Source organism: Leptospira sanjuanensis, from assembly GCF_022267375.1.
GTDB classification, from domain to species: Bacteria; Spirochaetota; Leptospiria; order Leptospirales; family Leptospiraceae; genus Leptospira; species Leptospira sanjuanensis.
The window spans coordinates 3473015-3588357 of record NZ_JAIZBH010000001.1; the positions used below are offsets into that span (position 1 = coordinate 3473015).

The 115343-nt window shown below is 45.2% G+C and carries 110 protein-coding genes, 1 tRNA gene and 2 pseudogenes (2 of these 113 running past the window's edge); 60 read left to right on the forward strand and 53 right to left on the reverse strand.

Features of this window, described 5'->3' with window-relative positions:
• Positions 1-9, forward strand: partial view of an MFS transporter gene (locus tag LFX17_RS15705; protein WP_238747285.1) — the final stretch only. It extends 1194 nt beyond the left edge of the window; 9 of the gene's 1203 nt are visible here — the last part of the coding sequence; the start codon falls outside the window, past its left edge; it ends in the stop codon at positions 7-9.
• A 67-nt stretch (positions 10-76) separates the two neighbouring features.
• On the opposite strand, the gene LFX17_RS15710 is transcribed toward LFX17_RS15705, so the two are convergent.
• Together LFX17_RS15710 and LFX17_RS15715 are read right to left on the reverse strand one after the other, a co-directional pair.
• Entirely contained in the window at positions 77-952 is an 876-nt protein-coding gene (locus tag LFX17_RS15710) for a HEAT repeat domain-containing protein (protein ID WP_238731047.1), read from the reverse strand.
• A gap of 50 nt (positions 953-1002) precedes the next feature.
• The gene (locus LFX17_RS15715) at positions 1003-1563 is read right to left on the reverse strand and encodes a polyhydroxyalkanoate synthesis regulator DNA-binding domain-containing protein (RefSeq protein ID WP_118954982.1); all 561 of its coding nucleotides are present in this window, start codon (positions 1561-1563) and stop codon (positions 1003-1005) included.
• Positions 1564-1639: 76 nt separating this feature from the next.
• Between LFX17_RS15715 and LFX17_RS15720 the strand changes: the two genes are divergently transcribed.
• The 3 genes from LFX17_RS15720 to LFX17_RS15730 all read left to right on the forward strand — a co-directional run bounded on the left by LFX17_RS15720 (position 1640) and on the right by LFX17_RS15730 (position 3344).
• Positions 1640-2512, forward strand: a complete 873-nt coding sequence (locus LFX17_RS15720; RefSeq protein WP_238747286.1) for a hypothetical protein — start codon at positions 1640-1642, stop codon at positions 2510-2512.
• Positions 2513-2610: 98 nt separating this feature from the next.
• Positions 2611-2808, forward strand: coding sequence for a KTSC domain-containing protein (locus LFX17_RS15725; protein ID WP_238747287.1), 198 nt, complete (start codon positions 2611-2613; stop codon positions 2806-2808).
• 68 nt (positions 2809-2876) lie between these two features.
• Positions 2877-3344 (forward strand): MarR family winged helix-turn-helix transcriptional regulator, encoded by a 468-nt coding sequence (locus tag LFX17_RS15730; protein WP_238731050.1) that lies wholly within the window; start codon positions 2877-2879, stop codon positions 3342-3344.
• A 3-nt stretch (positions 3345-3347) separates the two neighbouring features.
• Here LFX17_RS15730 and LFX17_RS15735 read toward each other — a convergent pair whose 3' ends face one another.
• Positions 3348-3884, reverse strand: coding sequence for a peroxiredoxin-like family protein (locus LFX17_RS15735; protein WP_238731051.1), 537 nt, complete (start codon positions 3882-3884; stop codon positions 3348-3350).
• 171 nt (positions 3885-4055) lie between these two features.
• Between LFX17_RS15735 and LFX17_RS15740 the strand changes: the two genes are divergently transcribed.
• Positions 4056-4985 (forward strand): alpha/beta fold hydrolase, encoded by a 930-nt coding sequence (locus LFX17_RS15740; RefSeq protein WP_238747288.1) that lies wholly within the window; start codon positions 4056-4058, stop codon positions 4983-4985.
• A 21-nt stretch (positions 4986-5006) separates the two neighbouring features.
• Here LFX17_RS15740 and LFX17_RS15745 read toward each other — a convergent pair whose 3' ends face one another.
• The 3 genes from LFX17_RS15745 to LFX17_RS15755 are packed head-to-tail and all read right to left on the reverse strand — an operon-like array spanning position 5007 to position 6418.
• Entirely contained in the window at positions 5007-5552 is a 546-nt protein-coding gene (locus tag LFX17_RS15745) for a GyrI-like domain-containing protein (RefSeq protein WP_238747289.1), read from the reverse strand.
• Between the two features lie 7 nt (positions 5553-5559).
• Positions 5560-6066, reverse strand: a complete 507-nt coding sequence (locus LFX17_RS15750; protein WP_238747290.1) for a hypothetical protein — start codon at positions 6064-6066, stop codon at positions 5560-5562.
• Between the two features lies 1 nt (position 6067).
• A complete protein-coding gene (locus tag LFX17_RS15755) occupies positions 6068-6418 on the reverse strand; it encodes a PadR family transcriptional regulator (RefSeq protein WP_238731055.1) in 351 nt (116 codons plus the stop codon).
• Between the two features lie 238 nt (positions 6419-6656).
• On the opposite strand from LFX17_RS15755, the gene LFX17_RS15760 reads away from it, so the two are divergent.
• From LFX17_RS15760 to LFX17_RS15770, 3 genes are read left to right on the forward strand one after another with little or no spacing between them, the layout of a single operon-like run.
• Positions 6657-7487 carry an ankyrin repeat domain-containing protein gene (locus LFX17_RS15760; protein ID WP_238731056.1) on the forward strand — a complete coding sequence of 277 codons (831 nt, stop codon included), beginning with the start codon at positions 6657-6659 and terminating at the stop codon, positions 7485-7487.
• The gene (locus tag LFX17_RS15765; protein ID WP_238731057.1) at positions 7484-8170 is read left to right on the forward strand and encodes a TetR/AcrR family transcriptional regulator; all 687 of its coding nucleotides are present in this window, start codon (positions 7484-7486) and stop codon (positions 8168-8170) included. Before LFX17_RS15760 ends, LFX17_RS15765 begins: the two co-directional genes overlap by 4 nt.
• Positions 8154-8909 carry a PPK2 family polyphosphate kinase gene (locus LFX17_RS15770; protein ID WP_319941276.1) on the forward strand — a complete coding sequence of 252 codons (756 nt, stop codon included), beginning with the start codon at positions 8154-8156 and terminating at the stop codon, positions 8907-8909. The genes LFX17_RS15765 and LFX17_RS15770 overlap by 17 nt, the downstream gene beginning before the upstream one ends.
• Positions 8910-9060: 151 nt before the next feature.
• Here LFX17_RS15770 and LFX17_RS15775 read toward each other — a convergent pair whose 3' ends face one another.
• Both LFX17_RS15775 and LFX17_RS15780 read right to left on the reverse strand, forming a co-directional pair.
• The gene (locus LFX17_RS15775) at positions 9061-9819 is read right to left on the reverse strand and encodes an LIC10244 family PerRA/PerRB upregulated protein (RefSeq protein ID WP_238731059.1); all 759 of its coding nucleotides are present in this window, start codon (positions 9817-9819) and stop codon (positions 9061-9063) included.
• 252 nt (positions 9820-10071) lie between these two features.
• Positions 10072-10833 carry a YqjF family protein gene (locus tag LFX17_RS15780; RefSeq protein WP_238747291.1) on the reverse strand — a complete coding sequence of 254 codons (762 nt, stop codon included), beginning with the start codon at positions 10831-10833 and terminating at the stop codon, positions 10072-10074.
• Positions 10834-11107: 274 nt separating this feature from the next.
• On the opposite strand from LFX17_RS15780, the gene ccrA reads away from it, so the two are divergent.
• Together ccrA and LFX17_RS15790 are read left to right on the forward strand one after the other, a co-directional pair.
• Entirely contained in the window at positions 11108-12355 is a 1248-nt protein-coding gene (gene ccrA / locus LFX17_RS15785) for a crotonyl-CoA carboxylase/reductase (RefSeq protein WP_238731061.1), read from the forward strand.
• A 367-nt stretch (positions 12356-12722) separates the two neighbouring features.
• Entirely contained in the window at positions 12723-15065 is a 2343-nt protein-coding gene (locus tag LFX17_RS15790) for a phosphatase domain-containing putative toxin (protein WP_238747292.1), read from the forward strand.
• Positions 15066-15096: 31 nt separating this feature from the next.
• On the opposite strand, the gene LFX17_RS15795 is transcribed toward LFX17_RS15790, so the two are convergent.
• Positions 15097-17235 (reverse strand): adenylate/guanylate cyclase domain-containing protein, encoded by a 2139-nt coding sequence (locus tag LFX17_RS15795; RefSeq protein WP_238747816.1) that lies wholly within the window; start codon positions 17233-17235, stop codon positions 15097-15099.
• A 75-nt stretch (positions 17236-17310) separates the two neighbouring features.
• Complete coding sequence (locus tag LFX17_RS15800) at positions 17311-19425, reverse strand: adenylate/guanylate cyclase domain-containing protein (RefSeq protein ID WP_238747293.1); 2115 nt, start codon at positions 19423-19425, stop codon at positions 17311-17313.
• A gap of 178 nt (positions 19426-19603) precedes the next feature.
• On the opposite strand from LFX17_RS15800, the gene LFX17_RS15805 reads away from it, so the two are divergent.
• The 3 genes from LFX17_RS15805 (at position 19604) to lsa25.6 (ending at position 22751) form a co-directional block, all read left to right on the forward strand.
• Positions 19604-20905 (forward strand): sugar-binding protein, encoded by a 1302-nt coding sequence (locus tag LFX17_RS15805; RefSeq protein WP_238731065.1) that lies wholly within the window; start codon positions 19604-19606, stop codon positions 20903-20905.
• A gap of 340 nt (positions 20906-21245) precedes the next feature.
• On the forward strand, positions 21246-21986 hold the full coding sequence (locus LFX17_RS15810; protein ID WP_238731066.1) for a hypothetical protein: 741 nt from the start codon (positions 21246-21248) through the stop codon (positions 21984-21986).
• A 114-nt stretch (positions 21987-22100) separates the two neighbouring features.
• Entirely contained in the window at positions 22101-22751 is a 651-nt protein-coding gene (gene lsa25.6, locus LFX17_RS21110; protein WP_455032236.1) for an Lsa25.6 family adhesin, read from the forward strand.
• Positions 22752-22904: 153 nt separating this feature from the next.
• Here lsa25.6 and LFX17_RS15820 read toward each other — a convergent pair whose 3' ends face one another.
• Positions 22905-23318, reverse strand: coding sequence for a DUF1761 domain-containing protein (locus LFX17_RS15820; RefSeq protein ID WP_238731068.1), 414 nt, complete (start codon positions 23316-23318; stop codon positions 22905-22907).
• A gap of 81 nt (positions 23319-23399) precedes the next feature.
• A complete protein-coding gene (locus LFX17_RS15825) occupies positions 23400-24311 on the reverse strand; it encodes an AraC family transcriptional regulator (RefSeq protein WP_238731069.1) in 912 nt (303 codons plus the stop codon).
• 125 nt (positions 24312-24436) lie between these two features.
• Between LFX17_RS15825 and LFX17_RS15830 the strand changes: the two genes are divergently transcribed.
• Together LFX17_RS15830 and LFX17_RS15835 are read left to right on the forward strand one after the other, a co-directional pair.
• Positions 24437-25288 (forward strand): NmrA family NAD(P)-binding protein, encoded by an 852-nt coding sequence (locus LFX17_RS15830; protein WP_238747294.1) that lies wholly within the window; start codon positions 24437-24439, stop codon positions 25286-25288.
• Positions 25289-25545: 257 nt separating this feature from the next.
• Positions 25546-26886: a hypothetical protein gene (locus LFX17_RS15835; protein ID WP_238747295.1), complete on the forward strand. Its 1341-nt coding sequence runs from the start codon at positions 25546-25548 to the stop codon at positions 26884-26886.
• 354 nt (positions 26887-27240) lie between these two features.
• Here the strand turns inward: LFX17_RS15835 and LFX17_RS15840 are convergent, their stop codons facing one another.
• The 3 genes from LFX17_RS15840 to LFX17_RS15850 form a co-directional block, all read right to left on the reverse strand.
• On the reverse strand, positions 27241-27819 hold the full coding sequence (locus LFX17_RS15840) for a DNA-3-methyladenine glycosylase I (RefSeq protein ID WP_238747296.1): 579 nt from the start codon (positions 27817-27819) through the stop codon (positions 27241-27243).
• A 287-nt stretch (positions 27820-28106) separates the two neighbouring features.
• Complete coding sequence (locus LFX17_RS15845; protein ID WP_238747297.1) at positions 28107-28484, reverse strand: DUF952 domain-containing protein; 378 nt, start codon at positions 28482-28484, stop codon at positions 28107-28109.
• Positions 28478-29491, reverse strand: coding sequence for a DUF2804 domain-containing protein (locus tag LFX17_RS15850; protein ID WP_238747298.1), 1014 nt, complete (start codon positions 29489-29491; stop codon positions 28478-28480). Before LFX17_RS15850 ends, LFX17_RS15845 begins: the two co-directional genes overlap by 7 nt.
• 289 nt (positions 29492-29780) lie before the next feature.
• Here LFX17_RS15850 and LFX17_RS15855 point away from each other — a divergent pair, with 289 nt between their 5' ends.
• From LFX17_RS15855 to LFX17_RS15875, 5 genes are all read left to right on the forward strand, one after another.
• Complete coding sequence (locus LFX17_RS15855; protein ID WP_238731077.1) at positions 29781-31169, forward strand: SBBP repeat beta-propeller lipoprotein, LipL53 family; 1389 nt, start codon at positions 29781-29783, stop codon at positions 31167-31169.
• A gap of 71 nt (positions 31170-31240) precedes the next feature.
• Positions 31241-31936 carry a hypothetical protein gene (locus LFX17_RS15860; RefSeq protein WP_238731078.1) on the forward strand — a complete coding sequence of 232 codons (696 nt, stop codon included), beginning with the start codon at positions 31241-31243 and terminating at the stop codon, positions 31934-31936.
• A gap of 58 nt (positions 31937-31994) precedes the next feature.
• Positions 31995-33080: a metallophosphoesterase family protein gene (locus tag LFX17_RS15865; protein ID WP_238747299.1), complete on the forward strand. Its 1086-nt coding sequence runs from the start codon at positions 31995-31997 to the stop codon at positions 33078-33080.
• A gap of 1 nt (position 33081) precedes the next feature.
• Positions 33082-35400: an ATP-binding protein gene (locus LFX17_RS15870; protein ID WP_238747300.1), complete on the forward strand. Its 2319-nt coding sequence runs from the start codon at positions 33082-33084 to the stop codon at positions 35398-35400.
• 65 nt (positions 35401-35465) lie between these two features.
• Positions 35466-35858: a TIGR04452 family lipoprotein gene (locus tag LFX17_RS15875; RefSeq protein ID WP_238731081.1), complete on the forward strand. Its 393-nt coding sequence runs from the start codon at positions 35466-35468 to the stop codon at positions 35856-35858.
• On the opposite strand, the gene rlmD is transcribed toward LFX17_RS15875, so the two are convergent.
• The 7 genes from rlmD to LFX17_RS15910 form a co-directional block, all read right to left on the reverse strand.
• The gene (gene rlmD / locus LFX17_RS15880; RefSeq protein WP_238731082.1) at positions 35859-37040 is read right to left on the reverse strand and encodes a 23S rRNA (uracil(1939)-C(5))-methyltransferase RlmD; all 1182 of its coding nucleotides are present in this window, start codon (positions 37038-37040) and stop codon (positions 35859-35861) included.
• A gap of 37 nt (positions 37041-37077) precedes the next feature.
• Positions 37078-37668: an ankyrin repeat domain-containing protein gene (locus LFX17_RS15885; protein ID WP_238747819.1), complete on the reverse strand. Its 591-nt coding sequence runs from the start codon at positions 37666-37668 to the stop codon at positions 37078-37080.
• Between the two features lie 105 nt (positions 37669-37773).
• The gene (locus LFX17_RS15890; protein ID WP_238747301.1) at positions 37774-38610 is read right to left on the reverse strand and encodes a helix-turn-helix domain-containing protein; all 837 of its coding nucleotides are present in this window, start codon (positions 38608-38610) and stop codon (positions 37774-37776) included.
• Positions 38607-39089 (reverse strand): acyl-CoA thioesterase, encoded by a 483-nt coding sequence (locus LFX17_RS15895; RefSeq protein ID WP_238731084.1) that lies wholly within the window; start codon positions 39087-39089, stop codon positions 38607-38609. Before LFX17_RS15895 ends, LFX17_RS15890 begins: the two co-directional genes overlap by 4 nt.
• 2 nt (positions 39090-39091) lie before the next feature.
• Complete coding sequence (locus tag LFX17_RS15900; protein ID WP_238731085.1) at positions 39092-39712, reverse strand: GNAT family N-acetyltransferase; 621 nt, start codon at positions 39710-39712, stop codon at positions 39092-39094.
• Between the two features lie 51 nt (positions 39713-39763).
• Positions 39764-40405, reverse strand: coding sequence for a CBS domain-containing protein (locus LFX17_RS15905; RefSeq protein ID WP_238747302.1), 642 nt, complete (start codon positions 40403-40405; stop codon positions 39764-39766).
• A gap of 2 nt (positions 40406-40407) precedes the next feature.
• A complete protein-coding gene (locus LFX17_RS15910; protein ID WP_319937425.1) occupies positions 40408-41283 on the reverse strand; it encodes a J domain-containing protein in 876 nt (291 codons plus the stop codon).
• A gap of 145 nt (positions 41284-41428) precedes the next feature.
• Here LFX17_RS15910 and LFX17_RS15915 point away from each other — a divergent pair, with 145 nt between their 5' ends.
• The 6 genes from LFX17_RS15915 to LFX17_RS15940 all read left to right on the forward strand — a co-directional run bounded on the left by LFX17_RS15915 (position 41429) and on the right by LFX17_RS15940 (position 47655).
• A complete protein-coding gene (locus tag LFX17_RS15915; protein ID WP_238747303.1) occupies positions 41429-43378 on the forward strand; it encodes a carbon starvation CstA family protein in 1950 nt (649 codons plus the stop codon).
• Entirely contained in the window at positions 43375-43923 is a 549-nt protein-coding gene (locus LFX17_RS15920) for an NUDIX hydrolase (RefSeq protein WP_238731088.1), read from the forward strand. Before LFX17_RS15915 ends, LFX17_RS15920 begins: the two co-directional genes overlap by 4 nt.
• Before the next feature lie 64 nt (positions 43924-43987).
• Positions 43988-45766 (forward strand): OmpA family protein, encoded by a 1779-nt coding sequence (locus LFX17_RS15925; protein WP_238747304.1) that lies wholly within the window; start codon positions 43988-43990, stop codon positions 45764-45766.
• Between the two features lie 6 nt (positions 45767-45772).
• Positions 45773-46519, forward strand: a complete 747-nt coding sequence (locus LFX17_RS15930; protein ID WP_238731091.1) for an NRDE family protein — start codon at positions 45773-45775, stop codon at positions 46517-46519.
• 8 nt (positions 46520-46527) lie between these two features.
• Positions 46528-46908, forward strand: a complete 381-nt coding sequence (locus LFX17_RS15935) for a PilZ domain-containing protein (RefSeq protein ID WP_238731092.1) — start codon at positions 46528-46530, stop codon at positions 46906-46908.
• A 156-nt stretch (positions 46909-47064) separates the two neighbouring features.
• A complete protein-coding gene (locus tag LFX17_RS15940; protein ID WP_238747305.1) occupies positions 47065-47655 on the forward strand; it encodes a class I SAM-dependent methyltransferase in 591 nt (196 codons plus the stop codon).
• A 73-nt stretch (positions 47656-47728) separates the two neighbouring features.
• Here the strand turns inward: LFX17_RS15940 and LFX17_RS15945 are convergent, their stop codons facing one another.
• Both LFX17_RS15945 and LFX17_RS15950 read right to left on the reverse strand, forming a co-directional pair.
• Positions 47729-48079 carry an LIC10260 family lipoprotein gene (locus LFX17_RS15945; protein ID WP_238731094.1) on the reverse strand — a complete coding sequence of 117 codons (351 nt, stop codon included), beginning with the start codon at positions 48077-48079 and terminating at the stop codon, positions 47729-47731.
• Positions 48076-48414, reverse strand: a complete 339-nt coding sequence (locus tag LFX17_RS15950) for a hypothetical protein (protein WP_238747306.1) — start codon at positions 48412-48414, stop codon at positions 48076-48078. The genes LFX17_RS15945 and LFX17_RS15950 overlap by 4 nt, the downstream gene beginning before the upstream one ends.
• Before the next feature lie 365 nt (positions 48415-48779).
• Between LFX17_RS15950 and LFX17_RS15955 the strand changes: the two genes are divergently transcribed.
• The 5 genes from LFX17_RS15955 to LFX17_RS15975 all read left to right on the forward strand — a co-directional run bounded on the left by LFX17_RS15955 (position 48780) and on the right by LFX17_RS15975 (position 54255).
• Positions 48780-49589, forward strand: coding sequence for an adhesin OmpL37 family surface protein (locus tag LFX17_RS15955; protein WP_238747307.1), 810 nt, complete (start codon positions 48780-48782; stop codon positions 49587-49589).
• Between the two features lie 170 nt (positions 49590-49759).
• Positions 49760-51805 carry a DUF4178 domain-containing protein gene (locus LFX17_RS15960; protein ID WP_238747308.1) on the forward strand — a complete coding sequence of 682 codons (2046 nt, stop codon included), beginning with the start codon at positions 49760-49762 and terminating at the stop codon, positions 51803-51805.
• Between the two features lie 54 nt (positions 51806-51859).
• Positions 51860-52054, forward strand: coding sequence for a hypothetical protein (locus LFX17_RS15965; RefSeq protein WP_238731099.1), 195 nt, complete (start codon positions 51860-51862; stop codon positions 52052-52054).
• A 6-nt stretch (positions 52055-52060) separates the two neighbouring features.
• Positions 52061-53557 carry a polyamine aminopropyltransferase gene (locus tag LFX17_RS15970; protein WP_238731100.1) on the forward strand — a complete coding sequence of 499 codons (1497 nt, stop codon included), beginning with the start codon at positions 52061-52063 and terminating at the stop codon, positions 53555-53557.
• A 287-nt stretch (positions 53558-53844) separates the two neighbouring features.
• Positions 53845-54255 carry a hypothetical protein gene (locus tag LFX17_RS15975; protein WP_238731101.1) on the forward strand — a complete coding sequence of 137 codons (411 nt, stop codon included), beginning with the start codon at positions 53845-53847 and terminating at the stop codon, positions 54253-54255.
• A 95-nt stretch (positions 54256-54350) separates the two neighbouring features.
• Here the strand turns inward: LFX17_RS15975 and LFX17_RS15980 are convergent, their stop codons facing one another.
• The 10 genes from LFX17_RS15980 to LFX17_RS16025 all read right to left on the reverse strand — a co-directional run bounded on the left by LFX17_RS15980 (position 54351) and on the right by LFX17_RS16025 (position 63962).
• Positions 54351-56435 carry a 7TM diverse intracellular signaling domain-containing protein gene (locus LFX17_RS15980; protein WP_238731102.1) on the reverse strand — a complete coding sequence of 695 codons (2085 nt, stop codon included), beginning with the start codon at positions 56433-56435 and terminating at the stop codon, positions 54351-54353.
• Positions 56432-56902 carry an EVE domain-containing protein gene (locus LFX17_RS15985; RefSeq protein ID WP_238747310.1) on the reverse strand — a complete coding sequence of 157 codons (471 nt, stop codon included), beginning with the start codon at positions 56900-56902 and terminating at the stop codon, positions 56432-56434. The genes LFX17_RS15980 and LFX17_RS15985 overlap by 4 nt, the downstream gene beginning before the upstream one ends.
• Complete coding sequence (gene ftsH, locus LFX17_RS15990) at positions 56899-58866, reverse strand: ATP-dependent zinc metalloprotease FtsH (protein WP_238731104.1); 1968 nt, start codon at positions 58864-58866, stop codon at positions 56899-56901. The genes LFX17_RS15985 and ftsH overlap by 4 nt, the downstream gene beginning before the upstream one ends.
• A gap of 157 nt (positions 58867-59023) precedes the next feature.
• On the reverse strand, positions 59024-59587 hold the full coding sequence (gene pth, locus LFX17_RS15995) for an aminoacyl-tRNA hydrolase (RefSeq protein WP_135574089.1): 564 nt from the start codon (positions 59585-59587) through the stop codon (positions 59024-59026).
• Positions 59588-59634: 47 nt separating this feature from the next.
• Positions 59635-60270, reverse strand: a complete 636-nt coding sequence (locus LFX17_RS16000; RefSeq protein ID WP_238731106.1) for a 50S ribosomal protein L25/general stress protein Ctc — start codon at positions 60268-60270, stop codon at positions 59635-59637.
• Between the two features lie 15 nt (positions 60271-60285).
• Positions 60286-61224 carry a ribose-phosphate diphosphokinase gene (locus tag LFX17_RS16005; protein ID WP_135574093.1) on the reverse strand — a complete coding sequence of 313 codons (939 nt, stop codon included), beginning with the start codon at positions 61222-61224 and terminating at the stop codon, positions 60286-60288.
• Positions 61221-61979 carry a sugar phosphate nucleotidyltransferase gene (locus tag LFX17_RS16010; RefSeq protein ID WP_238731107.1) on the reverse strand — a complete coding sequence of 253 codons (759 nt, stop codon included), beginning with the start codon at positions 61977-61979 and terminating at the stop codon, positions 61221-61223. The genes LFX17_RS16005 and LFX17_RS16010 overlap by 4 nt, the downstream gene beginning before the upstream one ends.
• A 24-nt stretch (positions 61980-62003) precedes the next feature.
• Positions 62004-62079 (reverse strand) — tRNA-Gln (locus tag LFX17_RS16015).
• Between the two features lie 4 nt (positions 62080-62083).
• The gene (locus LFX17_RS16020) at positions 62084-62977 is read right to left on the reverse strand and encodes a 4-(cytidine 5'-diphospho)-2-C-methyl-D-erythritol kinase (protein ID WP_238731108.1); all 894 of its coding nucleotides are present in this window, start codon (positions 62975-62977) and stop codon (positions 62084-62086) included.
• A 40-nt stretch (positions 62978-63017) separates the two neighbouring features.
• On the reverse strand, positions 63018-63962 hold the full coding sequence (locus LFX17_RS16025) for a helix-turn-helix transcriptional regulator (RefSeq protein ID WP_238747311.1): 945 nt from the start codon (positions 63960-63962) through the stop codon (positions 63018-63020).
• A gap of 204 nt (positions 63963-64166) precedes the next feature.
• Here LFX17_RS16025 and LFX17_RS16030 point away from each other — a divergent pair, with 204 nt between their 5' ends.
• Positions 64167-64484 (forward strand): hypothetical protein, encoded by a 318-nt coding sequence (locus LFX17_RS16030; RefSeq protein ID WP_238747312.1) that lies wholly within the window; start codon positions 64167-64169, stop codon positions 64482-64484.
• 1 nt (position 64485) lies between these two features.
• Here LFX17_RS16030 and LFX17_RS16035 read toward each other — a convergent pair whose 3' ends face one another.
• Entirely contained in the window at positions 64486-65043 is a 558-nt protein-coding gene (locus tag LFX17_RS16035; protein WP_238747313.1) for a DUF1564 domain-containing protein, read from the reverse strand.
• Positions 65044-65225: 182 nt separating this feature from the next.
• Between LFX17_RS16035 and LFX17_RS16040 the strand changes: the two genes are divergently transcribed.
• Positions 65226-66662 (forward strand): hypothetical protein, encoded by a 1437-nt coding sequence (locus LFX17_RS16040; RefSeq protein WP_238747821.1) that lies wholly within the window; start codon positions 65226-65228, stop codon positions 66660-66662.
• A gap of 57 nt (positions 66663-66719) precedes the next feature.
• Positions 66720-66995, forward strand: a complete 276-nt coding sequence (locus LFX17_RS16045; RefSeq protein WP_238747314.1) for a hypothetical protein — start codon at positions 66720-66722, stop codon at positions 66993-66995.
• 215 nt (positions 66996-67210) lie between these two features.
• Here the strand turns inward: LFX17_RS16045 and LFX17_RS16050 are convergent, their stop codons facing one another.
• Positions 67211-67546 (reverse strand): LIC10421/LIC12816 family protein, encoded by a 336-nt coding sequence (locus LFX17_RS16050; protein ID WP_238747315.1) that lies wholly within the window; start codon positions 67544-67546, stop codon positions 67211-67213.
• Between the two features lie 732 nt (positions 67547-68278).
• Between LFX17_RS16050 and LFX17_RS16055 the strand changes: the two genes are divergently transcribed.
• The 4 genes from LFX17_RS16055 (at position 68279) to LFX17_RS16070 (ending at position 71201) form a co-directional block, all read left to right on the forward strand.
• A complete protein-coding gene (locus LFX17_RS16055) occupies positions 68279-68701 on the forward strand; it encodes a VOC family protein (protein ID WP_238731114.1) in 423 nt (140 codons plus the stop codon).
• Between the two features lie 191 nt (positions 68702-68892).
• A complete protein-coding gene (locus tag LFX17_RS16060; protein ID WP_238731115.1) occupies positions 68893-69342 on the forward strand; it encodes an acyl-CoA thioesterase in 450 nt (149 codons plus the stop codon).
• A 139-nt stretch (positions 69343-69481) separates the two neighbouring features.
• Positions 69482-69946 carry a MarR family winged helix-turn-helix transcriptional regulator gene (locus LFX17_RS16065; RefSeq protein ID WP_238731116.1) on the forward strand — a complete coding sequence of 155 codons (465 nt, stop codon included), beginning with the start codon at positions 69482-69484 and terminating at the stop codon, positions 69944-69946.
• A gap of 73 nt (positions 69947-70019) precedes the next feature.
• The gene (locus tag LFX17_RS16070) at positions 70020-71201 is read left to right on the forward strand and encodes a thiolase family protein (RefSeq protein ID WP_238747316.1); all 1182 of its coding nucleotides are present in this window, start codon (positions 70020-70022) and stop codon (positions 71199-71201) included.
• 93 nt (positions 71202-71294) lie between these two features.
• On the opposite strand, the gene LFX17_RS16075 is transcribed toward LFX17_RS16070, so the two are convergent.
• Positions 71295-72338 carry a helix-turn-helix transcriptional regulator gene (locus LFX17_RS16075; RefSeq protein ID WP_238731118.1) on the reverse strand — a complete coding sequence of 348 codons (1044 nt, stop codon included), beginning with the start codon at positions 72336-72338 and terminating at the stop codon, positions 71295-71297.
• 110 nt (positions 72339-72448) lie between these two features.
• On the opposite strand from LFX17_RS16075, the gene LFX17_RS16080 reads away from it, so the two are divergent.
• The 3 genes from LFX17_RS16080 (at position 72449) to LFX17_RS16090 (ending at position 77655) form a co-directional block, all read left to right on the forward strand.
• Positions 72449-72664, forward strand: coding sequence for a hypothetical protein (locus LFX17_RS16080; protein WP_238731120.1), 216 nt, complete (start codon positions 72449-72451; stop codon positions 72662-72664).
• Positions 72665-72899: 235 nt separating this feature from the next.
• On the forward strand, positions 72900-74003 hold the full coding sequence (locus tag LFX17_RS16085) for a DegT/DnrJ/EryC1/StrS family aminotransferase (RefSeq protein WP_238731122.1): 1104 nt from the start codon (positions 72900-72902) through the stop codon (positions 74001-74003).
• Between the two features lie 322 nt (positions 74004-74325).
• Entirely contained in the window at positions 74326-77655 is a 3330-nt protein-coding gene (locus LFX17_RS16090) for an efflux RND transporter permease subunit (RefSeq protein WP_255717833.1), read from the forward strand.
• A 43-nt stretch (positions 77656-77698) separates the two neighbouring features.
• Here the strand turns inward: LFX17_RS16090 and LFX17_RS16095 are convergent, their stop codons facing one another.
• Positions 77699-78586: an LA_0442/LA_0875 N-terminal domain-containing protein gene (locus tag LFX17_RS16095; RefSeq protein WP_238747318.1), complete on the reverse strand. Its 888-nt coding sequence runs from the start codon at positions 78584-78586 to the stop codon at positions 77699-77701.
• A 309-nt stretch (positions 78587-78895) separates the two neighbouring features.
• Here LFX17_RS16095 and LFX17_RS16100 point away from each other — a divergent pair.
• The 3 genes and pseudogenes from LFX17_RS16100 to LFX17_RS16110 all read left to right on the forward strand — a co-directional run.
• Positions 78896-79696, forward strand: a pseudogene (locus LFX17_RS16100) (PAS domain-containing protein); the annotation flags it as partial.
• The gene (locus tag LFX17_RS16105; protein ID WP_319937447.1) at positions 79688-80800 is read left to right on the forward strand and encodes a PAS domain-containing sensor histidine kinase; all 1113 of its coding nucleotides are present in this window, start codon (positions 79688-79690) and stop codon (positions 80798-80800) included. The pseudogene LFX17_RS16100 and the gene LFX17_RS16105, both read left to right, overlap by 9 nt.
• Positions 80801-80937: 137 nt before the next feature.
• Positions 80938-81738: an enoyl-CoA hydratase/isomerase family protein gene (locus LFX17_RS16110; protein ID WP_238747320.1), complete on the forward strand. Its 801-nt coding sequence runs from the start codon at positions 80938-80940 to the stop codon at positions 81736-81738.
• A gap of 50 nt (positions 81739-81788) precedes the next feature.
• On the opposite strand, the gene LFX17_RS16115 is transcribed toward LFX17_RS16110, so the two are convergent.
• The 4 genes from LFX17_RS16115 to LFX17_RS16130 form a co-directional block, all read right to left on the reverse strand.
• Positions 81789-82187, reverse strand: a complete 399-nt coding sequence (locus LFX17_RS16115; RefSeq protein ID WP_238747323.1) for a DUF3052 domain-containing protein — start codon at positions 82185-82187, stop codon at positions 81789-81791.
• 1 nt (position 82188) lies between these two features.
• A complete protein-coding gene (locus LFX17_RS16120; RefSeq protein ID WP_238747324.1) occupies positions 82189-82698 on the reverse strand; it encodes an LIC10604 family protein in 510 nt (169 codons plus the stop codon).
• Between the two features lie 62 nt (positions 82699-82760).
• A complete protein-coding gene (locus LFX17_RS16125; protein WP_238731129.1) occupies positions 82761-83237 on the reverse strand; it encodes a MarR family winged helix-turn-helix transcriptional regulator in 477 nt (158 codons plus the stop codon).
• An 84-nt stretch (positions 83238-83321) separates the two neighbouring features.
• Complete coding sequence (locus tag LFX17_RS16130) at positions 83322-85670, reverse strand: sulfatase (protein WP_238747325.1); 2349 nt, start codon at positions 85668-85670, stop codon at positions 83322-83324.
• A gap of 71 nt (positions 85671-85741) precedes the next feature.
• Between LFX17_RS16130 and LFX17_RS16135 the strand changes: the two genes are divergently transcribed.
• From LFX17_RS16135 to LFX17_RS16145, 3 genes are all read left to right on the forward strand, one after another.
• Positions 85742-86671: an alpha/beta hydrolase gene (locus LFX17_RS16135; protein ID WP_238731132.1), complete on the forward strand. Its 930-nt coding sequence runs from the start codon at positions 85742-85744 to the stop codon at positions 86669-86671.
• A gap of 116 nt (positions 86672-86787) precedes the next feature.
• The gene (locus tag LFX17_RS16140; protein WP_118954895.1) at positions 86788-87240 is read left to right on the forward strand and encodes an FAS1-like dehydratase domain-containing protein; all 453 of its coding nucleotides are present in this window, start codon (positions 86788-86790) and stop codon (positions 87238-87240) included.
• A 1-nt stretch (position 87241) separates the two neighbouring features.
• Entirely contained in the window at positions 87242-87658 is a 417-nt protein-coding gene (locus tag LFX17_RS16145; protein WP_238731134.1) for a MaoC family dehydratase, read from the forward strand.
• Here LFX17_RS16145 and LFX17_RS16150 read toward each other — a convergent pair.
• Positions 87655-89754: a SpoIIE family protein phosphatase gene (locus tag LFX17_RS16150; RefSeq protein ID WP_238731135.1), complete on the reverse strand. Its 2100-nt coding sequence runs from the start codon at positions 89752-89754 to the stop codon at positions 87655-87657. The genes LFX17_RS16145 and LFX17_RS16150 overlap by 4 nt on opposite strands.
• A 155-nt stretch (positions 89755-89909) precedes the next feature.
• On the opposite strand from LFX17_RS16150, the gene rssA reads away from it, so the two are divergent.
• From rssA to LFX17_RS16165, 3 genes are read left to right on the forward strand one after another with little or no spacing between them, the layout of a single operon-like run.
• Positions 89910-90878 (forward strand): patatin-like phospholipase RssA, encoded by a 969-nt coding sequence (gene rssA / locus LFX17_RS16155; RefSeq protein WP_238747326.1) that lies wholly within the window; start codon positions 89910-89912, stop codon positions 90876-90878.
• A 58-nt stretch (positions 90879-90936) separates the two neighbouring features.
• Positions 90937-91797 (forward strand): tetratricopeptide repeat protein, encoded by an 861-nt coding sequence (locus LFX17_RS16160; RefSeq protein ID WP_238731141.1) that lies wholly within the window; start codon positions 90937-90939, stop codon positions 91795-91797.
• A 9-nt stretch (positions 91798-91806) separates the two neighbouring features.
• Complete coding sequence (locus tag LFX17_RS16165) at positions 91807-92421, forward strand: DUF2062 domain-containing protein (RefSeq protein WP_238747327.1); 615 nt, start codon at positions 91807-91809, stop codon at positions 92419-92421.
• On the opposite strand, the gene LFX17_RS16170 is transcribed toward LFX17_RS16165, so the two are convergent.
• Positions 92418-93473: a 2-dehydropantoate 2-reductase gene (locus LFX17_RS16170; protein WP_238747328.1), complete on the reverse strand. Its 1056-nt coding sequence runs from the start codon at positions 93471-93473 to the stop codon at positions 92418-92420. The genes LFX17_RS16165 and LFX17_RS16170 overlap by 4 nt on opposite strands.
• Positions 93474-93609: 136 nt before the next feature.
• Positions 93610-94533 (reverse strand): lipase family alpha/beta hydrolase, encoded by a 924-nt coding sequence (locus tag LFX17_RS16175; RefSeq protein ID WP_238731145.1) that lies wholly within the window; start codon positions 94531-94533, stop codon positions 93610-93612.
• A 456-nt stretch (positions 94534-94989) separates the two neighbouring features.
• Between LFX17_RS16175 and LFX17_RS16180 the strand changes: the two genes are divergently transcribed.
• The 3 genes from LFX17_RS16180 to LFX17_RS16190 are packed head-to-tail and all read left to right on the forward strand — an operon-like array spanning position 94990 to position 98753.
• Entirely contained in the window at positions 94990-96360 is a 1371-nt protein-coding gene (locus LFX17_RS16180; RefSeq protein ID WP_238747823.1) for an MBL fold metallo-hydrolase RNA specificity domain-containing protein, read from the forward strand.
• Between the two features lie 6 nt (positions 96361-96366).
• The gene (locus LFX17_RS16185) at positions 96367-97869 is read left to right on the forward strand and encodes a thymidine phosphorylase family protein (protein WP_238747329.1); all 1503 of its coding nucleotides are present in this window, start codon (positions 96367-96369) and stop codon (positions 97867-97869) included.
• A gap of 8 nt (positions 97870-97877) precedes the next feature.
• Positions 97878-98753 (forward strand): ribose-phosphate pyrophosphokinase, encoded by an 876-nt coding sequence (locus LFX17_RS16190; protein ID WP_238747331.1) that lies wholly within the window; start codon positions 97878-97880, stop codon positions 98751-98753.
• On the opposite strand, the gene LFX17_RS16195 is transcribed toward LFX17_RS16190, so the two are convergent.
• Together LFX17_RS16195 and LFX17_RS16200 are read right to left on the reverse strand one after the other, a co-directional pair.
• Entirely contained in the window at positions 98750-101314 is a 2565-nt protein-coding gene (locus tag LFX17_RS16195) for a SpoIIE family protein phosphatase (RefSeq protein ID WP_406600710.1), read from the reverse strand. The two genes, LFX17_RS16190 and LFX17_RS16195, sit on opposite strands and share 4 nt — an antisense overlap.
• A 257-nt stretch (positions 101315-101571) precedes the next feature.
• Positions 101572-102957 (reverse strand): OmpA family protein, encoded by a 1386-nt coding sequence (locus LFX17_RS16200; protein ID WP_238747333.1) that lies wholly within the window; start codon positions 102955-102957, stop codon positions 101572-101574.
• Positions 102958-103074: 117 nt separating this feature from the next.
• Between LFX17_RS16200 and cutA the strand changes: the two genes are divergently transcribed.
• From cutA to LFX17_RS16215, 3 genes are read left to right on the forward strand one after another with little or no spacing between them, the layout of a single operon-like run.
• Positions 103075-103395 (forward strand): divalent-cation tolerance protein CutA, encoded by a 321-nt coding sequence (cutA, locus tag LFX17_RS16205; protein ID WP_238747334.1) that lies wholly within the window; start codon positions 103075-103077, stop codon positions 103393-103395.
• Between the two features lie 22 nt (positions 103396-103417).
• Entirely contained in the window at positions 103418-104251 is an 834-nt protein-coding gene (locus LFX17_RS16210; RefSeq protein WP_118954884.1) for a patatin-like phospholipase family protein, read from the forward strand.
• Positions 104252-104288: 37 nt separating this feature from the next.
• Positions 104289-105068 carry a GNAT family N-acetyltransferase gene (locus LFX17_RS16215; protein WP_238747335.1) on the forward strand — a complete coding sequence of 260 codons (780 nt, stop codon included), beginning with the start codon at positions 104289-104291 and terminating at the stop codon, positions 105066-105068.
• 25 nt (positions 105069-105093) lie between these two features.
• Here LFX17_RS16215 and LFX17_RS16220 read toward each other — a convergent pair whose 3' ends face one another.
• Both LFX17_RS16220 and LFX17_RS16225 read right to left on the reverse strand, forming a co-directional pair.
• Positions 105094-106362, reverse strand: a complete 1269-nt coding sequence (locus LFX17_RS16220; protein WP_238747336.1) for an amidohydrolase family protein — start codon at positions 106360-106362, stop codon at positions 105094-105096.
• Positions 106363-106375: 13 nt separating this feature from the next.
• A complete protein-coding gene (locus LFX17_RS16225; RefSeq protein WP_118964389.1) occupies positions 106376-107005 on the reverse strand; it encodes an LIC_10572 family protein in 630 nt (209 codons plus the stop codon).
• A gap of 151 nt (positions 107006-107156) precedes the next feature.
• On the opposite strand from LFX17_RS16225, the gene LFX17_RS16230 reads away from it, so the two are divergent.
• Genes LFX17_RS16230 through LFX17_RS16240 form a run of 3 tightly spaced genes read left to right on the forward strand, consistent with a single transcriptional unit; the run spans position 107157 to position 109165 of the window.
• Positions 107157-108446: a homoserine dehydrogenase gene (locus LFX17_RS16230; RefSeq protein WP_238747337.1), complete on the forward strand. Its 1290-nt coding sequence runs from the start codon at positions 107157-107159 to the stop codon at positions 108444-108446.
• A gap of 12 nt (positions 108447-108458) precedes the next feature.
• Positions 108459-108782 carry a hypothetical protein gene (locus tag LFX17_RS16235; protein ID WP_238747338.1) on the forward strand — a complete coding sequence of 108 codons (324 nt, stop codon included), beginning with the start codon at positions 108459-108461 and terminating at the stop codon, positions 108780-108782.
• An 11-nt stretch (positions 108783-108793) separates the two neighbouring features.
• Positions 108794-109165 (forward strand): STAS domain-containing protein, encoded by a 372-nt coding sequence (locus LFX17_RS16240; protein WP_238731163.1) that lies wholly within the window; start codon positions 108794-108796, stop codon positions 109163-109165.
• Here LFX17_RS16240 and hflX read toward each other — a convergent pair.
• Positions 109129-110996, reverse strand: a pseudogene (hflX, locus tag LFX17_RS16245) (GTPase HflX). The gene LFX17_RS16240 and the pseudogene hflX sit on opposite strands and share 37 nt — an antisense overlap.
• Before the next feature lie 55 nt (positions 110997-111051).
• On the opposite strand from hflX, the gene LFX17_RS16250 reads away from it, so the two are divergent.
• Complete coding sequence (locus tag LFX17_RS16250; protein ID WP_238747341.1) at positions 111052-112491, forward strand: HEAT repeat domain-containing protein; 1440 nt, start codon at positions 111052-111054, stop codon at positions 112489-112491.
• A 160-nt stretch (positions 112492-112651) separates the two neighbouring features.
• On the opposite strand, the gene LFX17_RS16255 is transcribed toward LFX17_RS16250, so the two are convergent.
• The 3 genes in view from LFX17_RS16255 to LFX17_RS16265 are tightly spaced (each overlapping or abutting the next) and all read right to left on the reverse strand, a layout consistent with a single transcriptional unit that may run on beyond the window.
• Positions 112652-113065: a response regulator gene (locus LFX17_RS16255; protein WP_238747342.1), complete on the reverse strand. Its 414-nt coding sequence runs from the start codon at positions 113063-113065 to the stop codon at positions 112652-112654.
• Positions 113062-114960: an ABC transporter ATP-binding protein gene (locus LFX17_RS16260; RefSeq protein WP_167450714.1), complete on the reverse strand. Its 1899-nt coding sequence runs from the start codon at positions 114958-114960 to the stop codon at positions 113062-113064. The genes LFX17_RS16255 and LFX17_RS16260 overlap by 4 nt, the downstream gene beginning before the upstream one ends.
• Positions 114957-115343: the 3' portion of an anthranilate synthase component II gene (locus LFX17_RS16265; protein ID WP_238731631.1), read on the reverse strand. The gene runs 192 nt beyond the window's last position; 387 of the gene's 579 nt are visible here — the last part of the coding sequence; the start codon falls outside the window, past its right edge — the gene reads right to left on this strand; it ends in the stop codon at positions 114957-114959. Before LFX17_RS16265 ends, LFX17_RS16260 begins: the two co-directional genes overlap by 4 nt.

Genomic DNA, 115343 nt, shown 5'->3' on the forward strand with positions numbered 1-115343 from the left:
AGCCCCTGAACTTCAGGAGCTTTCAATACCGGTTTGGTCTTTCTTTTTGATTTAGGAGATTCTAAGAATTCGATTCTTATTCCGCAAAGATCACCGAAATAGTCGGAAGTTTAAAACCGAGAACGGTCGACAAATCCTTCCGAATTTGATCGCGCACGTTTTGTTTGTCCTCGATCAACAGCGCTTGACGAAGATAAAATTCCGCCGCTTTTAGATCCACTTCTCCGAGAGCCATGGAAACTCTGTAACGAACGGAAGGATTCTCGCTTTTAAGCATATCGCAAAGAGAATAAAAACTTTTATCCGCGACTTTCATGATGTTAACGATCGAGTTGAGGATCGCCGCTTTCGTAAAATCGTTCTTTTCCTTTTCCAAAGTGGAAACGAGAAAGTTCACCGTTTCCTTGCGGTTCATGTATTTTAAACCGTCCGCCGCGGAAGCGCGGATGTAATAGTTCGGGTGACTGAGAGCGTTTACGAGAACGTCTTCGGATTCTTTCGCATAAGGAAAACTTCCGATCGTTCTTAGAATTTCGCCGACCGCGATCACCATCGTATAATCGTCCTTAGACGTAAAATACGGTTCGTCCTTTTCTAGGATGGTGGGTTCGAGTTTCTTATATTCTTCGATGGTCGGTTTGATCGCGATTTCCTGATCCATTACGGCGAGCGCTTGAGCGACCGTAAACTTGAGATAGGGATGATTTTCAAGGGACTTGGGAACTTTCGGATTTCCGCGGAGCGCGTTCAAAAGAGGACGAACGGCGAGTTTGTTATTCACGAACTTGAGATAATCCGCGGCTTCGACCCTTTCCTCGTAGGAACCGGTATCGAGCTTTTTGATCTGCTCGAAATACGCTCTATCGGCGTATTCTACCGCCTTATCGGAAGAGAATAAAGGCAAAACGAAGATAGAAGACAAAATGATAGAGATCGAAATATTCTTAAACATGGAATTCCCTCTCTTGTAATATCGGTTTTTGAAATCTTCGGCTTAAAGTTTCAGGCTTCCTTTTCTTTTACGCTTTCCGCAATTTTGCGGATTTTTTCGGAAAGGTCTTCCAATGGTAAATCGGTTTCGGCGGATTCTTCCAGCTCTTTTCCGATTTTTTTGAGGTCTTCTTGGATGCGAAGTTTGTTTTCGGAGGCGCGGCTGGCCATGTGAGTCAACAGGTCGTCGCGGTACTCGGTCGCCATTTCCAACTTGAGTTCGCCTAAGGAGATCATGGATTGAAGAATCTTTTCCAAACGATCGCGAGTCAGATAACTCGCGCCGATTCCGCCTAAGACCAACCTTCCGAACAGGGAACTTATGTCCTTACCCGTTTCACGGATCAAAGCCGAAAGCATGAAGTTGGAGAATTCTTCGTTTCTTTGACCGAGAGAAACCTTGAGAAAGGTTTGCCCGAGAATTTTCGGAGTGATATCGGAACCGGACATATTATCGATCACGCGGATTTCTTCTCCGTTGATGATCATCTCCGCGACGTCTTCGAGAGTAATGGTTTTACTCGTCTCGGGATCGTAGAGTCGTCGATTCGCGTATCGTTTCAGAAGTTTCATTTTAATTGGTTGCGTCTTTTACGCGTCGCACAATTCTAGAATTCGCCGGAAAAGCCTTCGGTCAAGCAAAATACCCATGGCAAGCCTACTGTTCGATTGTCTCTTCTTAACCGGACTTACCAAAAAAGAAGAGAAGCTTCTTTTCTCCCTCTTGGATTGGAAAGAAATTTCAACTCAGGAATGGGCAGGAGCGGGAAGATTTCCGGAGACTGGACCGGGACAAATCGTGGTTCGCAAATCGGTAGAACCCGATTCTTTGCAAACGGCGATGGATTGGTCGAAACAACCTTTGTTGATCGGAAGAATCGAACCGGCCCTACTCAAAAATCTCTTCGAACACGGATTGAATTACTTTCTAGATCTGAACCGATTGCAAATCGTGGACGTTCCTCTCGAAACGCTTCCTCAAAAAAAAGAATTAACTTCGATCGTAATCGGACCCGATCCGCTTTTATACCAACGAATCCGCGCTCATCTCAAGGTATTGGGTTGGGAAACGGTTCCTTGCAGAGAACTAACGTCGCTCAACGATCGATTTAAGGAATACGAACCCGGCCTTTTGTTTGTCGACTGGGAAAGAACGAACGTAAGGGAAACCGTTGATCGATTGAAAAATCTTCCTCAAAGAGCGGTATTTCCACCCGTGATCGGAATCCGCGACGTCAAACGGGAAAATCTGTTTCAGGATCTCTCCGCGGGAATCCGGGATTTTTGCGAGGATCTATATTCAGAAAAAGAAATATTAGAAATATTGAATCATTCTATTTTCGAACCCGAAAGGGAGAATTTCGCAACTTCGCCGTTTCGACGAATGGTTTTCGAGTTCAGAACCGGAAGTCGACCGACTGGAATCCGAATCGAAAAAACCGCACCGATCCGGTTTTCCAATTCGAACCTGGAAAAAATCAAACTCGGAAAAATCCTCGGTTGGATGTCCGAGTTTTTATAAAAAGCCTGTCCCGAAAGAAACTCAGCGACACTGCTCTCTACGGGTCGCAGCGAGAATCAAATCTAAAATTTCGAAAAAAAAGTTCCAGAAGGTAAAAAATGCTCGAAACGCACTACATATCCTCCCCCGAAATCGAATCGATCGGGTACGACTTCGAAACCGGCAATCTTGTAATCCGTTTTCGAAACGGAAAAGAAAAAAGATACGCGGACATCCCCAAGGAAACGTACGTGGCTTTGATGCAATCCGGATCGAAAATGAAATTCGTCGAATCGCTCGGCGAGCCGCTTTCGTAAACACCGATCAAATTTTATTATTGAAGCAATGATTTTCCAAGCAACTATGGATCTACGGAGAATGATCCATGCCCTCTTCAAAAGAAACGAAAACCTCCTCTTTGATCGAAACCGCGTTCGCCTATTACTTTCACCGAACCGATCGTCTCTTAAGGCTGCACTTCACCAAGCTGATGACCGACCACAAAGAGGACATCACCGTCGAACAATGGTTATTGCTGAACCAGCTCTCCGTAACCGGAAGCGCGTATCAAACCGATCTTGTGGACAAAACGTTCAAGGATAGACCCAACGTGACTCGGCTTTTGGACGGATTGGAAAAAAAAGATCTCGTTCAAAGGGAAGACGACTCCGAAGACAGAAGAAAATTCAAAGTCGTCATCACGAAAAAAGGAAAGGCTCTTTTGGAAAGAACCGTTCCAAGAATGCTGAAGGAAAGAAAACTCATCTACAAAGGATTGAGCCCATCCGATCTACAAACCTTGAAACGGATCTCGGAAACCATCGAAGCGAACGTGTTAGACGGCAGGATTTGAACTTCAATTCAAATGAGCTTTCAAATCCTGAATCGGAATATGATCCGTAACCTTTTTGGAAAACTTGGCGATCTGCACGCGCAAATCCGGACCGATCAAAAACTCAGCGGGCATACGATCCATCTTCATACCCGGAACTCTTTTCATTTCAAAACCCATTTCTTCCGCTTCCTTAATTTCCTTTTGGGAAGTAAGAATCGTTTTGAAAACTCCGAGCCAAGAAGTGCCCACGCCGTATAAACGATATAACTTTTCGGAAGGATCGGGAATTAAGGAAAACGGAATCGATTTCTTTCCAACGCTTTCCCGAATACTTTCGGGCGTGGATTCGAAAACCGCCAGAACCTGGAGCCCCTTTTTTTCAAGTTCGGGATACGCCTTTAAAAGTTGATGAACCCGTAAATTACAAAGAGCGCATTCCGCATTTCTAAAAAAGGCCAAAAGCGTATATTTTCCTTTCAAATCCGCAAGACTGATGTTTTTTCCCAGATAATCCCGCACCGCGAAATCTTTGGCCGTGTCTCCCGTTTTCAGTTTCATAAAAATCTCCTTTCTGATTCTGTTTTTAAGTTTAGACTCATTTTGTTGCTTAGGCAACAATTATTTAAGCATCATAAATCGAAAATGAGATTTTTTACTATGATTTTTCTCGATCATCAAAAGGGGAAAAAACCTTGACTTTCGTTTTTAAAGTCCTATTTTCCTCGGATCATGAAACGAATCACGATCGCAGTTATATCCCTTTCGGTCTTTATTCTTCTCGCGCTTCCCTTTCTTGCGGACGGAGAAAACGGGCTCATCGATGCGGAAGTCCGCGCAAGAAGCGGCGGTTCGTTTGCACAAGGACGAGACGGGTGGATTCATTATCAATTCGAAGGTCCGGAAAATGGCGAAATCGTAGTTTTAGTTCACGGTTTGTCCATGCCGCTTTTTATCTACGGCCCTATATCCGCCATTCTGCAACGGGAAGGATATCGGGTATTAAGAATGGATCTATACGGTAGAGGACTTTCCGATAGACCGGAAACTCCGTATAATAACGATCTCTATGAGAGACAGCTTTCCGATCTATTCGAATCTCTGAATATTCAAAAACCGGTACATTTAATCGGAACGTCTATGGGCGCCTTGGTCGCGATCCATTTTACCCTCAAATATCCTGAAAAAGTGAAAACTCTCGGACTTATCGCCCCCGCCGGATTGCCGATGGAAATTCCATTGGTGGCAAGATTATCCCGTCTTCCCATTTTGGGAGATTATATGATGAAGTCATTCGGAGATCGATCCTTGCTTCAAGGAACCAAGAAAAGTTTTTACGAACCCGATAAGTTTCCGGACTTCGGTTCCCTTTTTCAGGAACAAATGCAATACAAGGGTTTTAAACGTGCGATTCTTTCCAGTTTGAGAAACATGCCGCTCGAATCCTTCGAAGAAGAATACAAACGTTTAGGAACATTCAAAATTTCTAAACTATTAATTTGGGGAAAAGAAGACAAGGTGATTCCGTTTAAAAACAGCGAACTTGCCTTGCAACTTCTTCCCGGAATCGTGTTCGTACCGTTAGACAAGGCCGGTCATATACCGCACTATGAAATCCCGGAAAGAGTCGCTCCAAAATTGGTCGAATTCTTGCAACGTTAAACAAACGTCATAGGAATTAGGTCAATCCAACGAAAGAAGATAAGTCGTCTTATACGTCGTAAGAGGTTCGTAGATTTCCATCGAAGCTTTTCCTTTGAGATCGCATCCTTTTTCCTCGCAAGCTCTGAAAATCTTCGGATAAACCTTATAAATTCCTAAAAAGATGGAAAGAAAATTCTTAAGAGGAAATTCCGCGACGAGATATTTTTTCGCGGGAATGGTTCTCGCCTTCAATTCGATGGAAAGTCCGTCCGGAATTTTGGAAATGGGTTCCGCAAAAATCGCCCCGACTTCGCTACGCAGTTTGTCTTTCGGAACTTCATTCGGATTGTCCAAATAGATCCCGAATAATTTAAAGTCCTTGAATCCTTTTTCCGGAAGTTCCTTCTGAAGAACCTCGAACGTTAAACCGACATCGCGATAATCGCCGATCCGCTCGTGCGAAAGAATATAAAACGGGCCCTGTGTTTCTTCCCGAACCTGAACCCGATCGAATGCGCCCATATAAAACAAAAAGCCGACGAGCACCAAGGCCAAAACTAAAATACTCAACGCAAGAATTTTCATAAACACCTCAAAGAATTAAAATTAAGAAGAAGGGAACGATCAAACCGTAATTCAGATACAGCCAGTAGGAGTATCGACTGAAAACGGCTCGTTTCTTTTTTAGGAAGAACAAATCGCGAACCAGAAGAAATCCGGCGACGAACAATAAAAATGGAAGAAAGAACTCCGCTGACTTGTTTCTTTCGTACGGAAAGTTGTGAAAGAATTTCAACCAACCTTCCCCTCCCACGAAAAAACTCGCAAAGATCGAAAGTAAAAACAAATCCCAAGGAATCAGAATTAGGATTCCGAACGCAGTGCCGCGATTGTGCTTCCAAACGAGGGAAAATAGCTTTTGTTCGCCCGCAATTCTTTCCCGAAAACCAGAAATAAGAATATCAAATAAATCGAATATTCTAAAGTTTCCTTCCGTATACGAATCCTCCAGGCCGCTCAGAATCGCATTTTTATACATTTTGGAACAAGAAGAAGGGTAAACGATTTCCACGAAGAGTTGAAAACATCGAAAGATCATCTTAGTTTTCCAGAAGATCCAATTGTTTGGCTCGTTTTAAGGCGGATTCCATCTTTTTCAATTCGTGGATCAAAACCTCTTTTCCGTTCGGCGTGATTTCATAATACAACCGCCTCGGGTCGTCTCCCGGTTCGAGCTTTCGTTTGCAATGTCGAATCCAACCGTAACCGCGAATGGATTCCAAGGTTCGATACAGAGTTCCCGGGCCTAAGCGAAAATTCCCTTCCGAAGAAATCTCGACCGATTTTCCGATTCCGTATCCGTGCTGCGGCCCTTCCGCCAGTGAAAGCAGAATATGAAACATAGCCGGAGTGATTCCTTTGGTTTCGGAGAATTCTTCCTTGGTTCTCATCTATATCCATTATAGATATATTCATATCGGACTCAAGCGATTTTTCGTTTCAACAGCATCGTGAATCGCTTATCTGCTTCGGAATTTTCGGACGGAAACGCAAACCGCGATAAAAATTCGGGTCATTCTCCGTTTGAAAACACCTTAGAGATATTTTTTGAACGTGTTCAAATTTTTTGATTGCCAAAATTCCGCGATGGTGCTATTTTTTGAACATGTTCAAATTTGGAGTTAAATTATGAAACGCATCTTTGTTTGGGCCTTATTCTTCGGAATCACCGCCTCGGCCTTTGCGGATTCCCAATCCGATTTCTTTGAATCGGTTCGAATCGGAAATCTCGCGAAGTTGGAAAAAATCTATTCGGAAAGTCCGTCGACGTTCGACAACACAGATAGTCGCGGCAGATCCGCGGTATTTTACGCGATCGAAAGCGGAAACCCTTCCGTAGTTCAATTCGTGTTGGATCGCAACAACAGGATCGATACACCCGATAACGCGGGAGAATATCCGATTCACTACGCAGCGAGAATGCCGGACAGTAAGATCGTTGATTTGGTTTTGAATCGAGATTCTTTCAGCGGCTATCTGACACGCAACGGAGAAAACGCTCTTGATATCGCATCCCATTACGGAAACAACAGCGTCGTCGCGTATCTTTTGGCGAAAGGTCTTAAGTATTCGAAACCGGGTTCGGGTCCGTTCACCATCGGACTTTACATCGGATATTTGATTATCAGCATCTTGATGACTATCTGGGTCGCGCGAACTCTTTTCAACAACGGAAGAATCTTTTTGATTCAAATGTTCAACGGGGAAGAAAAACTCGCGGATTCGATCAATCATCTTTTGATCGTAGGATTTTATCTGATCAACATCGGCTACATAAGCCTTTCCTTGACCTCCAGTCAAAAACCTTTAGATCTGGCAGAATGTATCGAAATTCTCACCACAAAAGTCGGAGTAGTACTTTTGCTTCTGGGAGCGATGCACTTTTTCAACCTCTTCCTGTTCGCGAAATTCAGAAAGAAAATTTCCCACACTTTCGGAGAAGCTGAAGTTCCCGCATGATTCGGAAAAATTCGAAAACGCAAAAAGAGACCGGTAAGTCGCAACAGACCCGGTCTCTTCTTTTTAAAACCGCGATTTCCCTATTTCAAAAAGAAGGTTATGACGAAACGACGATGCGCGCCATCGCACAAAAGGCGGGACTCGCCGTTGGCGCTTCGTATTATCATTTTAAAACGAAGGAAGACATCGTTCTTGAGTTCTACAGACAGACCCAAGACGACGCAAACATTCAAAATAACGAATATTGTAAAATCGAATCCGACCTGAAGGCCAGAGTTAAAAACGTCGTTCGATACAAGTTGAGCCAGTTTCAAGGACACGAAAAATTCCTGCACGTACTCGCAAGGAGCGGCGGCGATCCTCATCATCCGCTTTCCCCTTTCAGCAAAGAAACGAAGCAGATTCGGGAAGACGCAATTTCTCTTTTTAAAAACGCGATCGATTCCTCCAAAGATTCTCTGCCTTCCGATTTAAAGGAAGAACTTCCCTCTCTATTCTGGCTCTTTCAACTTGGAATCATTTATGTTTGGCTGTTCGACGGATCGGCTCATAAGAAAAAGACCGAACTTCTTTTGGATAAGGGTTTGGATCTTGTTTTTCAACTCTTAAAACTTTCCTCGTTGCCGATCTTTCGATCGGTCCGCAAATCCATTCTATCGATGATCGATCTTTTCAAACAATAACGCGCAGGAACCCGAACGTATGAATCTTGAAAACGTAGATACTCTTCCTCCCAAAGACAAAATCAAAGACGAAGTTCTTCAAAAAACGGAAGTATATCTCAAAGAACTTTCCGTATTTCAGGAAAAGTTATTCGCACAGAAAAAATGCTCGGTTTTGATTCTTTTGCAGGGAGTGGACACTTCGGGAAAGGACGGAACGATCAAGCACGTTTTTGCGGGAATCAATCCGCAAGGTTGCTACGTAAAATCTTGGACAAAGCCGAACGCGGAAGAAATCCAATACGACTTTTTATGGAGAATTCACAAATACGTTCCGCCGAAAGGGATGATCCACATTCACAATCGATCGCATTACGAAGACGTGTTGATGCCTAAGATTTTAGGAACTCTTTCCGAAAAAAGAATCGAAGAACGATTGGAATCCATTCGAGATTTCGAAAAACATCTTCGGCGCGAGAACGAAACTCTGATTCTTAAATTCTTTCTGCATATTTCCAAGGAAGAGCAAAAACAAAGAATCACGGAACGTCTTTCGGATCCCGATAAAACTTGGAAATACGATCCGTCCGATCAGACGACGCAAGACCGTTGGGAAGATTATCAAAAAGCGTACGAGACGATCTTTCGATATAAGGACCAGGAGAAAGAATGGAACGTAATTCCCGCCGATAAGAAATGGTTCCGCAATTATCAAATCGCCAAAATTCTTTGCAAAGAATTGGAAAGGATCGTTTCTTAAATCGGCAAATAAAACGTGCAAGAGACGGACTTGCATTTGCGGAAAAGAACGGCGAAAATAGCATCGATGAAATTTTCGAACCGCAAAAACAAAAAAAGGCCGAACTTTCATTCGGCCTTTCAAATCCTAACTAAGAAGTCCGGTTTTCGTTTTACAAAGCCCGGTTCATTCCCTTTTTAGAGGCAAAGACGCCCAGAATTTTCAATTGTGCTTCCTTTACCTTTTCCGAGCTATCGTAAGAATCGTCCGATCTCATCAATTCCTTCATAAGCCAACGAGAGGATTCTCTATCAAGAAAATCTAATACTTGAATCACGAGTTTTTCACGCACGCTTTTCAGCGCCTCCGCGAGATCGGGAAGGCTCACCTGTCTCAACAAATCCTTCAATTCGTTGTAGGAAAGAGAATGAAACGCGCGGCTCAACAGTATGTCCGAATCGATCTGCGGTTTAGAATTGCAGAATTCCGCGTAAAAATCGTTGAGAAGGATCGTATCGATCTCCTTTCTCTTCTGAGTTACGAAATTCCAAAAACTTTCCTGATACGATTCCCCGAAATAAGAAGCCACTTTTTCCAGAAACACGGTAATGTGCAGCTCCTTCTGAATCGCTTCCATCCCCTCGAGTATGATGATTCTATCTAATAATTCTTTTCCTTCGTAATTTCCGGAAACGATGTATCCTTTCAGGATGTTGTGGACGTTTTCCGCATCCATTCCGATTCCCATCAAATCAAATCCTTTTCTCAGAAGAAACGGATGGTCTTCGGAATCGAAAGCGTCGATCAAAAAATATTTTCCAAAGACGTAACACTTTTCGCTCAGTTCCAACATCATCCCTAATGTTTTCAGACTTTTTTCGCGATCAGAGTCTTTGCAGATAAGTTGATCGGGTCGTATATGTGCCAGCATGCCTTCGTTTCTCCGAAATGATATTGTTGATTCTTGATGAACCCCGATCCGTTTTGAATGCGAGATTTCGATCAGTGAATTCTTTGTGAATAAGGATGCATCAATAGACGTGGGATTGCGTTTTTTTCAAACCCTTTTCCGACATTTTCCGAAGGAAAAGGGTAAATTCTTTCCGTCCTTTTCGTCGCCTCTAATCCCTTCGTTTTAGTTTGGACCTCAAAAGAACACTCTTTGTATTCGAATTCCTTCAGCTTAGATTATGCGAACCATCGGATACAAGGCCACTTTCAAAGAATGCGAATAATGAATCAGCGGTTCGGTTTGTAATACGGGGATTCTATGACTGCGCAGAATCGTGTTTTCGTAGATTTTACATTCTCCCTTTTGCAAAGGCCAGGGAAGATGATGCACTTCGGCGCGGTAAATTCTTCCCGAAGAATCCTTACAATAAAGACAATATCGTTCGGTCAGCCAATGCTCCAGTGTTCCCGGCTGCGATCGATACGGTTCGGAAATCGGTCGATAGTCCGCGTGAAATCCGGCGGGATTCGCGCGAGAATCGGTTCGATTACTATAAAATGTTTTTTGAATATTCTTTCTTTGCAATGTCATGTCCGCGTTGAGATACGGAAGATGAAAGAATTTTCTGGCTATTTCAACAACTAATGGATTGCTCGCATCCAAACTGAAAAAATATACACCGGGTTTATCCTGCGTTTGAACATAGGTTCGGACGTTCAATTCGGGAAAATAAGAAAGCCACGGAAGCGGCGGAAAATACGTAGGCCGCACGCCTTTCATGCGAAAGGGTACCAATCCGATAAAGGCCTTTCCTTGATATGTGTCCGGACTCAATCCTTTCGGAAGAACTTCTTCCAAAAAGCCGATCGGAATTTCCCAGTGCAGGAAAGCGAGTTCGTCCCAATACTGGATCATGAACGGTTTCGCTTTCGGCAATGCCCAAGGTCGATGTGCGGTTTGACTCAATATGGATGAAAGTGAATTCGGATTCATCGCGGGATGAATTTATATTCTCCATTGGAAGCGAATAGAAGTTTTTTGTGGGAACTCCTGCAGCGATCCGTAGCCACGCGATTTCTCAAAGGGGCCAATCTTCGAAAATTGAGTCCTTTTTTGTGGGAACTCCAACGTTTCATAACTTAAGGGAGAATTCCTCCCGCCGAAACTGTGGGAACTCCTTCGAAAACGGGCCGATTCTCCCTAAAAACGTGGGAACTCCCCCTAAAATTGGTGTAGATCAAATACCAAAGTTCAGAAATCTGTGCACATGAGCCAAATTGAATCCGTTCCAATCGGAACCCTCCCACCCTTAGGACAGGTTCCTAAAAAAATGTATGCACAGGTCGTTCGTCCTGAGCGCTACGGCGATCCGATCACCGCAATTCAGGAAGAACTCATCGATGTTCCAGAAATAGCTCCCGACGAGGTTCTGGTCGCGGTAATGGCAGCCGGTGTAAATTATAACAATGTTTGGGCCGCTCTCGGATTTCCCGTAGACGTTATCGGCGCAAGAAACAAGAAAGGCGAACCGGAGAAGTTTCATATCGGCGGGTCCGATGCATCCGGAATCGTTTACAAAGTCGGTTCCGAAGTTAAGAACGTAAAAGTCGGAGACGAAGTCGTTCTTCACTGCGGAATCTGGGATAAAAACGATCCTTGGGTCAAAGCGGGAAAAGATCCTATGTTTGCCCCTTCTCAGTTGATCTGGGCTTATGAAACCAACTGGGGATCCTTCGCGCAATTCTGCAAGGTCCAAGATCATCAGTGCCTTCCCAAACCGAAACATCTCACTTGGGAAGAAGCCGCCGCTTACATGCTTGTAGGAGCTACCGCCTACAGAATGTTGCACCACTGGAAACCGAACGACGTACAAAAAGGCGACGTGGTTCTGATCTGGGGAGGCGCGGGCGGACTGGGCGCAATGGCGATTCAGATCGTAAAGGCCGCGGGCGGAATTCCGATCGCAGTCGTTTCCGAAGACGACAAAATCGACTTCTGTATGAAACTCGGCGCGGCAGGAGTAATCAATCGCAAGAAGTTCAACCACTGGGGAGCCTTGACTTCCGAGATCAACAAGACCGAAAAATTCGTAGAATGGACGAAGGCCGCTCGCGAATTCGGAAAGGCGATCTGGGACATCGCAGGAAAAGGAAACAATCCTAAGATCGTATTCGAACATCCGGGTGAAACCACCATACCGACTTCCATGTTCGTTTGTGAGACGGGCGGTATGGTAGTGATCTGCGCGGGAACCACGGGATACAACGCGACCGTCGACTTGCGTTATCTCTGGATGAGACAAAAACGTCTCCAAGGTTCTCACTTTGCGAACGACGAAAACTCAAAAGGTCTGAACGACCTGGTCATCGAGAAAAAGGTCGATCCTTGTCTTTCCAAAACCTTCGCTTGGAACGAGACTGCGCTTTCTCACCAATTGATGAAGGAAAACAAACACCCGGCCGGAAACATGTCCATCCTGGTCGGAGCCGACAAACTCGGATTAGGAAAAAAATAATTTCTTTTTCCGATTCGATTTCAAACCCCGAGAGCGCTCGCTTTCGGGGTTTTTTATTTTAAGAGCAATCGATTCGGCCGCGTCCGTCGTACGACGGACCGCGCTCTCAGCTCCGGTCAATAAATTGGAAGAGAACGACGTTAGTGTAAGCAGTATCCAAGATCTCAATTTATTGACCCCGCCTCGATCGCTCGCGGGAGTGATTTAGCCGACTTTTTATAAAAGAACGCTTCCAAAAACTACGATAACTCGATTTCGATTCTTGAGAAACTTATCTCCGAAGACGACTTTTATATGAGAGATCGTCAAATTCTTAAAAACCATTTGCTTTTTCCGATCGGATCGATATTCTTCTCCTCCCATCGATATGCATCCACCGAAAGCGATTCTTTTCACTCAGTGTCTTCAAAACGACTTCGCGGCTTTAATAGAAAAATACGATCCGCTTCCCAACGCTCTTCACGTGGGATATCTGGAAGCCAAGCGTCTCCTGGGAGAAATGACCGAATACGGACCGATTCATTCCTTAATTGAATGGGCCTATTCCGTAGATCCGCAGGATCTTTGGATCGTTCACATTCGGGATTGGCACGATCTTTCCGATTCTTCCCAAAAAGAACATCTCGCACAATTCGGATCTCATTGTATCAAAAACACCAAAGGAGCCGAATTCGTATTCGAATCTTGGATTCGAAACGAAAACGATCGTCATCACATCGTAAACGCATCCGGACTAAACGACTTTGTCGATACGACTTTGGAAAAAATTCTCGAGCCGTTAAAAGGACATTCAATCAAAGTGGGAATCTCGGGAGTTTGGACCGAAGCGAAAGTTCAATTTCTTGCATACGATATTCGAACCCGATATCCAGAATGGGAAATCGCGATTTGTCCCGCACTGACTGCGTCTTCTTCCATAGGAATGCACTTTATCGCACTGGATCAAATGAAGGAAATTCTGGGAGTAAAGATCTTTCCTTCCATCGGCGCATTCACTTCCTTTCTGAGCGGAACCGTTCCCAATCTCGAAAAAAGAATCACACATTCCAGAATTTCATCGGATCATTTTCGATACGAAGAAGGATATAAGATCGATGACACTGACGAAAAACTTCTTTTGTATCTTTTCCGCGATTGCAAAGACGTAGAGTTTCGATGTTTGGACGGAGGTTTTTCGGGAAATGTCGTACTAAAATCGAAATCGATGGATCATATCGGACACAACCAGGTTCCTTCTGTGATCAAAATCGGACCGAGAGATTTGATCGCCAAAGAAAGAATTTCGTTCGAAAGAATCGAGGAAGTTCTCGGAAACAACGCACCTTCCATCGTGGACTTCGCCGAATTGGAAAACAGAGGTGCGATTAAATACCGTTATGCGGCCATGCTCGAAGGGAACGTTCGAACCTTCCAAAAAACGTTCGAAAACTCGGACGATATCCGTGAAATCGAGTCGATCTTAGACACGGTTTTCCTAAAACAACTCGGAAAACTCTACGAAGCGGCATCGCAGGAGAAATTAAATTTATTAGAATATTATGATTTTCAATCTAAATACGCTCCGAGCGTTCGCAAACGGGTCGAATCGATTCTCGGCAAATCCGCCGACGGTTCGACCTTGGAGATAGAACCCAGCGTTTCCATACCGAATGTCTGTAAATTTTACGAGGAGGATTTGGTTTCTCTTAAGGAATATTCCGCGGTCGCTCATTACACTTCGTATGTTCACGGGGATTTAAACGGTGCGAACATTATTCTCGACGCACAAAACAACGTTTGGCTGATCGACTTCTTTCACACGCACAAAGGACATATCCTCAAAGATCTGATCAAACTGGAAAACGACATTCTGTTTATTTTCACTAAAATAGAAACCGCGGAGGAATGGAAAGAAGCGATTCGATTGAGCGATGAACTTTTAAAAATTCCGGATTTAGGCGTTTCGATTCCGTCACAGCCTCGCCAATTCTTCCGATATCCGAAAATTGCAAAAGCGTATTCGGCTATAGCACGTCTTCGATCGTATTATCCTTCTTTAATACAGATGGATAGAGATCCGTATCAACTCAACACGGGCGCGCTTCGTTACGCGATGCATACCCTATCCTTCGACGAATCGAACGAATGGCAAAAGAAATGGGCCTTGTATCACGGAAGCATTTGTATCGACTCAATCCGAGAATATATCGAACGATCCAAAACTCTTCGCATCGACTACTTAAAATCAGATCGAAATAATTTTTCCCGAATCGGACTTACCATTCTTCCGGGAAGAAAGGACCGCGATCGGAATTTGAAAAACGATATAGCGACGATTCGAAAGGAAGGAATCACGCACGTTCTTTGTCTCTTAACGGAGAACGAGTTTTTGGAATACGGAGTCAAGGAATTACGAAAAGAATATCAAACGCACGGCTTAAACGTATATCATTGTCCGATCTTGGATCAGATGGCTCCTTTGATCGATCAAGCGATTCCTACTCTGCATTGGATGGACCAGGCTCTTTCCCAAAACGGAAAATTACTCATTCATTGCGTGGGCGGACTCGGACGTTCGGGAACGCTCGCGGCCGCTTATACGATCTGGAAAGAAAAACTCGGAGCCGAAGAAGCGATTTCGCTCGTTCGGGAATCCAGAAGCGCGAGGGCGATCGAATCGGGCATTCAGGAGGAATTCCTTTCAAACTTTGAAAAAAAATTCATACATTAGGATATTCTAAATTTCTAAAAATAGGATCGAGCTAATCGCCTAAAACGGTGACCCCTTGCCAGTTTTCCGGAACTCCGAACCTACAGTTGTGTACGGATTTTTCGAGATAAACCCTCGCGGCCTGATCGGCCCGGTTCTTTTCCAGGATACGGTTGAAAACGACGCAGGCTTCTTCGAAATGTTTTTCGCGAAACAGAAGTATTCCCCGTTCGAATTCCTCTCTCGTGTTCATATACGAATCGATCAGACTTTCGGGAAGTCCGTTGAACACTTCCAAAACCGTGTAAACGGTTCTTTGATCCCGTACTTGAATCCGATCCAAAACCCTGTAATAGTATTTGGAGGAATTTGTTAAACGAAATAAGGTCGAGTCCGTAATCAACAAAGAGGAATCGTACATCCTCGATAGTTGTCCGATTTTAGACACGACGTTGACCGAAGGAGATATGACCGTGCTCTCCATCCGTTCCGCTTCTCCGATCGTTCCGAGTAAAATCGGTCCCATATGAATTCCGCTTCCGGAGCGCACTGGATCTTTTCCGTTTGCAATTCTTTCCCGATTGAATTCTCTCAAAATACGCTGAATTTCCACCGCGCTTTCCAAAGCTTTTTCAGGTTCCGGCGGAAACAGGGCCAAAAAACCTTCGCCGAAATACTTGTCGATAAAACCGTCCCGTTCCCGGATCGCGGGTCCGACCTTTCCTAAAAAGGAATTGATGAATTCGAAATTCTCCTTTCCGCTCATCTTTTCGGAAAAATCGGAAAAGGTTCGAATCTCGTTGTAGAGAAGACTCATCTCCTCTTCCGCGATATCCCCGAGTTTAATGTCGAATACATCATGTTTATTTAATATTCTTAAGAGTTCCCGTGGAACGAACAATCCGTACGATGAATTTACCTTCTTTAAACTTTCGGACATATCTTCCACCGCATCAAAGGCTAAAGAATATCTTTTTGCGAGAAGAAAGGCTTCCGAAAAAATCAAGGCGATCAATCCGAACGGTGCGAGAATGAAAGTCGGGATGATTCTTTTATTGTAAAAAATATCCTGGCTGTAGGCGAGAAAGATCGCGGACATTCCGATTAAAATCGCGATCGCTCCGGGCTTTTTCCGAAACAATGCAAGCAACAAAACGTAAAAACCCGCCGCAAAACAAAGGAATGTAAAAACATAATAATATTCGATTGTTCCGGTGAACAAAACCGGTTCCTGCGAAACAACGATTAAAGAAAAAATCGAAGCGACAAATACGATCCCGTAATGAATCTCTTTCTTCATTTCGTCCGGAAACAAAGCGCGCAAAAACGCGGTGGTGATCGGGGGGATCAAATAAAAACTCAGATATACGATTCTCATGTGAAGAAGATAGGAAAATCCGGGAAACAACACTTGAATCAGATTCTGCCCAGTCGTGATTTCTCGAAAGCAGAACACAAAACAAAGAACTCCGAAATACAGAAGAGCCGCGTCCTTCTTCCGTAAAAAATAAAGAGTAAAATGATACAAAGCCATCGCAATGAGAAAGCCCAAAACAAAAACGTCTACGGTCAATCTTCTTTCCCGCAAACGAATGATCTGATCCTCTTTGCCGAGAATCAATCGCGCTGTTAAACCGCCTCTCGCGTGATAATAATTGGAAATCGGAATTCGAATCTGAAATTCTTTCTTTTGGACTTGAAACGGAAGAATCTTTACGTTCCATTCCGGCGTGGAAGTGTCCGCGGTTTTACCTAGAATTCCATGCGATCCGATTTTAGTTGTGTCGATCCAAACCTCGTACGCGGTTTCGGATGTTTCCGCCAAAATCGCCAAACTGCCGATCGGATAATTTTCCGGAAGAACGACTTTTAAAAAGTAAGTCGCGATTCCCGTGCCGGGATAATTCTTTCCATCCGCGTCTTTGATCCGAGTCCAAGCCTTGGGAACGGGCATCGTTCGATTTTTTTCCGGCTCGACTTCCGATCGTTCCGCGAACTCGTTCCAGCGAAACGTCCAATCACCTTGCAAAGAAACGGGACCGTATTCTTCAAAATTCCAAGAACTCAGATCGATCACTCCGGAAGAAGCCGAAACAAACGGACGTTCCGATTCGATCGCGCATCGATTGAATAGAAAACAAAAAAGAAGAAAAACAAAAACACGGCTTCGAATGAGATTGAACGAAATCATGGAGTCTTTTCTTAATTCTTTCATCCGATCTTTAACTCGGTCAAGTTGAATATTCGACTTCAGGGGTTCGTCGATTTAGACTTCTAAGACGGTGACTCCGTCCCAGTTATTCGGTGAGCCGACTCTGCAATAATGAATCGATTTTTCGAGATACCAGCGGGCCGGTTGATCCAATTTGTTCCTTTCCAAAACCCGATTGAAAATCACGCAGGCCTCTTCGAAATTTCTTTGTCTGAAATTGGAAATCCCCCGTTCGAACTCCTCTTTCGTATCCATAAAAAGATTGAGAACGGAATCCGATTGTCCATTAAAAACTTCTAAAATCGTTACAACCGAGTTGTGGCCCTTCAATTGAATCCGATCCAAGACTCGCATGGAATATCGTTCCGGTTTTTCCAAACCGAACAAAACGTGATCCGTAATCAAAATGGAAGAATCGAACATACGGCAAAGTTGCCCGACCCGTGTCGCGAGAGTAACCGAAGGAGAAATCACCGCGCCTTCCATACGCTCCGATTCTCCGATCGTACCGAGAAGAATCGGTCCTTTGTGTAGCCCGGTTCCAACGCGCACGGCTTCCTTTCCTTTTCCGATCCGATAGATATTAATTTCTTTTAATATATTTTGAATTTCGACGGCGCTTTCCAACGCGTCTTCGGCTTTTTGCGAGAATAGAGAAAGGAAGGCGTCGCCGAAATACTTGTCGATAAAACCGTTCTTATCGCGGATCAAAGGACCCACTTTTCCGAGATACGAATTGATGAACTCGAAGTTCTCCTTTGCCGAAGACTGATCCCCGAGAAACTGCGCGGTTCGGATTTCGTTGTATAGGATCGTCATCTCTTCTTCCGCGACGTCCCCGAGTTTAACGTCGATAAAGTTGTGTTCGTTCAGAATTTTGAGAAATTCCCTCGGAACGAAAAGACCGTAGGAAGTATTCGTTTTGTTAAGCGACTTTGTGAGATCCACGATCGCACCGAAGGCCTGGGAATAACGAATCGCCAGGAGATACGCCTGCGAAAAAACCATCGCTAAAAGTCCGATCGGAGAGAAATAACCCGTGTTGATGATTCTTTTGTTGTAAAGAGTGTCCTGAAAAAAAACCGCAAAAAATACGAGCAAGCCGCTCAGAAGGAGAAGCGCTCCGCTTTTTTTCTTTAGAATCGAGGCGACCAGAATGTAAAATCCGTAAAAGAACACGGCAAACGTAAAGATATAATACGCGTCGATCGTCGCAGTAAAAAACAGAGGAGGAGTGATCGCGACTATGGCTGCGGACAAACCTCCGAAAATTAGAATTCCGTAATATAAATATGGATTAAACTCGGACGGAAATAAGGAACGAAAGAAAGCGGCAAAAACGGGAACCGCCAAATAAAAAGAAAGATAAACGAACTTCGAGTGAATCGAATAGTCCAGGCCGGGCAGCAAAACCTGAATCAGATTTTCTCCCGTACTCGCGGAACGAAAACAATAAATCAGACAAAGAATACCGAAATAAAGAACCGATTTTTCATCCTGTCTCAAAAGAAACAGCGTAAGATGATAGAGCCCCATGATCGCGAGACTTCCGAAAACGAAAACTTCGAGCGTTAATCTTTTTTCGCGGATCGATTGAATCGCCGAACTCTTTCCGATCAAGAATTTTCCTGTCAACCCGCCCCGTGCATGATGAAAATTGGATATTAGAATTTTCAAAACCGGTTCTTTTTCAGTGTTGTAAAAGGAAAAAATCTTTTTGTTCCATTCCGGTCGGGAAGTTTCCGAACTGATTCCGACATCTCCGATTTTTCCTAACTTTTGAGAACCGAGATAAACCTCGTATGCGGTTTCCGAAATATCGGCTTGCAACGCGAGTTCCTGATTCACAAGAGAATCCGGCAGTCGGATTTTCAAAAAATAAGTCGCATATCCCAAGGAAGGAAAATTCTTTCCTTCCTCGTCCGTCAGCTTGATCCAAGATTTCGGTACGGAAGCAAAGGAAGAATTCTGCGGCCACGATTCCGAAGAAAAGGTTTTCCATAAAAAACGGAATTCTCCTTCGAGAAGAGCCGGTCCGTTCTTTTCAAAGTCCCAGTCCCGAAGGTCTAAAATTCCTTTTTCCGCTTTTGGAAACGGTACGGGTAGGATCCAATCGCAGGAGCAAAACGTAAAACAAAGAAATAAAACGAATAAGCGCAGAACGTTCATGTAGAATCCGGAACCTATTCGAGATTATGCTTTGTTAAACGAAGAGGTCAATGAATATTCAAACTACTTAAATCAATTTCGGTTTTTGCGGAATCCGAATCGGCCGCTCCGTTATACGAATCGAAGAAAACAAAGAACATTCTTTACAAGAATTTCGGAATCGATTGTTGTTCATTCAATGAAACGTCCTCTTTTTTCGATCTTAATTCTTTTTAATTTCGCCGTATCCGGAATCGAACCGGAAAAATTCTCCGCGATTCAAAAACGTTTTTTAGAGGAATCCAAAAAGAACAATCTCCCGTTCGAATTCGAGTTCGGCAGCGGAGAAGAATCCTGCAAAAACGATTTCAACAAAGACGGAATCGAGGATCTCGCGATGACCATGCGCGTCAAACCGGGGGATTCTTTGGATAGTCCCGCAATGGATCAAAACGGATTTTTAGCGATCGCGCTCGGAGATGTGAACGGAAGTTATCGATTCGATTCCATGATTCCGATGATTCCTTGTAATTCCTGCGGAGGAGTTTACGGAAGACCGGACGTAACTCTGGAATGTGGAAACGGAAAGATCAAGATCAGTTCGTACGGAGGTTCTAATTGGAGATGGTCGAACTCGGAAACGATCCGATGGAAGTCATCCGGTTGGGAATGGATCGGAACCGATACGCATAGTTATCATACTTCGTTTGGAGACGGATTGCGTTCGTCCTTCAACCGGATCAATCTAGATTCCACACGAAGTTATGAAGGTAGAATGGAATCGGAACAGGAATCCGTTCCTCCAAAAGCGGAAGTTCGGTTTAAAAAAATCGTTTCCGCTTCGACCAAACAAAAACTTTCCATCGATGAATCCTGGGATTCGTTGCCCGTTCTTCCGTTTGAAATCCAAGATAAAAGTTGGATGACCGCAAAAAACAAAGATTGGAAAGGACCGCAGGATCTTTCGTTCCGAATTCGATCCGCTTGGAATTCCGATTCGCTCGGACTACAAATTTCGGTTCGAGACGATAAGATTCAATTCTGCAAAACGAAATCGGAGGACTGCGACGCGATCGAAATCGTTTTGGACCCCGACTCGAGTCTTTTGGATTTCGATACGAATTCGGGAGTTCGCAAAAGACTCGGTTCCCAAGCCGCAATCGTTTCCTTAGGTTTATCGGAAGAAAAGAAAGTCCGTATCCGACTGAATCGGAAAGAAAATCCCAAGAGCGGAATCGAAACGAAACTCATTTTGACAAACGACGGTTATTCGATCCTTTGCCGAATTCCGTGGACGGTTTTCGGAAAAGAAAACGTTTCTCGATTCCGAAACGGATTTAAGTTTTTGGCGAGCGTTACCGTTCAGGATTGGGACGATGAATCCAAGCCGATCCAACGATTGTCGACTTCTACGATCAAGGGAAGCGATCCTTATACTTTGGGAGAACTGGAATTGATTCCGGAAAAATATTCTCTCGGCCCTTGGAAACAGGAGAATTAGAAAAGAGCAATATTGAAAAAACTTTTTCATCTTAAAGATTTCATTTTATAATTACGTTGAAAATTATTTAGCATATAAAACTTTCCAAATTCAAGATATACTGATATACTCGAATTCATTTTCTGAATCCTATTCTATATTCGACCTCTTTATAAACCCTCTCCTTTTCCTGACTTCCTTCAACATACGGAATTATAGAAATAAATATTTTTGCGATAATATGATTTGCAAATAATCACAAAAAGGTTTGACTTTTTTTGATAAAACTCCCCATCGTGCCCAAAGTAAGTTCGGCGAATTTTTTTATTGGCCTTACTGAAACTATTTAGGAGAATTTTCAATGAAGAAGAATATTATGAAATTTGCAGCTGTAATCGCACTAACTGTTGCCTTTGCAGCTTGTAAAAAAGATGATAAGGATGATACTATAGTTACTACAGGTTTGCTTTATCTACTAGACCAGACGAGCGGAAACTGTGCATCCATCACTAAGACGAATGCTACCCAGTACACCGTAAATTTATCTTCGATTCCGAAAGGAGGCTGTAACCAGGCGACGATACTTGGAAGCGATCTTACTTCAAGAAAGGCGATTCTAAGCGCACAGTATGACGGAGCTATCGCGATTGCGAATTCCATCGGTTGCTCTGCGGCTGCGATTACCACGCTTACAAACGCAAAAAACACCGCTATCAACGCGATAACGCAAACAACGTTCGACACATCCGTTTCGACTTCGCGTTACACTCCGATTGGAGATTTGCGAACGGAGATGATGCCCTTATTCACAAGCGGAAACCCTGCGTATACGGAAAGCGAAGTGATGGGCCTCAATCGTCTGACTGTAGATCAAACTATCACAGCACAATATGTTCTAATTGCAATCAATACGGCCGGCTTAGAAGCATCTTGTTTAACTGCTTTCAACAGCAAAAGAACTACTGATTTCAAGGGCTTTTTCCAAGTTGACCCAAATGCAAATTCAAAAGCCACAGTAACAGGAATCGGATTTGGATTCTGCTCCTACGGAACGGCTGTTCCCGCAAATCAGAAATGTGCATCTCTGAACGAGCAATTCTAAGCTTACTTAGATTGTTCATCTACAAAACAAGTCGTCCCCAGGGACGACTTGTTTTGTAATTTTGAAAAACGGTTAATATCGATGAAATGCCGGACAATTTTCTTTATTTTTTTGATGCAATTTCTATCTTTTTTTTATGGTTGCAAATCCCCGTTCGAAGTCACGTCGCACGATCAAAACAAAGACGGACAAATCGACAATCGACTTTATACAAAGACGGATTCCAAGATCTCGATCTTTATGGAAACGTTCGAAAGACAAAAAAAAATGCCGGATGATTGGATGTGGTTGAAGATGGATTCGAAAGACCCAAAATCTTTTCAAACTTTTTACAACGAAATCGCTTCCAAAGACCCAAATAAAATCGATATTAAAATTTGGTTCGGACCCGATAACATAAAATTAATCGAGAAGGACGATAAGGATTCAGACGGTTTTTTTGAAACGACTCAATACTTTAACCGCTTCGCAAAACCGAAGATTAATTCTGGAATTATCGCTCGAATTGAAATCGATTCCGATCGAGACGGAAAACCCGACATTTGGATTTATCCAATGAAACGAATGGAATTAGATACGAATCAAGACGGAGTTCCCGATCAATTTTCCACGGATAACGAGCAAATCGGCCAAATCTTAAAAACGGGAAAATTACCGATCGACTTCAAGCGAACATCCATTCTTCCTTCAAGTAGATCCTGGGGACTTCATCCCGAATTGATTCAAGACGAAACCTTAAAAGCAGTAATCCCTTTCTCTCTTTAAATTTTTATAATGGAAAAGCATTCACTTTTTATTGTATTCGAATTCGCTCCTCAATATCGACCGATTCGAGACGTCAGTGAAGAAGTCAAATATTCATCCGCCCCTCATCGAAATTCAGAGGACTTGCGAACACTGAAAAATAAACGAAAAACGTCAACCGATTCCCAGCACAGCGCCGCCTACGATAAAACTAAGCAACGTATTTCCCGCATTCAACGCGATAAAAACCGGAGATTTTCGTTGCGGCTCCCACAAGTTGCGGGAAAAATCATCAAGGACCAAAAAGAATAACGCGATGATTCCGCCAAACAACGCGGACTGCCCGATACCGCGAAAATCCATTCTTCCGATCATCCAATCCAACACCAAAAATTGAACGAGCGAAATCGCGATCGCCGTAAAATACGTCGCGCCCATGTTGTCCTGATTCAAATCCTTTTCCTGAGCGTTTTGAAGTTTCATCCATAATTTGCCGAATACCGTATACCAAATCATACCGACGATAAAGGACGCTACCGTCGCCAAGATCACGGACAAAGGACGAATTCCGTAAAATTCTGCGAACATAAAAACTCCTAAAAATTAGGAGAATCATTTTAAACCAAAGAAAAAGTTTGTCTGTTAGAATTCATACGAAACGTTCTTTTTTTAGGAAACGTTTCTGATCTTTTGAGCGTCTTCGTTCCGAGGAGAAACTCCGTGGATTCTTTTAAACGCTTTGGAAAAAGCGAAGGCGGAGGAATATCCTACGGTTCGAGCAACCTCTTCCAAAGTGGCGCCTTGATCCTGAATCAGACTTCTCCCTTTATCGATTCGAAGTCTTGCGAGATAATCCATCGGCGTACAACCTAAAACGTCCCGAAAGCGATTCGCAAGAGAAGCTCTGGAAATTCCCACGGCCCGCGCAAGATTCTCCAGAGTCCAAGAATAAGCCGGTTTCTTATGAATCGCTTCGAGAGCTGCAAGAATCTTTTCGTCTTTGAAAGCGCTTCTCCATCCCGGAGAAAGAGCCGGATGCGTTTCCAGCCAATGACGAATCACATAGTAAAGGAGAATATCCGTAAGTCTTTGCAGAATCAAATCGGAACCGAGTCCGGAATCGACTTCTTGAGAAATCAAAACTAAAGTAGTATGCAAAGGATGATGCGATGGAATCTCTCCCGAACGAATCAGAATATGATCGGGCAGTTCGTGAAAGAAAGGATGTTGACTCGTTTCCGGAACCTCGTAACGAACCGAAACGAACGTGGTGATCGGGACTCCTTTCAGATCGGATTCCTTCGGAACGATTTCCCGAAATTTTCCGATGTCCATGGTCTTATCGGTCGGAGAGGACACGAGTTCATGATCGAATCCTTTTGCGATAAATAGAATATCACCTTTTTCTAATGGAATGCACTTTCCTTTAAACCGAACATAACAAGAACCTTGCGAAAGAATATGAAAACCTCCGCTTTTATCGCAGGGGAACTTTAAACCCCAGGATTTATACATCGAAGTCCTCGCAAGAATATCGTTCTTCCAAGCGGCGGCCGTTAAGATTTCGGAAAGCAGATCCATATCCTTCAGTTTATATCAACATATCTAAAAGTCGAGTAAATTATACGATTGGATATGCTTTTTAGATTATAGGACATAGCCCGATTTCCGGTTTTCGGTTATTCTTTTCCTCAGGAGAATCGAATATGAAAATTTTTGTTTATGCAGCGAGCGGTTTGGTTTCAGGGCTCGTTGTGGAGAATTTATTGGCAAAAGGGCATGAAGTCTACGCCGCTTCCAGAAGGCCTGAAAGCGGTAAACAAGAAAAGAATCTGCATTGGGTAAAAGCGGACGCTTCCCGACCGAACGAAGGCTTGGAAGTTTTGGATCAAGTCGACCGGGCATTCTTTCTTTGTCCTCCGGGTTATACCGACCAATACGGCGTCCTGAATCCATGGATCGAAAAGGCAAAGTCTAAAAAATTACAAAAAGTTGTACTCATGACCGCGATCGGTATCGATCATTCTCCCGAAGATCTTCCGCTTCGAAAATTGGAAATCGCGCTGGAGAAATCGGGACTTCCTTACAACATCATTCGCCCGAATTGGTTTATGCAGAACTTTCAAACCTTTTGGATCGGCGGCATCCTGAAAGATAAGAAGATTTACTTCCCCGCAGGAAACGCAAAGGCAAGTTTTATCGATGCGAGAGATATCGCAGCGACCGCAGCGACATTGCTTTTGGACGATTCTCATAACGGAAAAGGATACACTCTTACCGGAAAAGAATCCATCACACACGACGAAGTCGCTCAGAAATTATCCAAGGCGACCGGACTCAAAATCGACTTTGCGGACATCACCCCCGAAGAATTTAAGAAGGGTTTGCTGGGAGCGGGAGTTCCCGAAGACTACGCGAACGTTTTAGTGTATATCGCGGGTAATTTGAAGGAAGGACACGCGGCTCCGATCGTAGATTCGGTAAAACAAATCACCGGAAAAGAACCCATCAGCTTTGAACAATACGCGAACGACAACCGAAACGTCTGGCTGAATTAAGAATTTAAGAAAGGATTGGCCCGAAATTTTCGGGCTTTTTCATATTCAAAAATCATCAACTTCCGAAAAAGAAACTCGGATCTTAGGATACAATAACTTGTCTCCGCGTCGATTTTGATAAACGACTTGCACATTCATCGATCTTTCGTTATTTAGCGGTCCAAACTTTCACAGTAAGTTCTTGCAACAAGCGCAAATAAATTCTTTACAAATTCGAATTCTCTTTGAAACCTTCTCTTCCACAAGGAATGGATAGTATGAAACGTTTATCGGCTTTTTTGATTCTTCTTATTTGTATTTCTACGTTCTCTTTATTCGCGCAAAACAACTCGCTTTGGCAGACGGTCTTCGGTGGAGAACAATACAACGGAATGAAACCGAACGAATGTCCGGAAGAACTTCCCTCCGGACTTGTCTCCTTAAAAGACGGAAGTTTCGTGGTAACGGGATCCGCAAACGATTGCAGCAGACAGGATTCCAACGCGAAGATCGAAAAGAAAATTTATAGCACCGCGTGGTCGGCTAAGATCGACGCGAACGGAAATCCCGTTTGGTGGAAATATCTTTTTACGAGCAAACCCGTAGATATGGAAGGATATACGATCGGTATTCATAATTTCGAAACGATCCAAAATCTGCTCGCAACCCAAGACGGCGGTTTTGTAACCGCGGGATCGATCGGAAGCGCAACCTACAATCGCAAACTGATCTTTTCAAAATACGACGAGCGCGGAGAACTTACAAGCGATCGAATCATTCTCGCAAAGGAAATCTGCGACGGATTTTGCGGAGAGGAAGATCCGCACCTGTATTCGTTTCAAGAACTTCCGAACGAAAAGTTTCGCGGTCTTGTTTCCGTTTCCCATCGGGTTGAAACGGAAGAAAAGAGCGGAAACACGACCACGATCGTAAACGCGATCAAAACGAGCTTCTTATACGTTCTTTTCGGAAAAGACGGCGCGGTAAAGAACGCGAAACACATTCCCGATCTTTCGTTCGCTCCGAATGCCAGCGTCGGTTACGAAGAAGGAATCGTATTTGCCGTAAGCACGGATAACGTGTCCGGCCGCGAATCGCAAAGAGACGTGATCGTTCATCGATACGATTCCGACGGAAAACAACTTTGGAAAAAAACGTTTGCGACCCCCGGAGCGGAAGACATGGCGATTTCTCTTCTTAAACTTACGGATGGAAATCTGCTTTTGTCCGGCGGAATCTCCGGCGCAGGGAAAGACGCGGTGTGGCTTTTGAAACTTTCTCCGAAAGGCGAAACTATCTGGGAAACCAAACAACGATTAGGCGGATTTAACTTTCTAAGTCTAATCATCGAATCCCCCGATCAGGGCTTTTTCGGAGTATTGGCGGGTGGAGAAGGTCCGATGACCGTGATTCAGTTCGATTCTTCCGGTAAAAAAGTCTGGGAGAAAAAACATACACAACGCCTTTATATGGCCAACAAAATCCTGAAAAACGAAAAGGGCTATGTGCTTCTTTCTTATACCAAAAAGAAACCCGCTCAGTATATCGACGCTCTTTTGATTCAAATGGATTGGGACGGCAATGTTTCGAAAGAGGCGGTCCGCAAGAATTTTCCTTAACTTAATTCGGATGCCGAGTTCGGAAGGATGGCCGTTAAGTTTAAAAAAGCGGGTAAGGACAAAGTAGCGGCCGGACGAAACGAAATCCATTTGCGAAAAAGTTGATATTCATTCCGGTAAGTCTTCCTACGGGAAGATCGTCGACTTCGGACAACGTTCCGATTTCGACAATTCAAAAAGGATCAAACAGCTTGTCGGAGGTACGACAAGACGGTGAAAATTTTTATTGAAGATAGGATGTTTTTCTGTTATAGGACAATCGTCCGGAGTTTTCCCGCGGACCCGCCACCTCCACCCAAATTCGGGCGGGGCGCGCTTGATTTCACTGAAAAGTTGTAGGAACTCCGAAAAATCCTACTTCTTCGGTTTCTTCTCGTATCGAAAACAGTCGGTAGTATGATCCATGACCATTCCCGTCGCCTGCATAAACGCATAACAAATCGTCGACCCGACGAATTTAAATCCTCGTTTTTTCAGCGCCTTGCTCATCGCATCCGACTCGACCGTTTTACTCGGAACATCCCGAGTCGTTTTCCAAGAATTATGGATCGTTTTATGATCCACGAACCCCCAGATATACTTATCGAAAGAGTCGTATTCTTTTTGAATATTCAAAAATTCTTTTGCGTTTTCGATCGCCGAACGGATCTTTAATTCGTTGCGGATAATTCCTTCGTCTTTCATCAAGGATCGGATTTTCTTTTCGGAATAAGCGGCGACTTTTTCGGGATCAAAATAATCAAAGGCCTTTCGATAGTTGTCCCGTTTTTTCAGGATCGTAATCCAGGAAAGTCCGGCTTGCGCTCCTTCTAAGATCAAAAACTCGAAGAGAGTTCGATCGTCGTGAACAGGAGTTCCCCATTCCAAATCGTGATAGTCGATGTAAAGGGGATCTTTCGAGGCCCAAGTGCAACGAGTGACCTTTTGATTCATCTTCCGACAGGCTCCTTAATAACGAAATTGCGTTAGATCAACGATCGCACAGGTTTATCAAACCGTTTTTTTAAAGTTGGTCCGACAAATGATCAGACAAAAAACATTCATAGTTTGTCTCAAAACCTAAAACTGTGGGAACTCCTGCGTTTTTAAATCGGCAAAACCGTTTTTGAAAATCAAAAGAGGTTGAAACCTAAAACTTTTGTAGGAACTACTGCGTTTTATTTACCGGTTTAGGACAAACTCTGAATGTTAAACGAAGGACTCCGGACGCGGGTCAACCCTCAATCTAAGAATGAAAACCGAAATTTCCTGTCCGCATCGGGCAAAATCTCCACTGCCTTTTCAATCGCGTCCGTATTCAAAGGCCCGTAGATATGCGGAAAAATATTCTTTCCGTCTTCTTTGGAAAACTTGGGAGAATCGGAAGCCTCGTATTTCAAAGGAGATTTCAATCGATCGGTTTTTACATACAAAAGAACCAAGTCAGTTCTTCCCGAAAAGATCCGGTTGGCCGTGTCCTCGACTTGATTTTTTTTAGAGCTATGGATAAACCCTTCCGTATATAAGGATTCCGTACTATAAAATCCGTTTTGCAACGCCGCTTCGTAATCCTTCTTCGCGGCTAGATTATAAATCCATTCTTCGGAAGAATTCACCATCGCGCGATATGATCTTCCGCCCAACCTTGTCCGTTGGAAATCTTATATTCGTTTTTGCCGAGACGAATCACTCCCTCGAATTTTCCGATCATCTGATGAACGGAAGACGCGAACAATCCCGTATTCGTCGCGGCCTTTCTGTGAAACTCGGGAACGAAGCGCAGATCGATCGCTTGTGAATCCTTCGTATAAAGACGCCAAGGTTTCATCCAATTTTCGCGATCGATTTCAAACACCGCGTCCGAAGGAATCTTGTAGATTCTTCCGTTGATTAAAATCGCGTTTTCGGTCGTGCCGGTTCCGTCCGTCCAACCCGCACCCAAGTTCATTCCGATCTTATCGTTTGCGTTATGCGCCATCATCGACGCCCAATTCCACTTTGTGGAGTACGGCCAAATCCCTCTTCCGTAATCCAAACAAGCGAACGACGTGTCCGGACTGAACTTGTATTCCATCGCTCCGTAACGAAACGTTCCTTCCGCTCCGACTCCGAACAACTTCTCCGTAAACTGAAATCTTCTTTTGGACCAAGGAACGACTACGTTTAACGTTTCCCAATTCTCCGGAACGGGAACGAAGATCTCCGCCTGCACGGGAATCTTATTGCTCGGCGAGAAGTTGATCGACAATCTGTAACCTTCTTCTTCTCTAAAGAATTGGAGACGCGCATTGCTTCCGATATAAGTCGCGTTGCTTCCGAGCAATTGTCCAAGGCTGACTCCGCCGCCGAACGGAGTGATGATCGTTCCTTCTTCGAAATCGCCCGTTTTTCGATTGAGCCAATATACGAAGATGACTCCCGCATAATCCACGTCCGAAATCGTGAACGAGGCTAAGAAGTTCTCGTCATAGATACACCAATAATTCCATTTCTTTTTTCTTAAGTAATGACCGCTCAAATTACATCTGTGTAACGGCTTTTTGGACCAGCCGACTGCGTTCAAGTTTAGGTTTCCGGATTTATCGCAAAGGTTCGTTTCTTGTCTGATTTCAGTCTCTAAGTTCATCTGAGGAAAAACTCTTTTTAGGGATTCAATACGGATACCACGGTCGCCCTTCGGAAGTCGACTTCTTTCTAACGCGTTTCTATACGGAGAATTCCCGCTAAGCCGCGTTCTCTCGACGGATTCAGCTGAAGCGGTTATCGCATCTGTTCCCTGATTCGCGTTAAATTTCTTTCCAAACGGATCAAACTGTGATACGAATTTCGAATATAGTCTTTCCGAAACGATGCGAACGGGAAAGGTGATGTTCTGCTTGAGACGAAAGAATTCTCCATTTGGAAAAACGGCTAAAATGAAATATTGTCTTACGATTCTTATCCTTTGGATTCAATTGCACGGTTGTATGCCGGCCAATCACATGAACATAGGCGATCCGGGAACAACCGAGTATTGGCTGGCCCAAATTCTCGGAAGAATCCATCCTCTCATTTTTCGGGAAAACTCCGGAACCTTGGAATGGACCGAGCTCTTAGGAAAGTCGGGAGGAACCACACTCGGCAAACACTTGGCATTGGATCCTTCTCTCTTGCCGGTCGTCGTGGGAGAAACGAACACGAACCTTTTCACCGGCAGTTTAATCGGCGTTCAAGATTTGATCGTCGCGAAATACGACACTTTCAAAAACCGAATCTGGGGCAAACAACTCGGCGCTGCGGGCGCCTCGCTTACCCTATCCCGTATGACAACCGACTCGGCGGGGAATTCGTACGTGCTCGGTTATACGACTGCGGCCTTCGGCGGTCCGATGAGCAGTGGTCAGGATTTATTCATCGTAAAATTATCCGTAGACGGAAACCCTCTCTGGATCAAACAAGCCGGACCGACCGGAGGAAGTTACTTCGTAAATCCGTTGGGGATCTGCGCGGATACCGCGGGAAATGTTTATGCTTCGGGAGATTCGAACGGTCCCTTCGGAGGAGCTTACAGCGCTACCACAAGCAATTTCGTCGCTCAATTCGATTCCCAAGGAAACCAAGTTTGGATAAAACAATTTTTCGTTTCAGGCGCGAATTCGAACGGTGGCGGTATTGCTTGCGATGCGGCTTCCGGTTCGGTATATTTTACCGGATGGGGTGGGGCCAACTTTCAAACGGAAACGGCTCCGGGGATCGGCGGAAACGACATGTTCCTCTTCAAATACGACTCGAGCGGAAACCGACAATTCGTCGCATACCAAGCCCAAAGCGGTCGGGAAATTTTATCGGGTCCCATCGTCACCGATCTTTCGGGAAACGTCTTCGTGGGAGCCGAAAGCAACGCGGACTTCGGCAACGGAGCAACTGGATTCGGTTATTTCGGAACGATCTTAAAATTTCATCCGAACGGAACCCTTCTTTGGGGAAGACAACTCGGCACCGACGTCGGCTCGTCTCAATCTTCCGTCTTCGATCTTAAAACGGATCTCGCAGGCAACGTCTTTGCAACCGGATATACAAACGCGAACTTGATCAACGGTACCGGTTCTAGCGTCGGAACGAACGACGTATTCTTCGCGAAATACAACTCAAACGGAGAATTGCAATGGGTCCGTCAGACCGGCGTCTCGGGCGGTTCGATCCAAGGTTTCGGAATCATCATCGATCCGGAAGGAACGATGTATTCGGTCGGTCATACGAACGCGCCGATGAACGGAGCCGCATTGAACGGAACACAGGATTTGTTCCTCGTCAAATATCGCTAAGTCGTTTTCGTTCGATTTCTTTTCTGTTCAAAAAAGATCGGTTTGAGACAAAGGACTGAAAAGCGACCCTCATGAACCGAAATCGAAACATCATCCACGTCGGACTCAGCGATTTATTTCTACCGATCGTGGTCCGATCCAAATCCGAAATCTTTCAGTTTCAATCCAAACTCGAAGAGCTTGGGATCGAAATCACGGGAACCAATTACGGACCGAATCAAAACGTACTCACGAGACAACTTTCCCAATCCATACTGACGATCCAGGTCGTCAACGCGGGACAAAACATCACGCAATTGCTCATCATCTCCGAAAACCCGGACGGTTCCTTGGAATCGATCGAAGAGGATTTCGAACGGGTTCTCGAGGCGTTCGATCAGGTTTGGGGAATTCAGGGGAAGAACGTCGTAAAAAGCGATCTTACGATCCGGCTATTGATCGATTCATCCACAGAACACGCGTTTGGTGAAATCTGGGAAAAGAGACTGAGACAAAGCAGGGACAGCCTGCAGAGGCTCGGACGGCCGATCTTAGGCGGAGGACTTCGATTCGTATTACCTCCCCTCAATCCGCAGGACGCCGAGGACCACGGAATCGAAATCAAGATCGAATCTTTCTTTCCCGATCCGCGCAAAGTGTTCCTTGAAGCGATCTTTCTCTGGGGCGCGCCTCGAATGATTTCCGAAAAATGGAACGCATCCGATCGGATTCAAAAAGTCATTCATTACGTGGAACAAAATCTGATCCCTTTTTTGGATCAGGCATAGACGAACCTTCCGAATTTGTCCGGGGACGAGGATAAACTTTTACGGCAGGAACCAGAACATGATTCGATTTTTACACACAGCGGATGTACACCTCAGCCAAAAGGAAAAGGAATATTCCCTTTCCGTCCTCAAAGAAATCGTCGCGGCGGCAAAAGAGGAGGAATGCACGCATATCCTCTTCTGCGGAGATTTGTTCGACCGAAATTCGGACATCGCCGCACTCAAGGAAGAAGTCAGAACGATCCTATCCTACTTTAACGGAAAAATTTTTTATATCCCCGGAAACCACGAAGAACTCGGACTCGCCGAAGGAGCCTATCCGATCGCGGCGGATCTTTCTCCCCTTTCCTATCCGCAAAAGGGAGAATCCTATAAACTCTGGATCGAGGAAATCGGCGGAGTGGAGGCGGAATTTTTCGGATTTCCGTTCAATAGAATTTTAGATTATTCGAATATTCAATTTAAGGAAAAGAAGGTAGCGTATCGGATCGCGATGCTCCACGGAACCGAAACAGAACTCGTGGAATATCTCGGACCTTCTCCCGAAGAGGCGGATTCGATCCTCGACTCCAAACCGTTCCAGGAAGCCAAATTCGACTATCTAGCGTTAGGTCACATTCATTCCGAACGTTCAATCACATCCGGTCCGATGATAAAAGCCTATCCGGGTTCGCCTCGGGTCGTTTCCTCCGGAGAATTCGGTCCGCGTACGGTCAACATCGTAACGCTCGGAAAAAACGGAACTCCTGTTCTCAAAAAAAGAATTCTTTCTTCCGCGGGAGAATACAAAGAATTCTCCGTAACTGCAACCCTAACGGGAGAAGTTCCCGATCTCTCAAAACTTCCCGCGTCGATCTCCAAACAGGATTCGGTTCGAATCAAAGTTTCGGGGATCGTGGAAGACGAACACGACGTCACGGAACTTCTCAAACGATTTTCCGAAACCGTGGACTGCAGAAAAATAGAAGTCAAAACCGTCGACCTAAGAACTTCGAGCGTTTTGATCGACAACCCGGTCGCTAAACTATTTTATGAAAAGCTAATGGATCAAAAATCCAAATGGAACGGAGACAATCCTCCCGATTGGAACGAAATCTTAGTCTTGGGTTTGGAACAAATCGAAGACTTCGCGGGGAAGAATTGATATGATATCCGCTCTTCAACTGCTAAAATTCGGCAAATTCGAAAAGGCAGAATTCGAACTTTCGGATTCCGTCACGATCTTTCACGGAAAAAACGAATCCGGAAAAACGACGATCTTCGACGCGTTGCGACTCGCGATCGGAAGCAAATTTCTTACCGCGAGCCAGGAACCGAAAAAGAGCATTCTTTCCCGATACGGGGAAAAAAGCTTGGACGGTTACAAGGTTTTAGGAGAAGTTCCCGAACTTTCCAAAGACGCCGCGCCGCAATACGTTCACTGCGTTTCCCTCCGAGAGGGAGAATTGGAATTCGCATTCCACAACGACAAGATCATCAAACCCGACTTTCTCCGCAGCAAACTGCTGAACAACGGAGTCAACCTCGAAGGAATTTCGAGTTCGCTTAACAAAATTCATTCGCCCAAAAAGGGAAGCGCGCCCGCCAACGCGTTCGACAAACTCAAAGAGGAGATCGCAAAACTCAAAAGCGGAAAAATCGAACTCGTCACAAACATCGAAACGCTTCACGCAAGAAACAAAACGAAAGTCGCGCAAGAGGAACGACACAACCGGGATCGATCCAAGGAACTCGAAATCCGTAAACAGCTCGAAACGATCGAAAAAAACTCGGGGTTAGACGCGAAGATCCAAAAGAAAATCCGACTCCTGGAAACTCTTTCCGAAATTCTTCGATTGAAAACCGCCCAGGAAACGTTGAATAAAAATCTTTTGTTTTCCAAAGACGAATCCTCCGGTTTTGAAAGTTTTCAAAAGGAAATCGAGACTTCGGAAAAAAACCTTTCCGCTTCGACAACTCTGCTCCAAGACAAACAAAGTGCGATCGATTCCAAAAAGAGGGAAATCGAATCCCTTCGAAACCAACTCGACGTTTCTCAAAAGATGAAACAGAAAGCTGAGGAATGGAACGAAAAAATCGACAAAGTTCTCCGCGAAGAAGGATTTACCGAAGAGGTTCGCACCACCGAATCGAATCCCACTCATAGACTTTTAGGAATGATTTTGACGGGACTCGGTTGTTTCGGCTGGTTAGGAGTCATCGGTTCTCTCGTTTTCGCAAACCCGGGGGGCTTCGAAATTCTTTCCGCTTCCTTGATTGCAACAGGTCTTGGAGCGCTCGGAATCTACTTTCTCACCCGAAAAAAGGAAATCGTATCCGTCCGATACAATTCCGAAAAGGAAAAGGATTTCGTATTAAAAGTTTCCGGTCAATGGAACTTAACATTTCCGGAATATTCAATTCCTTTGATAGAAAAAATCGAAAACCTCAGGCAATTCTTCGCAAAACAAATCCAAAACAACGAAGTAAAAAACGATCGGATCGAATCTTTGGAAAAGGAAATCCGGACGTTCAGCGGAGAAAGCGATAAGATACGCGACACGATTCGTCTGGAAACCGAAAAGATCCAAAACCTCACCTCCAAACGGAATTCTTGGCTGAACGATCGAAGGGCTTCCACGATTCAGGAATACCACAAACGCATCGCCGAATTTCAGGCGCAGACCAAAAGTTTTTCCGAGGGTCTCAAAAAGATTCTCACCGATCACGGAGCTTCAACATTGGAGGATCTCGAAATCCGCTGTAAAACGGCTATTTCCGCGATGGAGGAAATTCCAACTCAGCTTCCAAACGACCCGGAACGACATCTTCGCGAAACGAAAAAAAAGGAACTCGAAAAAGAACTGCAGGGCTTAAACTCGGAATTACAAAAATTGAATACTGCCATCCAAGTGGAGGACGCGCTCATTCAGGATTCTTTACCGGAAAAAGAAAAGGCTCTGATCGAAACGATCCAATCGATCGCAGAAAAAGAAATCGAATTTTTCCGAATGGAATCCAAACGTAGATCCGCCAAGATCGCACAGGACATCGTGGAAGAAATTTCCAAGGATCAATCGATGCAATTCGCGTTCGTATCCTCCGAAATCGGAAAGGAAATCAATCGAATGCTTCCCAAACGCGAGATTTCTTTCGAAGCGATCGACAAAAAAGAATCGATCAAGATGAAAGATCAAGCGGGCAATCTGCGATCCATCGACCATCTTTCGGGTGGAACGGTCGCTACGTTCTATCTGATTTTTAAATTATTCTTAGCGCGCAAGACGGTTCCAAAAAACGGAATCTTATTACTCGACGAACCCTTCGTTCATCTCGATCCGGGAAGAATCGAATCCGCACTGGAATATCTGAAACAATTTCAAAAAGAGACCGACTATCAGATCTGCTTCTTCACAAAACAAACGGAGTTGGCGGATATCATCGCAAAGTCGTTTCCGAAATCGAAGAAGATTGCTTTATCATGATTTTCGAATTGACTTGCGAATTCTTCCTTTTAGGATTTTATAAAAAAATATAATCGAGGTCTATTTTGAAAACGCTCATTCATCGAAGTCTTCTGGCGCTTCTTCTCTTACAAGTTTATAACTGTTTACTCTTTGACACGCTCGGAGTGACTCCGGGAAGAATCAAAGGTTCCGAGGCGGCCAACAATATCCGCGACGCGGCGATCGTAACCGACCTGATCAACTCGACGATTTTAAACGGACGCGCGAGCGTTTCGATCCTGAGTCTTTTGGCGGATCAACTCGCGGGAATCAAATCGGACGGAACCTATGTGAAATCCGAAGTGGACGATTGTGTTGCGGAAATCAAAGGACTCAGCGGGTATCTGATCGGTTCGGCGCTTACGATCGTGCTTCAATCCAAATGTTCTTTGGAAGCGGATAAGGTTTTCCTCGATTCTCCGTTTCCGGAAATCTGATCAACGCGTAAAAACGGAAACGCTTTCGAGATGGCTCGTGTGAGGAAATAAATCCACGGGCGTCAGTTTCTCGTATCGAAACGACTTTGTCAGTTCGAGCGCGTCTCTTCGAAGCGTTTCGGGATTGCAAGAAACATACAGCACACGATTCACTTTAGAATTCAATAATATCTTTTTCGTCTCGGGATCCAACCCTTCTCTCGGAGGATCCACGATCACCACGTCCGGCTTTTCGCCGATCGTATTCTGAAGAGACTGCAAAACCTTTCCTTTGACAAAGGTCGCATTTTCGATTCCGTTCGCTTTGGCCGCGCCGATCGCGGAACGAATCGAATTCGGATTTTCCTCAAGACCGATCACCCGTTTTGATTTGGAAGCGACATACAGGGAAATCGTTCCGATTCCGCAGTACGCGTCCACGACGACTGAATCCTCGGGAAGATCCTCCACGACAAGATCATACAGATTCGTAATCTGAAACGGATTCACTTGAAAGAAGGTGGAAAGACCGATCTGAAAATCAAGATTCCCGATTTTCTCCTTCACGAAATGTCTTCCGAACCAGGTCGTTTCCTTGTCGCCTAACACAACTTTTGTGTTCCGCAGGTTTACGTTCTGGAGAATTCCCACAACTTCCGCTTTCGATTTCTCCTTAGATAAGAATTGTTTGATATACGAATGCAGACTGTTGGTCAGATTTTTTCTTCCGGGAATTTCCGCGGCGTTCGTGACGATTCCCACGAGAATTTCCTGGGTCGCTTGCGCCTTTCGAAGTACGATATGTCTTAATAGACCGCTTCCGTTTTTTTCGTTGTATGGACTGATGTTTTCCGTTCTGGCCCAGTGACGAATCGCCGCCGCTACGATCGTCAAATCCGCGTCCTGAATTCTACATTCCTTTTGATCGATGATAAAGGTGTTTTCTTTGTTGTGAAGACCGAGCGTTAGAACGGATTTTTTTCCGATCTTGCGATGACCGAAAGGCAACTGAACCTTATGACGATACATCTGGTCCTTTGGACTTTTTACGATCGTTCGTATATCGAGTCCTTTGAAACCGCCGAACTGTTTTTCGATCTCTTCCTGTTTGTGTTGAAGTTGTTTTTCATAACCGATATGCAATCGGTCGCAGCCGGCGCATTCGGGGTAGTGTTGACAGGATTGACTCGCGGGGGGTTTCATTCTCCTTTCACGCTTTCGCGCCTTCGCGGAGTGTCAATCACATCAGATAGATTTTTCCGTGTTTGTCCTTGATCATCGGATCGGCTCCGTGTTTTAAAAGGAGTTCGGCAAACTCGGACATACCGTGGGACGATTTCGCGAGATTCATACAAGTGACTCCGTCGAAATCCTGCACGTTCGGATCGGCTCCGCTTTCCAAAAGCAAACGAAACGGCTCCAACTTTCCCTCGTTTACGCAGTGATGCAACGGGCTCATTCCGTTTCCGTCCTTTCGATTCAGGTCCGCGTTTCCTCGAATCAAAACGCTCATCATTTCCAAGGGAGAATCTTCAATGATACAATGTAAAAGCGGCGTCAAGCCCGTGTTCTCGTCGGCGAGATCGGGATCGGCGGAAAATCGTAAAAGAGTTCGAACGATTTCAAAACGTTCGTATTTGATAGCGAGCGATAAGGGTGTTACGCCGTGATACAGATTCGCATTCGGATCAAACCCTTTCTCCAAGACATTTTGAACTTTAGAGACGTTTCCGCTTTTGATCGCTCCGAAAAATACGAGTCGTTTCCAAAAAGAAGCAGGTTGCCCCTTGGTAAAACCGGAACCTGCCGCCGAACGATCGTGTTCCGCCATTCCTTTTGTCTTAGAATTCATATCTTTCCTTCCTTCTGAGCGCGTGCCTTTACCGGCGCCTCGGCTTGGATATCGATGTCGTTTTAAAAAACGGACGAATCCATTCTACCGGAAAAGATGGGGTCTTGTATTGTAAAAAAGGGACAAAGCCCGGTTTTTCAATCCGTACCAAATCAACGGAGAATAACCGGAAAACGCGACGAATTCCTTCGTAAAATGGGCTTGGTCGTAATATCCGGCGTCCAACGCAAGATCGCTCAAAGTTCGGTCTTCCGATCGCATCCAAGCGGCGTTTTGGAAACGGACGACTCTCGCAAATTCCTTCGGATTGTAACCGATTCTTTCCTGGAATTTTCGTTCCAAGGTTTTTCTGACCGCGCCTAAATGTTTGGAAAGTTCGGAAATTTTGATTCTTCCTTTAGTATGGAAAATCCGGAGAACGGCCTCATCGACCAAAGCGTCCGGAGAACCATGAGTATTTAATAATTTACTAAAATAACGGTCGGATATACGAACTCGGTCCTCGAAGGTTCGTGCGGCTCGAATTCGTTTTATAAAATCGGAATATTCGGAAGTCCCCGGAATCTCCAAATCGGAAAGGTGACTGTCCGCTTCCTTTGCGGGAATCCGAAACAAGGAGGAAAACGCTCCCGGAAACAATCGAACATTAAAAAATCCTACCCTTCCCGTCGGAGCGATCTTAAAATTGGAAAGATGATTCCCTACGATATGTCCGTGTGATAAAATCCATTCTTCCTTTCCGTTTTTCCAGGAACTGAATCGAATCGGATCTCCGTACGATATATGAAGTTCGTTTTCGACCGACGCAAAGATCGTCGGAAATTCCGTTTCGCCCGGCGGCGTCGTATCGGATTCCCAACCCCAGTAACAGGAAACAAGTCCCGCGAGCACAGAGTTCGGTTTAGCAAAACGGATTTTCATTTCGATTCCCTGATCTTTCGTAAAAGTTCGCGGTTGGATTCCTGACGAAGAAGGGCGTTTTTATATCGCCGCAGTTCGGCTTCCGTTTCAGGTTTGATCTGCGGAACCGGAGACGGAACCTTATTTTCGTTTAACGCGACAAAGGTTAAATAGGCTGTCGTGGCCCTCATCGTCGTGCCTTCGTACGGATTCTCTTTCGAAACCTGAACGCCGACTTCCAAGGAAGTTTTCCCGGTGTAATTCACGCTCGCTTTTAGTAAGACATGATCTCCGACCGAAATCGGCGCGATAAAATTCAATCGATCCACACTCGCGGTCACCGCTTCCTTTCCGCAATGTCTTTGTGCGACCATCACCGCAATCATATCGATCCAACTCATGAGAGTTCCGCCGAACAAGGTTCCGTAATGATTGGCGTGATCCGGCATTACGATATGCCTGGTTTCCGCCGCGCTTTGTGAGGGAGTTTTTTCCAACATCGTCAGCGTAAAGAAGAGGCTTCCACTTCCATATAGTAATGATCGGGAATTTTTCCGGGAGGTCCGGAAAACGCCCTCGCCTCGATCGTCCGAAACCCGAGCCCTTTGTAAAGCGCGATGGCGGCTTCGTTCTTTTGAGAAACGTCCAAAGAAAGCGTTTTGAAATTCGGAAACCGATTCGCCATAAACCGAATCAGTTCTTTGCCGATTCCCTTTCCTCTGTGCTTTTCGGAAACGGCGATATGCCCGAGATACAATCTTCCCGGTTTGGGAGGTTTGATCATTCCTTCGGTCGTCAAGCCGCGGCCCATGACCTTCGGTGCGGCAAAACCGTATACGGAAATAATACGAAGCGCGGTGCCTCCGTTGAGCAGTAAAAAGGAAGGTTGACGATAACTGAGAATCGCGCCGACGATTTCTCCCTGATGCTCGGCAACGAAGTGATTCGTATAAGAGATCGTATTGCCGCGTTTGATAAACGAAGAACGTAAAAAGTCGAAAGGAGTCTTCTCGTTTTGCGTGAATACGAAATCCCAAGCTGCGGGTCCGGAGGAATAAATCAAAGGAACAACGACGTCCACGTCTTGGGGTTCGGAGGGACGGATTTGAAGGGAAGGTTTCAATCGGTTACTCTTTCTTTTTTTCGCACAAGGCTAATTCAGGCGCGCTTCGGCTCAAGCGAGAAATTCCCTTTCGTTTACTCGTAAGATCGCTCTCAGAACGTCGCTACGCGTAATCATTCCGATGACGTGAATCGATTCGTTGACTACGGGAAGACATCCGATTCTTTCTTCGAAAAGAACTTTTGAAATTTCCCCGATACCGGCGTGAATCTGAACCGATAAAACCCGGGTCTTCATCATTTGCCCGATCGTTTTACCGAGTTCCGATTCATCGGAATGACCGAGTTTCCAACGCATCCAATCGCGATCGGAAAGAATGCCGCATAACGTGTTGGAATCGTCGAGAACGGGAACATGACGAAACCGTTTTTCGATAAAGATTTCCTCCGCTCTTGCGATCGGATCTTGTTCGAGAAAAAATACCACGGGAGAACTCATCAAATCCCGCGCGGTAAGCGAAGAAAGGGATTCTCCTTTGTTGGAGCGGACTTTTCCCAAAGAAGAAACGGCCTTGTATTCGGAGCTGATCCCTTCCCCCACGTTAGAGGATCGAGGCGGAACTTCCGTTTCCGATTCGGCCTTGATTTTCGAAACGGCGGGAGAAGGCGCGATCGAATGAAGAGGATGAACGATCTCCGGTCGAACCGGTGGAACATAGTTTTCCGAAACTCCTCTTGTCACCCAGAAAAACAAAACTAACCCATCCTTAGGATCAGATAATTGTACGAAGCGATGATCCTTTGCGTCATTTCCAACCCGTCCTTGTTCACGTCGGGGTGATATTTCTTGATCAATTCTTTGAATCGTTTTTTAAGTTCTTCTAATGTACAAGGACCGTCGAATCCGAGAACGTCCAAATGTCTCTGCGTTTCCGGGTCCATTTCCTGAAAAACAGAAACAGGTTTTTTCTTTTTCGGTTTTTTACGGAAGGTTCCGAACAGATCGTAATAGGCGCGGTCCCGATATTCTCTCGTGATCTCGCGGAGATGAAAGACCTTCGTATTCAAAATCGAAAAGATATGATTCTTTAAAAAGACGTCCGCACCGTAATCGTTTTGGATCGATTTCAGTTCGATAAAATCGGAAATTCCGTTTTCCACGATCCGCTCGAAATTGAACTTATCGTCGAAGTACGAATCGAACGCGTCGTCGAAGTCCAGCGTCGCGGACGACAAAAGAAGAAGAAGCTCCCGATCGAGTTCGTGTCTTTCCAAACGCGATTGAATCGTTTCCTTCAGATTGATCTGAAGTTCGGCGAGATAATTATCGTCGAAGTATATTCCGTTTTTTGCAAATTCCTCTCCGATTCCTTCTATCTTGAGAATCTTGGATAAAAGCTGAATGAGGGAATCCGCGTGCGTTTCGTTGAATCCCGCCGCGGCCCGCGACGAAAAATGAACGTCGTTACGGAGATCGTAGAAAATTCTGTAATAGTCTTCTTTGCGGATGTTCAAAGCGGTTATGATCTTTTCCACGGGAATATACCATTCGCAATTCGTACATCCCGATTGAATCTCGAAAATAATATCCTCTAACGAGGATCGGATCTGATCAAAACTTCGAGTCTGCATACTCTTCTACTTCCAGATTTTCCACCCTTGCAAATCCGTTCATCAATTCTTTTTCCAATTAGACTTATAGAATCGAAACGGAAATCTTCCCGAACCTCGAAAAAAGGTTTGCTCGGATCGTTTCTTAAACTCATCCATCCTTATTATGCTTCCTTTAATCGCCGTCCTTGCTTGTTTTCTGGTTTATTTTCTCGGATATAAATTTTACTCGGGCTATATTTCGAAATCGATCTTCGATTTAAAGAGCGATCACGAAAGCACTCCTTCCCACAAGCTGAACGACGGAGTGGATTACCTTCCCACAAAACCAATCGTATTGTTCGGTCATCATTATGCGTCCATTGCCGGCCTCGCTCCCGTACTCGGACCCGCCGTAGCGGTCATCTGGGGATGGCTGCCCGCGATGATCTGGGTCGTATTCGGAAGCATCTTCGTGGGTTGCGTTCACGACTTCGGCGCTCTCGTGGTTTCGGTCCGCAATCAAGGCAAGAGCATCGGTCAAGTCGCGGAGGATTTGTTAGGTCATCGCGCGAGAAGTTTATTTCACGCGATCATCTTCTTTTTAGTCGCGTTAGCGATGGGAGTTTTCGTTCTTGTCCTTGCGGAGATGTTTTCCGCGGACCCGAAAGCGCATCTAACTCCGAACACGATCGCAACAAACGCATCGGCGGAAGAAAAGAAAATTTCTTCGTCTACGGAAGCGACGAAAAAATCCGAAACGACAAGTGCGACCGCGACTTCTTCCGCAACTTCGACCGCCGTTTCGAATTCTAAAACATCCAAAGAAGTTCACGATCATCCGGGCGAAATTAGAACGGAAGAAAAACCTTCCATCAAATTGAGAAGCCATTTCCCGGAAGCGGTGATCCCTTCCACGGCCATCATGATTCTCGCAATCATCATGGGTTATCTACATTACAAAAAAGGAATGGATCTCACGCCTCTTACGATCTTCAGCGTTCTCGCGACCTTATTCTTCATGATCTTGGGAATGCACGACGGAATTCTTTCCTGGACCGGACTCAACCGCGTGGAAACTTCTCCTTCTACCGGAACATGGAAATACGTTTTGCTGTTCTACGCGTTTCTGGCTTCGGTGACTCCGATCTGGTTGTTGTTGCAAAGCCGAGATTATATCAATTCGTTCTTATTGTATTTGGGAATCATTCTGATCTACGTGGGATTTTTTATGGGGGGAATGCTTCAGCAATTTCCATCGTTCAACGCCGAAGCGATCCGAACCGAATCCATCGGACTCGATCTGATTCCGTTCGTATTCATCACGATCGCGTGCGGAGCCGTTTCAGGATTTCATGCTTTGGTCAGCTCGGGAACCACGGCAAAACAATTGGATCGGGAGATAGACGCAAGACCGATCGGTTACGGGGGAATGATCGGCGAATCGTTGTTAGGTTTGTCCGCGGTCATCGCCTGCACGATCGGTTTCACTTCTTCGGAAGAATGGTCCGGCTTTTATCGTTCCTGGTCCGGCATTCAAGGTTTAGCGCCTCAGGTCGGGGCGTATATCTACGGGACCGGAAGATTTTTATCGCAGCTCGGAATTCCCGAATCTTTCGGACAAGGGTTCATCGCGCTTATCGTCATCAGCTTTGCGTTGACTTCTCTCGATTCCGCGACGAGACTTCTTCGTTACAACATCGAAGAGATCGCCGAATCGACGCGCATCTCTTGGATTCGAACTCTCGTCGGCAATCGATACGTTTCAAGTTTGATCGCGTGCGCCGCGATCGGATTTTTCGCGTTTATGGAAATCGAGCAGGACGGAAAGAAGAAACCGGCGGGGCTTGCACTTTGGAAACTTTTCGGAACGACGAACCAGCTTCTTGCGGGACTTGCTTTATTGGTGGTGACCATTTTTCTACTCAAGTCCAAGAAACGAATCAAAGTCTCCTTTATCCCTATGTTGTTCGTGTTATCCGTGACTCTCTGGGCGATGATCCGAAACTTTTTCGACTTTTTAACCGGCCCTTCTCCGAATATACTATTGGCGGGAGTCGGCGGAACGTTGATCGTCCTCACGCTTTGGCTGTTGGTCGAAGCCGTTCTAACCTGGAACCGCATTAGAAAAGTATGAAATTCTGTAGCTCTTGCGGATCGCCCGTCGTTTACAAAATCCCGGAAGGAGACAACCGGTCCAGGCACGTATGCGACAACTGCGGAACGATCCACTATTCCAATCCGAAAGTGGTCGTGGGAAGTATTCCGATTTGGGAGAATCGGATTCTACTTTGTAAACGCGCGATCGAACCCAGAAAGGGATTTTGGACTTTGCCCGCGGGCTTTCTCGAAAACAGAGAAACGGTCGAGGAAGGCGCGATTCGCGAAACCAAGGAAGAAGCGAACGCCGACATTTCCATCATCGGATTGCAGAGCGTCTACAGCATCCCTCATATCAGTCAGATTTATATGTTCTTTTTAGCGGACTTGGTGGACGGAAAATTCTCCGTAAGCTCCGAATCCGAAGAGGTGCAACTTTTTTCAGAGGAGGAAATTCCCTGGGATGAGCTCGCCTTTACTTCGGTTTATTTCGCCTTGAAAAAATACGTGGATGCTCCCGTTAAAAATTCCCTGCATCTTGGAAACATCAGGGATCGTAAAACCCCGCCGAAAGAATCCTGAAGAACGTAGAACCCGTTCTTAAAAAAATATGGGAAAAAAAACGTACTAAATTAGAGTGTACTGCATGCGAAACGGAATTCGTTTAACAAAGACTGCGGTCCTCTCTTTTATCCTTGTATCGTTTCAACTGCGCGCGGATTCCTTTATTAAAACGAACTCGGATTCATTTTCTCCGAACTGGGACGGAAGGAACGACGTTCTCGAATTTAAGATTTCCAAGTCAGCTCTTCCCCGTCTCGCCGATTGGGAACTCGTAGTTAAGAACTCGGCGGACGAAGTCGTAAAAACCTTCAAAGCGGATCATAGAAGAAAGAAAGGATTCTCCCTTTTACCGTTTTTACAGGACGACTCGAAATTATCCCCTCCGGAAATCGGAATTCCGGAATCGATCTATTGGTCGGGCGACGACTCGAAAGGATTTCTTCTTCCCGACGGGGAATACAAATATCGATTGAGATTCGTTACGGAGAATAAGGAGAATCTATTGTCCGAAGAAAAAACGGTCGTGTTGGATTCAAGACCGCCGAGTTCGGAAATCGGCTCCAAAACCCGTGTATTGTTTTTAGGAGGAGATCGAAATTCCTCCCGCATCCAAATCTCACAAAAAGTTTCGGGAGAATCCTCCGATTTTTTTACCGGAGAATTTCTGGATTCCGAAGGAAGGATCGTAAAGTCCTACACTTGGAAACAAAAGGACGTCCCATATATTCTAAGCTGGGACGGAACCGACTACACCAACAAACAACTGTCAGGCGGGATTTATAAATATCGATTGGTGGGAACGGACAGAGCGAGAAACGAATCGATCTCGATTCTTTCCGATTTAACGATCCGCACCGAATCGATCGGAGTGGATTTGTTTTCCGATTCCAAACTCTATTCGTATCTTCCGGGAAGTTCCAAAAACTCCGCACGCTTTTCCTTTTATATTTCCCCCAAGATCAAATCGGATTCTTACGAAGTCGAAATCTTTCAAAAGAAAGGCAACGAGGAAAAAAGCGTTTATCGTTTCCGCGATACGGGCGAACCGAACGCGGAATGGAAATGGGATTTGAGAAACCAAGCGGGCGATCTCGTCGGCGAGGGAATTTATTTTTATCGTCTAACGGTGCATAGTCGATACGAACGCCACCAATCCGTTCCTTCCTCGTTCGAAGTTTTAAAAGAGTCCTTCGACTTGGACGTGTCGGTTTCCTTAAAAGAATTCACCCCTGACAACGACGGTAAAAACGATCTGCAAAAAATTCTTCTTTCGCACTCCGGAATTCCGCTTCAATCCTGGGAACTCACGTTATACGAAATTCCTCCGTACACGTCCCTCAAACGAAAGATCAAAACCTGGAACGGGGAAGGACAACCCGGTTCGGAAATCCTTTGGGAAGGTCTCGACGAATCGGGAGTTCGAGTCGGATCGTTAAGCGAATTCTATTTTGAATGGAAATATACGGATATATTCGGTAGAGAATCCGTCGGTAAAGGCGCCGATTTCAAAACGGGAATCTTAATCGTGGAAGAGGACGGCTCCCTTCGAATCTCCGTTCCGGAATCCCAGGTGGAAGCGAGATGGTGGAGTTTACCCGGAAAAATCCGCTCGGTGTTAAACGAATTCCCGGGATATAAAATCGAATTGCAGTCCCATTCCTCTCATCAAGGCGACGAGGAAGTCAATCAAGTCGTGTCCGAAGAGCGCGCCAGAACCGCGTTCGAATATTTCTTTTCAAAGTCCGTTCCTTTCGGTAGAATTCGCTTCCGAGGTTACGGGGAAACGTTGCCTCTGATTCCCGGTTCCGGAAAATACGAAGCCGATAAGAATCAAAGAATCGATTTTTTTCTTTCGCCGTAATCCGTTATGTGCACCGCCATCATTTACAGAAATCCGGAACGAAAGATCTTCGGTTTAGGATTTAACAGAGACGAATCCGTAAAAAGAAAACCTTCTCTGGCCCCTACCAAAATCGGCAACGGTCCGACGTATGCGATCGCTCCCTTGGACGGAGATTACGGCGGAACTTGGATCGGTGCGAGTTCTACGGGTGAAATTTTTTGTCTTTTGAATTTCTACGAAGCGACGCTGAAGTTGTTGAGAAATCCCACAAGCCGCGGCTTACTCGTGCGATCCTGTTTGTTAAGCGAAGTCAAACCGGAGCTGTTGAAAGCGGACGAACTTTCGAACTTCTATCCTTTTAAACTCGTAAGAATCACTTTGGAAAAAACGGAAATCTTCGTCTGGGACGGAAACGAATTCTCCCGTAGCGCCGATACGAGCACATTTCAAATCTTAGGAAGTTCGTTTACGCAAGGACCGAAAGCGCAGGTTTCGAGGGAAGCCGTCTTTCGGGAAAACTACCTGCCGAAAATTCTTCCCAACGCGGAGGAATTCCTTGCCTTATCGAAAAATTTTCTGACTTCTCATCTGCCTGAAAAAGGAGCGCTTTCACCCTGCATGCACAGAAGGGACGCACATAGCGTGTCCAAAACGGAAATCGTATTTACGGAGAATAGGTTGACGCTCGCCTACCAGGAAGGCCAACCTTGCGAATCGCCGGAACCGAAGGTTTTCAATTTGACTTTGACGGATTTTTCGGTATTCGAATAGTATAACTTATGGCCGACACGAAGTCCTTATTCAACGACTCTTTCGAGTATAGAGATCCGTCTCTTCAAAAAAGAAAAAACGCGCGCGTAAAGATCACGTTGGATGCGGAGATGTCGATCAAAGGAAAACAGGAAAGACATCCGGTCACCATTCTCGATATCGGAACGGGTGGAGTCGCTCTGGATTCCAGGATGACGATGTTCGAGGGCGATCGCATTCATCTTCACGCAAGAATCAACGGCAAAGAATTGACCCTCGAAGCCGAAATCATCCGTTCTTCCGGTAAAAAGGCCAACAGCATCTTCGTCAACATCGCGGACGAACACAAAAACGAAATTCAGGAACTCATCCATAAGAAGTTTTTCGAAAAAGAAAAAAAACTGAATTAAGCGTTACTTCGTTTAACAAAATCCAATCCCGTTTCCGTTTTTCGATTGATCGCCGTTTAAAAGCGGTAAAGATCTTAGTCCATGTGCTCCTCTTCGAATTCAATCGCATACGAAAGTCTGTATGCGAGACTGTTCGCGCGCTTTTACGATCGGTTCATGAACAGAATCGAAACAAAGGTCTTATATCTCAAAAGAAAAGAACTGATCGCTCCTTTGCGCGGAAAAATTCTGGAAATCGGGAGCGGAACCGGAATCAATTTTCCGCTGTACGGAAGCGGCGCTGAAGTGACCGCAATCGAACCGTCCGGCGCAATGATGGAAAAAGCGAAGGAAAGAATGGCGAACTTGCTTCACCATTCTTCAATACATTCTAAAATTCGAATGGAGATCGGAGGTTTGGGAAACCCCGATACGGAGGCGCTCGTTCCGCCGAACAGCATGGACACGATCGTGTTTACGTTGGTTTTGTGTACGGTTCCGGATTTGGAATACGCGATTCGTTTTGCACGTTCCCGTTTGAAAAAAGGCGGAAAGATTCTTCTCTTGGAACACGTGCAAGCCCGATCGAAAGCAGGGAGAATTCTCCAGAACATCCTAAATCCGTTTTGGAAAAAATTCGCGCAAGGCTGCAACATCAACCGAAACCCGGCGGCCGTCTTGAAAGCGGAGGGATTTCGCCCGATCCAAGAGAGCCGTTTTCGGCATACGCTTCCGTTTTACCAAGCGATCTACGAGTTAGGTGAATGAGAGACCGGTTTCTATTCGCAAACGAGGGAACGAATCGTTCTTATCAAAAACGATACGATGAAGGTTTCTAAATTTATTCTTTTCCCTCATCGCCCGCAACGACCGAATATCTCGTAACACAGACAACCGGAATCAAAGGCAGAATACAAAATCCGGGCCGCATTACGACGTCGACGTTTCTCAAAACGGAAGATCCGGTTTGCGTTTCCATTTCCTTCAAATAAGAATGAACTCCCGATGCCGGAATAAAAAAGATTCCGAATCGAAATTTACCGGATTCGATGGAAGGTATTCTTCCTTCGGAAGAAAGATTCGATTGCGGTTTATCCAAAACGACGTAGGAAAGTCTGCGCGGCGGCGAACCGCCGCAGCTCAGCAAGATCTGAGTCGCAAACGTCAAAAAGGAAATCGCGAACAATCTCATTGGCCGTTCTCCTTTTGAATCGCAGCGCTGTCCAAGGCGAAACCCCGTATCGAAATACAATTGAATGGAACCAAAACACTCGCGGATTGAGTCACTTCCGCATCGAGAATCGTATCGTATTTCGTATCCTTGAGCGCATTTGCAAAGGCTTGCGCGAGACTGAATTTAAAACCGCAGTCTTCTCCCTTACGGATTTCGCCTTTGAGACCTTGGATTTCGGGAAGCTTTCTCCCATTCCAATCTCCTTGCGATAAAAGATACACTTTTTGAGAGCTGGAACAAGCGGTCACGGCCGCCGCCAACGTCGATAAAATTAAAAACGAAACCGGTTTCATGAAAGAAATGGCACGGACGAACGCATCAAATCCGTTTCTCCTTTTGAATTCTCCTAAGGAGGATAAATCGAAAGCCTTTTCGGTGGCAAACGGATTCCGGATAAAAGCAAAAATTCAAGCAAGAATATATTATTTTTTGAATATACTATAAAATCAATATACCACGTCCCGAAACAAAAAATCTCTCTCAAAAACCGTCCCGATTATAATTCCGAGAACGCACAAACCGACCTTCCGTAAACCTGCCTCAAAATTCTCTTTTCAATTTGTAAGATGACTTGCGGACATAATTTCAGAAAAGGAGAAGCCTCTCTTATTTCGAGGTTGGATTGAATTCTACCTTTGCGATTCCCGAAAATAAATGTATGAGGACGGCGTTTGGAATTTTGATCTGGTTCATTCTTGCATCGCCGTTTTCCGTATTTGCGGATTATGCAAGCAACGGCGCCACTCATCTGGTTCGTGTCGAACGCGGACTCAAAACGAACGAATTTCTCATCAAGGCTCTCAACAGTTCGATTTCCAACATCGGTTCCGATGCGGACAAAGCTCTTTATAAACGAGTCATTCAACATCACGTGGAAACCAATCAGCTTTATTTTCAATTCGATCTCGAAAAATCATACGCCGAACTCAAACGCACACAAGACCTGCTCGTGATTCTATATTCGAGTCTGATCGAAACGAGCAAAAAGACGATCCGAGGAGAATTGAATTCTCTCGGTTATCGCGCCATTCGAGGGACGACAGCCAGGCCGAAAAAACATCTCGAATTGGGTTACAGAGAATTAGCCGCAGCCGAGCAGAAAAAATTGATCGCCGACAATTCAAGACCGTATCTTCAGCCGATCAAGTTGGAACTGCTTTACGAATCTCTAAAATTGCTCAAACAATCCAGAAAGTATGTGGTTCTTCTTTCCATGGAATATCTTTCCGATTTTCCTCCCGATCCGGAAACTGAGGATTTTTTGGGAATCCTGAACGAGATCAATCGAGCGATGTTTTCCCGCAAAGATGAGTTCGCGAGAATTCATTTCGACAATCACTTTCACACCTATTCGGGCGAGAACCTCTACGACACATATTGGCAAGATCCTGCCTTGGAAGAATTGGAAAAACCTCTGGGAGAAGTCGACGCACCGTACGTACGCGCGAGAAGACAAGCGAAACGTTGATCCGGCGCAGGGATCGATGATAACTTGACTGAAGCGGAGAGCCCGGCGGGCGACTTCCGGAAATTTTGCTCTTGTCGAACGAATGGGCCCGAGCGCCCCGATCCTTTTTTCCGATCGTCGTTTCGAAATTCAGATGACAAGGAATTCTTCCCTAGATACAACCGACCTTTGTGTTAGAACTGAGTTGTCCCAACTGCGGAGCGCCCGTCCCATTTCAAAGCAAGGCTTCCATCTACGGAGTCTGTCCGAATTGCAAAACTCTGACCGTTCAAAAGAACCAGTCTCTGGAAAGTTTAGGCAAGGCCGGAGAATTGGTCCCGGATCTTTCCCCCATCCAAATCGGAACCTCCGGTAAAACCAAGGACGGGATTCAGTTTCAAGTTGTCGGAAGAATTCAACAGCAATACGCGCTCGGTACTTGGAACGAATGGCATGCGATTTCTCAGGATGGAAATTCGATTTGGCTCGCGGAAGCGCAGGGTCAATTCATGATTACGCAGTTGAAACCGACTTCTCAGAACGAAATTTTTCCGGAACACGATCCGATTCGGGATTTAGATTCGCCTCCGGACGTTTACTTTATCTCCTCTAAAACTTCCAAACAACTTTTGAGAGCCGGGGACACCCTCAAACTCGACAATGAACTCTGGATGATCCGCGAAATCGGCCTCGCGACCTGCGTGGGTGGAGAAGGAGAATTGCCTGTCGGGTTTCAAACCGGAACCACATCCGTTCTTTTAGATCTCGCCACCGATCAAGGCTGGTTTGCTACATTAGATTATTCTCATACGCCTCCCCTTTATTTCCGCGGAATGATGTACAGCTTCGATCAGATTCAGTTCATCAACCTGAGAGATCCGAAAGCGTTCCAAGGGTTTCAGAAAATTCAGGAAGCGAAGGCGATTCAGTGTATGGGTTGCGGCGCTTCTTTGAGCCAAAGAAGTCCGGATTTTTCCAAATCGGTCGCCTGCGAATATTGCGGAACCGTAATGGATACGAGCAAAGACGAACTGAAAATTCTTTCCAAGTTTCAGGAAGTGATCAAGGACAACGTTTATCTTCTTCCCGGAACAAAACTCACTCTCAAAGGAAAAGAATGCGAGGTGCTCGGCGTCGTCAAAAAATCCGTTCACGCAGACGGCGAAATTTTTCCTTGGACGGAATATCTACTTCATTATACCGGCGGGTATTATTGGCTGAACGAAACGAACGGACATTGGACCGTGTTCGAACCGGTTCCGTTTATTCCGAGAACGGTCATCGGTTCTTATCCTCCGAAAAAAAGCTTTCAAAAAGAAGAATATAAATTGTTCAACTCGTCCACAGCGGGAACGGATTTCGCGTTCGGAGAATTCTATTATAAGATTCACGCGGGCGACACGGCGGAACTTGCTGACTTTATCGCTCCGCCGAAAATGCTTTCCTCCGAAAAAACGCAGAACGAACTTTTCTGGTCGATCGGCGAATATGTTCCTGTGGACGAATTAAAAAAAGCCGTTCATGGAGATGTGAATCTTCCGGAACCGGAAGGAATCGGCGCCGCGCAACCGAACCCTTTTACGAAAATCAAAAAGCGAAACATAAAAATCGCAAGTTGGTTATCGGTCGTCATGTTGTTGGTTCAGATCGGTTTTTGTTGGAATGCTCAGGAAAAGGAAGTTTTTAAGAAAGACTTTGCTTATGTCCGCGATCCCGCTCCCGGCGGAACGACCGATTCTTCTTTCGTTACGGAGACGTTTCAACTGGGCGGCGGCGACAGACAGAACGTGCAGATTAAGATGGACGTTCCCGAACTTTCCAATCATTACATCTATTATTCTTTGGCGTTGATCAATACCAAAACGGACATCGCTTACGATACGGGCTTGGAAATCAGTTATTACCAAGGTTACGAAGACGGAGAAAGCTGGTCCGAAGGAGATAAGTCCGCGGACATCATCATCGGAGAAGTCCCCGCCGGAGAATACTATCTTCGCCTTGAATCGGAATCGGACTTTCCTCGAGGAAGCGGTGCGCATGTGACCTTAACGATCAAACGCGACGTCGATCAATCCGTGTATTACTTTCTGTTCCTGATCGCGATCTGGCTTCCGGTTCCGTATTCGCTATTCCGAAGTTTTTCTTTCGAGACCTCGCGAAACGAGAACAGCGATTTTGCTCCGTCGACTTCGAGTTCCGATTCGGACGACGACGATTCTTCGTATAGCGACGATTAGGGGAAAAATATAAAAGTCCGAAAGAATTCTATCCGATTTTATTAAGAGGCGACCATGAGCTACATTAAACAATTATTATATCCCGCGTATGTTCTCTGGCTTACGGGCTATCTTACGTATAACAATTTTTACGGAGGCGGTTCGAGCAACGTGGACGAAATAGAGAACGTTCCGAAAACCGTTCGAGAAAACCCCGGAGTTTACCGTTCTCACTACGCGAACTTCATGAGATATTCCGGAGGAAAGTAAAACCGTTTGCAGACCGCCCTTTATATTTCCGTTCTTATCATTTCTTCCTGCGGCCTCGTTTACGAACTTTTGGCCGGAACCATCGCCTCTTATCTTCTCGGAGAAACGGTCACACAATTTTCCCTTATCATAGGAACTTACCTCTTCTCGATGGGAGTCGGCTCCTGGTTGTCCAAATATGTGGAAAAAGATCTTATCCCCAAGTTTTTGGAAATTGAACTCGCGATCGGACTCGTTGGCGGTTTTAGTTCCGCCGTTTTGTATCTGAGCTTCGGTCAAATCCGTTACTTTCAGATCCCTTTGTTCTTGCTCGTGATTCTGATCGGGATCTTGGTCGGTCTTGAAATTCCCGTTCTATTACGAATCCTAAAAAAAGAACTTCAATTCAAGGAACTCGTATCACGTGTTCTGAGTTTGGATTACGTGGGCGCCTTGCTCGCTTCGATTTTATTTCCGATCTTTTTCGCTCCGAAACTCGGTCTGATCCGCACCGGGTTTCTATTCGGAATTTTGAATGCCGGAGTCGCGCTCTGGGGAACCTGGGCCTTACCGCTCAAACAATCCAGAATGATTCTTTTGCGCGCACAATCCGTTGTCGTATTAACGCTTTTGATCTTGGGATTTTCCTTTTCGGATTTGATTACCTATTACAGCGAAGAATCCTTATACACGGACGAGATCATTCTTTCTAAACAATCCCAATTCCAAAGAATCATCGTTACACGATGGAAAAACGAAATCCGTCTTTTTTTAAACGGACATCTTCAATTTTCGTCGCGGGACGAATATCGTTATCACGAAACCTTGGTTCACCCCGCGTTACTCGCTCATCCTTCTCCTAAACAGGTTTTGGTTCTCGGCGGAGGGGACGGTCTTGCCGTACGGGAAATTCTCAAACACAAAAGCGTGGAATCGGTTACGCTGGTCGATTTGGATCCTGCGGTCACGAATCTATTTACGGATCACGGAGTTCTCAAAGAACTCAACGACGAAAGTCTGAAAAATCCGAAAGTTCAAGTGATCAATACGGACGCGTTCGTATGGCTCGAGGAATCGGACAGAACTTTCGACGTCGTAATCATCGACTTTCCCGATCCGAGCAACTTTTCCCTGGGGAAACTTTATACGACCGCGTTCTTTCATGTGCTAAAACGAAGAATGAATTCGTCCTCCGTTTTGGAAATCCAATCCACGTCCCCGTTGTTTGCGCGTTCTTCGTATTGGTGTATCGAGAGAACGATCGCTTCGCTCGGGTATCGGACTCTTCCATTGCATGTGTACGTTCCTTCATTCGGAGAATGGGGATTCGTTTTGGCGGGTGAGCGACCGATCCGTTTTAGACCGGAATTTCCCGACCATCTCCGCTTTTTGAATCGGAAAGAACTCGAATCGATTCAGATTTTTCCGGAGGATATGTCCAGAATTCCGGTGGAGATCAATCGTTTGGACAATCAGGCTTTGGTTCGTTATTACGATCGGGAATGGAATCGGATTCTGGATTGAGGAATTTGTCGTAGTTCCGACAATTTTTCTGTGACACTTGCAAGGGCCCCCACCCTAATTGGGTGGAGGTGGTGGGCTTTGTGGGAAAACTCAGGAAATTTTTCTATATCAGAAAAGTTTCTTTTTTTCAAGAAAAATCCCGATCCTAAAATTTCTAGGAACTCCGACAAACAACTTCTCTCTAAATCGACAGAAATTTTGAAATAACGGAACTTGAATAGAAAATCGCTTTCTTACTTGCAAGAATCGTGAAATTCTTGAAAACCTTTTACCACTTGAGGAATCGAATGAAAAAAAGAATCGCCCTTCCGCAAATCGTATCGATCACCACGCTAACGATTTTCGTCGCCTTGTTTACGTTTTCTTTAAACGCCGGTCCGACCGCACCCGAAAGAAAGGTCGAAACGACGGTTCATGATTTTATGGAGGATTATGCCAAACCCGCCGTCAAAGCTGCGAAAAAAGGAAAACCGGAATACATCGAAAAGATACTAAACGAACTTCCGAATTTTGCGCTCGACGAACAGAAAGCGAAGTGGAACGAAATTTCTCAGGAAGCGTTAAAGTCGAAGGACTATGAGCAATCCTGCAAGTCTTGCCATAAGGAATTCAAAAAGGAATACAAGAAAACGTACCGCAAACGACCGATTCAAGTGTCCCCGGAATTGATCGCTTATTTGAAGGAACTGAAAAAATAACGATCAAACCTTTCCGGTCGCGAACGGATTTTATCCGGGTTTAATCACGTTAGCCGCCATTCGAAAAGTGGGAAGATCGACCGGTCTCGCCGGCTTCAACTTCCCGTTTTGGAAATTTCTTGATATGGGGGAGCTGTCGCTTCTCCGGTATCCTTCTCCGCTTTTCCGTTCAGATCCAAAATCAAAAGCGTAATATCGTCTTCGAACTGATCCCCTCGCCCGGACCAAGACCGCACCGTGTCGAAAACGATCTGATTCAAAACGCCGCCTCGGATTTCCGAATGAGATTTTAGAAGATCGTAAAATTTCTGATAACCGAACATCTGACCGAACTTGTTGCGCGCTTCCGTAACGCCGTCCGTAAAAAGAACGATACGATCTTCCTTTTTGATCGGAATGATGAGCTGACCGTTTTTCAAATTTCCGTCGAGTCCCATGATCCACCCGGGTAAAAAGATTTCTCTGAATTCTCCTTTGAAATGATTGAGAATCGCGATCGGTGGATGTCCCGCATTCGAATACGTTATGATACCTTTGCCTATATCTACGATCAAGTACGCCGCGGTGATGAAATGTTTTCCGTATTTTCCCATCAACGCCCGATTCACGTTTTTTAACAGATCCGCAGGTTCGACGGCCTTACGCACTTCGATCGAGAATGCGAGTTTGACCATGGATGCGATGATGGCCGCGGGAATCCCGTGTCCCGAAACGTCGCTGATAAAAACACCCAGCCTTCCGTCGCCGTAATCGTGAAAGTCGTAGAAGTCGCCGCCTACGGAACTTGCGCATTCCATCTTGACCGAGAGTTCGATTCCTTCGAGTTTCGGAAGTTTATCGGGGAGAATCGATTCCTGCAATTCTCTCGCGATTTTCAACTCCTGTTCAATTTCCGAAAGTTTAATCTGATTCTCGTACGCGTCGATGCTCGTCTGCAAACTTTCGGCTTGTAAGGATTTGAACCGATCCGCAAGCGCAAAGGACAACAACGTCATTTCCAACAAGGAACCGATCAAAGAACCCCAGTTTGTAAACAAATTGCTAGGCAGGATCGAAAGATTCCGCAAAACGGTAACGAGAATAAAAACGACCAACACGGACCAAGCCATCAAAAAGAAACGTGCCGGTCTATAACCTTGACGATACCGATCGATCCCCGCATAAATCACGACGACCGAGGCGAGAATCGGAAACAAGGTCAACGCTTGCATATTCCAAAAATAGAATATAGGAAAAAAGGAAAGCCCGACTCCCACGATTCCGGGTAACATAAAAAGGATCAGAATCCGATCCAAAACCTTCGTTTTCCGATCGGTGTGCAAAAACGATCTCGTAAATTGGAGCGAAAAAACGATCGCAAGATACGCGAACGGAACCAACCAATTGTTCCAAGTCTTTAAAGAATCCGTGAAGATATATTGATTCCCGACTCCGGTCACAGACAACTGCCACAACGCGAACGACAAAAGATAAAGAACGTAAAAAAGATAACCGGCTTCCTTGACCGTGTATAAAACGAATCCGTTGTATACGAGCATCACTAGAATCGCACCGAAAAATAATCCGAAGAGAATATTTTGGATTTGAACGTTTATGATAAACTCGTAAACGCTCCAAGCCTTGAAATTTAAGATCAAAGATCTTCGTGTCGCGATACGAACGAGATACTCGTCGGTGGCGGCGTTTTTGGAAACAAGACGATATACGGGATGAAAATAGCGGACGCTTTGTTCTTTCCGAACTTCTTCGTAACGAATCGGAAAGCCGGAAATTTTTCTGTAAACGGTAAACTCTTCCGCGGCCGGATTGGCGAGTTCCAAAAACCAAGGATGAGAACCGAACTCGTGATTTTTAAAACGTGTTTTAAAACGAACCCAAAACACGGATTGTGTAAACCCCTTGGAAAGACTGTTTTTTTCGAACTTAGTCCAACCCGGGTTGAAGTTGAGATTGGAAAAATCCTCGATGCGGAATTCGTTTTTAGGATCTTCTAAGATTTGAAGATTCTTTCCGAGATATTCCCCTTTCATTTCACCGGAAAGAGGGAATACGAATTCTTCCGTTAACGAGTTTGTCTTTAAGTAAGATTGTGTTTGAGTTTGAGAAAATACGTTAGCCGGAATCGCAAGCAGAGTTCCGAAACAAAACGAAATGAAGAAGAGAGATACGCGTCGCTTCAAAGTTTCACGCCCGCAAGTCCCAGAATAAACTGAAACTCCGCGGGAGAAACCGGTTGAATCGAAAGGCGAGATCCTTTCTGTAAAAGCACCATATTTTTAAGGGCTTTCTGTGTTTTCATTTCTTCCATCGTGACAGGTTTCGGGAACTTTTTTTTGAACTTTATATCTACCATATACCAAGTAGGATTCTCAGTCTTACTTTTCGGATCGAAGTATTTGTGAGAAGGATCAAAAGCGAAATGATCCGGATAACCGGGTTTTACTACTTCCGCAATTCCGACGATGGAAAGGGGGTTCGCCCTACTATGGTAAAAGAGAACTAAATCCCCTTTTTTAATACTGTCACGCAAGAAATTGCGGGCTTGATAATTTCTTACTCCTTCCCAAGGAGCGGTATGGGAAGGAGCGTTGTAGAGGTCGTCGATGGAGAAGACGTCCGGTTCTGTCTTAAACAGCCAGTGTTTCATTCCATTCCGGCGTTGTAAGCTGGATTCGTTTTAATGCCGTTTTGTTTTTTGGACTTAACGGTTTTTTCCGGCTTTTTTTTAGCACCTTCCTCGTTGGCCGGATGAACGATCGCCATCAGTTCTTCGTGAGAAATGGTTTCTTTAGCCAGAAGAGCCTTAGCAAGTCCTTCAAATTTAGAAGCGTTCTTACGAACGAGATCGCGTCCTTTGTTCAAACATGTCTGGATGATTTCACGAACTTCTTTGTCGATCATCGCCGCGAATTCTTCGGAGTAATATTTACTGCTGTGGCCCATATCTCTTCCGATGAACACGTTCGCCTGATCGCCGCTGTAATTCACGGTTCCTAGTTTTTCGGACATTCCCCACTCGCAGACCATTTTGCGTGCGATGTTCGACGCTTGTTGAATGTCGTTGCTAGAACCAGTGGAAGTCACGCCGAACTTGAATTCTTCCGCGATAAATCCTCCCATCGCCACCACGATTTGGTCGAGCCAATAGGTTTTAGGGAGAATGTGTTTGTCTTCTTTGGGAAGAGATTGTGTCAATCCGAGCGCGCGTCCTCTCGGAATGATCGTAACCTTGTGAACCGGTTCCGTATAAGGAAGAAGGGTTCCGAGAATCGCATGACCCGCTTCGTGATACGCGATGACTTCTTTTTCTTTTTCGGAAATGAAAAAGGATTTCCGTTCCGGTCCCATCATCACTTTGTCGCGCGCTTCTTCGAGTTCTTCCTGAGTGACACGTTTTTTATTCTTACGAGCCGCAAGCAACGCGCCTTCATTGATGAGGTTCGCGAGATCGGCTCCGGTAAAACCGGGGGTTCCTCTTGCAATCGAGTGAAGGGAAATATCGCTGGTCATCGGAACTTTGCGGGAATGAACTTTGAGAATTTCTTCTCTTCCTTTGATGTCCGGAAGATCGACCATTACTTGACGGTCAAAACGACCCGGTCTAAGCAAAGCGGGATCCAAAACGTCCGCACGGTTCGTAGCCGCCATTACGATCACACCTTCGTTCTTTTCAAAACCGTCCATCTCGACGAGCATTTGGTTGAGGGTTTGTTCTCTTTCGTCGTGGCCTCCGCCAAGTCCCGCCCCTCTCAGACGACCGACCGCATCGATCTCATCGATAAAGATGATACAAGGAGAATTCTTTTTTCCTTGGTCGAAGAGATCTCTCACTCTCGAAGCTCCGACCCCGACGAACATTTCCACGAAGTCCGATCCGGAAATGGAGAAGAAAGGAACTCCCGCTTCTCCCGCAACCGCTCTTGCAAGCAATGTTTTACCGGTTCCCGGAGGACCGACTAACAGAACACCGGTGGGGATTCTCGCACCGATCGCGTGAAACTTTTTAGGATCTTTGAGAAACTCTATGATTTCGACTAATTCTTCCTTTGCCTCTTCGCAGCCGGCGACGTCTTCAAAGGTGACTTTTACTTTCGGGTCCACGGTCATTTTCGCCTTCGACTTGCCGAAGGAGAAAGCTTTGTTTCCGGTGGATTGAATCTGCCTCATCATGATGAACCAGAAGAGACCGATCAGAATTACGATAAGAAGAATATTGCTTCCGATGACGCTCCAGAATTTTCCCTCTTCCGCGGAACGAGCGTCGAAGGACACGTTAGCTCTTCTTAAGGATGCGATAAGATCCTTATCCAAAGGTGCGACTGTGGTTCTGAATTTTACTGGCTTAGCTGTTTTGGATTCCGCGTATTCGGAAGGAATGTAAAAACCTTCGATGACGTCTTTCTCGATTTGGATCTTATTGTATTTATCGACGCTTCCTTTATACAATTTGCCGAGAGGTTTTTTACCTTCTACCGGCTCCAACATATTCAAAAAATCGGAATAGGAGATATCCTTTGTTGCGCCCGCGTTATTTTCGTAGTTGTAAGCGATGATCAAAACGACCATCATAATAATAAGGACAAAGAATACGTTTTTCAAGTTCTTGTTCATGGAGTTCTCCTGTAACTTAGACGCCTGTAAGAAACAATCAACAGGCAAGAGGTTCCTTCTGATAGGATTTCACGTTTCTTCAAAAAGGCAAGGAAGAATTGGCCGATAACGCTAAAAGGAAATCGGCGGGAAACGGAAATCGCGAAGATTTTTTACTTCAAAGATGATATTTTTCGATCACGTCGTCGATATCTCCGAGAGAAATCGAACGAATCGCGGCTTCCGCGTCGTTGATGATCTGGATCAGACTCAAGTTTTCCATCGGCTCGAAATCTTCTTTCAAAAAAGAATCGCGGGCCTTGAGATCGAATCCGTCGTTCCAAATTCCGATTCGAATGCGGATAAAATTCGGAGAACGAAGAGATTGAATGATGGACTTCACACCGGGATGATCCGTTTCCTGAGTTCCTTTATCGACTACGATTCTTCCGAGAGGGAGAGTCCAGTCTTCTTGAATGACAAGAATTTCTCCCACCTGGATTTTTAGAAACGAAGCGATGTAAAGAACGGACTCACCGGACAGATCGCTGAACGTCTGCGGTTTTAAGAGTACGACTTCTTCCCCCTCAAAATCACCGCGACCGATTAGAGATTTCTTCTTCTTGGTCTTGATTTCAACATTGATGTTATTCGCGATAACATCCAAAATTTTGAAACCGATGTTTGAGCGGTTATTGTTGTATCTGTCCCCTGGATTCCCGAGTCCGACGATCAGCTTCATGAATACCTATCTGTTTTTATCAGATTAGACCTGATTGAAGTTCCGTTTTATTTTTTTCCTTTCTTAGCTTTGTCGTCGCCGGCGGCGCCTTTAGCTTCCGCTCTTTCGGCGGCAAGGAGTGCTTTCGTTTTATTTACGGAAGTAACGATCGGATCTCCGTTGATCAAAATTTCCCAGCTTGCGGGAACTTTCAACTGGCTGATCTTAATCGCATCGCCCACATCGAGATCGGTAACGTCGATGGTAAGGTTTTCAACCAGATCTTCAGGGATCGTTTTAACGCGGATCTCGTGAATGATATGTTCGAATTGACCTCCGGTTTTGGAACCTTTCGCGACACCGGTAGTCTCGATGCCGATTTTGGTGATGATCTTTTGACCGGGAACGACTTTGTAGAAATCAACGTGACGGATTCTGTCGATTTCGGGAAATCTTTGGATTTCTTTTACGAATACTTTTTGCGTGCCTTGGCCTTCCACGTCGAGTTCGATCAGAGTGGACTGACGGATTCCGGAATGAACCATCTTTTCCAGTTCTTTCTCGTTCACCGCTCCGGACGTTGCAACTCCGGCTCCGATGATATTTACGGGAACCAAGCCCGAAGAACGAAGACGATTGTTTTCGTTTTTACCGGTTTCTGTTCTTTTTTTAACCGCGATTTTGTGAATTGTGCTCTGGCTCATTCTTATTACCTAACCTTAATCGAATAAAGTGCTGACTGATTGATTTGTATGAATCCTCTTGATCGCGTTCGCGAAAAGAGGAGCTACGGACAATGATTTCAATTTGTGAATCTTTTTAGATTCGGGAATCGCGATCGTGTTCGCAAGAACGACTTCCGTGAAGTTCGTCGCGTTGATCCGATCCACGGCCTCGCCGGATAGAACCCCGTGAGTGGCCGCACAATAAACCGACTTCGCTCCGTGTTTCAAAAGAGCGTCCGCGGCCTTGCAGATCGTTCCTGCGGTGTCGATCATATCGTCGAGAAGAATACAATTCTTCCCTTCGATCTCGCCGATCACGTTCATCACTTCGGAGACGTTCGCTTTCGGTCTACGTTTATCAATGATTGCTAATGAACCGTTCACTTTTTTGCCGAAGGCTCTCGCTCTTTCCGCGCCGCCCGAATCGGGAGAAACGATCACGAGGTCTTCGATATTTTTCGTATTGATGTAGTCCGCAAGAACCGGGGCAAAGTGAAGATTATCGACCGGAACACGGAAGAATCCTTGGATTTGATCCGCGTGCAAGTCCATGGTAAGAATGCGGTTGAGGCCAACGACTTCGAGGAGATCCGCAACGACTCTCGCGGAAATGGGAACGCGCGGTTCCACTTTTCTGTCCTGACGACCGTAGCCGTAATACGGGATCACGACGCTAATGCTGGAAACGGAAGCTCTGCGAAGCGCGTCCATAATCAGAATCAATTCCATCAAATGATCGTTCGCAGGAGCCGAAGTGGATTGAACGATGAAGACTTCCCTTCCTCGAACGTTGTCTTCCACCTTCACCGAAATTTCTCCGTCCGAGAACTTCTTCAGGTTAATCTTGCCGGGCTGAATGTTAAGATGAGTACAAATTTCTTCGGCGATTTGTTTATTGGAACTTCCGGCAAATACCGCGATGTCTCCGTTCATGGATGGACGGCCTCCCCTTTGATCATGGCGGAAAGCATCTGCAGGTCTTCGGGAGAATTCACCCCGTGACTTTCGAGATGATTTTTCAGTTTCATAGCGCCGAGTTTCTTTCCTGAGTTTCTGTATAATTTCACGAGATCGGGAAGATAATATTCTCCCTGAGCGTTCGAGTTTCCGATTTGTCTGAGAGAATCGAAAAGTCCGTCACCGTCGAACACATAGGTTCCGGTGTTGATTTCGTTGATGAGTTTTTCTTCCGCGTTGGAATCCTTTTCTTCCACGATAGCCGTAACATCACCGGAAGAATTGCGGATGATTCTTCCGTAACCGGTCGGCTTTTCTACGACTGCGGAAAGAATCGTTGCGGAGAATTCGTTTTGTTTGTGTTCTTTTACGATATTACCGAAGGTTTCAGCGGTGATCATAGGAACGTCGCCGCAGGCGACGATCACCGAACCTTGAAAGTCTTTGAGTTCCGATTCGGCACAAAGAAGAGCGTGTGCGGTCCCAAGTTGTTCGGTTTGTTCCGCAAAAGAAACTCCGGAAATTCCGGAACAGAGGGCTTGGACTAATTCTTTTTTGTAACCTACTACGACTACGATCCGTTCCACGCCGGATGCTTTCAGGTGATCGAGTACATAGAGAAGTAGCGGTTTGCCGTTCAGCTCTACCGCAACCTTAGGCTGATCCGTTTTCATACGGGTGCCCTTCCCTGCGGCTAATACCACAGCGACCTTATCCTGAGTAGGTTTCATCGTTAATAAATGTCAGTAATTCACTGGCTGGGCTGCTAGGATTCGAACCTAGGAAATGGCGATACCAAAAACCGCTGCCTTACCACTTGGCGACAGCCCAGTTTCTAAAAGTTGAATCGTACGAAAGTGAGATTTGGGAATTCCTGCCTCAGCCTGTGCAGCAGTTCTTCTTGGATCTCAAGGCCCTGGACCAGCCCGTACACACTCGAACCTGAACCGGTCAAAGAACAATAACTGGATCCAAACTCCAGGAATCTGTCCTTGAGAACTCCCAATTCCGGATGAAGTTGGAAGGCAACCGGCTCAAAATCATTCAAGAGCCTACCCTGCAGAGCGCTCCAATCTCCGTTTTTTAAGACAGAAATCAGATTTTCTGGCAGCGTATTCCCATCTTTCTGGGAGCCCCCCTCTTGTAAAGGTTTTTTCAATAAGGAGTACATTTCCGCCGTATTCATCACCTGCGGAGTTAAAGCGAGAATTCCCTGTCCCGGATGGACTTCGATTTCTTTCGAAATTTCGCCTCGACCGGTTACGAATGCGTGACCTTCTCCCAAAAAGAACGGAACATCGGAGCCGATTTCTGCCGCGAGATCGCGCATCTCATCCGAAGTAAAAAAAGAACGCCAGGAAAAAAGAAAGTTTAGAAGAGAAGCGGCGTTCGTGCTTCCTCCTCCAAGTCCTCCCGCGGGAGAAATCCGTTTTGTCAGATGAATTTTGACTCCCGGAAGTTCGGGAAAACGAGATCGCGCCTTTTCGTAGGTCTTATAAAGAATATTCTTTTTAAGATCGCCCTTTTCGGAAACCTGATCATATAGTTTCCGTTTCTCTAATATGATTTCGTTTTTGGAAACGAGCTCAAAAACTCCGCTATCCGCCGGTTCGATTTCGATATCGTCTCCCCAGGAGATTCGGAGAAACACGCTTCGGATTTCGTGAAACCCGTCCGGCCGTTTGAACGGGATTTCCAATCCGAGATTGATCTTAGCGGGGGAGAGCAAACGATTCTTCCTTAGTTTTCGTGAACGACTTCATTGTAGCTTAACGCAGAATGGATTCGATTTCACCTACGATTCTTTTTACGAGATGAGAAGGGCTTTTCAGAATTACGTTTTTTCCAAACGGGAGAATCGTCTCTAAAAACCAGGCTTCTTCGCGAATCTTCGCTTTTGACAAATGATAGACGACATTGTCGAAGGTTTTCGTTTCGGAAGTCCGTTCAAGACCGAGTTTGCGATTCAAGTTGTAAAACACTTCTTTCGTGTGCCAGATTTCAGCTACGCCGGAAGAATTCTCCTGTGATTTTCTAAATTCCTCGAATTCTAGGATATATGTCGACTTCTTTTGACCCGCGGGTTGCGTAATCGGATCGTTACCGATTTTTAAAGAGAGAATATGATCGAGCCGAAAGTTTCGAGCAGCTTTTCGTTCATGACAAAACCCTAATAAATAATCTTCTAATGAATGAAACAGAAACCAAGGATCCACTTTTCTCTGAGAGGATTTTTCTCCGCTTCTGGATTGGTATTCCAAGATGAGGCTTTTTCCTTGGCGAATCGCGTCTTGTATGTTCGTTTTATAAGCGGACAAGGCTTCTTGTCCGGCAACCGGTACGATCGAAACTATCTTTTGAAGAATCTTACGTGCGGTTGCGTTTGTGTTCGGATCTTGATTGGTTTCGGCGGCTTCTTCTAAAATTTTGCGAAGGGTGAGCCATTCTCGAATACTGAGACGCAAACTGGAATCAAAACGAAACGGAAGAATCAATCCGAAGGTATCCGTTTCCGAATCGTAATCGACCTGAATCAAATCCGCAACATGAGGAGTCGCGCCGAGAAAAAAAAGTTCTCCGAGCTGTTCCTTTAAATCTTTTTGATTGGTTACACCCGTCACACTGGAAAGTTCTTCCAGTGTCATTCGTTTCCCGTCCCTAAGATGACGAATCAGATTTAATTTGAAGTTCAATCGAACCGTGCTTGGATTCATGAAAACCTACTCCTCAAGAGTAAAAACGGCGCACATTCTGTAAACCGGAAATGCGGGATTCTTGCGAAACGATTTGTAATTGAAAAAAGGAAAATTTTAAGGATTTGGAATCCGTTTGCAAAAGAAGCTTCTCATTCTGTGTTCATGCAGCCAGAGTCAGAAAAGAAAATTGTTAGAAACATTCAGTACCCGCGGAAATTTTATTTGGAATTGATGGATTCCGCCGGAGTATTTATCGGCACACCCTTACGTTTAACGGGCAATCGAATCCTAATTTCGGTGAATCAAAAATTGAGCGCTAAGGAAGACGATTCGATTCAAGGTGCGATTTACGGCGTGAGAAGTCGAGAATCGTGTGTTTTTGTCGGGAGAATTGTTTCTCGTTGGGAAGAGAACCCTTCGGAACATGTTAACGATTACGATCATTTTTGCCGTTTGGAGATCGAAACGGAGGAATCTCTTCCGCCGGGAATTCGATTGGAAGAAGAATCGAATTCGTTTCGATGGGATCGATTCGTGTGAGCTAAAATGTGGATTGGTCGGTTAAAAACTTTTGGTACCACGGAAAACTCGTGTCATATATTGTCCGAATCGGGTTTGGCGAGAATTTTAGCTGTCTGCTGATTCGATTGTGAGCCAGGTCTAGGTGCCAGATATAACTGTAATATTCGTGAAATGTTGGAACTCCTGCGTTCACGGTTTCCACAATAGAATCGCCAACCCCGACCTCATCTAAGGCCAACAAAAAATTAAAAAGGTAACAACGCGAAACTCCATGCGCTTGTGCCAAAGCCCCTAAAATCGACCAATCTCCGCTACTCACCCTAAAATTGATTCGTTTCATCTTAGCCGGATCTTGATACAAAGCCGTTCCGGCTTTAGAATTGATGCGCTGCGTAGCCGAAATAAATTTTGCATATCTCCTCAATAGATAAGGAAGCTTCTTTGATAAACCCAATTGATTCTCCGTCGACAACTGATCGTAGTAATTTTCCGGAACGAGCAACGTCACAACCCTGCTCGTTTCTTCAACCAAAGGAGACTCGATTTTACGATCCGAATAAGAAAGTATCCATTCCATACCTTTCTCAGTTCACTCGAAACGATTCCGAGAAGCTCTATCTCATAAAAAAATCAGAAAGCTCAAAATAAAATTTTCCCCCTTTATCGATTCGATCACGGCTGCCGACGCAACATCTCAATAAGAAAAACGGAAAACGCAACGTGATTGACAATCCGATTCACGAAAAGATTCTTCCGAAGATGCGAAAACTTACCCTAATTCTCATTCTTTGCTTACCCGCTCTTTATTACTCCGGAACCGTACTCAGTTGGGAGAAAAAGAAGAAGCTCCCGATTACGGGAGACGAACCTCATTACTTAATGATCTCGGAAAGCCTTGCCGCAGATGGCGACCTCGATTTAAAAAATAACTACGACCAAGACGCTAAAACGAACAAAATTATCGGACCGGTCGATGTGGAAAACCATACCGTTTTTGTTCCTTCAAACACTGCAAACAACGGGAACAAAAAATTCTACAGCATTCATTCCATTGGAACGTCTTTGCTATCGTTCATCGGATATAAAACCTTCGGCATTTTAGGATCAAAGATTGCGCTAACTCTAATCGCAGGCATTCTTCCTTTTCTTTTTTATTCCATGGGAAGAAGCCTCCGTCTCTCGCAGACCAAGTCCGCCTTCACATCGATTGTTTACTCGGTCAGCCTCCCATTCCCAATGGTCGCGGGACAAATTTTCCCCGATCTTCCGAGCGGCATTCTATTGACATCCGCAATCGCGATCCTCATCTCATTCGAAACGAACAAAACATTCAAAAATAGGAATATTTTGCTTTTTATATACTCCGCCACCATCGGCCTGTCAATATGGATTCATCTCAAGAATCTGCCCGTCGCAATTCTTATTCTATCTTTGCCTTTTGTATCGAAAAAAGAATGGGACTCAAAAACCAAAACGATCCTTTTAGCGCCTGCGCTTGCTTCGCTAATCGGCCTCGTGATTTACAATTTTCATTTATTCGGATCCTTTATCGGTCCGTATTCACGCGCCGGTGAAAACATTCATAAAACCTTCGATCCTAACTTTTCCCATTGGGTCACAGTGTTTTCGGGACTTTGGATGGACCGCAACCAAGGCCTTTTCTTTCAAAATCCGTTGATTTGGATTCCGGGGTTGTTCGGTTGGATCGTTCTAATTAGGGATCAAAAGCTCCGTAAGGTCGGGATTCTCCTGGGGATCGTGATAATTCTTCAATTAGGAATCAATGCGGGGCATCCCTGTTCTTACGGATGTCTTTCCTTGCCGGGAAGATTTCAATGGAGTTCCGCTCCTTTGTTTTTTCTGCCGTTCATCGCAGGATGGAAGATTCTCAACGGAGCCTATCGAAAGATTTCCTGGGGAATTCTATTCGTCTTTGTCGCTTATCAAATTTGGATCGGCAAAACCTGGTTCGATCATACGGCTTCTCTCTATCATACGATGGAACCGGACCAGGCCCAAAGGCCCGGTTTTTTACCGGACTCGATTCTTCCGTATTTACCTTCTTGGACGAATATCGATGAATCCTGGAAATCCTCAATCCAATGGATTTGGATTCTGATTTTTCTCTCCCCGATTCCGATCTATTTTCTGTGGATTCGGAACAATCCAAAGATGCGAAACGGTCTGAATCCTTGATTGACAGAGAAACGAAATAAGAGTCAGTATTCTAAGAAAGGTATCTAAAGAATCGCCATGAAACGAATCCCAAACGCAGTCCCGAAACTCATTCTTTCTTTTGCGCTCGCCGTCCTACTTTCCTCCAAAATAGAAGCGCAGGACGCAACCCAGAACGTTAAGGAGAAGATGGTTTGTCAAAAGATCGAACTCATTGTGAACGGACAAACCTACGATGACGGACATAAATGCGTTTCTCCGGATGCGATCTGTTACCTCGTGGAAGGCCTTTCTTTGAGCTGTTTCCCGAACCCCAACCGAGAGCCCGCTTCGAACAAACCTAAGACGAACTGAAAGCAAAAGGCACCTCGAACTCGGCGGGTGCTATAATACGACCAAGGTCTGAAGGGACAAATCACGCGTCTTGTTCCAAGAGAAGAATCCCTTTCTTTTGAAATCCGCAATCGAATCACACGAACAACATCCAAACATTCGTACAATAAAAAAGGCGCCTCAAAGGACGCCCTTTTTATATTCAACCTAAGAAAAGCAGGTCGAATGAAGAAAGATTAAAGACTTCCGAGAACGGATTGATATCTTTGAGCTTCTTTTTCCAGTGCTTGAGCTTGTTTCAGATATTTTTGAGACTGAACGTTGCTTGCAAGAAATTTGCCGCCGGTGGATCTTTTTGCGAGTTCACGAAGTTCCTCGGCTCTGGTTGCTTTTTGTTGTGCAACGGCTTTCAGATAATTTCCAACCGCAGTTTTTTGTTCTTTTGTTACTGCGCTTTCAACAATCGCTTTTTCCAAAAGCTGATCTTCAACTTCTTCCGATACGGCAAACACGGAGCTTGTAGCCAAAAGGCCAAGAAGGGAAATTACAGAAATCAGTTTGTTTGTTTTCATGATTGAAACCTCAGATGAGTTTTTATTTTTTGAAGAACGAATCTTCTATACCAATTTGACCAAGCGTCCCGAAGAAATAAATCAAAAAAAATTTTAAGGCTCTTTTTCTTGAAATTTTCCTTAAAACACATTCAGAGATTAATGTTTTTTGAATATTCAATATTTATTAAACATTCGAACTTGCGAAGCGGCTCAAAAAGAATACGAACGCACGGCACTGAGCTTAGTAATTGCAATTTTGCTTATGGACTTGATCGCAACAAACACAAAACCCGAGAGCATGCTCAAAGGAAGCGCTGTTGTTTTGTTTGAGCACAACCTTCTTCAATTATTAGGCAGATATTCAAAAAATTTTTCGTAAACTTGGGGAAAATGTATTCACAGTAACGTTTTCCGGCCGTATTTTGAATAAAATTCAGTTAGATGTAGAGTCGTCGAACTTTGCCTATTTTTTAGACATTTAGTTTTTAAGAAATTTGAGAATAAAAGCAGCAGCCTCTATCAAAAATTAGAAAATCCACTCAATTTAGAATCAAATCACACAGGAATAACGCTATAAACCGACGAGCACGCAGAGAATCCGGCGAGTAAATATCCGTGAAATCTCCCCTCTCCAAAGAAGAATTGAAGGAGTTCCAACATTTGAATCCACAAAACGACATAATTCTCCTCACAACGAATTGTGAATTGTGTAATCTTCAAATCCCGGGAAACGTGGATTTGGAAAAAAACATGAAATACCTACATACAATGATACGCGTTTTGGATCTGGAAAAGGCTCTCGATTTCTTCTGCATGACGCTTGAACTGGTCGTTGTGCGCAAAAAAGAACATCCCGAAGGAAAATACACGCTCGTCTTTTTATCAACGGGCGAAGCCGATGCACCCGAAATCGAACTAACCTACAACTGGGGACAAAAAGATCCTTATACCGTAGGAAGAAATTTCGGACATTTGGCCTTTGAAGTGGACAATATTTACGAAACATGTTCGCGGATCGTATCCCGCGGAATTACGATCAACCGCCCTCCTCGCGACGGAAGAATGGCGTTCATCCGTTCTCCGGATCAAATTTCTGTCGAACTTCTTCAAAAAGGACACGCATTACCCCCCGAAGAACCTTGGGCTTCCATGCCCAATACGGGAGAATGGTGATTCCTCTTTAAAAACGATCTTTAGCAACGAAGAACCATCACCTTCGCGACCCATAAAAACGACCGGGAGAAGTCCGAGAATCGAGAATCGACTCGATCTCGATTCTCGGACTTACGGTTTCAAAATTTTCTTGACTTTACATAGTGCATATACACTATGTAAAAAGAATCACCAAGGAAGGGAAGAATCCAATGGAAGAAGAATTTCGCTTTGAATCCAGAATCCCGGTCCGTTTTAGCGATACCGACGTAAACGGACACGTAAACAACCAGAATTATAATTCGTATTGCGACGAAGCCAAAATGAAAGCCTTCGTAAGCTCGGGAGTAGATCTCGAAAAGATGAAACGGGAAGGAATCGGACCGATCGTTTACAAAGCCGAATACGAATATCTCGGCGATCTCAAATATCCCGATACGGTGATCGTAAGAACCAGGGTGGAATTTATTAAAAAGACAAGAGCCATTTTTCATCAGGAACTGGAACGGGAATCCGACGGAAAACTCGTGAGCCGAGTTCGTTCTTACGGAATGTGGATCAACTTTGAAACGAAAAAACCCGCGTTCTTACCGCCGGAAGTGATCGAGAGAATGGGAGAATTTAAAAATCATTTTTTGAAGAAAGAAGCGGCGCTCGTATAAACCGAAACCGCGAAAACTGCTTCTTGGAAACCTTACAATCGGAGTAATTCATGCTTCACTTGCCAACCGGATCCTTGCGAACTAGGATCCGGTTGTTTTTTTCTTACGGTATTTAAGATTGGTTATAGAGAAAACGATCGTGAAACTTTCCAACAAAGATCTGAGAATGATAGGACTTTCCTGCTTGAACGTAAGCTTACGAAGAACCACCCGCAAAATCACGTCCTATTACGATTTTATTCTAAAACCCGCGGGATTGCGCATCACTCAATTTACCATCTTAGTCAGCATCGCGTATGAACGGGAATGCAGTATCACGGACTTATCCAAAATCACGGACATTGATCGAACCACTCTTCAAAGAAGTTTGGAAATTTTAAAAAGGGACGAACTGATCCGAATCGATAAAAAAGAATCGGGAAACGTCCGCTCCGTATTTCTTACGAAAAAGGGAGAATCCAAAGTGGAAGAAGCGATCGAACTTTGGAAACAAGCGCAGGATTCGCTAACCGAATCTTTGGGAAAAGCCAAATTCAAGGAAACGCTTGCGATCCTCTCGGAAGTCAGAAAACTTCCGATTCTTCAATCCGATTTTGAAGAATGATCCCGAATGAGAAACGGAAAGCGTCTAAAAGATAAACATATAGTGTATATACACTAATAAAAAGGAGAATCTCATGGTTTATATCGTCGACGGAGCCAGAACCCCGTTCGGAAAATTCGGAGGCGGACTGAAAGATTTCAGTTCTTCCGAACTCGGAGTCGTCACCGCAAAAGAAACGATTCGTAAAACGGGAGTCGATCTCAATCAAATCGAAGAGGCGATTTACGGAAACGTAATTCAAGACGACAAGGATTCCGCGTATCTCGCAAGACATATCGCGCTCCGATCCGGCCTATCCGAACAATCCAGCGCGCTTACCATCAATCGTCTTTGCGGCTCGGGTATGGAAAGTATTCTGATCGGAGCGCGGAAAATTCTTTCCAAAGAGAACGAACTGATTCTCGCCGGAGGAACAGAATCGATGAGCAACGCGCCTTTCGTTTTAAAAAACGCGAGATGGGGAAACAAATACGGAGACACGATCGCGGAAGACAGACTCGCACAAAGTCTCACCGATTGTTTCGTAGATCTCACGATGGGAATGACGGCGGAGAATATCGCGACACGATACGGAATCTCCAGACAAGAACAAGACGAATGGGCCGGAATCTCTCAGGTGCGGGCCGAAAAAGCTACACTCTCGCAAACCTTCGCGGAAGAAATGATTCCCGTTGCGACCAAAGGAAAGAAATCCTTTCTATTGAACAAAGACGAACAAATCCGGGGAGAAGAATGCGTTCCTCAGTTGAAACAACTTCCCACCGCGTTTTTGAAAGAAGGAACCGTAACCGCCGGCAACGCTTCCGGCATCAACGACGGAGCCGCTTCGGTTCTTTTGGCTTCCGATTCTAGGGTTCAAAGTTCCGGCATCAGGCCGCTCGCAAAAATTCTCGGTTACGCGAACGTAGGATGCGATCCGAAGTTTATGGGTTTAGGCCCGGTATTTGCGGTTCCGAATGCTCTGAAGAATGCGGGCGTTGGAATCAACGACGTCGATCTTTTCGAAATCAACGAAGCGTATGCGTCCCAAGTTTTGGCCGTGATGAGAGAATTAAAACTCGATCCGAACAAAACGAACGTGAACGGAGGAGCGATCGCGATCGGCCACCCGCTCGGCGCAAGCGGAACCAGAGTCACCCTCTCACTCGCGTACGAACTCAAACGGAGAAATTTGAAACTCGGAGTCGCTTCGCTCTGCATCGGAGGCGGACAGGGAATCGCGATCGTATTAGAAAATCCTAATTTTATAAAATAAAATCCATATTTATGCGAAAGACGTTTCTTTTCTCGCATAAGGTCATCGTGGATTTCGGCGATCGCTGCCTTAAACGACGATCTGTTTTTTTCTCTACGGCGTTCCTTCGTTGTAATGGGAAAGGATTTGTTCGACATTCTTCCGAAACGCGCCCGCGACGCTTTCCGGGAGAATGTTTCGAATCGCGTCGCGGGCTTCGATCAAAAAGGGAAACAATCCTTCTTGGTTCGTTACCTTAAATCGGAACGAATCGCGTGTAAATTCTTCATAAGGAATTTCGGACAGGGAATTTCGGACCTTGTATGAGGATTCCGGATCGCAGACTAATTCTACTTCGATCGGATCGTGAGCTTGAAACAGCGCCGGGTGCAACACCCAATCGCCCGCCACTTCTTTCTTTTGCCCCTGCGGCTGATACAAAGAATTTTCGGCGATCGTTTCCACCCTGGAAATTTTCGGAATGATAAATCTTCTTCTTTCCTTTTTCTTTCGATCATACGCGAGAAGATAATAGTCTTCCGAATTCTTCCGGATCAAGCGGATCGGATCGACTTCGACTCGATACGTTTCTTCGGGAAAGGTTTTATAATACAAAAACTGAACGGGAGATTTCGTTTTTAAGGATTCCAATAACTTCTTTAAAAGTTCTTCCGAAACGTTCGCTTCCGTTTGACTCAGATTCTTTTGCGTTTTGAGATCCATTTCCAGCTCGGGATATACGTCGAGTTTTCCTTCGAATATTTTTTGGGATAAGGAATACAATTCCAAAGAAGGCGATTCTTGATACGAACGAAGAATCGTTTCCGCGAGCGTCTGCAATTCTTCCTTTTCCAATTTCAATTCCCGATTGGAAACGTTTCGATCGAGAACGTATCCTTCCTGCGTGGATCGAACCAAAAATCCGAGTTCTCCCAATTCTTCCACGTCTCGGGAAAGTTTTTTCCGATCGGAATCGGGATTTTCCAGATTCTGATAATGATCCGGCAACAAAGATCGGATCTTCGTAAAACTCAAGGGAGAATGATGACTGAGTAAATTAAAGAGTAATGCGGAGAGTCTGGATTCCGTTTTTCCGGCTTCTTTGACGGGAAGCGGAAAGTCTTCGTCTTCTTCGTTCCAAGTTTCACTTTCGGACATAGCAGAAACTTTCCGAGTCGCAAGATTCTCAGCAACTCGAAAACCACTTGAATCCAATCGCTTTCCCGGCAAAATCTTCCCATTCTTCATTTTTACGAAAAGGATTTCTTATGAATACGATCTTGAATTACGTGATTCCTCACACCGTCGGCATCATTCTCATCGCGGTCGGCTGGTATGTCAGTATTTTGAACGTGGGTCTGACCCGTTTTACGGAAAACGTTCTGATTACGAAGTGGACCTTCGGCGGTTTGGTTTTGATTATCGTCGGGGCTTATCTTCCGGAGATTTGGATCGGAACAAGAAAACTGTTCCACAAGGATTGATCGTAATTCCTGCAAATCCGCAGGAGTTCCCACAGTTTCAACGGAACGAATAAAACATCCGGCTCAACCGTGTTTTTGTATGAGTTCCCACAAAAATCCGATCTTCGATCGGATTTTTCTTGTACTTTTTCGCATTGTCTCACAATCTGCGTCTGCAAGGCCCGAAAAGATCTTTACGAGATCCAATTTTGGTCCAAAATGCGACATAATAAAATTATAAGAGCTTGAGTTGGATATGAGCAGCACCGAAACCGAAATTCTGGAAAAAAATCCTAAAAAAAAGACGGAGATTGAATTCCACAAACCCACTCTTTCCAGAGAGGATTTGAAAACGGTTCTGGAATGCCTCGTGGAAGATCACCTCACCACCGGAAACGTAACGACTCGTTTCGAAAAAGCCTTCGCTTCCACATTCCGTTATAAGCAAGTTATTTCCGCCAATCATCTGACCGCGGCGTATCACCTCGCCCTTCTTTCCTTGGACATTCAAGCCGGAGACAAGGTTGCTCTTTCCACGTTCGCACCCGTTTCCGCGCTGGATGCGATCTTTCTTTTAAAGGCGGTTCCGGTCGTAATCGACTTGGATAAAAATTCTTTCCATATGAGCCCGGAAGGACTTTCTAAAGCGCTCGAAGATTCTTCCGTAAAAGCGATCATCTTGGATCATTCTTTCGGTTCCATTGCGGATGCAAAGCGCTACGACTTTAAAGGAATTCCGGTCATCGAAGACGTTTCCGAAGTCTTAGGCGCACAGAGCGAAACGTTCGCACCGGGCAAACAAGGCAATATCGCGGTTTGCGGTCTTTCCGTGGATCAGATGATCACTACCGGAAACGGCGCGATGATCATCACCGATCAAGAACCTCTCGCAAAAAAAATCCGCGCCATGAAAGCGGGAAAAGAACCGTATCAAAGAAAAGAAGGCCAGCCGAAATTAGATTACAACCTGATCGACTATCAAGCCGCTCTTGGAATCGAACAACTTTCCAAAATCGGAATCATCTTGGAAAGAAAGAGAAAAATCGCGCAGGTTTATCTCCAATCCATCTCGGGAACTTCCGTCAACACTTGGTACGGAGATCCAAACTTAGACACGTTCAACCGTTTTATCATTCTCGCTCCGGGAAGTTACGAACAAGTGGAACGCTACTTCCGTTCCCTTCAAATCGGAACGCAAAAAGTCGCCGAGGAACCGATCCATCATATCCTCGAACTTTCCAATACGGATTTTCCAAACGGAGAAAGACTTTTTCAAAGAGGACATTGTATTCCGATCTATCCGAACCTGACAAAGGATAATATCCAAAGAATTTCCCAAGCGATCCGCAGAATCTATTGAGCGATCCATAGAGAGCGAAATAGCTAACGAGCAGCGGAGCGTCGCGAGTAGCTCTCAGCGAAGCTGAGATGAGCGATCGACATTTCTCTGAGTGAAACAAAACGGAATTCCGACCAATCAAAAATTTCCAGACCTCTGGAAACAATCCGATCTCGGAAAGAATCAACACTTTTCGTTTGTTTCGAGATAGATTGAGGTTCAAACTAAATAAGAGAATTCAGTAAATTCTAATAGAGAATTTCAAAATTTCTTCACGGAAATTTGTTATTTATTTCTTTTTTACGAAGCTCGGCGCTCACTGGTAGTTACACTGAGGTAGTCCATGAATATCGCCCAGCTTTCGATCAAACGACCTATTTTTATTTGCAGTATCGTTCTTCTGATGCTTCTCACCGGTTGGGTGGCGTTAGGGAGAATGGGAGTGGATCTTTTCCCCGACGTAAACATTCCCGTCGTTTCCGTAACGACGATTTATCCCGGAGCCGGTCCGGAAGAAATCGAAGAACTCGTTTCCAAACCTTTGGAAGAAGAACTTTCTTCCATCTCCGGTTTAAAAAAAATATCTTCCAGAAATCAGGAAGGCGTCTCCGTCGTTTTCGGTGAATTCACCCTCGACACCGATATCAAATACGCGGAACAACAATTTCGTGACAAGGTCGGTCTTGTAAAACCGAAACTTCCCACCGGAATCAAGGAACCGAAAGTAGTTCGTTTCGATCCGGCGGATCAGCCGATCGTTCGTCTCGCACTCTTTGCGGAATTGGACCAAGCAAAACTCTACGACCTTGCAAAGGAAACCGTGAAAGCAAGACTCGAACAAGTGCAAGGCGTCGGTTCGGTTAAGATTGTCGGTGGAACGAGAAGAGAAATCCAAATCGAATTGGATCGAAACAAACTCAGTTCGTATCAAATGCCTACGGTCGTCATCGCGAATCGTTTGAAAACCGCGGGCTTAAACGTTCCCGTCGGTAAATTCGAAGCGGGTTCGAAAGAAACTTCTTACCGAACCTTGGGCCGCTACGAAACTCTTTCTCAAATCGAAAACACGATCGTTTCCTTCAGCGGAGAAGTTGGTAACGCGGTTCTCATCAAACAACTCGGAACCGTAAGAGACGGAACCGAAGACGAGGAAACCATCGGTTATCTCTGGGCTTCCAAAGACGAAGGCATCGAAGAGAAAGTTTCGGTCTTCACCAAAATCGGAAATTTTTTCAAAGGCAAAAAAGAACAAACTGCGGCCGCGACAAAGGAAACCAAACCGGCTTTATTCATCGACGTTTACAAACAATCCGGTGCGAACACGGTCGCGGTCGCGGACGAAGTTCTCAAACGGATCGGTAAACTCAACGACGGAATCGCCAACTTAGACGGAAAACCGAAAATCCGACTGATCCGCGACGGATCCAAATGGATTCGCTACAACGTCGAGGACGTGACCGAAGCGATCGTCATCGGTATCTTGCTCGCGGTCATCACGGTTTATTTCTTTTTAGGAAACTTCCGTTCGACCGTGATTACCGGTCTCGCTCTTCCGAACTCGATGCTCGGTGCGTTCGTTCTGATGTGGGCGATGGGTTTTACCATCAACGTCATGACTCTTCTCGCGCTCTCGTTGGCCGTGGGTCTTCTCGTAGACGACGCGATCGTCGTTCGGGAAAACATCTTCCGAAAACTGGAGGAAGGAAAGGGGGTAATCGAAGCGGCCGAAACGGGAACGACCGAAGTAACGTTAGCCGTAATCGGAACTTCTTTAACGGTGATCGCGGTATTCTTACCTGTGGGATTTCTTTCCGGGATCGTGGGTCAGTTTTTCAAACAGTTCGGTTTGACGGTGGTATTCGCGATGCTCATTTCCCTCTTCGACGGTCTCGCGGTCGCTCCGATGTTGTCCGCGTATTTTGCGGGTAAGATCGATCACAACGCGAAACCGAACAAGGCGATCGAACTTTTCGATAAATTCCAAACTTGGCTGGAAAGACAATACGGAAGAGTGATGAAAGTCGCATTAAAAAGACCGGGAATGGTTCTACTTGCGTCTCTCGGAATTTTTATCCTCTCCATTCTTTCCTTGAAATTGGTGAAGAGTACGTTCCTGCCCGCAAACGACCAGGGAGAATTCTTAGTCACCTTGGATCTTCCTCCGGGAACGAGCCTACAAGGAACCAGACAAGTTGCGGATCAAGTTCTCGACGTTCTGAAAAAAATTCCCGAGATGGATATGATCGCGGTTACGATCGGAAAGCCGGACGGCGGGGAACCGAACGCGGGAACGCTCGCGGTTGCATTAGTAAATTCTAAAAAACGAAAACGTACGACTACACAAGTCAAAGATGAAATACGCGAACTTTTGAAACCCTTCGCGTATGCAAGACCTGCGGTTTCCGATTATAGCGCCGTAGGCGGCGGGATTCAGTATCCGTTCCAGCTCGTAATCAAAGGGGAAGATCTTGCGGAGATGGATGCGTATTCCAAAAAGGTCGTCGCACGATTGAAATCCCTTTCCGACCTGGCGGACATCGATACGGATTACAGAGCCGGAAAACCGGAATACCAAATCCATCTGGATAACCTGAAAATGCAACTCGTCGGAGTTCTTCCCGGTGTCGCGGGTTCCGAACTTCGATATCAGATCGCGGGAGACCAGGTCAGCAAGTTCTACGATAAGGGAATCGAATACGAAGTTAAAATGAGACTTCGTCCGGATCAAAGGAACCTAAGACAGGCGTACGGGCAAACAAAGGTTCCAAACATCGCGAACAAACTGATTCCTTTGTCCGCGATCAGCGTCGGAAAGGAAACGGCCGGACCCTCTCGGATCAACCGGATCGACCGCGCAAGAACGATCGTGATCAACGCAAACTTAGCGCCGGGCGGAGCCGTTCAAGACGCAACGAAGATCACGGATGAAATTCTAAAGAAAGAACTTCCTCCGCCTCCGGGAATTCGTTACAACTTCCAAGGACAATCCGAGGACTTCAAAGAACTTCTGGCGAACATCGTGCTCGCGTTCGGACTCGCCCTCGTGTTCATCTATCTCGTGCTTGCTTCCTTGTATGAATCATTCATCACTCCGATTACGATTCTATTCGCGATCCCGCCCGCGATTTCGGGAGCCTTCTTCGCACTTGCTCTGACCAACGAGATGCTCAATCTCTTTTCGATGATCGGTTTGATTCTTCTCATGGGTCTCGTTGCCAAGAACTCGATTCTTTTAGTCGACTACGCAATGCAAGCGATGCGAGACGAAGGAAAATCCAGAAACGACGCGATTTACGAAGCGGGATTGGTTCGACTCAGACCTATCTTGATGACTTCTCTCGCGATGATTATGGGAACCGTTCCGATCGCGATGGGATTGGGAGAAGCGGCAAAATCAAGAACCGCGATGGGGATCGCGATCATCGGAGGATTGATTCTTTCCACGGTGGTCACTCTCGTGGTCGTACCGTCGATCTTCGGATTCATCGATCGATTCAGAGAATGGATCGAAACGAAATTCCGTCCGGATTACGACATGAACGCATCGTTGGTTCACGCGCCGTCGCATCCATCGAACGGACAGGCAAACTACGAAAAAGAATGGGCATTCGCCCAAGAAGAAGCGGAAGTGGAATTACCGAAAAAATCCTCTTCCAAAAAACCAAAAAAATAACATTCCAATTTCTGCATGGAGAATCCGAGGCGACTCGATCGTTTTAAAAACGGATTCTCCATCGAACTTCCCATCGATTCATGCCGTTCCCGGGCAAATTCGATTGAGGCAACATTGGAACCGTCCTATCCGGCGATTCGGGTAAAACGGGTGTGGTAGGATTTTGGGGAGAATCCGGGGCCGCATTGATTTCGATCGATTCTTTTTTTTCTTCCGGAGATTTGGCAAAGAAGTTCCAAGGTCTTCCGAACAACCAAGCGTCTATCAAGTTGAAAGTATAAATCGTAAAGAAAAGAATCAAAGCCGACGAAGCCTGAATTCCCGCTTGGTATCTTTGATTTCTGATTTCGTTCGCGTGAAAGAAAGCTCCGGCGATCAAAACGGGATCTCCGCTTGCGGCTGCGGCGGTTGAGAATCGATCGGCTTCGTTTAAATTCTTTCCTTGTTCTTGATACTTTTGATCCGACTTATACCAGAACAAAAGAGAAAGACCGGCAGCGATCGAAAAGAAATAGCCTCGATCCTTTTCTTCCCGATAAAATTGTCCCCAGCCGGGAAATACAGCGCTCCTCCAAAACGAACCTTTGGCATTATCGTGATTTTTAACGGATACTTCCTTTCTCTGAGATTCGAGGGCTTCCTTTTCGACCAGAGACTTTTTTAAGAAATCGATCTCGGCGACCATTCGATCCCGTTCTCTAAGTTGATTGCGAACGTAGATTTCTTCGTCTTCATTGAAGGAGATTCGGGAAATCTTCCGTTTTTCAATGTCCCAAGTTTCGCGTTCGTTCGAAACCGTGACCTTATCCATGTCTTGATTGAGGACTTTTACGAAAATTACGCGGCCGTCTTTGAGATAGAGAATATCGGCAAAAACCGTTTCATTCCAAAAAAAGAATATAATCGAAATGAGAAAAAATTTATTTCGCATTCCGCATAATGAATGCAAAAAAAAGAAAGAGTCAAATTGATTTTTTTCAAAATGTCTTGATTTTCGCATGTTCTAGGCGTATAAAATTGCGGTTCAATTTCCGTTCCCGGCGCAGGATTTTCGAATCGTGTCGAAATTTATGATGTCTCTTAATAATCAACTCTCTTCGGGAGAATAGGGAGAAATGTATAAACTCAAAAAGAGCGGTGTCATCTGTGACAAAGAATTCGGAAGGTATGTTATTTTCCTCGTAGCGGTTTTGTGCGTTGAAATCGAAACGGTGAATATCATTCTCCTCTTCTTCGTCCAATGGAAAAGGACATCAGAAGGAAATCACATTTGAATCCGAAAACCCCAGCGATCACGGGAAACGTTTATTCACCCGAATCATCCGAAATACTCGATCATCTTCCTTTGCTTATTTGTAAGTTTCTGCCGGATACGACTCTCACTTATATCAATCAAACCTGTTGCGAAGTCTTTGGAAAAAGTAAACAACAACTCTACGCGGTTCAATGGATTCAGTTCCTCCGGGAAAATATCAGAAACACGATCCTTGATATTCTAAAGAACGTAAAGAACACTCTCCTTCCGGAAACGCATTCCTACGATATTCGGAACTCAAACGGCGAGAGACTGCATGTCGAATGGAAGATTTATCCCCTGTTAGATACACAAAATCAATTCCAGGGATTTCTCGGGGTCGGAACGGATAAAACGAAAGAAGCACAGGTCGAAAACGAAATCAAACAGAAGAACGAACTGATCCGCAACGTCATAGGGACGATCGACGATCTCATCTGGTCGTCGGATGCAAAGGAATATAAGCTTTTGTATCTCAGCGAAGGCGCTAAAAAACTCTACGGAATCGAACCGGAAGAATTCTTTAAGGACAACCAACTCTGGATCAACTTGATCCATCCGGACGACAGATATCTCGCAGAATTGAAATTGAAAGAGCTGCATTCCGGAAAGCCATTTTACGAAGTGGAATACAGGATCATACGCCCCGACGGACAGATCCGTTACATCAGCGATCGTTCCTGGATCGTGCGGGATACCAACGGCCAACCGGAGCGCATCGAAGGGATCGCGCGGGACGTGACCGATCAAATCGCGATTTCCGCAAAGCTGGAAGAGTCGGAGGAAAATTTAAGGGCTCTGATCGAGAATACGCAAGATTCTATTTGGTCCGTCGATAGGAATTACAGAATCATCACGATGAACCAGCTTTTTCATCAAGCGATCCTCAAAATATATAAAATAGATTTGAAAATAGGAAGCAACATCATCGAGGAATTCGATTCGAACATGTCGAAAACCTGGAAGGAAATATACGATCTAACGTTCGAAGGCAATTCAATCAAAAGGGAATGGGAAATACCGAACGAAGACGGAACATACAATTATTATGAAATTCTAACATGCCCCATATACGACCTTTCCGAAAATAAACGGACGATTTCAGGATCTACCATTTACATTCGAGACATCACCGAAAGAAAAAACTACGAAAAAAAAACCACGCAGATCATCAAAAGCAAGGACCGATTGCTTGCGGCCGTAGCGCACGATCTTAAGAATCCGATCAGCGGAATCATCAGTTTAACCGAACTATTAAAGGAACAAACAAACAATCCGAATAACACGGAACTTCTCGGAATGATGAGTCAAGCCGCCAATAAGACTCTAAACATCATCCAAGATCTGCTTCAGATTGCGGAAATGGAAAATGAGAACTATAAACTCAAAACGGAAAAGGCGAACTTAAATCATCTCATCCAAGCTCTCGTAAAACAAAATCTACCGGACGCGGAAAACAAAAAGATCAAACTTCACGCGAAGCTGGGAACCGATCCGATTCCGGTTCAAATCGAACTTCTTAAGTTTCAACGCGTATTGGAGAATCTCATTTCCAACTCGCTCAAATTCACGAAAGAAGGCGGGGAAATACTGATCCATTCTTATTCTCAGAATAAAAAGGCGATGATCATCGTGGAAGACACGGGAATCGGAATTCCATTAGGACTTCAATCGGCGATCTTCGATCAATTCACTCGCGCCAAACGACAAGGACTCAAAGGCGAACAAACGACCGGGCTCGGAATGTCGATCGTCAAAGTGATCGTGGAACTTCACAAAGGTAAGATCAGTTTGGAAAGTGAAGAAGGAATCGGAACCAAGTTTATTATCGAAATTCCGTTGGACAATTAAACAATTAGTTTAAAATTCAAACCAATAAATTCCTCCCGTCGTTGGATTTAAGTTTGATCCAAAACTATCAAACCTCGACGTTGGAAATAAATCGCAGATCGAAGATTTAAATCTCGGAGAACACAAAGAGGAATCGTATGAAACTCGCAAAAGAAATCATCACCGCAAAAGATTCGAAAATCGGAGTCATGAAATTCTTACCGGAAGGCCCCATGACGCTAACCCTCCCCATCATGCACGAGATGGGCGCCATTCTTAAAGAATTCGCGATGGATCAGGAAATCCGCGCGGGTATCATCAACGGACCGGACGGAGATTTTTGTGTCGGCTTGGACCCGGACGCGATTCTCAGTTCTTCCGCAGACGAAATTTCCAAGATCATGGGGGGAATTTTTCAGATGTTCACATCCTTGATGAGCTTTCCAAAACCTTTGATCGCGGAAGTCGGAGGCAACGCCGTAGGCGGCGGAGCCATTATCGCTTATACATGCGATTATCGTTATATGGTGGACGGTAAAGGAAGAATCGGATTCGCGGAACCGTTAGTCGGTCTTCCGATCACACGATCCTTGATTTTGAGAATGAGACAAGTAATGTTGCCTTCCGCCGTATCCGAAGCGGCACTCGAGGGCGCTCTTTACAAACCCGCAGAAGCGGTACAAAACGGATTGTTAACCGAAGTGGGAGCTTCCTTGGAAGAATTGAGAAAGAAATCCCTCAGCAAGATCAACGTCCTCAATCGGATTCCCGCTTCCGCAACCGTTGAAACCAAAAGAGCACTGAATAAGGACGCGATCGAAGCAGCATTGGCCGCTCCGAAGGAACTCGGAGAACTGTTTCATTTACAACCGAAGATGATCCCGAATCTCCTCGAAGCAATGACGGCAAACAAAGAAAGAAGAAGACCTTCCCTCACACACGAAGCGAATTACGCTTAATCCTTAGGGGCGATTCCCGCGACTGCAAGTCGCGGGACGACCGGGCTTGCTCAGGTCTTTCTTCTATAAAATTTCAAACCCGACCAAATCTCCGAAACGGCGCAGACTTTAACGTCCACGATTCCGAGTTTCAATCCGATTTCACGAACGATATTTTCGTTCAAATCGGTGGGAACCTTCGAAGAACCCTTCGGCCAAGAAATCCAAATCATCCCCTTTTCACCCAAAGATTCGACGAGTTTCGGAAATTGTTTTTGAAGCTCTTTGACTTCTTTGGTAAATAGATGCAAATAATCGAATGTACCTTTTAAGGTTTTTCCGATTTCGACCTCGCTCAAATGAGCTTTCAAATCTTTTTGAACTTCATCCGGCAAATCCTTAAAGAAAACTTTCATGCCGGATTTTAAACCGAGCTTATCTCCCAATGTTTTACCGGAATAACCAGCCATACTATTTCCCCGTTTTCCTCTGAATTTCCGTACTCATAAAATCCAAATAAGAATCGATCGTCGCCGTATGACCGAAAATAAATTTGGAAAAGAATCTGAACACGGGAGAAAAAACTTTTCCGTTTTCAGTGATCTTCAATTTGGTTCCGCCCTCGGCCTCACTCAATTCGAACGTCCAAGAACCGCCGAAAGGTTTGTCTTCATCCATGATTTTGGATTCGATCAAACGGTCTTTTTGATCTTGGATAAAGGAAAACGTCATAACTTCTTTGTGAGAATCCGTTTCCTTCCAGGAGTTGGAAGAAATCTCTTCCACGTTTTTAATATTCGGTCTCCAAGCCGGATATCGCTTAAAATCGCGAATCATTGCGTAAATCGTCCCGGGTTGCGCCGGAAACACCCGCTCTAAATAAGAAGTATGTTCCACGGGAAGCGAAGCTCCGATTCCGTAAATCCCCGCAACCAATAAAACCAAGAACCCGACCGCATACATAAGAATCGTGTATATCATACGCAAAACCTCTTTGATATTTTAATAATTAAGAATATTCTAGTTTTATAATTTTTTAGTCTTCATTTCCCTCGCGACCAAGACCTTGAAAGACTTTTGTTTTTCATTTCCAGTTCGGCGGCAAAAGCGAGCAGCCCGAGCCCTTTTACCGCGGTTTCTTGTTCTTCCTTACTCAATCGTTTCAGAAGATTCTTGACGAGATTCGGATCCAGAACCGACTTTTTACTTTTGATCTTCTCTCCGGCCTTTGTTAAACGAATGAGAGTCCCCCTTCCGTCTTTCGGATTCTTTTCTTTTAACAAATAACCGAGCGTTTCCAAACGGGAAACGGTGATCGACATCGTAGAGGGAGTCACTCCCATGTGTAAAGCCAAGTCGTACAGACTCGCGGGTTCGTCTCCGTCCAGATGATCCAAAACGCTCGCTTGATTTGCCGTCAGAACCTGCTTCGTTTTCGGATCCTCGACATGTCTCGTATGACAAGCGAAGAAAATTCTCGGATAAAATTCCAGGATCTGACTGACTAAATCGGCGCTCACGCGGTTATTTTATAGAAAATAGTTTGATTAGTCAAATCAAATTATCGAAATCCATTGAAAACTAAATCGTTTTAAAAACGAAACTTACTGATGGATATAACCCCAGCTTTCGAGGATTTTACGGACTTCCTTGCCCATTGCCGCCTCTTCTTCCGTTTCTTTGCCTCCGGAAAAGCCGGTGTGATAGTACAAAAACGGAATTTCGGAGGACGCAAATCGATAAGGCTCCCGTCCCAAGGAAACGTAATTCGGTTCGATCGATAATATTTCCGCGGCCTTGCTCGAACGAATTCCCCATTTACCGACTCGATAGTCTTCGGGTTTTCCGTTTTTCAGGATCTGAAGTCTGAAATCAGGAAACGGATCGACCGTCCGAACGGTCAAAACGCGATCGGAGGTGCCCGAACCATTCAATATTTTGAATGTAACATTTTTCGAATCCTCTTGTAAAACCCTAAACTCTCCGTCAAAGTCGTAACGGTATATCCCGCCCTTGGAAAAGAGGCGGATCTCCCGTTCGCAATCGGCTTCACATCGAGGCAATCGTAAAACGAACTCGTTTTTATGAAGCTGGTTTCGTCTCAAAACGTTTCGGGCTTCGTTTAATAATTCGGTGTTCGTCAGGGCGACGTTCCGAAGTTCTTTCGGATCTTTTTGAAGATCGTATAACTCTTCGGACATCTTATGCGGAACCCCTTCCCTAGTTCTTCGAACCGAATCGTAACCGGGATAACGTCGTATGTATTTGAAATGTTTCGTTAGAACGGATTCGGAATATCTACCTTCCGTATAAATGACAGGCTCGGATGACGGACCATCTTGTCCGAAAACCGCTTTGGAATAGTCGTTGCCTTTTAATTTTTCCGGCGGATAGGAAATCCCGTTCAAGCCGAGCAGAGTGGGCATCAACGACAAGAGAGAAACCGGATCGGCAAACTCGCGTTTTTGAATCCGACTTTGCATGCTTTTCGGCGGATGAATGATCCAAGGAACGCGAATTTCTTTTTCGTAATGCGTCTCTCCGTGGGCATAGACCGTTTCCGTGATGAAATGGTGATGATAATAATGCGACTTCTCCAGAAGCTCTCCGTGATCGCTCGTAACGACGATCCAAGAATCCTCGTATAATCCTTGTTTTTTGAGTTCTTCGAAAATTCTCCCTAAGAGCGCGTCCGTATAACGAACTTCTCCGAGATACTTCTGCTGATATTCGTCCAACTCATCCCACAACAAAGGATCGGATCGCTCCTTCAGCTCTTGAAAATATTTAGCGGGGGGGCGATATCCCCAGTGAGGTGTGTTCAGATTGAGATGCAAAAAGAACAAATCGTCCTTGTGTTCTCCGAAAAACGTTTCGGCCCGAGCAACCAGTTCTTCCGTATCGAGCGTATCCTTTCCGACTTGTTGAATTTTATGAAATCCTAAATCGACTCCGACCGAAGTATAATCCATTAGAAAAACGTTATTCATGATGCTTTCGGTAAAATACCCTTCTTCACGAAACGCGTTCGGCATCGTAAGCGGCTTTTTTGAATAAAAAATTTTTCGCTGCTGTCCCGATGTATAAAACCATGCGTTTCCGAGTCCGAGATTGGAAGCGATTTCCGAGGTGAAAAAAGAAAGCATGGAAGGTTTAGTCCAATTGCCGTTCGCGATCGTATTTTGAAACACGATCGATTCTTTTGAAAAAGAATCCAAAATCGGAGTCGTCGGAAACGGAGAACCGCCGGAAGACAAGGAATCCTGACGCAACGCGTCGATCACGATCAAGATCACATTCTTTTTTTGTGTATTCCGTTTTTCGAATAGAACGGGTGAACCTAAAAACAATCCGGAACCCGTCTGCGATTCCCAGCGGATTTTCAACGTAGCTTTGGAAACTTTCGGCTCGGCTTCCGCGGTTTGTAACGGAACCGAAAAACGATTCCATTCTTCCTTTTTCTTTTCAAGGCGCCGTTCAAAAACTTTCGCTTCGTCGAAATAAATTTTTAGATTTCCGTCGCCTCCGAACGAATTCCCGTTGGAAAGATGTGCGGCATAGAATTGAAACACAAGCCGATCGCGATCGACGAAAAACTTCTCCGCTTTCAATACACATTCTTGTCCCGATGGAATGAATAAAGAATCCTGGGATTCGTTGATGAACAAAGATTCGTCCGTGTACAAAGTCATCTGAACGTTCTTCCAGCGATCGGCGGAATTGAGGTTGGAATATCTTCCCGGATTTTTTTTCCAATGAAATCGAAACTTTTCGATCTCACGATTCGTTTCCCCTGTGCATTCAAAATCGCCGCTCCCCAGTAAACGGGTCAAATCTCCTTTTACCGTATTCTTTTCGGAATGCGGAACGGGATTGCATCCGATCCAAATCGAAAACGATACGATGAGAATCGCGAACATTCCGTAATGGAAACACGATCGGGTCGAGAACATGAATCCAGGAAATTCGTTCGGGCTCGCGAGACAACAGAAAAGAACCTCGGTTTACGGTGAATTTTTCCCAAATGAAATTTTTTTCTCTTTTCAAAGGACGGTTTGCGTTTATAACACGTTCCGCTATGTCATGGAGTAATTCTTACAATCTACAAGACGATACGTTCGTCGGAAGCGGCGGAACCAAGATCTTCTACCGGACTTATCAACCCAAAGAAGGAAGAAAAGGAAACCGGGTTCTCGTGGTGCAACACGGAATCGGAGAACACAGCGGGCGTTATGAATTCTTAATCGAAGCGCTCGCAGGAACGGGAACCGCGTTCTACCTGATCGATTCGAGAGGGCACGGTCGCTCCGAAGGGAAACGGGGAGCGGTGGATTCTTTCTCGGATTTTCTTTCCGATTTGGATAAACTGATCGCGATCGCAAAAGAGAAAGAAAAAGTTTCCAAAGTCACGCTTCTCGGTCACTCGATGGGCGCGGCCATTGTGACCTTTTATGCGGAAGAAGGAACCAATCAAGGAAACTTGAACGGACTTATCGTTTCCGCCCTTCCTATCAAAGTGAAGCTGGATCTCGTGATGAAGATCAAAAAAGGAATCGCTCCTTTTATGGCCGATATTCTTCCGAACCTGACTCTGCCCACAGGTTTAAACGTAAATCATTTGAGCCATGATAAGGCAGTTGTGGACGCGTATGTGAAAGATCCTCTCGTTCACGGAATGGCGTCCGCGTATTTGGGCAATATGCTCTTAAACAGCGAAGAACCGATTCTTGCAAACGCGGGAAAAATCAAACTTCCCATCTACGTTTTTCACGGAAAAGAGGATTCTATCGCGGATTGCACCGGAAGCGAGGCCTTCTTCGAAGTGGTCGGTTCTCAGGATAAATCCCTCAAGATTTACGAAGGCTTATATCACGAAACGATGAACGAACGCTTAGAAGACAGAACCAAGGTTTTAAACGATCTCAAAAAATGGTTTGATTCCCACGCAAATTGACAGACAGAACGTTTGTTCTGTTTTTTCTAAAAAAATCATCGACCGGATTCTTCTTCTCTGGTAAGATTGAATTCGGTCGAAAGCCCTTTTTTCAAAACAAATCTCAGGAACTTTATATGTCAGCAAAAGGAATATCCAAAGACCTGATTGGAACAAAACTGGATCGCTACGAATTCGACGTAGAAAGAGGAAAGATCCGCGAGTTCTGTCAGGCGATCGGGGAAACCAACCCGATTCACTTCGATCTGGAAGCCGCAAAAAAAGCGGGCTACGAAGACACTCCCGCCCCCCCTACTTATCCTACCGTAATTCAATTTTGGGGTTACCCAAAGATTTGGCAGGATATGGAAAACATGGGAGTCGATACTTCCAGAATTCTCCACTTAAAGGAAAAATACACCTATCTAAAACCGATCTATCCGGGAAGAGTTTCCTCGCAAGGCGAATGCGTAAACGTTACGGTCGGAAAAATGGATACGATGACTTTCAAAACTACGGTTTCGAACTCCAAAGGGGAAGCGATCGTAGAAGCGGAAATGTCCATCTTTATCAGAAAACCGGAGGCATGATATGAGTAAGATTGATTTTGATAAAATTGAAGTCGGACACGAACTTCCTCCTTTAAAAACGGACGTCATCACGCACGCGAACTTAGTAAGATACGCGGGAGCTTCCGGAGATTTTAATCCGATCCACAACGATCCCGACTTTGCTCGTAAAACGGGTCTCGACGGAACGATCGCTCACGGTATGTATGTGATGGCTCAACTCGGAAGACTTTGCACCGGATGGGCGGATCAAAAACAAATCCGCGAGTTCGGAGTTACGTTTAAGAACATGACCAAACCGGGACAAAAACTTACCTGCACCGGCAAGGTAAAACGTAAGAAAGAAGAGAACGGTGAGAAGTTGATTACCGTTTCCGTGGAAGCTGCGGACGATTCCGGAGAAGTGAAATGTTCCGGTGAAATGGTCGTGGTCGCCTAAACTTTTCTCGACGAATAAGATTCCACCGCTATGACGGTTACGTCGTCGTAGCGTGGATTCTCCCCTCTTGTCAACTCCTCGATCTTGATGATCTCCTGAATCAAAGCGTTTAGACTGCTTTCTCTTCCTTCATGAAGGGTTTTCGTGATCAGTTCCATGTTGTACTGTTTCGTATTTAAGGAATCCTTCATACGATTTTCGATCAGACCGTCCGAGAACAGCAACAGTCTCGATCCCGTAGGAAAGGCCACGGTCTTGGAAGCGATTTCAAGAGTTTCGAATAATCCGAGAATCGGTCCGGTCTTTTGAATGAGAGAAGGGAATTCTCCGGGCAGTTGAATGATTTGATCCGGATGTCCCGCAGATGCGTACGTGAATTCTTCCTTTTCCGTATCGATGTCCCCGATCAAACAAGGGAAGATACTTTCCAAAGAATCGAATTTTTTCAGGAATCGAAAGTTCAATTCCTTGAGGATCTGAGCGGGATTCTCGAGATTCTTCAATTCTTCGTATTCCGTTTTTAAGGCCATGGTCATCAAAGAAGCCTGAACCCCGTGACCGACCGCGTCCGCAATCACAACGCGCACCTTTCCCGGAAGAATTTCGGATACGTCCAAAAAGTCCCCGCCCACTTTTTCCAAAGGCATATATTCGTAATGAAAGCGGATTCCGGAGATGTTGCGATCGAGCGGCGTCAAAATCTTCCGCTGAACGTTCTGGGCGATTTCCAATTCACGATTGATCTGAATGATGTTGTCGTTGAGTACGCGGGTTCGATCCTCGATCTTTTGAACGAGTTGTTCCTTCATCTCGAATAATTCGAGGTTGGAAGTTCTCAGATTCAAAGCCAATTCCCTCGTTTCGGCGAATTTCCTAGAACGCTCCGATGCAAGAAGAAGCGATTGTAAAAAGACGAAGAACACAAGCGCGTAATGAGAAGTTTGAATACTTCCCGTTTTTAAAACTCTCGCGTAAAACAAATCCACTAGAACGGCGATGAATAGAATTCCCGATCCGTAGAGAATATACGTGTAATTTCTTTCCTTATCGAAATCGATCTTCAAAATCGTATAGAACAGATAAAAGATCACCGCAAGAATGAAGTAGTGATAGATCGATATGTTCTGATTGTTGAACTGCATATCTCCGAACAAGGTTACGATCGAAAATAGAATCGAAAAGATAACTCCCGCATTGATGAATTTCCGATTCACATACGGAGCGAACACCGAACTGAAAAACAAAAGAAAGAACGGAACCGCCACGGACAAGGTAAGATGATTGATCTTGTTGATCCACGACCAAGGGATCTGCGGAAAAAACAACATGATGATTTTTGAATTTATCAAAGACGTTCGGAGACAGATCACAAGGCTGTACATCCCGAAATAGAGAGGAGATACGCTGCTTCTCAAATACAAATATTGGAAGATGTGATAGATCCCCATGATGAGAAGACTGCTGAAGGAGAATATATCGAAGAACAATGTGATCGCGCGCGAAACGCCCGCCGAATTCGCGGGTCCGACCGAAACGGGAAGCAGCACACCGGGCATCGTGGAAGAAAAATTGGAAACGAAAATTTCGATTTCCACTTCGTCCTCGTCCGCAAAGAATAAAAAGTCTCTCGGTTCGATTCTCGGCATCGAAGTATCGGCGCTCACTCCGGGAGTTCCGCATTCTCCGATGATTTGACCGTTGATTTTAACGCGATAAGAGGAGGCTACGGCTCCCAAGGAAACGGAAAGAATTTTCTTCTTCCAGACATCGGGCAAAAAAACCTTCAATCGGTATGTCGCATAACCGAACTTAGGATAGGCTTGTTGATTTTTGGATTCGTTCGTCCAGGAACCGGGAACGCCGATGAATCCTTTGGAATGATTTTCGACTCCGTCGTCCGGTTCTTGAAGCCAGTTGAATTCCCATTCTCCGTTGAGCTTGGTCATTCCGAATTCCGGATCTTGAATTCCTCGAAGATCGATTTTACCTTGGTAAGCTCTAAGTCCGTCCCCCGCCTGCCACGGAGAAGAAATCATGACTAAGATGATAAGCGCGAACGGACCAATTAAGAAAAAGAATATTTTTGAAAATTGCATCTCGAATTTAGATCCGTTCCGAATTAAAATGGAAATTCAATTGAGGGTCGTCAATTGCATATAACAACTGACGTAGGATTCGGCGCAAAAAATTTCCATACGACGGATCTTTTTTATTTTTTCGAAGAATCTCACCAAAAAAAGAGGCTAACACGTTGAAAAAGAACAAGAATTCTTTCCGAAGCGATCCCCAGTCCGCAGATCCAAGCCCTTCTCCCTTGAACGAGGTAGTATTGAAATCGGGTCGTAGACGCAAGAAAGTCGGATTGGCTCTCGGAAGCGGCTCCGCAAGAGGTTGGTCGCATATCGGCGTTATACGCGTTTTAGAATCCTACGGTTGGAAACCCGATATCATATGCGGAACTTCGATCGGCTCTCTCGTGGGAGCGTTTTATGCCGCGGACAAACTCGATCGTCTGGAAGAATGGGTTCAAACCTTGGAATGGAAGGACATACTTGGTTTCATGGACATATCGTTCGGAGGCGGAATTCTCGGGGGAAGGAAGCTATTCGACTTCTTTGAAAAGGAATTCAAGGATCTAAAGTTCGATCACCTAACAAAAAAATTCGGAGCGATCGCAACGGACATCGACAACGGCTCGGAGATCTGGCTAAGGGAAGGGTCGGTTCCGGAAGCGGTTCGAGCCTCGATTTCTCTTCCGGGAATTTTTTCACCCGTGAAACGCGAGGACCGTTGGCTTGTGGACGGCGGTTTGGTGAATCCGGTTCCCGTTTCTTTGTGTAAGGCGATGGGAGCGGAGTTCGTGATCGCAGTCGACTTGAATCAAGACCTTTTGGATCGAAAGGAAGAAGCGGATGAATCGGTCGCCAAAGAATCCAACCGCAAATCTTTCCTCTCTCATTTTTGGGGTAAGGATTTGGAGGAAAACCTTGGCAAGGAAAAAGACGAAAAACCGGGAATGATCGAGGTCATGTCGAAAAGCATCAACGTTATGCAGATCCGAATCACGCGCAGCAGAATGGCGGGAGATCCGCCCGACGTAACGATCGCACCCCGTCTCCGAAACATCGGTTTGATGGAATTTCACAGAGCGCAGGAATGTATCGAAGAAGGAAAACGAGCCGCGGAACTGCTTGCGGGTTTTCTGAAGAATCCTCCTTGATCCTTTTTTCGGATTGCGCTTATCAAAACGGTCTTAGAATCTTTCTGTGCGAGGAAAAATGAAAACCGACGGATCTTTACAAAACTTCGAACGATTTCCGAAAGGAAACCGGAATTTAACGCGAAACGGCAATCGATTCGGTCGCAGATTCAACCTTTTGCTGCGCGCGGCCTTCATTACGATTTCATTGTTTTTTCTCGCAGTAAACTGCAATAAAAAAGAATCCATTTCGGTTTTGGAAATCCGGGATCTTACGGAAAAAGAAAACCTCGTCGAAGCGCTTCAAAAAGCGGAAGCGAATCTGAAACTGAAAGGAGACACCGCGGAACTTTTGTATGTGCGCGGTTGGATTCGGTATCTTCAAAAAAATCAAAACGCGGCGATGAACGACTTCAAAAAATGTCTCGCGCTCGATCCCAAATCCCTGGATTGCAAACGCGGCCTCGGACTCGTATACGAATCCAATAAGGATTACAAAGAAGCCGAATCCACGTATCGGGAAGCGCTGATTCTCGCAAAAGAAAAAAGTCCGGATTCGGAAGCGTTACTCCACGAAAACTTAGGAACCTTATATCTTCGGCAGAATCTAAGAAAAGAAAGTTTAAGCGAATTCCAAAACGCGATTTCCCTTTCGGATAAAGGGGACGCCTATTACGGTTTCGGTCTTTGTCTGATTATGGAAGGAAACAGCGAAGGCGCGATCGCTTCTTTGGAAAAGGGAATTTCCAAGCCGTTCCGTGCGAAACCGTTCCAATCCGAATCGCACTTTTTGTTGTCGAAATTTTATTTTGAAAAAAGAAAAGACCCCGTCAAAGCGGAAGCCGAAATCAAAAAAGCGATTTCGATTTTTCCTCTTCACAAGGAATATCTGGAAGCATTGCAGACTTATACAAAGGAAAGAATCAAATCCGGTCTTTGATTTTCAAACATGATAAAAGCCGTTTATAGACTCCTTCATCAACAGATCATCGTTCCGTTTCAGCAATCGCACGCTCCCGTAAAGGAAGTTTGTTTGGGAACTTCGATCGGACTTTTTTGGTCTCTCACTCCCCTGATCGGAATTCAGATGTATCTAGGATTGATCACTTGGGTTCTTCTCCGTTTGATCGGAATCCGATTTTATATGCCGATCGCGATCGCGATGATATGGATCACCAATCCGGTCACCCTTCCGTTCTTCTATTATATCTTTTACGTCACGGGAATCGCCGCCTACAATTTGTTAGGTTGGGATATGTCCGCCATGAACTTCGCGAAAATTTTGGAAGTCATCGACCATTCCAGTTCTCTCGAACTCTACGAAGGTTTGAAATATTGGAGCGCGTTTTTGATAAACGACATGGGCGCCCCCATGTTTCTCGGCGGATTTCTGATCGGAATTCCTTCCGCAATCGCCGGTTATCCTCTTACGAAATCGCTGCTCAACGGGTTTCGGGAAAAACAGGCGGAAAAGGAAGGAATCACGCTGGAACAATGGGAAGAGAAATACGTCCGCAAAGAATCGGATAAAAACCGCTCTTTTTGGAATATTCTCAAAAGCTAATTTAGATCGATCTTCAATTTTCTGGCGAGTTCTTCCGCGCTCTGATTGAGAATTTCCGGATTCGATTCGGCTTCCTTGATGAGCTTTACGATTCCTCGATTCAACGGCGCGGGATGTCCCATCACGTCGGCGAGTTTGATGACTTCTCCGTTGAGGGAATCGATTTCGGTCGGACGTTTTTGAACCAAATCCTCCCACATCGACGAACGCGCCTGCGGATCGATCTTTACCATTCCCGACGCGATTCTAAAAAATAAAAAATCCGGAAGATTCAAAATGATCGGCGCAAGACTCGGTATCATTTTCCCCGAACGAACCGGTCGGATCTCCGCGAGCCTCATGATTTCGAGAGATTCTTTCATCAGCTTGGAAAGAATCTTACGATACCCGGGTTTTGAAATTTCCGTTTTTAAAGTCAGACCGGAAAGTGCGTTTAAGGAATTATTCAGATTGAAAATCAATTTTCCCCAGAGAATTCCCCCGATATTCTTATGCGTATTGGTCGGAAGTCCGGCCCGATTGAAAATACGAGCGAGAGAACGCGAAGTCTTTGAATCTTCGATCACGAGATTTCCGCTCGTCCCCCGGTGAAAATGTCCGTTCCCTTTTGAAACCACGTTGAAAGGAACCATTCCCGCCAAAACCTCCGCGGGTAAATTTCGCAATTCCTCGCGCAAAACCTCCGCGTTACGTACTCCGTTCTGAAAACTGATTACAACGGGCAACGAACCGGAAACGGAATGATTCTTTTGCCGTTTTTCCAAAATACCGCGAAGTTCCTGCGCGAGATCCTTCGTATCTTTGGATTTTACCGTCACCAAAAATACGTCTGCGGTAAAAACATCGGAAAGAGAAGTGGTAAACGGAATGGAAGCGGGGCTTAGTAAAACTTCGTGATTCGTAAAATCGGTAATTTTCGCTCCGTAGGTTTTGAGTTCGTTTCGAATTCTTTCCCTACCGTACAAGATCACTTGATTTCCGGCCGCTAATAACCGGCAGCCGAGATAGGTTCCGATGCTTCCGGAGCCCAAAATTGCGAAGGAAAATCCCATAAGGATAGGCATCAAATCCGAATTTGCTATTTAATTCTACAACTATACACAGTTAGTCGGTAAAAAAAAAAGGACTCCGCGCCCAAACGCGGAATCCTATCTTGTACGGTTACTGGAATTTAGGAAACGATTCTTTTTATTGATTTGCCTTCGCGTTGGAAGCCATAGAGAGGAAATATCCTTCTACGTCATACCAAGTTTGTCCGGAAAGCAGGGTGTTGGAAGCTTGCAGGTGATCCACACCGGTCGTAAAAATACCGTAAGAAGGACCGCCTTTCCAAGTTCCCCATTTCTGAGAAGTTGCAGGAACCAGTCCATCATTGTCTCCGCCTTGTCCGTTGAAAACTCCGCCCGCCCAGCAAGCAGGATAAAGAATTCCCATCAGAGGATGCTGAATCAGATCCGGAATGGTAATCGTAGATCCGTAAGAGAAATACTTCACCGCAGAACTGTTCGGAGTGTAGCTGTTGAAGGAAGCCATTCCGCTGGTAGTCAAGGACTTCAGAGCCTTAACAGCGTCTTGTTGTCCTCCGCCGTAAACCAATTGAACCACAACTCCCAGAACGGAAGATACGAAAGGCTGAGCCCAGCTTGGGATTACAGCGTTTACGATATCCGCGATCGGAGATCCTCTATGAGGAGAATTCAAAGAAGTCAGGGTGGAAACCTTGCCGGACATTCCTAAATTGGAAACCATATAACGGCTGTCCAATCCGCCTTGCGAATGTCCGATGATATGAACTTTAGTAAAACCGTTAGCCGCCATGTAGACGTTTACTTTATCTCTAAGTTCCGCGCCTCTTGTCTCATTGGACTGAGCCGCCGTTTTTGTGGGAGCGTAAACGTTTGCACCTTGATTTCTCAAGTAAGTGTCCATTCCACCCCAGTAGTTTACGATGCTGATTACTCCGCTGGAATCGGTTCCCCATCCGAATAAACCGTGGGAAAGTACGATCGGATAAGAACCGGATAAAGGCTTCGAAGAAGACCCTCCGCCGGAAGCCATTAAAGAACCAGTCAATAGGAAACTCATTACGATCAATAAGCTTAATTTGCGCATTTCAAATACCTCAACTCTCTTCACTATTCTTCTATTTTATTTCTTTTCGAAATTCGCTTCGGTCTTCTTCGCTTGTAGTGTTTGATACACCGAAGTAAGAATTTAAACAAAGAGAATTCTCTGTCAAGAGGATTCGTAGAAAAAAGTTCATCTTTTTAATAACGAATGTTATTTCATTATCTTAGGAACATTCCGATCGTTTTATAAAACTCAATCAATTCCAATCCTGTCTAAAACCGTCTCAAAACGGCAAAATTACGCATTCTATCCATAACGAACGATATATAACCAAATATCATGACTGAACTATAGAATGACACATAACGGAAGCATTTGACGTATCTCCAAAAGTTGCTCATTTTTCTGGAAAAGATCTATTCCGCGAGTGATATATATCAACTACCATTCGGACAATTTATGATTTCATTTTTGGGTCGATCCGTTTGCATTTTCAGAATGAATTCTTCCATTCAAATTCATTTCTTGGGAGCGGCGGGAACCGTGACCGGCTCCAAATATCTGATCGATACGGGTAAGACTAAGATCCTGATCGATTGCGGCTTGTTTCAGGGGCTTAAGGAACTTCGGTTATTGAATTGGGCGCAACTGCCCGTCCGGGCTTCCGAAATCGATTTCGTATTATTGACTCACGGCCACTTGGATCACGTAGGTTATATTCCGAGACTTGTCAAACAAGGCTTTCGAGGAAAGATTTTCGGAAGCGCTCCTACGCTGGAAATTACGGAGATTATTCTCAAAGACTCCGGAAAAATTCAGGAAGAAGAAGCCGATCGCGCCAATCGGGGAGGATATTCCAAACACAACCCCGCACTTCCATTGTACGATCTTAAAGAAGCGATCGCTTCCCTTTCCTTTCTGTATCCGATCGAATTGGATCATTGGAAAGATCTTGGAGAAGGCGTTCGCGTGCGATTGAAATACAACGGGCACATACTCGGTGCGACCTTTATAGAATTGGAAGTCTTCGGCAAGTTGTTCGTTTTTTCCGGAGACATCGGCAGACCGAAGGATATTCTTTTGTATCCTCCCAATCGTCCCGAACAAGCGGATTATATTTTTACGGAAAGTACGTACGGCGATAGGATTCATCCTTCCGATCCGGAAACGGCACTGCTGGAAATATTAAACGATACACTGAAGAACGATGGAACCGTTATTCTTCCCAGCTTTGCGGTGGAAAGAACGCAGAGCCTCATGTATCTTCTTTGGAAATTTAAATCGATGGGAAAAATTCCGAACGTTCCCATGATTCTAGATAGTCCTATGGGTCGAAACGTCTTTGAAGTTTTTCAAACTCATACGAAATGGCATAAACTTTCTTCGATGGAATGTTCGCAGATCTGGGAAAATTTTCAAAAAACGGAATCGATCAAGGAAACGTATAAACTCGCGGAAAACCGCGCTCCTAAAATCGTAATCGCCGGCAGCGGTATGGCGACCGGCGGTCGAGTTCTCACGTATCTTCAATATTATTTGGGAGATCCGAATTCGACGATTCTTCTATGCGGTTTTCAAGCGCTGGGAACCAGAGGAAGACAACTGCAGGACGGAAATCCTGAAATCAAAATCTACGGAAGATTCTACGATGTGAAAGCGAAAGTCCGCTCCGTGGAAGGATTATCTTCCCACGCTGATCAAAGAGAGATTCTGGAATGGCTTGGAAATTTAAAACGAAAACCCGAAAAGGTTTTTATCGTTCACGGTGAAAAAGGCGCATCCGATACGCTTCGAGTAAAACTCAAAGACAGTCTTCGATTCGAATGCGAGGTTCCTAATTTGTTCGATATAGTCGAAATCAAACTCTGAGAGATCATGTCCGATAAAAAAGAAAAACTCACGCTTAAAAATTTAGGAATCGATACGAATCAAGAATACGTCGTATTTCTCCGAAGAGATTGTCCCGCCTGTAAATCGGAAGGGTTTATCGCTCTCAATCGCGTTCAGGTAACCGTAGGCGATCATAAAATCATCGCTTCGCTTAACATTGTCGACAACAAGATTCTCCCGATCGGACAAGTCGGGCTTTCGGAAAGCGCGTGGAAAGCGGTTGATGCAAAAGAAGGAGATACGGTTCTTCTTTCGCATCTGAAACCCGTTTTGTCCTTACACGACGTCCGATCGAAGATTTACGAAAATCGTCTAAACGAAGATTCCTTTGAAAGAATCATCCAGGACATCAAAGACGAAAAATATTCCAATATCGAAATCGCATCCTTTATTACGGCGTGTTCCGGCGATCATCTCAATTTGGACGAGATCAAAGCGCTCACCAAAGCGATGATTCGAACCGGTTCCGTTTTGAAATGGGACAAACACCCGGTCGTCGACAAACACTGCGTAGGCGGACTTCCAGGAAACAGAACGACTCCTATCGTAGTTTCGATCGTGGCCGCAGCCGGTTTAACGGTTCCGAAAACTTCTTCACGCGCGATTACTTCTCCGGCAGGAACGGCGGACACGATGGAAGCGATTACGAACGTGAATCTGAATCTTAACCAAATGAAATCCGTCGTCGAAAAAGAAGGCGGCTGCATCGTATGGGGAGGTTCGATCGGCTTAAGCCCCGTGGACGATATTCTCATCCGAGTCGAACGCGCCTTGGAAGTGGATAGCGTTGGACAAATGATCGCTTCGGTATTATCGAAAAAAGCCGCAGCCGGTTCCTCGCACGTAGTGATCGATATTCCCATCGGTAAGACCGCAAAAGTTCGTACGGAAGAAGATGCAGAAAAGTTAAATTACTATTTTACGGTCGTCGGGAAGTTCGTCGGCCTGAAAGTCAAGGTGTTGATATCGGACGGTTCACAGCCGATCGGAAGAGGAATCGGTCCGTCTCTCGAAATTAAGGATTGTATCAGCGTTTTAAAAAACGAGGCGGATTCTCCCTCGGATCTGAAACAAAGAGCTCTGACGATCGCCGCGGCCATGCTCGAGTTCGCGGCGCCGCACCGATACAAAAACGGAATTCAATCCGCTCTTGAAATTTTAGAATCGGGAAAAGCATGGGAGAAGTTCGAACGTATCTGCAGAGCGCAAGGGAATTTTAAGGAACCTTCTCCCTCTAAGTTTCAATTGGACGTCGTCGCTCAGTCTTCGGGAGTCGTTTCCGAAATCGACAATCGAAAGATCGCAAAGGTGGCTCGGCTCGCCGGAGCGCCTAACAGCTCTTCTGCGGGAGTGTATTTTCTTTCCCCGTTGGGAAAAAAAATCGAAAAAGGAGACGTGCTTTATACGGTTCATTCGGATTCGGAAGGAGAATTAGAATACGCTTTCGATTACTTGAATACTCAAAACGGAATCATTACGATTCAATAAAGGAGTTTATGAAACGAATCCTAATTTCATTTCCCGAAAACGAAGCCCTTACAAAAAGAATTTCGGAACGATCCGGCTTAAAGGTCGGTAAAGCCGAGTTCGGAAGATTTCCGGACGGAGAATCCAAATTTAGAATCGACGAAGAATTAGCTGAAACGGAAATCTACGTCGTCTGCTCCTTAGATCGCCCCGATACAAAGATCGTCCCGCTTCTCTTTTTCTGTGAAACGGCAAGGTTGCTCGGTGCCGAAAAAATTCATCTCATAGCGCCTTATCTATGTTATATGAGACAAGACAAAGTCTTTCATCCCGGAGAAGGCATCAACGCCCGCTATTTCGCATCCTTGATTTCCCGTTACGTGGATTCGGTTTTGACGATCGATCCTCATCTGCATCGAATTCACAACCTAGAAGACATTTTCAGCGTAAAGGCGACGACCTTACACGCGACACGGCTCTTTGCGGATTATATCCGCAAGAACGTCAAAAATCCGATTTTGATCGGACCGGACAACGAGAGCAGTCAATGGGTTAGCGAAGTCGCGAAAGAATCCGATTCTCCGTTTACGATTTTGGAAAAAAAACGCAAAGGGGACCGCGACGTGGAAGTAAGCGTTCCGCAAATCGAAACGTATCGAAACCATACGCCGGTTTTGATAGACGACATCGTTTCCACGGGAAAAACTCTGCTCAAAACGATCGCACATCTGAAAAATGCCGGAATGCAGGCCCCCGCTTGTCTTTGTGTTCACGGAATTTTCGCGGACGATTCTTATCAAGAATTGATCGAAAGCGGAGCGAATCCGATCATTACTACGAATACGATCGATCACGTAAGCAATCGTATCGATATAAGCGCACTGATTGCGGAGAATTTGTTTTAACCGTTTCGATGATCTGGAATCGGATGCTCGAGCTGGATGCGGATTTTTTTTGCGTGAGAATTACTCGGATCGAGTTGATCCACTTTTTCCAAAAGTTTTACCGCGATCTCCTTCTTATGAATGAACAGATACGATTCGGCGAGATGAGCCACATTGTTCAGGAATTCCGGTTCACGGAGTAATACGCGCTCCCCTAACTCCACCGCTTGACGAAAACGTTTCATCCTTTTGTAGATCAAAGAGGCGGTAAACATCGCCTCCACATCCTCGGGGAAATCGGAAATCAATTCCTCGAATAAATTAAGCGCCTCTTCGTATTTGCCGATTTTATAATATATCTTCGCGAGTTCCTTTTTAAACGCGGGAGACATCGTCTCGTCTTCCAACTTGTTCTTCAGGTTTTCGAGATGATACAAAGCGTGTTCCCAGTTCTCCGCTTGCAGATACTTTAGATACGTTTCGTCCGGAAAAACGAAGGATTGAATTTTAGGTGCGCTTTCCAGTCGAACCGGTTCTTTGAGATAGGTCATCTTTACGATGCTCAGATCGTCCGTAAGTTCTCCGTAATTCCGAAGTCCTTGTACGAGTAAACCGAGATCGCCTCTGGCCTCATCCACTCTTTTTAAGAATTGCGATTCGTCCTCGTTGATCAATCTTGTCCCGTCCGGATCGACTCCGAGCAGCAGGTCGTCTCGTCCGTCAGAACCGATAAAAATCGTATCTCCTTTTTCCAAAAGGAAGATTTTCACTTTCATCTTGCTTTCCAGACCGGTGATTCCTATCTTTCTAAGTTCCAATTTGTCCTCGATAAAGGAGGAGACGCCGTCGCGATATAAAACCGTCCAAGGGTGTTCTGCATTCAAAAAATAGAATATTCCGGATTCTAAATCCACGAGACCCAGGACTACGGAAATCAGCATCGATCCGTCGAACGATTCGAAGATGTTCTGAAGCTCCAAAAAACATTCCTTCAACCAGAGTTCAGGCGGCTTGGATCGATACGAACTAACGTTCTTTGTCCTGGAAACGAAAGATCTGAAAACCACCCCTAACACGAGTGCGCCTCCCGCGCCTTGAATCGACTTTCCCATCGCGTCCCCGTTTACGAGAACGAGATATTTCCGATCCTTCAAAACGATCTCGTCGGCGATGATAATGTCCCCTCCGATTTCCTTTTTCCATTGTTTGAACTCGAAATGTTTTTTCTGACGGCTGAAACCTTCCACGGAAATCGATTCGTTCTGAATCTTATAACGATTCAACGGATCCAATAATAAAGAAGTCAAAAAGTAATCCCCGTCCTGCTGAATCTTCAACTCCTGAATCTGATTCAGAGTATCTTCCAATTGTCCCGTTCTTTCTCGGACTTTTCGATCCAAGTCCAGATTCAATTCTTCCACTTCGTTGTGAACCCTGAGAAATCGGTTCGCGAGAATGAACACGATCCCTAATTCGAAGGTAAAAAATCCATATTTTAGAAGTCCATAATTTTCTAAATAAGGAAGGAGCTGCATAGACCCCACAAGATCGGTGATCGCGGATACCAGAAGAATGATGAATCCGGCGAATAACCGAACACTGTCCTGGTTCCTTTGGATCAAGGAGCGGATCATAACGTAAAGCGCGTACGACGCAAAGAGAAAGATCGAATACTGCCAAGCCTGAAGCAATAGAACGGAAATCGCACGATTGCAAAACGGAATCAGGGACGTAAGCGCAAAGGCAAAGAATTGATAAAATCTAGACACGGAACCGATCTTCGATTCGAAGAACGTATCCAAAAACAAAAGAAAAAAAGTCGGAATGTTGAATACGACCATATACTCCAATTTCATTTGGAGGACCGGATCAAGGTTGAGTTCGTAAACGGCGTTGCTTCTCAGATAAATGTATATCGCAAGCAACATCGAAAAAAGACCGAAGAAGAGATTGTATTTCTCCTGTGGACGTTTGAAATAAAATAGGAAATGATAGAACCCGACGAACAGATATAAAAACGCGAGCATCAAAGTCGATCGTTCGGATAAGATCGACGCGTTACGCGACTGCAAATCGATCATCGGAGGAACGGAATCGAAACTCGCGTACGCGTCGAGTTCCTCGCCCGGATCGGAAGACAAGATCAGTCGGACTTCGTTGCTTCCGACGCGAACTTTGTTTTCGGGGATCGGAAAGATCACGTGTCTTTTAAATCCGTTTTTGACGATTCTTCCTCCAAAGACCAGTCCCCCCTCTCCTATCTTTTCTCCGTTGAAATAAATTTCATACGCGTTCGTAAGAAGGGGAAAGTGGATGGAAAGTCCGTCGACGGAAAGAGCGTTCAGATCCTGCGCGGAAATATCGAACACCTTTAACAAGGTTACGGTCCGCGTAAAACCTTCGGGAAACGAAAAGGAACGGACGGTATCTTTCGGAATCGGAAGAGACTTCAATTCCTTCCAGGAAGAATTCTCGATCGGAGCGGCAAGATTTTTTCCTTCCGTAATTTTCCAATCCTTCGTCAATTGGATCGGAAATGAAAAGATAGGCGCGCTTATCAGAAAAAAAACGCATAAGAGGATGCGATTATAAAAACGTTCGGTTCTGTTTTGAAAATCGGAATCCACCGTTATTTGCCGCCAGCCCTTTGATAGAAGAAATCCTTCGTTTGGCAATCAATATTAAACGGAAATAAAAATAATTGATCGAACCTCGATTCGGCGGAAAGGAAGAACTTGGAAGAATATTTCACTTTTTTAATGTTAGGTGAAAGTTTCTTACATCAAGATTAAAACGAATCCTAAAAAATCTCGTTCGATCGAACGTCCGAGTTTTACGATCACTCCATCACGATCGTTATATCGACTCGGCGATTTTTTTGTCTGCCTTGAACCGTGGAATTATCCGCGATCGGTTTCGACTTTCCGTATCCCTCATAGGACATTCTTTTTTCCTCAAGACCCTGTTTGTCCCGGAGTTCTTTCAGAACGGAAAGCGCTCGTTCTCTGGAAAGTTTCCGGTTGTATTCTTCCCCGCCCGAATTGTCCGTATGCCCGCTGATCCGTATTTCACGGTCGCCGTATTTTTTGAGAACGGACGCGATTCTTTCTATTTCTTTCTTTGCCTCTTCCTTCAACTCGGAACTGTCGTAATCGAATAGAACCGAATTCAACGAAATGGCGATGCCCTCTTCCGTCCTGCGAATCTCCACCGGCGGTCCGGAAGGTTTTTCGTTTTCCGGCCTCGCGCGATTCTCCTCTTCCTCGGGCCATTGCAGAGTATTACGGGGGGGCTTTTTGCCGTTTCGTTGCGGATCACCGTTCGATTCGATTCCGGTTGGAAGTTCGCTTTTCAGAATCTTGCGGATCTCTTCGGCGAATTTGTCCTTATCGTTATCGGTTAATTTTACGTTTTTATTATATACTCCGTGAATATCGAAGGACATTTCCTGAGCCATACCGTTCGCATAAACGAACGTATACGCGAGTTGGACCCGTTTGTATTGGGGAAGTCCTTGTTCGCGGTCGAAGAACACCATCCCCCTCGCGAACCCGTAAATTTTAAACGGAACTCCTTCCTGATTCGTTTGAGAATCATAGAATAACGTATAATTGTATTCGATCCGATCTCCTTTGCCTGAAAGTTTTTGAAACGCCCACTCGTCGATTCCGTGATACTTATATTTTGCAAGAACCGTGATCATTACTCTTCCGCCCGGAAATTGAAAACTTTCCGTAGCGGGTTGCGTCCATTCTTCCCCGATTACAACCGGCTTTTCGGAAAAACTCGGAAGCGAACGCAGATTGGGCATGCTGTATTCCTGAGGCACGCGGTATTGACCGAGTTCGGTGATTTGAAATCTGCTCTTGAACGTTTTGTCTTTTCGAAACGCAGGATCGACTTCGGGGAAACGTGTGTATGTGTCGAAAAATCCTTCGAGCATACAAGCCTTGTTCTCGCACGAAAGAGTTTGTAAAAGAATTCGATTCTTATCCTCTCGTTTGATTTTTCTTCCCTGACTTACCAATTGAACGCGATGATATTCGTTTAACTCGACGTTCTCGCCGGGAACCAACTTCCATCGAAAAAGAATCTTTTCCGGTTCTTCGGAGGCAAGAGACAAGGAATCAAAAAACAAAATTAGAACGGCGATACGAAACGTCGTCGAGAGGAAACCTCCGGAGAAGTTTTCGGATTTCGAATGTCTGTGCGGAAGTTTCCCCATAGTTTTAATTTCGTAAGATTTTAGGAAAACATAAGGAAAGTGTAAAAAACTTTCCGAAAAATACGCCATTCGGACGAAAATTAAAATCGGAGTCCCGATTCGTTTCGGGAGAATTCTATGGAAGCGAGACTCGTTTACGTCACCGCAAAGAACGAAAAAGAAGCCCTTAAAATCGGAAAAACCTTAGTCGAAGAACGATTGGCCGCTTGTGCGAACATTCTTCCCAAGATGAAGTCGGTTTATCACTGGGAAAAGAAACTCGTCGTGGATAACGAAACCGTTCTAATCCTAAAAACGAAAAGCGAATTGATGACCGAACTCACTCTTCGAATTAAATCCTTACACAGTTATTCTGTTCCATGTGTGGTTAGTCTTCCGCTTTTGGAAGGAAACCGCGATTACTTTACGTGGTTGTTCGGCGAAGTGATTTCGGAATAACAGATTCAAAAAAGGTTATATAGTGCAGATCCACGTTAAACAAAAATATACGGCCCTTACTTTTAACTCCGCTTTTTTCGGCTTTTACGCGCACGCGGGTTTCGCCAAAGGACTTTCCGAAATCGGATTTCATCCCGTTAAAATCACGGGTTGCAGCTCAGGCGCTCTCATCGGCTCCCTCGTTGCGGCCGGAGTTCCTGTCGAAACGATGACCGATCTGATTCTAAACTTGAAAAAAAAGGATTTCTGGGAAGGAAATCTGATCACGAATATCGTAAAGCCGATCCGCAAAGGACTCAAAAATTATTCCGGAATTCTTTCCGGAAAAAAAATCAAAGAATTATTAAAACCGCATTTAGGTCATAAGAAGATCGAAGATCTCCCCGTTCCAATGGGAGTTTCCGTTTCCAACCTCACAAAACAAATCCGCGAACTCAAAACGAAAGGAGATCTGATCGATCAAATCCTCGCTTCGATGACGTTTCCATTCCTATTCGAAATTCAAAAATTGGGAGAAGAGGAATTCATCGACGGAGGTGTCGCCGATCAGGAACCGATTAAGGAATTGATTTTGGATAAGTCGATCAAGAAGATCGTCGTCCACAGCGTTCGGACAAAAAAAGGCCATTCCGAACGGGCAATGCTGCGCGCGTTTCATTCTTCCGTTCAGATCATCGAAAACGAAACGAGGGAACTGAAGGAACTTCTCGCGAAACATTATAAAAAACAAATATTACGCGTGGAAACCGTAACTCCTTATATCGATGCCGATCGCCTCAAACACGGAAGAGAAGCGTTGGAAGAAGGTAGAAAAAGCGCTCATCATTGGAAAAAGAAGATCCTCGCATCCGCATAAAACGCGCAATCCGCACGAGATCCGATCGCCTAACAAGATGAATCCGAAAGTCGTTGAAATCACCGAAAACTACGTCAATCTTCACCGCACACTTTCGGATTTGATGGGCGCGCCGATCCTGAACTACAAAAGTTTCGATTTCTATTCGAACCCCGATTCACACTGGTTTACGAGAATCATCCTCAAGGGAAAGTTTTCCGATTCCGAATTGACCGAAGAAATCGGAGATCTTAGAAGCAAGGGTCACAACCCCGATATTTTAGATTTTTTGAATACACGAAATCACGAATCCGCGATCAAAAAACTGGGTTACGATTCCTGCAACGAACAAGTGGGAATGTTTCTAAAGGGAAATCCGGTTTCGCCGAATCAAAATCGAACTTCGCGGACCGAGAGCATTCCAAAAAAAGAAGTCGTGGATGTGCGATTGATTGCCGACGCGGACGAACTCAAAACTTGGCTGAGGATCGTAAATTCATCCTTCGAATCCGACGATCGGGAAAACCTCTACTTAAAACTGATCGGACGCGAAGGTTTTCAACTCTACGGAGGTTTCGTAAACGGAACGATGGTTACGACCGGAATGAGCTATTTCGACGGAGAATCCTTCGGTTTGTATTCGATTACGACGGACGGAGCGCATCGCGGTTTCGGTTTTGCGTCCGTTCTAGTGGATCAAATCTTACGGGAAATCCGAAAGGAATTTTCCGGATTTATCATTCTTCACGCGACCAAGATGGGACAAGGAATTTACGAACGATTCGGTTTTCAAGATTCTACGATCCTGCGTCATTGGGGTAGAACTCAAATCCATTAGAAAACTTTAATGCGTTCTGACGTGTTTATTTGATCCGATTGCCTAAAAAGAAAACCGCTTCGATCGAACCGGGAAACGTAAAATTCTCAAAAGGCGACCAACCCGATTTACTTTTGATTTCCTCTTTTAAGAACGTTTTCGGTCGTTTCAAATTCAACACGGTGAAGTTCGCCGAATAACCCGGTTCGATTCTCCCGAAACCTTTACCGAATTTGGGAGGGAGATATTCGTTCACAAAGTCTCCCGGATTTTTAGAGCAGATTTTTGCGATCGTTTTCCGATCCACGCCCGCGTCCAAAATCAACCATGTTACAAAAAGTGAATACGTATCGAGTTGAGAAATCCCGCTCGTTCCTTTTTGTTTTTCTTCGATGCTGTGCGGAGCGTGATCGGTCGCTAGATAATCGATCCAACCTTCTTTGACGCCTTGCAGCATTCTTTCGCGGTCTTCCTTTTCGCGAAGCGGAGGATTCATCTGAAACCAAAGCCGGTTTTCGGGAGTCAACATGGACTTGTCGAAGAACAAATGCGTGGGAGTGACTTCGCAGGTGATCTTAACGCCCTTTTGTTTTGCGGCTTTGATTTTGTTCAAACCGTCGCCCGTGGAATAATGACAGAGTTTTCCGCGAAGATTATATTTTTCGATCAGATACAAAGCGAAGTCGGTCGCCATCGTTTCCGCTTCCGCCGGTCTTCTGTCTTCGTGGAATTTTTCGTCCTGATGTTTTTCGAGAATTTCCGGATCTTCGCAGTGAAAGCTGATATTCTGTCCCGCATAGTTGCGGATCGTATCTTCCAGAGTTTGATTGTTATGAAAAAACAATTCTCCGATGCTCGGTCCCATAAAAACTTTGTAGGGAACGGACTCGGAAAGAGGTTTCGTGTCCGGTCCGATCCCGGCATACAACGTGATGTGAATCGGAGAACGATCGGCTAACTTGCGTTTTTTTGAATATGAATTTTCATCCACCGGAGGAATCGGGTTGTTCGGCATATCGGCGACGTGAACAACTCCCCCGTTGATCGCGGCTGCGCTCGCGGATAGAAAATCCTCTTTGTAAGTATGTTTGCCGCTTTCGTCCTCTCTTGCGTGGATATGAATGTCGCCGAACCCCGGAAAGATCACGGTTTGGTTCGGATCAAACCACGCTTCTTCCTTCGTTTGTTCTTCGGTGACGTCGAACTCCAATCCTTCGCGAACGGACGAAATCCATCCGGTTTCAGGATCCCATTCCACCGTTCCGTCGAACTCTCGTTCGTGTGTTACGATTCTGCCGGAGATTTTACGAATCATGAAAAGCGCTGTTTCACTTAACGCAGATCACGTTGTATTTCATCGTTCCGAGGCTGCTCGTTTCCATCCCGTCTTTTAAGTTAACCGAAAAGTAATAACCGGTTTCACCGTCTTGGCTGGAAGACCAGAACACTCCCGCGTTTTTCAGTTTCTGATCGGCGCGTTTGCTGAAGGTTTTGAGCTGATCTTTACCCGGAAGACGTTTCGCCTTTTCGTCGCAGATCTCTTTCGCTTCGGCCCAAGTCGCGGATCGATGGAACGTATCGTCCCAGCCGCGTTTGCCGTAAACGGGAGTTTTCGTGTGATAGTTTTCGCAGATGAAATAACTGAAAATTCCCAAGAGCAGAATACATCCCGTAAGGATGATGCGGATTACGAGTTTGCCTCCTTCGCGGGGAGGTCTGACTTTAGGCTCGGCGCTTTTTTCCATTGCAAGTTCTTGACTCTTGCGATGGAACTCTTGATTTCTTTGAAAATTCTTTCCGTGTTGTTGGCGCTGCTGGTGAGAATGTCTTCGATTTCCTTCTCTCTGTTCATTGCCGCCGCGGTTGGATTCGGCGTTTTCCCGATTCCTCTCGTTTCCTCCCGAACCTTTTTGATTTGAATTATGTTTCTTTCGGGGAGGCCTTCTTTTGTTTGCCATTTGGACCTGTGTTGTTGAATTTAACGACTTATCTTTGATTCGTACCAGAGAAATGAAAAGTTGTAAATTAAAATTTCGATCCGTTGAGGAACAACGCTTTTCCTTTGAAAATGAAGTGAATCTTCCCCGCAAATTTCGAAGATGGTAAACCATGGAACGCATTCGCATTGGATTGATCGGAGCAGGAACCGTCGGATCGGGGGTTTTAGAAATTCTTAAAAAGGAAAGCGCCTCGTATCGGGAGAAGTTCGGATTGGAATTGATCCTCTCTTCGATCTGTACACGTTCACCGGAAAAAATCAGAAAGGAACTTCAAAACTTTCCGAATTGTAAATTAGAATCCGATTATCAAAAAATGATCTCCGATCCGGAAATCGATATGATTCTGGAACTCGTTGGCGGAACCGACATTGCGTACTCCATCGTAAAAGACGCGTTAAAGAACGGCAAAACGGTGATCACCGCAAACAAAGCCCTTCTCTCTCAAAGAGGGGACGAGTTATTCTCTTTAGCTCACGAACAAGGTTTGGAAATCGGAATGGAAGCTTCCGTCGCGGGGGCCATTCCGGTCATACGTTCCATCAAATCGGGACTGGGTTCCGATTCCTTTCTTTCCTTATACGGCATATTAAACGGAACTACGAATTTTATTCTTTCCAAGATGGAGTTGGAACACCTGGATTATTCGGAAGCGTTGCGTATCGCACAAGACTTAGGTTTTGCGGAAAAAGATCCCACCTTCGACGTGGAAGGAATCGATACGGCTCACAAAATCAGCATTTTAGGAAGTTTGGCGTTCGCCGAAAAAATTCCTTTACAGAGCGTACAAATCGAAGGTATAACAAAGATCAGCGGATTGGATATTCAATTTGCGAGCGAACTCGGTTACAGAATTAAACTTCTGGGGCTGGTGCGGAAGTTGTCGAATAAGATCGAAGCCCGAGTTCAACCCGTGATGATTCCCGTAAAACATCCGTTCGCGAATATCATGAACGAGATGAATGCGGTTTATTATCAGACCGCGTATGCCGGTCCGGGAATGTTCGTGGGGAAAGGAGCGGGTTCGCTACCGACGGCTTCTTCCGTCGTTTCCGATATTCTGTATTACGGAGCGAGAAGAAACAAGGGAATCGCACCGGAAAAGAATCTTTTTCCGCAAGCGACGATCTCGGAAGCCAACGGTTCCCTGGTTCGTTACTATCTCCGATTTACCACCGTGGATTTGCCCGGAGTACTTTCCGAAATTTCCAAGGTATTGGGTGATCACGGAATTTCTATTTCTTCCGTGAGACAAAACGAAGCTGAAAAAGAACCTGTGGAAGTTGTTGTTATTACGCATCCGGCAACGGAGGAGAATATCAAGAAATCGTTGAAGATCATCGACGGACTTTCCTTGATTCGACACTCTTCGGTTGCGATCCGATTGGAAGATAAGCTCTGAGAATTCCGTCCTGTGGAATGGAAAGAATTCACTTTGTCTTTGCATTCGGAGGAGAATGGGAAACATCTGGACTTATTCCTAGATCCGGGCCAAGAGGAGAATCTTTTGACTTTCGGGACTTCCGATGTAAATCTGGACGATTTTCTGAAAGGGCGCGTAGTGGAATTTGAAAAAAAACGTTCTCATAGAAGGAACTACCTGGAATATGAAGGTGAGATTCCTGGAAAAGGAAAGATTCAAGTTGTTTTAAAAGGTCGGTATGATGCCGATACTTTTCAAGAGGGCGAGAAAGTCCGACTGAAATACAAAGACGGGAAACTTTACCCGGAACGATAAAAGGAATTTTCATGGCGAGAGTAGAATTCGATTCATTGTATATTGAGACTACAAAAACGAGTCTCCCCAATAAGGACGTCCAGCTCGTCGTGTTTAACGGCAAGGTGACGAACTCCAATTCGTTCGAGATTTCCCGTAAAATTCATTTTATCTTCGAGGAAGAAGTCTACAATATCATCCTCGATCTTTCAGCGCTCGAATACATCAACAGCGTCGGCGTGGCTACGATTCTTACCTTGATCAAAACAGTGGATCAGCATTCCGGCAAGATCGTGATCGGAGGATTGAATCACTTTTTGGAAAACGTGATTCGTCTGATGGAACTTCCGAAAAAGGTCGAGATCTATCATTCCGTGGACGAGGCAAAGAAGGCTTTCGCGTAAATTCTTTCTTCCAGAAGATCCAATAAAGTCTTTAAACCCCATCCCCTGTATGCGGATACGAGAACCGTATCCGAATGAAGATCGATTCCCAGATCCTCTTTTAAATCGGCGATCGCTTCCAAACCCGGTCCGTGATTGATCGAAGGCCGGGAGGATTTTTTGTATCCGTTCGAATCTTCGTTTGCCCCGGCCCAAGTCTTGAACGTTTCGAGGTTATCGATCTTGTTGAAAACCTGAATCATCGGTATATGAGAAAGTTCTAATTCTTCCAGAATCTTTTCCACGGCTTCCATTTGCAGTTTATAATCCGGATTGGAAACGTCCACGACGTGAATCAAAAGGTCCGAATCCCCCAATTCCTCCAAGGTCGCTTTGAACGCGTTGGAAAGTTCGGGAGGAAGATCGTGGATAAATCCCACCGTGTCGGAGATGATGATTTCTCTTTCTTCCGGAAAGCGGATTCTTCGCGTAGTCGGATCGAGAGTCGCGAACAACTTGTTTTCGGAAAGGACTTCGCTGTTGGTCAACGCGTTCAACAAAGTGGATTTTCCGGCGTTCGTATAACCCACGATGCCCACAACCGGAAGTTCGTTTTTCTTTCTTTGTCTCCGATTGATTTCCCTTCTTTTTTTAAGGGATTTGAGTTCCACTTCGAGTCTTGTGATCCGTTCCTCTACTCTCCGTTTTCCGATCTCGAGTTTCGTTTCCCCCGGCCCTCTTCCTCCGATTCCCCCGGTCAAGCGCGACATGTTGTCGTCCAACTCCGTTAGGCGTCCTTTGAGATATTTCAACTGAGCCAATTCGACCTGCAGTTTACCGTCTCGGCTCTTCGCGTTTCTCGCAAAGATATCGAGAATCAACTGAGTACGATCGATGACCTTAATGTCCGCGATGTCCGAAATCTTCTTCGCTTGGGAAGGAGTGAGTTCCAAATCGAACACGAGAAGTTCCACGTGTTTCTGAATCGCTTTGAGGATGATTTCTTCCAGCTTTCCTTTTCCGAGAACGGTGGAAGGATCGAGACGATTCTTTCTCTGCATAAACGTATCGACCACGTGAACCTCCGCGGTTCTACAGAGTTCCTTTAATTCTTCCATGGAAAGGTTTGGATGTCTGCCGGTCGTTCTTTCGGGATATACGCCGACTAAGAAAGCTCGGTTTTCTTTTTGCGCATCCTTGAGATTTCTTCTCGAACGAGACAACATGGACTCGATGTCCAAGATTTCTTCGATGATTCCTTCTTTTAGCTGACCCGGATATTGTTTGGGGAGAACGGTCCAAAGCTCGTCTTCCGATTCCGGATTTACGTGCGCCGAGTAATACCCGTTCGGATTTCCGGAAGAATCCATTACGATCGCGGTGATATAGTCCAAACGAAGCAACGCCAAGTCGGTCAAATCTTCCTGATTTAAAGATTCTCCCTTTAAATGTGTGTGAACAAGCCTTAGGCCGCGCAGCCTGGCTTCCGACGTACGAAGGCGGTCCAAAAACGGGATCTCGATGGAATTGTCCGATCCGACTAACACATGAGTAACGTAACCCGATCGATCGATGAGAATTCCGATTTGTTTACTGATTTCTAAGGATAATTCGCAGAGAGTGCGTGAAATTTCTTGACTAACGATTACATCTTCCCGGATTCTTTTCTCGGAAATTTTTTTCAATCTTTGGATTTGATTGGATTTGAGACCGTTGAGGTTGCCGCTGAGCTTGCTAATAAAGAATATTCTCCTTTTACCTAAAACGTAGCAGGTTTGCAGGTTTCCGTCAAGCATTCGTGTTCTCGGAAATCATGCTTGTCATGGAAAAAAGCGTGAAAAAGCTGAAAAATCGACCGAACTTATAATAGACCCTTAAGAAAAATTTTTATCGTTCAAAGGCTGCCCATGTCCTCATTTTTTAAAATTCGAAACGTATCGTTTTACGTTGTTCTTCTTTCTTCTTTGAGTCTTTCCGGTCTGAAAGCGGAATCGATTTCAATTTCGAAACAAAACGGCGGGCTCGCAAAACAAGTCGACGCGCCGGACGATTCCGCGGAAACTCCGGGTTCGGGAGAATCGTCTACGGACGGAAACTCTTCCGGCGGTTTGAACGTGGACGATCCGCGAAATCTTACGGAGGAATCGGACGGAGTTTCTTCGTATGAAAAAAGAAAACGAAAGGACCTCACACCGAAAGAAAGACAAGAGATCGATTACGATCTTTCCCTCAAAAAAGGAATTCTGACCGTCTTCCGCGCGGAAGCGGAAAAACGTTATAAGGTTTTGGATCGGATCGCTCTCACGCATTCGATTCCGAGAGTGCGCGCCGCCGCGGTTTTAGCCATCGGAAGAATGGGAAAAGGCGGAGTAAAGACGCTGCACCACGTAATCGAACGGGACGGGGAAGCGGTAAGACAGGCCGCCTACAAGGCGTTAGCCGATATCGGTTCTCCCTCTTCCTTGGATTATTTTTTCAGAGGAATCAAGTCGAACGATCCGGACATTCAGTTTTCCTCCTGGAGAGGAATGGGTAAAACCAAGGATCCTTCGGCGCGGGACATTTTGATCCGCCAGGGAATCCGTTCTTCCAGAACCGAAATCGTCAAGGCCTCCATCTTGGGTTTGGCCGCGTTTCAGGTAAACGACGACCTCAAACTCTTTAAAACGTATTTGGAATCGGAAGATCCCGAACTTCAAAAGACCGCGATCGAAGCGTTGGGAATTCATAAAACCCGAGCGTCGCTTAGAATTTTGGAACAAACCCTCGAAACAAAACCGGAACTCGTGCGCAACATCATCGAGGCGATCGGCCAGAACACGAGCCTTTACGGAACCTATTCGTTTATTAGAATATTAGAAAGTTCCACTTCGGACGAATTGACCCAAAGGGTTTTGGCGCAGCTTTATCTGAGAAAGGCTTTTTATCAATTCGGAACGGTTCAAGTAGAAGGCGGTTTTTCGCAAGAAAATCCGTATCCTACATCCCGCAAGATGCGAAACCTAACCGTGGGAGAAGTCGGAAAGATTTTGAAGAAGAGCGATCGCCGTTTTATACAAAAGGTCGGAGATAAATACGCGGAAGATCATTACTACCTTCTTCTTCTTGAATCCAAGAATCCGGAAAGTTATTACGAAACGTTCCAATCCTGGGTGTTCGGTCCTTACTTAAAGATCAGAACGATCATCGCTCCTCCGAAAGAGAAAAAGAAAGGCAAAGGAAAGTATCGGAGAAAGGAAAACAAATTCACTCCCGCTTCGGAGATGGAAGAAACCGATCCTGCCGCCGATCCGTCCAGAACGAACGCAGAACCTTCCGCAGAAGGCGAACCGGTTCCGGAACAATGACTCGAAAATTTCGGGTATGTACAAAACCGGATCAACAAGAGAAACACGGTTAAACACGACTTACTTAGAATTTAAGCGTGCTTTCTTTCGTCCGCGAGCGTAGACCTTTGCGAGCGTTCTGTTCGATTTCAGATTGATACGAAGTTCGGACTTACTCCGTTTAAAGAACGGATTCGAAGTTCGTTTTTCTTTTTAACGCAGTGGGAAGGAACACAACCGTTCCTTGCTTGAGAGGAACCTTGGGAACCATCCAGCCGATTCCAGCGAACCAAGGAAGAATCGAAGCCGAAAAAAACATCACGCCGGGAAAATCGAAACCGGTGGTCGCGATGATTTTGTTTCCCTGATACCCGTCCTTGTGAATCCTGCGGATCATCCAAAGGCCGGACGTTTGCGTTTCCATCGTGATATCCGTCACGATCGTATGAAACCGATTCTTATCTTTGGAATAAATTTCCCAACCTTGGGCAGCGTCGATCGCGCGCACGGTCTCGAATCCCTTTTTTTCAAACCAAACCTTGAGGTTGTTCGCGTAGCGGTCGTTGTCGTCCACGATCAAAACGCTTTTTTTCATGGTAATACTCCGTTATTAGCCGCAAATTGATTGTCCGAAAGTTTTCGGTAAATTCCGTTTTGCTCATATAAGGAATTGTGATTTCCTTCTTCCACGATCTTGCCGTTGTCCATAACGATGATCCGGGGAATGTCTTTGATCGTGGAAAGTCTATGAGCAATTACGAATGTGGTTCTGTTGGCGTACAATCTTCGGAGAGCGTCGCTTACGAGTCGCTCCGATTCCACGTCGAGAGCGGAAGTCGCTTCGTCCAAGATCATGATTTCCGGGTCGCGCAACAAAGCGCGGGCGATCACGAGACGTTGCCTTTGTCCGCCGGAAAGATTCAAACCTCGAACTCCGAGAATACTGTCGTATCCTTTATCCATCTGTTTGATAAAATCGTGTGCGTGCGCAAGTCTCGCCGCGCGGATCACGTCCTTGCGGGTCGCCCCCGGTTTTCCATAGGCGATATTATCCGCGACCGTTCCGTGAAAGAGAAAAATATCCTGAGTAACGATTCCTATCTTTTTACGAAGATCGCCGAGACTGATGTCGCGCACATCGACTCCGTCAAACTCGATCGAACCGGAGGTCGGATCGAAAAACCGCGGAAGCAAGTCCATGAGCGTCGACTTGCCGCAACCGCTCGCGCCGATCAGAGCGATCGTTTCACCCTTTTTCACTTTCAGATTGATGTCTTTTAAAACGGCCGCATTGGTCCCGGGATAAGAGAAAAATAAATTCTTAAATTCGATGCTCTGTGACAAGGGAGAAGCGGCGACCTTGCTCTCTTCGCTGTGGTCTTCCGTTTCCAAATCGATGATTTCGAAAATTCGTTTTCCGGAGGCGATGGACTGCGTGATCTTTCCGACCATCTGCGAAAGCTGCGTCAGAGGTCTGAGCAAGAACAGAAGCGTCAACAAGAAGGCCATGAATTCCCCTTGCGTGAATCTTCCGTTGTAGATCAAACTCGCCCCCGCCGCAAAAAAACCGAGAACTACGATCGAAGAGGTCAATTCGACGAGAGAAGGCGCGATCTGAAGATAAAACTGTCCTTTGAAGTTTCTTCGGTAGACGTTGTGATTGATCTTACCGAACTTTTCCTGTTCGTACGTTTCCGAGTTAAAAACGCGGATCACCTTGATTCCGGAAATCATCTCTTGGATGTTCGCGTTGAGATCGGCCATCTTTTCCTGGGATCTCGCTGTGGACTTGGTGATTTTTCTCGTGAACAAGGTTACGGGGAGAATGATGACAGGAACCGTAAGACAGGCGATCAACAACAACTCGGTATTCAAATATAATAATACCATTAAGTGTGTGACTACGTAAAAGAAGTTGATCGTAGCGTCCCGGAAGTTGCTTGAAATCACCGCGGCCACGACTTCGACGTCGTTGATGATACGGCTCATCATCAGACCGGTCTTTTCCTTAAAGAAGTACGTCAAAGGAAGAAGCTGATTCTTTTCGAAAAGTTCCTGTCGTATGTCCCTCACCGCCTTGTAACCCGCGGTTGCGATGCAGAAAACGGATAATAAATACGTAATCAATTTGAGAAGATACAAGGGCATCACGATGATGCAGATCGCCCAAACAACTTCTTTCGGTTCGAGACCTTTCGTTCTTCCGTTGACCCATTCTTTCGCGTCGATCAAAAGAAGTTTGGTTCGTTCGAGACCGTCCAAGGATTCTTCCCCGAATACCTTTTGTTTCAGTAGAATTCTCTGTTCGGGCAGGGTCATCTGCAGTTGAAAGCGGGTTTGTTTATCGTTGCCGAGAGAATCGAATAAAGGGATGAGCGCCGTTAAAGAGACCGCGTTTAAGATCGCGGTCAATAATGCGAAAACGATTCCGAGCGAGAATCGATACTTATAACGTACGGAATACGATAGAAGTCTGAAAAAAAACTTCATAGCTCCTGAACGATAGAGGAAAAGTTTCTGACCAGATCCAGTCCGGCGCTGGTCATGATGGATTCAGGATGAAATTGAACTCCGTAAAGATGTTTTTTGGTTTTGTGACGGACTCCCATAATCACGCCGTCGTGCGTTTTGGAAGCGATTTCCAATTCTTTCGGCATACTTTCGGGTTGAATCACGAGAGAATGATAACGGGTTGCAACGAAGGGAGAAGGAATTCCTCTGTAGATATCCTTACCGTCGTGTTCTATCAAAGAAACCTTTCCGTGCATGATCGATGGCGCGGAAACGATTTTACCGCCGTGAACGAGACCGATCGCCTGATGTCCGAGACAAACCCCGAAGATCGGAAGTTTGCCGCCGAGTTCTCGGATCAC

Bases quoted from the DNA above. Each gene is read 5' to 3' on its own strand.
- LFX17_RS15710 (WP_238731047.1), bottom strand. From the start codon at position 952: ATGTTTAAGAATATTTCGATCTCTATCATTTTGTCTTCTATCTTCGTT.
- LFX17_RS15715 (WP_118954982.1), bottom strand. From the start codon at position 1,563: ATGAAACTTCTGAAACGATACGCGAATCGACGACTCTACGATCCCGAG.
- LFX17_RS15720 (WP_238747286.1), top strand. From the start codon at position 1,640: ATGGCAAGCCTACTGTTCGATTGTCTCTTCTTAACCGGACTTACCAAA.
- LFX17_RS15725 (WP_238747287.1), top strand. From the start codon at position 2,611: ATGCTCGAAACGCACTACATATCCTCCCCCGAAATCGAATCGATCGGG.
- LFX17_RS15730 (WP_238731050.1), top strand. From the start codon at position 2,877: ATGCCCTCTTCAAAAGAAACGAAAACCTCCTCTTTGATCGAAACCGCG.
- LFX17_RS15735 (WP_238731051.1), bottom strand. From the start codon at position 3,884: ATGAAACTGAAAACGGGAGACACGGCCAAAGATTTCGCGGTGCGGGAT.
- LFX17_RS15740 (WP_238747288.1), top strand. From the start codon at position 4,056: ATGAAACGAATCACGATCGCAGTTATATCCCTTTCGGTCTTTATTCTT.
- LFX17_RS15745 (WP_238747289.1), bottom strand. From the start codon at position 5,552: ATGAAAATTCTTGCGTTGAGTATTTTAGTTTTGGCCTTGGTGCTCGTC.
- LFX17_RS15750 (WP_238747290.1), bottom strand. From the start codon at position 6,066: ATGATCTTTCGATGTTTTCAACTCTTCGTGGAAATCGTTTACCCTTCT.
- LFX17_RS15755 (WP_238731055.1), bottom strand. From the start codon at position 6,418: ATGAGAACCAAGGAAGAATTCTCCGAAACCAAAGGAATCACTCCGGCT.
- LFX17_RS15760 (WP_238731056.1), top strand. From the start codon at position 6,657: ATGAAACGCATCTTTGTTTGGGCCTTATTCTTCGGAATCACCGCCTCG.
- LFX17_RS15765 (WP_238731057.1), top strand. From the start codon at position 7,484: ATGATTCGGAAAAATTCGAAAACGCAAAAAGAGACCGGTAAGTCGCAA.
- LFX17_RS15775 (WP_238731059.1), bottom strand. From the start codon at position 9,819: ATGCTGGCACATATACGACCCGATCAACTTATCTGCAAAGACTCTGAT.
- LFX17_RS15780 (WP_238747291.1), bottom strand. From the start codon at position 10,833: ATGAATCCGAATTCACTTTCATCCATATTGAGTCAAACCGCACATCGA.
- ccrA (WP_238731061.1), top strand. From the start codon at position 11,108: ATGAGCCAAATTGAATCCGTTCCAATCGGAACCCTCCCACCCTTAGGA.
- LFX17_RS15790 (WP_238747292.1), top strand. From the start codon at position 12,723: ATGCATCCACCGAAAGCGATTCTTTTCACTCAGTGTCTTCAAAACGAC.
- LFX17_RS15795 (WP_238747816.1), bottom strand. From the start codon at position 17,235: ATGATTTCGTTCAATCTCATTCGAAGCCGTGTTTTTGTTTTTCTTCTT.
- LFX17_RS15800 (WP_238747293.1), bottom strand. From the start codon at position 19,425: ATGAACGTTCTGCGCTTATTCGTTTTATTTCTTTGTTTTACGTTTTGC.
- LFX17_RS15805 (WP_238731065.1), top strand. From the start codon at position 19,604: ATGAAACGTCCTCTTTTTTCGATCTTAATTCTTTTTAATTTCGCCGTA.
- LFX17_RS15810 (WP_238731066.1), top strand. From the start codon at position 21,246: ATGAAGAAGAATATTATGAAATTTGCAGCTGTAATCGCACTAACTGTT.
- lsa25.6 (WP_455032236.1), top strand. From the start codon at position 22,101: ATGCAATTTCTATCTTTTTTTTATGGTTGCAAATCCCCGTTCGAAGTC.
- LFX17_RS15820 (WP_238731068.1), bottom strand. From the start codon at position 23,318: ATGTTCGCAGAATTTTACGGAATTCGTCCTTTGTCCGTGATCTTGGCG.
- LFX17_RS15825 (WP_238731069.1), bottom strand. From the start codon at position 24,311: ATGGATCTGCTTTCCGAAATCTTAACGGCCGCCGCTTGGAAGAACGAT.
- LFX17_RS15830 (WP_238747294.1), top strand. From the start codon at position 24,437: ATGAAAATTTTTGTTTATGCAGCGAGCGGTTTGGTTTCAGGGCTCGTT.
- LFX17_RS15835 (WP_238747295.1), top strand. From the start codon at position 25,546: ATGAAACGTTTATCGGCTTTTTTGATTCTTCTTATTTGTATTTCTACG.
- LFX17_RS15840 (WP_238747296.1), bottom strand. From the start codon at position 27,819: ATGAATCAAAAGGTCACTCGTTGCACTTGGGCCTCGAAAGATCCCCTT.
- LFX17_RS15845 (WP_238747297.1), bottom strand. From the start codon at position 28,484: ATGGTGAATTCTTCCGAAGAATGGATTTATAATCTAGCCGCGAAGAAG.
- LFX17_RS15850 (WP_238747298.1), bottom strand. From the start codon at position 29,491: ATGAACTTAGAGACTGAAATCAGACAAGAAACGAACCTTTGCGATAAA.
- LFX17_RS15855 (WP_238731077.1), top strand. From the start codon at position 29,781: ATGAAATATTGTCTTACGATTCTTATCCTTTGGATTCAATTGCACGGT.
- LFX17_RS15860 (WP_238731078.1), top strand. From the start codon at position 31,241: ATGAACCGAAATCGAAACATCATCCACGTCGGACTCAGCGATTTATTT.
- LFX17_RS15865 (WP_238747299.1), top strand. From the start codon at position 31,995: ATGATTCGATTTTTACACACAGCGGATGTACACCTCAGCCAAAAGGAA.
- LFX17_RS15870 (WP_238747300.1), top strand. From the start codon at position 33,082: ATGATATCCGCTCTTCAACTGCTAAAATTCGGCAAATTCGAAAAGGCA.
- rlmD (WP_238731082.1), bottom strand. From the start codon at position 37,040: ATGAAACCCCCCGCGAGTCAATCCTGTCAACACTACCCCGAATGCGCC.
- LFX17_RS15885 (WP_238747819.1), bottom strand. From the start codon at position 37,668: ATGGCGGAACACGATCGTTCGGCGGCAGGTTCCGGTTTTACCAAGGGG.
- LFX17_RS15890 (WP_238747301.1), bottom strand. From the start codon at position 38,610: ATGAAAATCCGTTTTGCTAAACCGAACTCTGTGCTCGCGGGACTTGTT.
- LFX17_RS15895 (WP_238731084.1), bottom strand. From the start codon at position 39,089: ATGTTGGAAAAAACTCCCTCACAAAGCGCGGCGGAAACCAGGCATATC.
- LFX17_RS15910 (WP_319937425.1), bottom strand. From the start codon at position 41,283: ATGCAGACTCGAAGTTTTGATCAGATCCGATCCTCGTTAGAGGATATT.
- LFX17_RS15915 (WP_238747303.1), top strand. From the start codon at position 41,429: ATGCTTCCTTTAATCGCCGTCCTTGCTTGTTTTCTGGTTTATTTTCTC.
- LFX17_RS15920 (WP_238731088.1), top strand. From the start codon at position 43,375: ATGAAATTCTGTAGCTCTTGCGGATCGCCCGTCGTTTACAAAATCCCG.
- LFX17_RS15925 (WP_238747304.1), top strand. From the start codon at position 43,988: ATGCGAAACGGAATTCGTTTAACAAAGACTGCGGTCCTCTCTTTTATC.
- LFX17_RS15930 (WP_238731091.1), top strand. From the start codon at position 45,773: ATGTGCACCGCCATCATTTACAGAAATCCGGAACGAAAGATCTTCGGT.
- LFX17_RS15935 (WP_238731092.1), top strand. From the start codon at position 46,528: ATGGCCGACACGAAGTCCTTATTCAACGACTCTTTCGAGTATAGAGAT.
- LFX17_RS15940 (WP_238747305.1), top strand. From the start codon at position 47,065: ATGAACAGAATCGAAACAAAGGTCTTATATCTCAAAAGAAAAGAACTG.
- LFX17_RS15945 (WP_238731094.1), bottom strand. From the start codon at position 48,079: ATGAGATTGTTCGCGATTTCCTTTTTGACGTTTGCGACTCAGATCTTG.
- LFX17_RS15950 (WP_238747306.1), bottom strand. From the start codon at position 48,414: ATGAAACCGGTTTCGTTTTTAATTTTATCGACGTTGGCGGCGGCCGTG.
- LFX17_RS15955 (WP_238747307.1), top strand. From the start codon at position 48,780: ATGAGGACGGCGTTTGGAATTTTGATCTGGTTCATTCTTGCATCGCCG.
- LFX17_RS15965 (WP_238731099.1), top strand. From the start codon at position 51,860: ATGAGCTACATTAAACAATTATTATATCCCGCGTATGTTCTCTGGCTT.
- LFX17_RS15975 (WP_238731101.1), top strand. From the start codon at position 53,845: ATGAAAAAAAGAATCGCCCTTCCGCAAATCGTATCGATCACCACGCTA.
- LFX17_RS15985 (WP_238747310.1), bottom strand. From the start codon at position 56,902: ATGAAACACTGGCTGTTTAAGACAGAACCGGACGTCTTCTCCATCGAC.
- ftsH (WP_238731104.1), bottom strand. From the start codon at position 58,866: ATGAACAAGAACTTGAAAAACGTATTCTTTGTCCTTATTATTATGATG.
- pth (WP_135574089.1), bottom strand. From the start codon at position 59,587: ATGAAGCTGATCGTCGGACTCGGGAATCCAGGGGACAGATACAACAAT.
- LFX17_RS16000 (WP_238731106.1), bottom strand. From the start codon at position 60,270: ATGAGCCAGAGCACAATTCACAAAATCGCGGTTAAAAAAAGAACAGAA.
- LFX17_RS16005 (WP_135574093.1), bottom strand. From the start codon at position 61,224: ATGAACGGAGACATCGCGGTATTTGCCGGAAGTTCCAATAAACAAATC.
- LFX17_RS16010 (WP_238731107.1), bottom strand. From the start codon at position 61,979: ATGAAACCTACTCAGGATAAGGTCGCTGTGGTATTAGCCGCAGGGAAG.
- LFX17_RS16025 (WP_238747311.1), bottom strand. From the start codon at position 63,962: ATGAATCCAAGCACGGTTCGATTGAACTTCAAATTAAATCTGATTCGT.
- LFX17_RS16035 (WP_238747313.1), bottom strand. From the start codon at position 65,043: ATGGAATGGATACTTTCTTATTCGGATCGTAAAATCGAGTCTCCTTTG.
- LFX17_RS16040 (WP_238747821.1), top strand. From the start codon at position 65,226: ATGCGAAAACTTACCCTAATTCTCATTCTTTGCTTACCCGCTCTTTAT.
- LFX17_RS16045 (WP_238747314.1), top strand. From the start codon at position 66,720: ATGAAACGAATCCCAAACGCAGTCCCGAAACTCATTCTTTCTTTTGCG.
- LFX17_RS16050 (WP_238747315.1), bottom strand. From the start codon at position 67,546: ATGAAAACAAACAAACTGATTTCTGTAATTTCCCTTCTTGGCCTTTTG.
- LFX17_RS16055 (WP_238731114.1), top strand. From the start codon at position 68,279: ATGAAATACCTACATACAATGATACGCGTTTTGGATCTGGAAAAGGCT.
- LFX17_RS16060 (WP_238731115.1), top strand. From the start codon at position 68,893: ATGGAAGAAGAATTTCGCTTTGAATCCAGAATCCCGGTCCGTTTTAGC.
- LFX17_RS16070 (WP_238747316.1), top strand. From the start codon at position 70,020: ATGGTTTATATCGTCGACGGAGCCAGAACCCCGTTCGGAAAATTCGGA.
- LFX17_RS16075 (WP_238731118.1), bottom strand. From the start codon at position 72,338: ATGTCCGAAAGTGAAACTTGGAACGAAGAAGACGAAGACTTTCCGCTT.
- LFX17_RS16080 (WP_238731120.1), top strand. From the start codon at position 72,449: ATGAATACGATCTTGAATTACGTGATTCCTCACACCGTCGGCATCATT.
- LFX17_RS16085 (WP_238731122.1), top strand. From the start codon at position 72,900: ATGAGCAGCACCGAAACCGAAATTCTGGAAAAAAATCCTAAAAAAAAG.
- LFX17_RS16090 (WP_255717833.1), top strand. From the start codon at position 74,326: ATGAATATCGCCCAGCTTTCGATCAAACGACCTATTTTTATTTGCAGT.
- LFX17_RS16095 (WP_238747318.1), bottom strand. From the start codon at position 78,586: ATGCGAAATAAATTTTTTCTCATTTCGATTATATTCTTTTTTTGGAAT.
- LFX17_RS16110 (WP_238747320.1), top strand. From the start codon at position 80,938: ATGAAACTCGCAAAAGAAATCATCACCGCAAAAGATTCGAAAATCGGA.
- LFX17_RS16115 (WP_238747323.1), bottom strand. From the start codon at position 82,187: ATGGCTGGTTATTCCGGTAAAACATTGGGAGATAAGCTCGGTTTAAAA.
- LFX17_RS16120 (WP_238747324.1), bottom strand. From the start codon at position 82,698: ATGATATACACGATTCTTATGTATGCGGTCGGGTTCTTGGTTTTATTG.
- LFX17_RS16130 (WP_238747325.1), bottom strand. From the start codon at position 85,670: ATGTTCTCGACCCGATCGTGTTTCCATTACGGAATGTTCGCGATTCTC.
- LFX17_RS16135 (WP_238731132.1), top strand. From the start codon at position 85,742: ATGAAATTTTTTTCTCTTTTCAAAGGACGGTTTGCGTTTATAACACGT.
- LFX17_RS16140 (WP_118954895.1), top strand. From the start codon at position 86,788: ATGTCAGCAAAAGGAATATCCAAAGACCTGATTGGAACAAAACTGGAT.
- LFX17_RS16145 (WP_238731134.1), top strand. From the start codon at position 87,242: ATGAGTAAGATTGATTTTGATAAAATTGAAGTCGGACACGAACTTCCT.
- LFX17_RS16150 (WP_238731135.1), bottom strand. From the start codon at position 89,754: ATGCAATTTTCAAAAATATTCTTTTTCTTAATTGGTCCGTTCGCGCTT.
- LFX17_RS16160 (WP_238731141.1), top strand. From the start codon at position 90,937: ATGAAAACCGACGGATCTTTACAAAACTTCGAACGATTTCCGAAAGGA.
- LFX17_RS16165 (WP_238747327.1), top strand. From the start codon at position 91,807: ATGATAAAAGCCGTTTATAGACTCCTTCATCAACAGATCATCGTTCCG.
- LFX17_RS16170 (WP_238747328.1), bottom strand. From the start codon at position 93,473: ATGGGATTTTCCTTCGCAATTTTGGGCTCCGGAAGCATCGGAACCTAT.
- LFX17_RS16175 (WP_238731145.1), bottom strand. From the start codon at position 94,533: ATGCGCAAATTAAGCTTATTGATCGTAATGAGTTTCCTATTGACTGGT.
- LFX17_RS16180 (WP_238747823.1), top strand. From the start codon at position 94,990: ATGAATTCTTCCATTCAAATTCATTTCTTGGGAGCGGCGGGAACCGTG.
- LFX17_RS16185 (WP_238747329.1), top strand. From the start codon at position 96,367: ATGTCCGATAAAAAAGAAAAACTCACGCTTAAAAATTTAGGAATCGAT.
- LFX17_RS16190 (WP_238747331.1), top strand. From the start codon at position 97,878: ATGAAACGAATCCTAATTTCATTTCCCGAAAACGAAGCCCTTACAAAA.
- LFX17_RS16200 (WP_238747333.1), bottom strand. From the start codon at position 102,957: ATGGGGAAACTTCCGCACAGACATTCGAAATCCGAAAACTTCTCCGGA.
- cutA (WP_238747334.1), top strand. From the start codon at position 103,075: ATGGAAGCGAGACTCGTTTACGTCACCGCAAAGAACGAAAAAGAAGCC.
- LFX17_RS16215 (WP_238747335.1), top strand. From the start codon at position 104,289: ATGAATCCGAAAGTCGTTGAAATCACCGAAAACTACGTCAATCTTCAC.
- LFX17_RS16220 (WP_238747336.1), bottom strand. From the start codon at position 106,362: ATGATTCGTAAAATCTCCGGCAGAATCGTAACACACGAACGAGAGTTC.
- LFX17_RS16225 (WP_118964389.1), bottom strand. From the start codon at position 107,005: ATGGCAAACAAAAGAAGGCCTCCCCGAAAGAAACATAATTCAAATCAA.
- LFX17_RS16230 (WP_238747337.1), top strand. From the start codon at position 107,157: ATGGAACGCATTCGCATTGGATTGATCGGAGCAGGAACCGTCGGATCG.
- LFX17_RS16240 (WP_238731163.1), top strand. From the start codon at position 108,794: ATGGCGAGAGTAGAATTCGATTCATTGTATATTGAGACTACAAAAACG.
- LFX17_RS16250 (WP_238747341.1), top strand. From the start codon at position 111,052: ATGTCCTCATTTTTTAAAATTCGAAACGTATCGTTTTACGTTGTTCTT.
- LFX17_RS16255 (WP_238747342.1), bottom strand. From the start codon at position 113,065: ATGAAAAAAAGCGTTTTGATCGTGGACGACAACGACCGCTACGCGAAC.
- LFX17_RS16260 (WP_167450714.1), bottom strand. From the start codon at position 114,960: ATGAAGTTTTTTTTCAGACTTCTATCGTATTCCGTACGTTATAAGTAT.